This is a genomic window from Sphingobium baderi (assembly GCF_001456115.1).
Taxonomy (GTDB): domain Bacteria; phylum Pseudomonadota; class Alphaproteobacteria; order Sphingomonadales; family Sphingomonadaceae; genus Sphingobium; species Sphingobium baderi_A.
On sequence record NZ_CP013264.1, the window covers coordinates 385117 to 500459 of the forward strand.

101 protein-coding genes, 1 tRNA gene, 2 pseudogenes, 1 riboswitch and 1 other annotated feature (2 of these 106 only partly in view) are annotated in these 115343 nt (G+C 61.4%); of the genes and pseudogenes, 45 read left to right on the forward strand and 59 right to left on the reverse strand.

Translation table 11 applies throughout. The features are described 5' to 3' along the window. Nucleotides 1-143, reverse strand: partial view of a DUF2958 domain-containing protein gene (locus ATN00_RS02095; RefSeq protein WP_062061464.1) — the 5' end (the start) only. Its footprint begins 265 nt before the window's first position; 143 of the gene's 408 nt are visible here — the first part of the coding sequence; the start codon lies at nucleotides 141-143; the stop codon falls past the left edge of the window. Continuing rightward, nucleotides 140-424 (reverse strand): annotated as a pseudogene (locus ATN00_RS22720) (zincin-like metallopeptidase domain-containing protein); the annotation flags it as partial. The pseudogene ATN00_RS22720 and the gene ATN00_RS02095, both read right to left, overlap by 4 nt. A 144-nt stretch (nucleotides 425-568) precedes the next feature. Between ATN00_RS22720 and ATN00_RS02105 the strand changes: the two are divergent. The 3 genes and pseudogenes from ATN00_RS02105 to ATN00_RS02115 all read left to right on the forward strand — a co-directional run. Then, the gene (locus ATN00_RS02105) at nucleotides 569-1780 is read left to right on the forward strand and encodes a tyrosine-type recombinase/integrase (RefSeq protein WP_062061472.1); all 1212 of its coding nucleotides are present in this window, start codon (nucleotides 569-571) and stop codon (nucleotides 1778-1780) included. After that, nucleotides 1777-2718: a tyrosine-type recombinase/integrase gene (locus ATN00_RS02110; RefSeq protein ID WP_062061477.1), complete on the forward strand. Its 942-nt coding sequence runs from the start codon at nucleotides 1777-1779 to the stop codon at nucleotides 2716-2718. The genes ATN00_RS02105 and ATN00_RS02110 overlap by 4 nt, the downstream gene beginning before the upstream one ends. After that, nucleotides 2715-3593: pseudogene (locus ATN00_RS02115) on the forward strand (tyrosine-type recombinase/integrase); the annotation flags it as partial. The gene ATN00_RS02110 and the pseudogene ATN00_RS02115, both read left to right, overlap by 4 nt. Here ATN00_RS02115 and ATN00_RS22730 read toward each other — a convergent pair. The 12 genes from ATN00_RS22730 to ATN00_RS02175 all read right to left on the reverse strand — a co-directional run bounded on the left by ATN00_RS22730 (nucleotide 3475) and on the right by ATN00_RS02175 (nucleotide 16234). Then, a complete protein-coding gene (locus ATN00_RS22730) occupies nucleotides 3475-4473 on the reverse strand; it encodes an ArdC-like ssDNA-binding domain-containing protein (RefSeq protein WP_475630840.1) in 999 nt (332 codons plus the stop codon). The pseudogene ATN00_RS02115 and the gene ATN00_RS22730 overlap by 119 nt on opposite strands. Nucleotides 4474-4889: 416 nt before the next feature. Then, nucleotides 4890-5402 (reverse strand): DNA -binding domain-containing protein, encoded by a 513-nt coding sequence (locus tag ATN00_RS02125; RefSeq protein WP_062061486.1) that lies wholly within the window; start codon nucleotides 5400-5402, stop codon nucleotides 4890-4892. 449 nt (nucleotides 5403-5851) lie between these two features. Continuing rightward, nucleotides 5852-6511: a hypothetical protein gene (locus ATN00_RS02130; RefSeq protein WP_156415201.1), complete on the reverse strand. Its 660-nt coding sequence runs from the start codon at nucleotides 6509-6511 to the stop codon at nucleotides 5852-5854. Continuing rightward, nucleotides 6508-7365, reverse strand: coding sequence for a TonB family protein (locus tag ATN00_RS02135; protein WP_231746362.1), 858 nt, complete (start codon nucleotides 7363-7365; stop codon nucleotides 6508-6510). Before ATN00_RS02135 ends, ATN00_RS02130 begins: the two co-directional genes overlap by 4 nt. Continuing rightward, nucleotides 7355-7819, reverse strand: a complete 465-nt coding sequence (locus ATN00_RS02140) for a YbaN family protein (RefSeq protein ID WP_082635063.1) — start codon at nucleotides 7817-7819, stop codon at nucleotides 7355-7357. Before ATN00_RS02140 ends, ATN00_RS02135 begins: the two co-directional genes overlap by 11 nt. Continuing rightward, nucleotides 7803-8396 (reverse strand): biliverdin-producing heme oxygenase, encoded by a 594-nt coding sequence (locus tag ATN00_RS02145; RefSeq protein ID WP_062061492.1) that lies wholly within the window; start codon nucleotides 8394-8396, stop codon nucleotides 7803-7805. Before ATN00_RS02145 ends, ATN00_RS02140 begins: the two co-directional genes overlap by 17 nt. A gap of 80 nt (nucleotides 8397-8476) precedes the next feature. Continuing rightward, on the reverse strand, nucleotides 8477-9928 hold the full coding sequence (locus ATN00_RS02150; RefSeq protein WP_062061495.1) for a surface lipoprotein assembly modifier: 1452 nt from the start codon (nucleotides 9926-9928) through the stop codon (nucleotides 8477-8479). A 146-nt stretch (nucleotides 9929-10074) separates the two neighbouring features. Further along, nucleotides 10075-10851 carry a Slam-dependent surface lipoprotein gene (locus ATN00_RS02155; protein ID WP_062061498.1) on the reverse strand — a complete coding sequence of 259 codons (777 nt, stop codon included), beginning with the start codon at nucleotides 10849-10851 and terminating at the stop codon, nucleotides 10075-10077. A gap of 115 nt (nucleotides 10852-10966) precedes the next feature. Next, a complete protein-coding gene (locus ATN00_RS02160) occupies nucleotides 10967-14077 on the reverse strand; it encodes a TonB-dependent receptor (RefSeq protein ID WP_231746363.1) in 3111 nt (1036 codons plus the stop codon). A 133-nt stretch (nucleotides 14078-14210) separates the two neighbouring features. Continuing rightward, a complete protein-coding gene (locus tag ATN00_RS02165; protein WP_062068293.1) occupies nucleotides 14211-15194 on the reverse strand; it encodes a FecR family protein in 984 nt (327 codons plus the stop codon). Between the two features lie 107 nt (nucleotides 15195-15301). Then, on the reverse strand, nucleotides 15302-15817 hold the full coding sequence (locus ATN00_RS02170) for a sigma-70 family RNA polymerase sigma factor (RefSeq protein WP_231746364.1): 516 nt from the start codon (nucleotides 15815-15817) through the stop codon (nucleotides 15302-15304). Between the two features lie 162 nt (nucleotides 15818-15979). After that, nucleotides 15980-16234 (reverse strand): helix-turn-helix domain-containing protein, encoded by a 255-nt coding sequence (locus tag ATN00_RS02175; RefSeq protein ID WP_062061504.1) that lies wholly within the window; start codon nucleotides 16232-16234, stop codon nucleotides 15980-15982. A gap of 103 nt (nucleotides 16235-16337) precedes the next feature. Between ATN00_RS02175 and ATN00_RS22735 the strand changes: the two genes are divergently transcribed. From ATN00_RS22735 to ATN00_RS02195, 4 genes are all read left to right on the forward strand, one after another. Then, the gene (locus ATN00_RS22735) at nucleotides 16338-16622 is read left to right on the forward strand and encodes a DNA -binding domain-containing protein (RefSeq protein ID WP_335338081.1); all 285 of its coding nucleotides are present in this window, start codon (nucleotides 16338-16340) and stop codon (nucleotides 16620-16622) included. Nucleotides 16623-16975: 353 nt separating this feature from the next. Then, a complete protein-coding gene (locus ATN00_RS02185) occupies nucleotides 16976-19084 on the forward strand; it encodes a TonB-dependent siderophore receptor (RefSeq protein ID WP_231746365.1) in 2109 nt (702 codons plus the stop codon). 20 nt (nucleotides 19085-19104) lie between these two features. After that, nucleotides 19105-21243, forward strand: a complete 2139-nt coding sequence (locus ATN00_RS02190) for a TonB-dependent siderophore receptor (protein WP_062061513.1) — start codon at nucleotides 19105-19107, stop codon at nucleotides 21241-21243. 17 nt (nucleotides 21244-21260) lie between these two features. Beyond that, nucleotides 21261-22409 (forward strand): PepSY-associated TM helix domain-containing protein, encoded by a 1149-nt coding sequence (locus ATN00_RS02195; RefSeq protein WP_062061516.1) that lies wholly within the window; start codon nucleotides 21261-21263, stop codon nucleotides 22407-22409. Between the two features lie 405 nt (nucleotides 22410-22814). Here ATN00_RS02195 and ATN00_RS02205 read toward each other — a convergent pair whose 3' ends face one another. Then, nucleotides 22815-23777 (reverse strand): tyrosine-type recombinase/integrase, encoded by a 963-nt coding sequence (locus ATN00_RS02205; RefSeq protein ID WP_197413648.1) that lies wholly within the window; start codon nucleotides 23775-23777, stop codon nucleotides 22815-22817. Between the two features lie 582 nt (nucleotides 23778-24359). Here ATN00_RS02205 and ATN00_RS02210 point away from each other — a divergent pair. The 4 genes from ATN00_RS02210 to ATN00_RS02225 all read left to right on the forward strand — a co-directional run bounded on the left by ATN00_RS02210 (nucleotide 24360) and on the right by ATN00_RS02225 (nucleotide 31629). Further along, nucleotides 24360-26537, forward strand: a complete 2178-nt coding sequence (locus tag ATN00_RS02210) for a molybdopterin-containing oxidoreductase family protein (protein ID WP_062061525.1) — start codon at nucleotides 24360-24362, stop codon at nucleotides 26535-26537. A gap of 107 nt (nucleotides 26538-26644) precedes the next feature. Then, the gene (locus ATN00_RS02215) at nucleotides 26645-28795 is read left to right on the forward strand and encodes a TonB-dependent siderophore receptor (protein WP_197413649.1); all 2151 of its coding nucleotides are present in this window, start codon (nucleotides 26645-26647) and stop codon (nucleotides 28793-28795) included. Nucleotides 28796-29163: 368 nt separating this feature from the next. Further along, nucleotides 29164-30171: a fatty acid desaturase family protein gene (locus tag ATN00_RS02220; protein WP_062061531.1), complete on the forward strand. Its 1008-nt coding sequence runs from the start codon at nucleotides 29164-29166 to the stop codon at nucleotides 30169-30171. Nucleotides 30172-30744: 573 nt separating this feature from the next. Continuing rightward, entirely contained in the window at nucleotides 30745-31629 is an 885-nt protein-coding gene (locus ATN00_RS02225) for an OmpA family protein (protein ID WP_062061534.1), read from the forward strand. A 160-nt stretch (nucleotides 31630-31789) separates the two neighbouring features. Here ATN00_RS02225 and ATN00_RS02230 read toward each other — a convergent pair whose 3' ends face one another. The 3 genes from ATN00_RS02230 to ATN00_RS02240 all read right to left on the reverse strand — a co-directional run bounded on the left by ATN00_RS02230 (nucleotide 31790) and on the right by ATN00_RS02240 (nucleotide 35743). Continuing rightward, on the reverse strand, nucleotides 31790-32521 hold the full coding sequence (locus tag ATN00_RS02230) for a tetratricopeptide repeat protein (RefSeq protein WP_062061537.1): 732 nt from the start codon (nucleotides 32519-32521) through the stop codon (nucleotides 31790-31792). 73 nt (nucleotides 32522-32594) lie between these two features. Continuing rightward, nucleotides 32595-35078 carry a TonB-dependent receptor gene (locus ATN00_RS02235; protein WP_062061540.1) on the reverse strand — a complete coding sequence of 828 codons (2484 nt, stop codon included), beginning with the start codon at nucleotides 35076-35078 and terminating at the stop codon, nucleotides 32595-32597. Nucleotides 35079-35137: 59 nt separating this feature from the next. Then, nucleotides 35138-35743 (reverse strand): type IV toxin-antitoxin system AbiEi family antitoxin domain-containing protein, encoded by a 606-nt coding sequence (locus tag ATN00_RS02240; protein WP_062061542.1) that lies wholly within the window; start codon nucleotides 35741-35743, stop codon nucleotides 35138-35140. Between the two features lie 250 nt (nucleotides 35744-35993). On the opposite strand from ATN00_RS02240, the gene ATN00_RS02245 reads away from it, so the two are divergent. Together ATN00_RS02245 and ATN00_RS02250 are read left to right on the forward strand one after the other, a co-directional pair. Beyond that, on the forward strand, nucleotides 35994-36683 hold the full coding sequence (locus tag ATN00_RS02245; protein ID WP_062068297.1) for a response regulator transcription factor: 690 nt from the start codon (nucleotides 35994-35996) through the stop codon (nucleotides 36681-36683). A gap of 4 nt (nucleotides 36684-36687) precedes the next feature. Then, a complete protein-coding gene (locus ATN00_RS02250) occupies nucleotides 36688-38070 on the forward strand; it encodes a sensor histidine kinase (RefSeq protein WP_062061546.1) in 1383 nt (460 codons plus the stop codon). Nucleotides 38071-38093: 23 nt separating this feature from the next. Here the strand turns inward: ATN00_RS02250 and ATN00_RS02255 are convergent, their stop codons facing one another. From ATN00_RS02255 to ATN00_RS02265, 3 genes are read right to left on the reverse strand one after another with little or no spacing between them, the layout of a single operon-like run. After that, a complete protein-coding gene (locus ATN00_RS02255; RefSeq protein WP_062061548.1) occupies nucleotides 38094-38684 on the reverse strand; it encodes a hypothetical protein in 591 nt (196 codons plus the stop codon). A 9-nt stretch (nucleotides 38685-38693) separates the two neighbouring features. After that, nucleotides 38694-39845, reverse strand: coding sequence for a M48 family metalloprotease (locus ATN00_RS02260; protein ID WP_231746367.1), 1152 nt, complete (start codon nucleotides 39843-39845; stop codon nucleotides 38694-38696). Next, complete coding sequence (locus ATN00_RS02265) at nucleotides 39842-40612, reverse strand: hypothetical protein (RefSeq protein ID WP_420496689.1); 771 nt, start codon at nucleotides 40610-40612, stop codon at nucleotides 39842-39844. Before ATN00_RS02265 ends, ATN00_RS02260 begins: the two co-directional genes overlap by 4 nt. A gap of 256 nt (nucleotides 40613-40868) precedes the next feature. Here ATN00_RS02265 and ATN00_RS02270 point away from each other — a divergent pair, with 256 nt between their 5' ends. Beyond that, nucleotides 40869-41342: a MaoC family dehydratase gene (locus tag ATN00_RS02270; protein WP_062061550.1), complete on the forward strand. Its 474-nt coding sequence runs from the start codon at nucleotides 40869-40871 to the stop codon at nucleotides 41340-41342. Nucleotides 41343-41447: 105 nt separating this feature from the next. Here the strand turns inward: ATN00_RS02270 and rpoZ are convergent, their stop codons facing one another. Then, nucleotides 41448-41792, reverse strand: a complete 345-nt coding sequence (gene rpoZ, locus ATN00_RS02275; RefSeq protein WP_062061553.1) for a DNA-directed RNA polymerase subunit omega — start codon at nucleotides 41790-41792, stop codon at nucleotides 41448-41450. A 298-nt stretch (nucleotides 41793-42090) separates the two neighbouring features. Between rpoZ and ATN00_RS02280 the strand changes: the two genes are divergently transcribed. Next, nucleotides 42091-43293, forward strand: a complete 1203-nt coding sequence (locus ATN00_RS02280) for a phospholipase D-like domain-containing protein (protein ID WP_062061555.1) — start codon at nucleotides 42091-42093, stop codon at nucleotides 43291-43293. A gap of 6 nt (nucleotides 43294-43299) precedes the next feature. Here the strand turns inward: ATN00_RS02280 and ald are convergent, their stop codons facing one another. Further along, entirely contained in the window at nucleotides 43300-44415 is a 1116-nt protein-coding gene (gene ald / locus ATN00_RS02285) for an alanine dehydrogenase (protein WP_062068303.1), read from the reverse strand. 497 nt (nucleotides 44416-44912) lie between these two features. Between ald and ATN00_RS02290 the strand changes: the two genes are divergently transcribed. Then, nucleotides 44913-46007 (forward strand): glycosyltransferase family 4 protein, encoded by a 1095-nt coding sequence (locus ATN00_RS02290; RefSeq protein ID WP_062061557.1) that lies wholly within the window; start codon nucleotides 44913-44915, stop codon nucleotides 46005-46007. Between the two features lie 10 nt (nucleotides 46008-46017). Continuing rightward, complete coding sequence (locus ATN00_RS02295; RefSeq protein ID WP_062061560.1) at nucleotides 46018-48234, forward strand: amylo-alpha-1,6-glucosidase; 2217 nt, start codon at nucleotides 46018-46020, stop codon at nucleotides 48232-48234. Nucleotides 48235-48349: 115 nt separating this feature from the next. Here ATN00_RS02295 and ATN00_RS02300 read toward each other — a convergent pair whose 3' ends face one another. From ATN00_RS02300 to ATN00_RS02305, 4 genes are all read right to left on the reverse strand, one after another. Continuing rightward, nucleotides 48350-49762, reverse strand: a complete 1413-nt coding sequence (locus ATN00_RS02300; RefSeq protein ID WP_062061563.1) for a phosphotransferase — start codon at nucleotides 49760-49762, stop codon at nucleotides 48350-48352. Nucleotides 49763-49768: 6 nt separating this feature from the next. After that, on the reverse strand, nucleotides 49769-49921 hold the full coding sequence (locus ATN00_RS23305) for a hypothetical protein (protein WP_156415202.1): 153 nt from the start codon (nucleotides 49919-49921) through the stop codon (nucleotides 49769-49771). 8 nt (nucleotides 49922-49929) lie between these two features. Continuing rightward, nucleotides 49930-50085, reverse strand: coding sequence for a hypothetical protein (locus ATN00_RS23310; protein ID WP_156415203.1), 156 nt, complete (start codon nucleotides 50083-50085; stop codon nucleotides 49930-49932). Nucleotides 50086-50217: 132 nt separating this feature from the next. After that, complete coding sequence (locus tag ATN00_RS02305; RefSeq protein ID WP_197413650.1) at nucleotides 50218-51150, reverse strand: LysR family transcriptional regulator; 933 nt, start codon at nucleotides 51148-51150, stop codon at nucleotides 50218-50220. 383 nt (nucleotides 51151-51533) lie between these two features. On the opposite strand from ATN00_RS02305, the gene ATN00_RS02310 reads away from it, so the two are divergent. From ATN00_RS02310 to ATN00_RS02325, 5 genes are all read left to right on the forward strand, one after another. Beyond that, nucleotides 51534-52472 carry a LysR family transcriptional regulator gene (locus tag ATN00_RS02310; RefSeq protein WP_062061569.1) on the forward strand — a complete coding sequence of 313 codons (939 nt, stop codon included), beginning with the start codon at nucleotides 51534-51536 and terminating at the stop codon, nucleotides 52470-52472. 86 nt (nucleotides 52473-52558) lie between these two features. After that, nucleotides 52559-52720: a hypothetical protein gene (locus ATN00_RS23580; RefSeq protein WP_197413651.1), complete on the forward strand. Its 162-nt coding sequence runs from the start codon at nucleotides 52559-52561 to the stop codon at nucleotides 52718-52720. 147 nt (nucleotides 52721-52867) lie between these two features. Continuing rightward, complete coding sequence (locus ATN00_RS02315; RefSeq protein WP_082635068.1) at nucleotides 52868-53815, forward strand: sterol desaturase family protein; 948 nt, start codon at nucleotides 52868-52870, stop codon at nucleotides 53813-53815. Beyond that, nucleotides 53812-55419: a tetratricopeptide repeat-containing sulfotransferase family protein gene (locus tag ATN00_RS02320; RefSeq protein WP_062061572.1), complete on the forward strand. Its 1608-nt coding sequence runs from the start codon at nucleotides 53812-53814 to the stop codon at nucleotides 55417-55419. The genes ATN00_RS02315 and ATN00_RS02320 overlap by 4 nt, the downstream gene beginning before the upstream one ends. Before the next feature lie 7 nt (nucleotides 55420-55426). Next, nucleotides 55427-55816: a hypothetical protein gene (locus ATN00_RS02325; RefSeq protein ID WP_062061575.1), complete on the forward strand. Its 390-nt coding sequence runs from the start codon at nucleotides 55427-55429 to the stop codon at nucleotides 55814-55816. 127 nt (nucleotides 55817-55943) lie between these two features. Here ATN00_RS02325 and ATN00_RS02330 read toward each other — a convergent pair whose 3' ends face one another. Genes ATN00_RS02330 through ATN00_RS02370 form a run of 9 tightly spaced genes read right to left on the reverse strand, consistent with a single transcriptional unit; the run spans nucleotide 55944 to nucleotide 66914 of the window. Then, the gene (locus ATN00_RS02330; RefSeq protein WP_062061578.1) at nucleotides 55944-56873 is read right to left on the reverse strand and encodes a Vgb family protein; all 930 of its coding nucleotides are present in this window, start codon (nucleotides 56871-56873) and stop codon (nucleotides 55944-55946) included. Nucleotides 56874-56900: 27 nt separating this feature from the next. After that, nucleotides 56901-58670 (reverse strand): allophanate hydrolase, encoded by a 1770-nt coding sequence (atzF, locus tag ATN00_RS02335; protein ID WP_062061581.1) that lies wholly within the window; start codon nucleotides 58668-58670, stop codon nucleotides 56901-56903. Beyond that, a complete protein-coding gene (gene uca, locus ATN00_RS02340) occupies nucleotides 58667-62263 on the reverse strand; it encodes an urea carboxylase (protein ID WP_062061584.1) in 3597 nt (1198 codons plus the stop codon). The genes atzF and uca overlap by 4 nt, the downstream gene beginning before the upstream one ends. Then, on the reverse strand, nucleotides 62260-62895 hold the full coding sequence (locus ATN00_RS02345) for an urea amidolyase associated protein UAAP2 (protein WP_062061588.1): 636 nt from the start codon (nucleotides 62893-62895) through the stop codon (nucleotides 62260-62262). The genes uca and ATN00_RS02345 overlap by 4 nt, the downstream gene beginning before the upstream one ends. Nucleotides 62896-62912: 17 nt before the next feature. After that, complete coding sequence (locus tag ATN00_RS02350; protein ID WP_062061591.1) at nucleotides 62913-63737, reverse strand: urea amidolyase associated protein UAAP1; 825 nt, start codon at nucleotides 63735-63737, stop codon at nucleotides 62913-62915. After that, a complete protein-coding gene (locus ATN00_RS02355) occupies nucleotides 63734-64186 on the reverse strand; it encodes a CopG family ribbon-helix-helix protein (RefSeq protein WP_062061594.1) in 453 nt (150 codons plus the stop codon). Before ATN00_RS02355 ends, ATN00_RS02350 begins: the two co-directional genes overlap by 4 nt. Then, nucleotides 64183-64980, reverse strand: a complete 798-nt coding sequence (locus ATN00_RS02360) for an ABC transporter ATP-binding protein (protein WP_062061597.1) — start codon at nucleotides 64978-64980, stop codon at nucleotides 64183-64185. The genes ATN00_RS02355 and ATN00_RS02360 overlap by 4 nt, the downstream gene beginning before the upstream one ends. Then, nucleotides 64977-65792: an ABC transporter permease gene (locus ATN00_RS02365; RefSeq protein ID WP_062061600.1), complete on the reverse strand. Its 816-nt coding sequence runs from the start codon at nucleotides 65790-65792 to the stop codon at nucleotides 64977-64979. Before ATN00_RS02365 ends, ATN00_RS02360 begins: the two co-directional genes overlap by 4 nt. A gap of 39 nt (nucleotides 65793-65831) precedes the next feature. After that, the gene (locus ATN00_RS02370; RefSeq protein WP_062061603.1) at nucleotides 65832-66914 is read right to left on the reverse strand and encodes a putative urea ABC transporter substrate-binding protein; all 1083 of its coding nucleotides are present in this window, start codon (nucleotides 66912-66914) and stop codon (nucleotides 65832-65834) included. A gap of 556 nt (nucleotides 66915-67470) precedes the next feature. On the opposite strand from ATN00_RS02370, the gene ATN00_RS02380 reads away from it, so the two are divergent. Continuing rightward, nucleotides 67471-68301, forward strand: coding sequence for an ABC transporter substrate-binding protein (locus ATN00_RS02380; RefSeq protein WP_062061609.1), 831 nt, complete (start codon nucleotides 67471-67473; stop codon nucleotides 68299-68301). A 40-nt stretch (nucleotides 68302-68341) separates the two neighbouring features. Here the strand turns inward: ATN00_RS02380 and cobO are convergent, their stop codons facing one another. The 5 genes from cobO to ATN00_RS22740 form a co-directional block, all read right to left on the reverse strand. After that, nucleotides 68342-68947, reverse strand: a complete 606-nt coding sequence (gene cobO, locus ATN00_RS02385) for a cob(I)yrinic acid a,c-diamide adenosyltransferase (protein ID WP_062061612.1) — start codon at nucleotides 68945-68947, stop codon at nucleotides 68342-68344. 2 nt (nucleotides 68948-68949) lie between these two features. After that, complete coding sequence (gene cobN / locus ATN00_RS02390; RefSeq protein WP_062061615.1) at nucleotides 68950-72669, reverse strand: cobaltochelatase subunit CobN; 3720 nt, start codon at nucleotides 72667-72669, stop codon at nucleotides 68950-68952. Then, nucleotides 72669-73703: a cobalamin biosynthesis protein CobW gene (gene cobW, locus ATN00_RS02395; RefSeq protein ID WP_062061618.1), complete on the reverse strand. Its 1035-nt coding sequence runs from the start codon at nucleotides 73701-73703 to the stop codon at nucleotides 72669-72671. Before cobW ends, cobN begins: the two co-directional genes overlap by 1 nt. A 210-nt stretch (nucleotides 73704-73913) precedes the next feature. Continuing rightward, on the reverse strand, nucleotides 73914-75899 hold the full coding sequence (locus tag ATN00_RS02400) for a TonB-dependent receptor plug domain-containing protein (protein ID WP_062061621.1): 1986 nt from the start codon (nucleotides 75897-75899) through the stop codon (nucleotides 73914-73916). A gap of 179 nt (nucleotides 75900-76078) precedes the next feature. Beyond that, nucleotides 76079-76326: riboswitch (cobalamin riboswitch) on the reverse strand. A gap of 84 nt (nucleotides 76327-76410) precedes the next feature. Continuing rightward, nucleotides 76411-76920, reverse strand: coding sequence for a histidine phosphatase family protein (locus tag ATN00_RS22740; RefSeq protein ID WP_082635283.1), 510 nt, complete (start codon nucleotides 76918-76920; stop codon nucleotides 76411-76413). A gap of 255 nt (nucleotides 76921-77175) precedes the next feature. Between ATN00_RS22740 and ATN00_RS02405 the strand changes: the two genes are divergently transcribed. The 6 genes from ATN00_RS02405 (at nucleotide 77176) to ATN00_RS02430 (ending at nucleotide 82420) form a co-directional block, all read left to right on the forward strand. After that, a complete protein-coding gene (locus tag ATN00_RS02405; RefSeq protein ID WP_062061625.1) occupies nucleotides 77176-77403 on the forward strand; it encodes a CbtB domain-containing protein in 228 nt (75 codons plus the stop codon). A 116-nt stretch (nucleotides 77404-77519) separates the two neighbouring features. After that, on the forward strand, nucleotides 77520-78254 hold the full coding sequence (locus ATN00_RS02410; RefSeq protein ID WP_062061628.1) for a CbtA family protein: 735 nt from the start codon (nucleotides 77520-77522) through the stop codon (nucleotides 78252-78254). A 404-nt stretch (nucleotides 78255-78658) separates the two neighbouring features. Then, nucleotides 78659-79483 carry an SDR family NAD(P)-dependent oxidoreductase gene (locus tag ATN00_RS02415; RefSeq protein WP_062061630.1) on the forward strand — a complete coding sequence of 275 codons (825 nt, stop codon included), beginning with the start codon at nucleotides 78659-78661 and terminating at the stop codon, nucleotides 79481-79483. An 11-nt stretch (nucleotides 79484-79494) separates the two neighbouring features. Further along, nucleotides 79495-80220: an EthD domain-containing protein gene (locus ATN00_RS02420; protein WP_062061633.1), complete on the forward strand. Its 726-nt coding sequence runs from the start codon at nucleotides 79495-79497 to the stop codon at nucleotides 80218-80220. Nucleotides 80221-80354: 134 nt separating this feature from the next. Continuing rightward, on the forward strand, nucleotides 80355-81167 hold the full coding sequence (locus ATN00_RS02425; RefSeq protein ID WP_062061636.1) for a hypothetical protein: 813 nt from the start codon (nucleotides 80355-80357) through the stop codon (nucleotides 81165-81167). Nucleotides 81168-81322: 155 nt separating this feature from the next. Then, a complete protein-coding gene (locus ATN00_RS02430; RefSeq protein ID WP_019052766.1) occupies nucleotides 81323-82420 on the forward strand; it encodes an IS630 family transposase in 1098 nt (365 codons plus the stop codon). Here the strand turns inward: ATN00_RS02430 and ATN00_RS02435 are convergent. Then, nucleotides 82417-82866, reverse strand: a complete 450-nt coding sequence (locus ATN00_RS02435) for a nuclear transport factor 2 family protein (RefSeq protein WP_062061639.1) — start codon at nucleotides 82864-82866, stop codon at nucleotides 82417-82419. The two genes, ATN00_RS02430 and ATN00_RS02435, sit on opposite strands and share 4 nt — an antisense overlap. A 37-nt stretch (nucleotides 82867-82903) precedes the next feature. Beyond that, entirely contained in the window at nucleotides 82904-83338 is a 435-nt protein-coding gene (locus ATN00_RS02440; RefSeq protein ID WP_197413652.1) for a nuclear transport factor 2 family protein, read from the reverse strand. A 313-nt stretch (nucleotides 83339-83651) separates the two neighbouring features. On the opposite strand from ATN00_RS02440, the gene ATN00_RS02445 reads away from it, so the two are divergent. The 5 genes from ATN00_RS02445 (at nucleotide 83652) to ATN00_RS02465 (ending at nucleotide 88676) form a co-directional block, all read left to right on the forward strand. Next, nucleotides 83652-84464 (forward strand): SDR family NAD(P)-dependent oxidoreductase, encoded by an 813-nt coding sequence (locus ATN00_RS02445; protein ID WP_062061646.1) that lies wholly within the window; start codon nucleotides 83652-83654, stop codon nucleotides 84462-84464. A gap of 112 nt (nucleotides 84465-84576) precedes the next feature. Then, the gene (locus ATN00_RS02450; RefSeq protein ID WP_062061649.1) at nucleotides 84577-85341 is read left to right on the forward strand and encodes a GntR family transcriptional regulator; all 765 of its coding nucleotides are present in this window, start codon (nucleotides 84577-84579) and stop codon (nucleotides 85339-85341) included. Between the two features lie 145 nt (nucleotides 85342-85486). Beyond that, complete coding sequence (locus tag ATN00_RS02455; RefSeq protein WP_062061652.1) at nucleotides 85487-86404, forward strand: NADP-dependent oxidoreductase; 918 nt, start codon at nucleotides 85487-85489, stop codon at nucleotides 86402-86404. 26 nt (nucleotides 86405-86430) lie between these two features. Next, complete coding sequence (locus ATN00_RS02460; protein ID WP_062061655.1) at nucleotides 86431-87513, forward strand: phosphotransferase family protein; 1083 nt, start codon at nucleotides 86431-86433, stop codon at nucleotides 87511-87513. An 89-nt stretch (nucleotides 87514-87602) separates the two neighbouring features. After that, complete coding sequence (locus ATN00_RS02465) at nucleotides 87603-88676, forward strand: LLM class flavin-dependent oxidoreductase (RefSeq protein WP_062061658.1); 1074 nt, start codon at nucleotides 87603-87605, stop codon at nucleotides 88674-88676. Nucleotides 88677-88745: 69 nt separating this feature from the next. Here the strand turns inward: ATN00_RS02465 and ATN00_RS02470 are convergent, their stop codons facing one another. Further along, entirely contained in the window at nucleotides 88746-89762 is a 1017-nt protein-coding gene (locus tag ATN00_RS02470; protein ID WP_062061661.1) for an alcohol dehydrogenase catalytic domain-containing protein, read from the reverse strand. Nucleotides 89763-89882: 120 nt separating this feature from the next. Continuing rightward, a complete protein-coding gene (locus ATN00_RS02475; RefSeq protein WP_062061663.1) occupies nucleotides 89883-90074 on the reverse strand; it encodes a hypothetical protein in 192 nt (63 codons plus the stop codon). A 307-nt stretch (nucleotides 90075-90381) separates the two neighbouring features. Further along, nucleotides 90382-90437 (forward strand) — a sequence feature (sul1 is cis-regulatory element that is thought to sense ions involved in sulfur or methionine metabolism; They are found in Alphaproteobacteria). A gap of 73 nt (nucleotides 90438-90510) precedes the next feature. Between ATN00_RS02475 and ATN00_RS02480 the strand changes: the two genes are divergently transcribed. Continuing rightward, nucleotides 90511-91992 (forward strand): SulP family inorganic anion transporter, encoded by a 1482-nt coding sequence (locus ATN00_RS02480; protein WP_062061667.1) that lies wholly within the window; start codon nucleotides 90511-90513, stop codon nucleotides 91990-91992. 55 nt (nucleotides 91993-92047) lie between these two features. Here the strand turns inward: ATN00_RS02480 and ATN00_RS02485 are convergent, their stop codons facing one another. The 3 genes from ATN00_RS02485 to ATN00_RS02495 form a co-directional block, all read right to left on the reverse strand. Further along, nucleotides 92048-92740 carry an EthD domain-containing protein gene (locus tag ATN00_RS02485; protein ID WP_197413653.1) on the reverse strand — a complete coding sequence of 231 codons (693 nt, stop codon included), beginning with the start codon at nucleotides 92738-92740 and terminating at the stop codon, nucleotides 92048-92050. Between the two features lie 62 nt (nucleotides 92741-92802). Further along, entirely contained in the window at nucleotides 92803-93156 is a 354-nt protein-coding gene (locus ATN00_RS02490; RefSeq protein ID WP_062061673.1) for a hypothetical protein, read from the reverse strand. Nucleotides 93157-93167: 11 nt separating this feature from the next. Next, nucleotides 93168-94448, reverse strand: coding sequence for an aromatic ring-hydroxylating oxygenase subunit alpha (locus ATN00_RS02495; RefSeq protein ID WP_062061676.1), 1281 nt, complete (start codon nucleotides 94446-94448; stop codon nucleotides 93168-93170). A gap of 520 nt (nucleotides 94449-94968) precedes the next feature. Between ATN00_RS02495 and ATN00_RS02505 the strand changes: the two genes are divergently transcribed. From ATN00_RS02505 to ATN00_RS02515, 3 genes are all read left to right on the forward strand, one after another. Next, nucleotides 94969-95397 carry a nuclear transport factor 2 family protein gene (locus tag ATN00_RS02505; RefSeq protein WP_062061683.1) on the forward strand — a complete coding sequence of 143 codons (429 nt, stop codon included), beginning with the start codon at nucleotides 94969-94971 and terminating at the stop codon, nucleotides 95395-95397. Between the two features lie 13 nt (nucleotides 95398-95410). Beyond that, on the forward strand, nucleotides 95411-95971 hold the full coding sequence (locus tag ATN00_RS02510; RefSeq protein ID WP_062061686.1) for a VOC family protein: 561 nt from the start codon (nucleotides 95411-95413) through the stop codon (nucleotides 95969-95971). A 112-nt stretch (nucleotides 95972-96083) separates the two neighbouring features. Further along, on the forward strand, nucleotides 96084-98549 hold the full coding sequence (locus ATN00_RS02515) for a TonB-dependent receptor (protein ID WP_062061690.1): 2466 nt from the start codon (nucleotides 96084-96086) through the stop codon (nucleotides 98547-98549). Between the two features lie 75 nt (nucleotides 98550-98624). On the opposite strand, the gene ATN00_RS02520 is transcribed toward ATN00_RS02515, so the two are convergent. After that, nucleotides 98625-99296, reverse strand: a complete 672-nt coding sequence (locus tag ATN00_RS02520) for a TetR/AcrR family transcriptional regulator (RefSeq protein ID WP_156415204.1) — start codon at nucleotides 99294-99296, stop codon at nucleotides 98625-98627. 111 nt (nucleotides 99297-99407) lie between these two features. Continuing rightward, nucleotides 99408-100202: an SDR family NAD(P)-dependent oxidoreductase gene (locus ATN00_RS02525; protein ID WP_373886126.1), complete on the reverse strand. Its 795-nt coding sequence runs from the start codon at nucleotides 100200-100202 to the stop codon at nucleotides 99408-99410. 417 nt (nucleotides 100203-100619) lie between these two features. Here ATN00_RS02525 and ATN00_RS02530 point away from each other — a divergent pair, with 417 nt between their 5' ends. The 3 genes from ATN00_RS02530 (at nucleotide 100620) to ATN00_RS02540 (ending at nucleotide 103578) form a co-directional block, all read left to right on the forward strand. Further along, nucleotides 100620-101759, forward strand: coding sequence for an aromatic ring-hydroxylating oxygenase subunit alpha (locus ATN00_RS02530; protein ID WP_062061703.1), 1140 nt, complete (start codon nucleotides 100620-100622; stop codon nucleotides 101757-101759). 88 nt (nucleotides 101760-101847) lie between these two features. Next, complete coding sequence (locus tag ATN00_RS02535; protein ID WP_062061707.1) at nucleotides 101848-102219, forward strand: carboxymuconolactone decarboxylase family protein; 372 nt, start codon at nucleotides 101848-101850, stop codon at nucleotides 102217-102219. Between the two features lie 147 nt (nucleotides 102220-102366). Beyond that, nucleotides 102367-103578 carry a cytochrome P450 gene (locus ATN00_RS02540; RefSeq protein ID WP_062061710.1) on the forward strand — a complete coding sequence of 404 codons (1212 nt, stop codon included), beginning with the start codon at nucleotides 102367-102369 and terminating at the stop codon, nucleotides 103576-103578. Nucleotides 103579-103623: 45 nt separating this feature from the next. Here ATN00_RS02540 and ATN00_RS02545 read toward each other — a convergent pair whose 3' ends face one another. Then, nucleotides 103624-104259: a TetR/AcrR family transcriptional regulator gene (locus ATN00_RS02545; RefSeq protein WP_197413654.1), complete on the reverse strand. Its 636-nt coding sequence runs from the start codon at nucleotides 104257-104259 to the stop codon at nucleotides 103624-103626. A gap of 118 nt (nucleotides 104260-104377) precedes the next feature. On the opposite strand from ATN00_RS02545, the gene ATN00_RS02550 reads away from it, so the two are divergent. From ATN00_RS02550 to ATN00_RS02565, 4 genes are all read left to right on the forward strand, one after another. Next, entirely contained in the window at nucleotides 104378-105658 is a 1281-nt protein-coding gene (locus ATN00_RS02550) for a sulfotransferase family protein (RefSeq protein ID WP_062061715.1), read from the forward strand. A gap of 59 nt (nucleotides 105659-105717) precedes the next feature. Then, nucleotides 105718-106830 carry a DUF1214 domain-containing protein gene (locus ATN00_RS02555; protein WP_156415205.1) on the forward strand — a complete coding sequence of 371 codons (1113 nt, stop codon included), beginning with the start codon at nucleotides 105718-105720 and terminating at the stop codon, nucleotides 106828-106830. A gap of 62 nt (nucleotides 106831-106892) precedes the next feature. Further along, complete coding sequence (locus ATN00_RS02560) at nucleotides 106893-109265, forward strand: TonB-dependent receptor (RefSeq protein ID WP_062061721.1); 2373 nt, start codon at nucleotides 106893-106895, stop codon at nucleotides 109263-109265. A gap of 83 nt (nucleotides 109266-109348) precedes the next feature. Next, nucleotides 109349-110167 carry an SDR family NAD(P)-dependent oxidoreductase gene (locus ATN00_RS02565; RefSeq protein WP_062061725.1) on the forward strand — a complete coding sequence of 273 codons (819 nt, stop codon included), beginning with the start codon at nucleotides 109349-109351 and terminating at the stop codon, nucleotides 110165-110167. Nucleotides 110168-110496: 329 nt separating this feature from the next. Here the strand turns inward: ATN00_RS02565 and ATN00_RS02570 are convergent. The 8 genes from ATN00_RS02570 to ATN00_RS02600 all read right to left on the reverse strand — a co-directional run. Continuing rightward, nucleotides 110497-110572, reverse strand: a tRNA-Phe gene (locus ATN00_RS02570). 53 nt (nucleotides 110573-110625) lie between these two features. Beyond that, the gene (locus tag ATN00_RS22745) at nucleotides 110626-110820 is read right to left on the reverse strand and encodes a DNA gyrase inhibitor YacG (protein WP_082635074.1); all 195 of its coding nucleotides are present in this window, start codon (nucleotides 110818-110820) and stop codon (nucleotides 110626-110628) included. Then, nucleotides 110810-111799, reverse strand: a complete 990-nt coding sequence (locus tag ATN00_RS02575; protein WP_062061728.1) for a hypothetical protein — start codon at nucleotides 111797-111799, stop codon at nucleotides 110810-110812. The genes ATN00_RS22745 and ATN00_RS02575 overlap by 11 nt, the downstream gene beginning before the upstream one ends. 8 nt (nucleotides 111800-111807) lie before the next feature. Then, nucleotides 111808-112380, reverse strand: a complete 573-nt coding sequence (locus tag ATN00_RS02580; protein WP_062061731.1) for a Maf family protein — start codon at nucleotides 112378-112380, stop codon at nucleotides 111808-111810. A gap of 6 nt (nucleotides 112381-112386) precedes the next feature. Then, entirely contained in the window at nucleotides 112387-112605 is a 219-nt protein-coding gene (gene infA / locus ATN00_RS02585) for a translation initiation factor IF-1 (RefSeq protein ID WP_003049127.1), read from the reverse strand. A 57-nt stretch (nucleotides 112606-112662) separates the two neighbouring features. After that, entirely contained in the window at nucleotides 112663-113958 is a 1296-nt protein-coding gene (locus ATN00_RS02590) for an adenosylmethionine--8-amino-7-oxononanoate transaminase (RefSeq protein WP_062061734.1), read from the reverse strand. 32 nt (nucleotides 113959-113990) lie between these two features. Further along, on the reverse strand, nucleotides 113991-114614 hold the full coding sequence (locus ATN00_RS02595; protein WP_231746369.1) for an OmpA family protein: 624 nt from the start codon (nucleotides 114612-114614) through the stop codon (nucleotides 113991-113993). Further along, nucleotides 114611-115343, reverse strand: partial view of a cation:proton antiporter gene (locus ATN00_RS02600; RefSeq protein ID WP_062061737.1) — the 3' end only. It continues 1088 nt past the right edge of the window; the window shows 733 of its 1821 coding nt (coding positions 1089-1821); the start codon falls outside the window, past its right edge — the gene reads right to left on this strand; it ends in the stop codon at nucleotides 114611-114613. The genes ATN00_RS02595 and ATN00_RS02600 overlap by 4 nt, the downstream gene beginning before the upstream one ends.

Consider the following 115343-nt stretch of genomic DNA (forward strand, 5'->3'; position numbering starts at 1 on the left):
TCGCCGTCCTCATAGAGTTCCGATGCAAGCCATGTCGCCGCGCCGATGGGATTGAACAGCTTCAAGAGCGGCGCATGGTCGGGACCACATTCGGCCCCGTTCGCCAGCAGCTTCGCGCGGATGTCGGGAGGAAGCAGGATCATGCCGCCTGCCTCCCGTTTTGGTCTTCGCCATAAGCGAGGATATAATCTGCGGCCTTGCTGGCCTGGCCCGCTGCACGGAAGATCGCGCGGTTATCCTCGCGCATGACTTCGAGCCATGAGCCGACATAATCGGAATGGCGAACGGTCGGCGCGATGCCCAAGGCCGCGCAGATGAACGCGGCTGAAATCTCGGCGCATAATTCTTCGCGGGCATAGGGTTTGGACCCGAAGCGGCCGGTCTGGTCGCGGTCCAGCCGGGCGCGGTGGCCAGTCCAGTGGGTCTTATGCCGATATCGGCATAAATGTCATAATGCCGTGATCCGGATTATGCCGCATCTGGTCGGCAGCGCGCGGTTGGCAGTATGATCGCGCCAATCCCATTCGGCATAATCTTCGTCGCTCCAACAACATGGAGCACGACGATCATGCCTGAATATTTGCAGACCAGCATCGAGCCTTATCTGGACTCGTTCGCCGAGAGTTTTGCGGCGGAGAACTACACGCCCGCCACGATCAATGCCTATCGATTGATCCTGCGGAAAGTGGGCCGCGTGATGGATGCTGAGGGTATCAGTCCTTCGGCGTTGACGCTCGATATGGCCGAGCAGGTGGGCCGCCAGGTGCCGCGCAAGCATGCGGGCACGGCATGGCCGTATAAGTTGGCCCGTCGCTTCGCGCAGCATCTGCTCGATATCGGCGTGACGCAGCCGGTGCCGTTGACCGAGGTGCAGCAGGCGCGCGCGACACTGCTGGCGGACTTCGAGACCTATCTCGTCAAACAGCGCGGCCTCAGTCCGCGGAGCATCCCCCATACGATAGGCTTCGCGCGCCGCTTCCTCGACTATCGCTTCGGCGAGACGATCATCGATCCGGGCAGCCTGCGTCCCGCTGACGTGATCGGCTTCATGGAGCATGTGCTGACCAGCGCCCGTCGCGACAAGACGGTCGCCACCCATGTCCGTATCTTCCTTCAATATCTGTTCGGCTGCGGGGCCACGGCGACCAATCTGGCGCTGAGCGTGCCGAAGACGGCGAAGGTCTGGGGAGCGCGACTGCCGCGCCACCTGTCGCCGGAAGGCGTCGAGGCGGTGCTGGCTTGCGTGCGCGACAATCCCCGACATGGCGCGCGGGACTATGCGATGCTGCTGCTCATGGCCCGGCTTGGCCTGCGCGCGGCCGAGGTCATCGCGATCCAGCTCGATGATATCGACTGGCGCTCGGGCGAGCTTACGGTGCGTGGCAAGGGCCAACTGCACGACCGCGTGCCGATCACCGTGGAGGTCGGCGACGCGCTGAGCCGCTATCTTCGCGAGGAGCGAGGACCGGCGGCTTGCCGCACGATGTTCGTCACCCATCGCGCGCCTCATCGCCCGTTCAAGGATGGGCAGATCGTCAACGCCATCCTCAAGGATGCCCTCAAGGCGACCGGCCAGAAGCCGGCGACGCCCTATGTGGGATCGCACCTTCTGCGTCATAGCCTTGCCACCCAGCTCGTGAATACGGGCGCGTCGCTCGACGAGGTGGGCGACGTGCTGCGGCACCGCTCCCGATCATCGACAATGATATATGCCCGGCTCGACATCGACGGACTGCGATCGGTCGCGCTGCCCTGGCCGGTGGCGGGAGGCGCGCAATGAGCCTCGCCTCCCAGCTCGACCGCTATCTGAGCGTTCGCCGCAGCCTCGGCTACGACCTTGGCACCAGCGAGCGCATCTTGCGTCGCTTCACCCGGTTCGCCGACCACGAGGGCGCCGCCCATATCGATACGGCGCTGTTCCTGCGCTGGCACGCCACGCTGGCCGAAGCCTGCCCATCGACGCGAGCGGCGAGGCTCAGCATCGTGCGGCTGTTCGCGCAGTGGCTGAGCAGCTTCGATCCGGGGCACGAACCGCCGCCGCGCGGCCTCTTGCCGGGAGGCTTCCAGCGGTCGCGCCCGCATATCTACACCGATGCCGAGATCGGGTCGATCATCGCAGCGGCCGAGACGCTGCCATCGATCTACGGCCTGCGCGGGCTGACCTGCTCGACGTTGTTCGGGCTGATCGCGGTCACGGGCCTGAGGATCAACGAGGCGCTCGGGCTTGATCGTGATGACCTCGATACCGATCATGGCGTGCTGCGCGTCCGGCAAGGCAAGCTCGGCAAAGAGCGGTTGTTGCCGCTCGATCCGAGCGTCGTCGCGACGTTGATCGACTATCTTGCCGAACGCGACCGGCTGCTCGGCCATCCGGCCAAGCCGCTGTTCGTCACAGACAAGGGGACGAGGCTCACTGACTGCGCGGCCCGCTACAACTTCGCGCGGGCTTGCCAGCAGATCGGGCTTCGGACTCCACAGCCATACTGCAAGCATGGCCGGGGGCCGCGCATCCACGACCTTCGCCACACCTTCGCGGTGAAGACGATGATCGGTTGGTATCGCACAGGCAAAGACCCGGCGCGCGAGATGATCCGGCTGACGACCTATCTGGGCCATAGCGATCCCTCCAACACATACTGGTATCTGGAAGCGGTCCCGGAACTGCTCGATCTGGCGATGGCGCGAGCAACGGCCGATGGCCGGGAGGCAGTCCAATGAGCGCGGTTGCCTTGCCTGCGCTGATCCAGCGCTTCTTCACCGACCGGCTGTGCGTCCAGATGGAGGCGAGCCGTCATACGGTCGCAGGCTATCGCGACACGTTCCGGCTGTTGCTCCGGTATGCGAGCGCCCACCACGGCAAGCCGCCGGTCAGGCTCACGGTCGAGGATATCGACGCCGATCTGGTCGCCGACTTCCTCGTCCATACCGAGACGGCGCGTGGCAACAGCGCGCGCAGCCGCAACACCCGGCTCGCCGCGATCCGCTCGTTCTTCCGCTACGTGGCGATGAGCGATCCGACCTGGCTGCTGCACTGCCAGCGCATCCTCGCGATGCCCAACAAACGCTATGTGAAGCGCACGGTGACGTTCCTCGACGCCGACGAGATCGCGGCGTTGCTGGCAGCGCCGGACCGCACGACATGGGCAGGGCGGCGCGATCATGCGCTGCTGCTGCTCGCGGTCCAGACGGGCCTTCGGGCATCCGAACTGGTTGGCCTCACGCGCGGGGATGTCGTGCTCGGAAGTGGCGCACACATCCGTTGCATGGGCAAGGGCCGGAAGGAGCGCGCCACACCGCTTCGTCGCGAGACTGCCAAGCTGCTGGCGGCGTGGATCGGCAACGACAAGGACGAGAGCAGACCGCTGTTCCCGTCGATCCGGGGCGAACGGCTGAGCCGCGACGCACTCGAACATCTGGTCCGCAAGCACTGCCTCACGGCATCGCGCGCGTGTCCGAGCATCGGCGCCAAGCGGGTCACGCCGCATACGCTGCGCCACAGCACGGCGATGGACTTGCTTCACCACGGCGTCGATCCTGCGGTGATCGCGCTCTGGCTTGGTCACGAGAACGTCGAGACAACCCAGATCTACATCCACGCCGACATGCGGATGAAGGAGAAGGCGCTCGCTCGCGTCGCGGCTCCGCCCACCCCGTCAGGCCGGTTCCGGCCCGACGATCAACTCCTCGCGTTCTTGGAAGGGCTCTGATTATGCCGAACAGACGCATGGCCGATGCCCGGAAATCCAGCTTCCAGCGGAACCCATGCGGCATAATCCGGATCACGGCATTATGCGATAGCTCATGGAAGGCCGTCCGGTAGAAATTGATCTGGTCGCGGAAGGCCGGTTGCGGCGGCACGGCCACGAAATCGCCGCCGGGCGCATAATATGCCTTGTCGCCGCCGATGCGGAAATCCGCGCCCGTCGCCCGGATCAGTGCCTCAGCGTGTGGCACGATCTCGCGTTCCGGCAAGGGCGCAGCTTGCGTGGCCAGCGCGTTCAGGGCTTCTGGGCGCAGCCCTTCGCATTGGGCCACGTTGAAGACGGTGAACCTTTTCAGGAATGGGACGGCACGGGCGTCTTTGCCGGTTTCTCGTACCTTGGCCTTTTCGGCCTCGGGAATGAAGCGGTCGGCATAGACAACACAAGTTCCGCGCTCGCCCTTGCGGACGCTGCCGCCTGCTTCCAACGCCTGTTTGAAAGTGAGCCAGCATTGTGAGGGATAGTCCCCTTCGATGGCCGCACCCCAAAGCAAGAGAACATTGATCCCGGAATAGCGCCGGGCGGTGAGCGCGTTCATGGGCAGGCCAGGACCGCCTGCGACATGAGAATCCCACGGCTGAACCCACGGGAAGCGTTCTGCCTCCAGTTCGGAAATGATCTTGCGCGTCACCTCGTCACAGAGGCTCGCGCGGGGCTGCATCTTGTCCTCGCTGCCCTCTCCACGCGCGCGCCGTCTGCGGGAAAAGCCCATGCCTAGCCTCCTTCACTGGCCCAAAACCGACCGCAAACCCGCCGGGCGTGGGGGGTGGGCGGCAGGAGCGACCAGAAAGGCCCGCGCCCAAGCGGCGGGCGGCACCCGAGGCGGGGCGAAACGAAGAGAAGCAGCCAAGCGGAGCGCAGGCTTGCCGCCCGCCGCTGCGGGCCTATCAGGGCGCGCCGACCACCCTCCGCGCCCAAGGGGTTGCAAACCCGAAAACGCCGGCGCGCAGCGGCGCGCCGGGCAACCGACCGGGGGCGGGCACGCCCCCGGCACGCGTCAGCGATCGTGACCGAATGGCCGGGACGCGTGACACGCGGCCCGGTGGAGCATGGCGACGTCAGGAGCCTGGCGGAATAGAGCGCGACCGTCCGCGAGCGGACGGGACGCCACGGAAATCAGACTTCCCGCTACCAATCTCCATCCAACAGGAATCTTCGATATCCAATCTCGACACGCTGTTCGGCCAGTTTCAGCAGCCGTCCGATTTTCTTGCGCGAAGAATCAAAGCTCACCGCATCGGCCATTTTCGGTCCCAGAACGGCGATGACGGTTTCCCGCTGCCCCGCCCCGGCTCGGCGCGCATCGAGCACCTGCAAAGCCTGGACCCTTCGGGCCACGACCGGGTCGGCAGGGAACAGCGGACGCGGCAAGCGCCGAAGGCGCCAGAGAGCGGATAATCGCCGGAGCCCGAGAATCTGGGGAATAACATGCCGCAGCGACGGAACCGTGAAGGAGAGCCGCACCGGCCCGTTCAGGATCGTCGCACCGTGCAGTTGCAGCCGCACATGACGAAGTCCATCAGCGATCAGCACATGCTCTGTCCCGCCATCCCGCAGGACAGCAATGCTGAGCGGCAAGTCGCGAAAATCGAGCGCGTTGGCGTCACCGGCGACAGCCTTGCGTGCCCTGGCCTCCAGCACTGTCGGGTCCCTATCCGCGCGCCAGAAGGCAAGGCCGGTATCGGCGTCCTCGGCGAAATCGAAGCCCCCGTGACGCGGGCTCGCCGCCGGTCAGAGTCAAAACACGGATCGGCGGATCCGGGCGCAGAATATGTTCATGAACAGGCGATGCCGGCATATCGGCCATTTCGGCATGGCGGCGGGCAAACGCGAAATCGACGGCTGCGCGGCCTAGCTGGAAGAGCGGACGATAGGTCGACCCGTCTCTCCAGTCGCGTGCTGGCGCATCCGGCGTTTCTGCCCGCATGTGCGCGGTCCTCCCCTTGCGTCCCTGACGGACGGATCGGATTGAGGGCAGCCATCGTGGTGAACCGCGACTACCTCAAGACACGGCGAGACACCGTGAAGAACAAAGGTGCTCCTCCCCGTAAATCCGGTGATTGTTCAGATAGATTGGCAGTGGAGTGCGGCTATCGGCGGAGAGCTTTTTCATGCCGCCAGCCTTCGTTGGTCAAAATCAGTGAAGCCTTGTCTTCACCCTGCCGGACATCCACTGCCTTCGCCATTCTGGGGAAGGCCGCGCGCAGGCCGGGGTCGGCGCTCCAGGGCGCAATATCGTCGAGCCGGTAGTTGTAGCGGACCTGCGAAACACGCAGGCCCATCAACTCACCGGGCTGCGTCCAGGACATGACTTCGGTAATATGGCGCCGGGCGAAGCAGAGTTCATTGCGACCAAGAGAGGCGTCGGCCGCCTTGCTGATGACTTTGGCGCCTTCGCGGGTCGGCCGGTAGACGAGATAGTCGTCGACTCGATGCTTGCCGGAATAGGACGGCTGTTCCTCCTGCTTCTTCTCGATCGTCAGCAAGCCCGCCGCGACCATGGCCTCATAGCCTGTCCTGCTGCGGGAATGTGTGCCGACACGGATTTTCGCGGGCATGTCGCCGACGTTCACGCATTCGCCATGTTCGTCGAACCAGCTTTGCAGGGCCGCACGGAAATTGTCCTCGGTCGCATCCTGGACGCTACCGCAACTCGCCAGCAGGGCGGTCATCGCGGCCAATCCCCACCGCCGGCGGCCGGTCGATTGATGGGAATTATCCCGCTCCTCGAACCCTTCGCGTAAGTTCATCGGCGTGAACCGAGATAGAATTCGACCGGGATGGTGAGTTCGACTTCGTCGGGCATGTCCTTGGGAATGGCAGGCAAGGGCTGCGCGCGCTTCAATGTGTCGAGAGCCGCCTGATCCAATGTCGTGAAGCCGGAGCTTCGCAGCACCGATACGCTGAGGACGAAACCGGCCCGGTTCATCCGAAACCGGATCTGCACCGTGCCTTGCTGACGCGCCGCGCGAGCGCGCGACGGAAAACGGCGATAGTGTTCCAGATGCGCCAGCAACCGTGCTTCCCAGTTCTGCTTTGCATCGCTGGAAAGTTTGGCCGCGGCAGGCGCTGCGAGACTTTTGGGCGCTGTGGTTTCGGGAACGGGCGGACCCGGGTCGATCACCGCTTCCACTGGCTCGCGCACTTCACGCACTAACGACGTGGTCTGGGGAAGCTGCACCATGGGCGGCGGTGCCACTATTGCGGGCTCTGGCTTGGGTCGATCTTCCTGCCGTTCAACCTGCTTTGGACCAGTGGCAACCTCACGAGGCGGCTCCGGAGGGGCTGCGAGAGGCCGCAATTCCACGACCAGCGGAGCGGATGGAGAAACGACCATCGGACGCACGACCCGCCATGTAAAGAACACGCATCCCAAGACCAGCGCGGTGATCATGGAGGTGCCGGCGATTCCGAACAGCCGCGTCCGCCAGTCCATCGGCTGATCGCAATAGCGGCTATGGCTCGGAGCGACAAAAATGGCCTGGGTCGGATCGTCCCTGTCGCCTTCGGCGGTACGTTGATCAAATCGATAGGAAACTATGACGGTGTTGCTGGCGAGCAGTCCATCTTCATCGTCCGGCACCCGTTGCAGATTATCCCTCATTGCTGATCCCCGGCGTCGGACGGCGGATGATCCATATGGCGGCAGCCAGCATCCCCGCCGCCACGGCGAGGGCCAGACCCATATTCGGCCTTACGTGGAGCCAGAACAGCCCGTAACCGGCCGTCATGCCGATGCAGGCCGCAACCTTGGCATGACGAGGAACGGCGCCTGTTTCCCGCCAGGCGCGAAGGCCGGGGCCGAAGCGGGGGTGACCCAGAAGCCAGGCTTCCAACCGAGGTGAAGATCTCGCAAAACAGGGCAGCGCCAGCAGCATGAAGTCCGTGGTGGGGAGGAGTGGCACGAAGATGCCGACAAATCCCACTGCCACCAACGACAGCCCAAGCACCAGCCAGCTGGATCGGGCTACAGGCCCGCGCCGGAGCAGGGCTTCGGTCGCGGGCTTGGTGCCGGGTTCAGCCCCAGGCTCAGCCCCAAGTTCAGCCAACGCGGGCATCGACCAATGCCTGTACACGCGCGAATGCAGCATTCGCACCTGCCACCGCGCGGGCGTCTTCCTCGGCAGACAGTTGCGCCGTATCGAGAGCGGCGGTGAACGCGCGCCAATGTGCGGCCGGCCCATCGGAGGCAGGCGCGAGATGCCGCGCGCCATGGTCGTCGGAAAGCCCGATCCTGGCCGCTTCCTTGCGGAGTAGGGCCGCGCCCATGTTCGACCCTTCGGCCACATAGAGCCAACCCAGCGCCGCAGAAATATCTATGACATCGGTCGCCGAAAACGCCGGAGGCGTGTCGTCATGAGGATGGGGTAGGCCGAGGTCAGCAAGGTCGGCGGCGATCAGCGGCAGGCGTCGCCGTTCCATCAAGCCGGGCAGAAGCGCCTGCAAGGCTGCATTGTCATACAGCGCGTCGATGTCCCGATGGAAAAGATACTGGACCGTGACGAAACGGCCATAGCCTTCAACGGTAGCGAAGGAGGCGGCCGCCATGATCGACTTGTCGAGCCGGTCATGGGTTTCGTGGGTAAGCGCCTTCAAACGCTTGGCGCGGGAAGGTTCGAGAATATCAGTCTTCATAGATGCTCCTCTTGCGATGAAAAAAGGGGGTTTGGGGCAAGCAGTCCGAAGGCAGGACGCGCGGCCAGGTTGGCGGAACGCTAGAAGGCATAATCCATCCTCACGGCCAGGCTGGTTTTCCGGTAGGAGTAAAGCCAGTCGACGGTGCTGCTGACGCGGCTATGTTGGACAAGAAGACTGGGCGTCAGGCCGGCAAAACGCAGCGCAGGAAACCGGACATTGGCGACGTAGTTCTGTTCGCGATCGCGGCGCTTGGCCTCCAGCAGTTCGCTGTAGGCGCGATAATCGCGCTGCCGCAGCGAAGCGAAGGCGAGCAGGCTGACGGCCTGCCCGAACTGCTTGTTCACGCCGAGCCGCAAGCCATATTGGCGGTAGGCATTGACCGGATCATCGGCATCCTTGGCGGAGAAGTCTGGCCCTGCGAACACCGTCCAGCCGTGCGGGAGCACTTTCCAACCAGTCAGCAGCACCTCGATCAATGCACCGTCATGATCTTGGTAGGACGGTAGACGGTAGGTGAACCAGCGACGGCTGGCCTCGATCTGGATCGCGGTCGTCGCGGAAGGATTGACCATCGTTTCCGCCCGGATGCCAACGGCATCGTAAAGGATATCCGGCCCAAGCGATCCTATGTCGAACGTTGGCGACAGCGTGAAACTGGTCCGGGCGGTGCGGTAATCATAGCCCAGTTGCGTCGTCAGCGTGGTCTGGCTGTACCTGCCATGGTCGGGATAGATATCGCCGTAGAACAGCACGCGCCCGGTAATGCCGCTGTGTCCGCGAAGCGGAATGCGGCGGCTGATGCTGCTCTCGAAATTGATGCCCGTCGCCTCAATCGGATCCGGCACCTTGCGGTCGATGAGGCAAGTACCGTCCTCTCCTGTGAGCAGGCAGGTATAGCTGGCCGAAGACTGGTTGAGATTGCTGCTGTAACCCGGACCCAAGGCGATCGAGCCCTGCCAGCCGCGCCGATTGGCGAGAGCTTGCGTAAAGCTGTCGATGGTCCGAAGGACGCCTGCCGCCTTGTCGCCGTCGTCCGAAAGGGCGGCGCGGGCGGCTTCGAACAGACGGCGCGCCTCGCGATCCTTGTGGTTCTCGAACAGCACGCGCGCCAGCTCAAGTTGGCCAGGCACGAAATCGGGCTGCAGGCCAAGAAGTGTCCGGTACTGGCGTTCGGCCTCACGCAGTTTGCCGGCAATCCGCGCAAGCGCCCCCCGCGCATAAGCGACAAGCATCGGGTCACGATCTTCGAATGCCAGATAGGCTTGGAGAAAGCGCCGGACGTCTGGCCATTGCCTGCGTGCAACGGCGACATAGAGCGCCTCACCAACCTCGCTGACCGTATTGGCGACCGCGTACGTCTTGCCGTCGATCTCGATGGTCGATGGAACGCCGTCCAGATCGTCGGCATCCTTCAGCAATTGCCGTTCGACCTCGGCGTTCTGATTATCGAGGCTCTGGTCGAGGCGCAGCCGGGTATCGGCATTGCCCGAAGTCTGCGCCGCCGCGGTGCCAGCAAAGGTGCTAGCCATGGCAAGGCTCCAAGCAAGCCGGTACAGAAATTGGGCGCGATAAATCGTCACGAAATGCGGGAGCCCTGATGGAAGAAAGGGGAATGGCCGGGAAACAGAGGCGCCATGCGGCACCCCTGTCCCATTGCCGTGTCGGCTGCGAAGGTTCAGTTCTTTGTGCCACCGAACGCGGTGTTGTATTGGCGCGCGGAAGAGAAGTTCACGATGCCGGCCAGAGCGGCCGCGTTTGCGCCGAAGAAGCGGCCCGAAACGATGCCACTCGACGCCACGGTACTACCCGACTGCGTCGCTGTTGCGCCGGTGCCCGCAAAGTTGGTGCCAGCGATCGTCGCCGTGCCGATGTTGACGGCATAGCCCGAGCCGGAATTGGCGATGCTGCCGGTCAGCGTCCCCGACGTGCCCGACCCGAAGTTGGCTGTGAAGGTGCCGGTCAGCAGGCCCTTGTTGGCATAATCGCTGACGCCCTTGACGGAATAGGTCGCCGAACCACTGGTCGGAACGGTGGTCGTGCCGCCATCATCACCCGCATAATAAACGGTGTGCGTACCGTCCCCGACACTCGACGTCTGCGACCATTCGCCGAAGTAGAGGTTGGCGCTGCCAACCTTGGCGAAATGAAAGACGCCAAGATTGCTGTGATCGGTGGGGACGCTGGTCCCGGCGTTAATGGTGCTGACTCCATTGCCATCGGTCCCGACCGAGGATTGCAGGCCCTGGAAATCTACGAGGTTGCTGAGCCCCGTGGCCGGAACCGCGATGCCTGGTCGTCCGGATACGTGTGGCCCGCCGTTTACGGTACTGGTGCCGACCACGACTTCGCTGGTATCGCTGGAGGCCCCATAGATGCCGGCATGGGCAGTCCCGGCGAAGAATGCCGATGCGGCGAGCGCAATGGCAATCCGGTTGAGATTCGAGAGTTTCATGCTAGTTCTCCTACGTTCGAGTTGCCTGCGAGCAGGCGCTTGCACCCAGGGTTCGCCACCGCATCCATGTCTTTGTGAGGGATCGGGATGTGGCGGCGGCCCTGAATTTCCATGATCAGAACCGGCCAGTCAGGCTGAGGCGGACCGTGCGACCCGGAGCGGGATTGAGCGCGCGCGTCAGCGGATCGGCATAATATTTGTCGGTGAGGTTGGTGCCGACGAGTTCGGCGGAAAACCGCTCGTTCAACCGAAACTGCACATAGGCATCGAGGGTCAGCGTCTCGCCCCAGGCATATGGAACGTTGAGCGCATAGCCGTCGATCGGGTCGTCGCCGCCAACCAGTTCGGCCAAAAGCGGATTGTCATATTTGCTGTACCAGGTGAGCCTGCCACCGACTTCAAGCCGCCGTTGAAGGAAACGCCCACCGACGGTCCAATTGACAGTGTCTTCCGGAGTTGCCTGGGTGAGCAGATAGCCGCCGAAAAAGCCATATTTGACGCAATCCGGTACCCGGCCCGATCCGCTGTCCATCTGGACGGCGACGCTTTCGTCGCAGACCTTGTTGGTGGTCATGTGGCCCGCCTCGATCTCGGTGAAGAACGTGCCATTGTCGTAACGGGCTTGAAGCTCGAAACCGGCGATGACCTGCTTGTCGATGTTGTTGAACATCAGCCGGGTGGTGCGTTCGATCACGTTGTGCGTGGTGTTGCGATACCAGGTGAACTTGATGTCGGCAGCCTGATCGGCGCCATGTAAGCCGAAGAGGTCTCGAAGATCCTGGACGTAAGCTGCTTCCCAAGAGTAGAGATGTTCCGGCTTCAAATCTTCGAGCGGGTTGAAGGACGCCGAAAAGCCGAGCGTGCTCTCGAACATGCTGGGGAAGCGATAGGCTTCGGCATATCGCAGATAGGCTCGGCTGCTGCCGCTAAGATAGACGGTGGCCGACGCCATCGGCGCCCAGCCATGGCCTGACTTGCGCTTGGATTCGCTGGGAGTGAAGGCCTGCTGATTGGCGAGCGCCTGACAAAAGCCATTATAATTGGCAAGACTATCGACGAAGCCATTGGCGCAGAGATTATCGGCGCGATGGTAGTTGCCGTTGGCATCCGCTTCCCAGGGCGACGTGTGATCGACCGTGAAAGGATAGGGGTTGGCGGCATAGGCCTGGGCTTCGCTCGCCGCGAGCATGTCCGCGAGTTCAGATGGAAAGCCGAACCCTTCCCAGACCGCTTTCCGATAGGCCGTATAGGCGTCTACACTGGTTTCTTCCGTCTGGTAGGTAATCGCATAGCTGGTGGGAACATAGGCCGTGAACTGGTCGGCATTGCCCGCAGCGATCTGTTCGCGCAGAAAATCGTCTACCGCCCAATAGCCGGAATAAGTGAACCCCGCGTTGAACTTGAGGAAGCTCGCTGGGCGCCATTCGGCCTTGAGGTCAATCCGATATTCCTCACGCCGCCCTGCACGCGGGTATTGCCGCCAGCCGTCGAAGACGCCGTTCCATTCGTCCATCGACCGCAATTTTTCATGTTGCCAATTGCCCTCCAGCAGCAAGTCGAGATGCGAAGACAGTTTCATCTGGTTGCTGGCAGAAAATCCGATCCGGTTGTTCTGCGAATTGGCGATCGCCGTGTTGCGCAGGATGGGATCGTCATAGGTGGCGTAATTCGGAAAACCGCCGGCGCTGTAGGTGTGGCTGGCCGTGCGGGTCACCCAGAGATTCGCCTTCAGGTCGATCCACCGGCTTTCCGGCTGCCATTTATATTCCGCATTATAGGCCTGGGCATGGATGCGGCTCAGCGGCCACTGGATCGCTCCGAAATCGTCGGCGGAAAGGATGCGCGAAGGCATGATCTCGCCATAGTTGGACTTGCTGTCGCGGAAGCCGAACTGGAGATACTGGTCATCGGCAATGTGCCAAGTGCCCTTGAATAACCAGGATCTGGTTTCAGACGAGGTATTCGGTACCTCGTTGCCGGGCTCATAGCTGAGCGCCATGCGCTGCATGTAGGTCGCGGCGGATTGCTCAAGGTCGTCCTGCGAATAATAGCCCGCGCCATTTTTCCCCGAGAAATAGTTGCCGCGCTTGCGCCAGGCGTAGGCGCCAAACAAGTCTATGTCGCCGATACGGCCGGCGACTGCCAAGCGCGCCGCCTTGTCGCCCATGGAAAAGAAGTCGTTGTCGTCCGCCGTGCGCAGATTTACGCGCAGCGAAGGGTCATTATAGGGCGAGGTCGGATAGCCCGCTGTTCCGGGAGAGCCGGGAAAGCCCTCCACGTCGCGATAATCCTGCCCCGTCAACAACGTCGGCAGGCGCGGCGAGGTGGAATTATTGCCACCCTCCAGCTTCAGTTCGAAACCGAATGTCTGGTCCGGTTGCAATATGTCGTCGGCATCGAGCGTGTTGATGACGACCGCGCCGCCGGTCGATCCGTTGACATCGCGCGTCGAGACCGGTCCTTTTAGTACCTGAACGCCAGCGATCAGGCTGGGATCGATATAGCTGCGGTTACTCGCGCCATTATAGCCGCGCCAGACCGTCAGCGCCTGTTCGGTCCCGTCGATGATGACCGGCACGCGCCCCGGCCCCTGCGTGCCGCGAATGCTAGGATCGATCGCGCCACTATTGCGCGCGTCCCCGCTGAAGACATTGACCATGCCCTTCAGCACGTCGGCGGGATTGGTGCCCTTATAGCGCTCGACTTCCTCCTTGCCCATGTAGGTGGAGGAAAGGTCCTGATCGTAGACGGCGTCCTTTTGTCGTTGGTCACGCTCCGCGCCGGTTTCACCGGCCGGCATGGCGCTGCCCTCCACGCGCAGGGAACCCAGCGCGATCGTATCGGACGCTGTCGGGTCCGCTGACGCGATGGATGCGGAGCGCAGCGACACGATGTTGCCGTCGATCCGCGCCACAAGGCCGGTGGAGGCAAGCAGGCGGTCCAGTGCCTGCGACGCGCTCATCGTACCTTTGACGCCCCGAGAGGAAAGCCCCCGGACCTGATCGGCGTCCATGCTGACTTGGAGACCAGATTGCCGGCCAAAATCTGCCAGTGCGTCCGCGACCGATTGCGGCGCGATGTCGAACGAGCGCACTTCTTCAGCAACGGTTACCTGCGCCCGTACAGCCATTGAGATACTCAAGCCACCAATGGCGACCGAAGCGAGCAGCGCCCGCACCCAGAGTTGACGCCTCCCAAACTCCCGGAAAATACCCCCCGAATTCACTTGACCAATTCCTTCCGTCACAGTTCGATGACTGACCATATTCGCTAATGCGAGTCAGTCGCATAAACTTAACGTTGGAACGCCGATGAATTCCGGAAAAATCTGAAGAACAGAGCAAAAAGTGATGTCGCGCCTAGCGGACAGTCACGATCCGCAGCCACGGCGAGACATGGGAAACCGAAACCTTATGCGCTCGCGCCAGTGCCTTCAGCGCAAGATCGGGATCGCGCAGATCATAGATCCCGCTCACGTGCCGGTCACTCAGTCCCGGGCCTCTGGCGATGATATAGCCTTTGTACCAGGGACGGATACGATCGATCACGTCGCCAACTGGCAGATCATTGACGATAGCGATCCCATCGCGCCAACTCGCCACGCGGTCGGGACGGACAGTGCCCCGTGTAACCACGGTTCCATCCGTCGACACTGACTGGCCCGCCACCAGTTCCACGCGATCCGATCGCATCCCGTCCGACGCAGTCACGGCGACACGACCGCGCTGAACGGCAACATCCGTACCGCTGCCCGTTTTGCGCACCGAGAAGGCCGTGCCGAGAACGGTGACGGTGTTGTCTCCGGCTATGACCTTGAATGGATGTGCTTCGTCGTGCGTGACGTCAAACCAGGCTTCGCCGCGAAGCAGTTTCAACCTGCGGCCCGCGGCATCGTTGGAAAAGGCAATTGCCGTGGCCGGCGCCAGTTGCACCCTGCTCCCATCGTCAAGCGTCACCTGACGGAGTTCTCCGGCCCCGGTGGTCGCATCAGATTGAAGCTGAAGCGCGACATAGGGCACTGCAATCCAGACAAAGCAGGCGGCCACGGCAAGCGAGGCGAGCGCACGCACGGGACGGATGGTCCGGAACCAGGCAGGTTTGCTCGATCCCTCGGGCAGGTCGGTCATGTTCTGAGGCAGAGGGCCCGCAAGCACTATCATGTCGGAGACCCTCGCAGTTTCCTCCCAGGCGGCGAGGTGAGCCGGACTGGTCGCGAGCCAATCCATGAATTCCGCGCGCAGTGTATCGTCTTCCGGGGCATCCTCAAGTTGCACCAGCCACGCGGAGGCTTGGCGGCTGAGATCGCCGCGCTGGCTATGATTCTTGTCAGGCCTCGTTTTCATCCCCGCTTCCGCATACCGTTCTGCACTGTCCCACTGACGAATGTTCTGAATGGTTTCATGCATTGAACGAACGGGACGCCAAGCATTCCGGAAAATTCAGCAGAAGGTCAATCACGGCGCCGCAGAGCCTTCTTGCAATGTTCTACGCCATCCATCACCAGTTCCTGCGCCAAGCTTTTCGAGATGCCGAGTTCAGCGGCGATCTCCACCAGTTTCATCTCCTCGAAACGGTGCATTTCGAAAGCTCGCCGGGTCCGAACGGGCAGTTGCGCCATGGCCTTGTGAAGCAGCGCCAGTTCGTCCTTCGCTTCCAAATGCTTCTGCTGAGAGGGTTCATCGCTCGCTACCAATGCGGCGGCGATGGTCGCATCTGATGCGAAGACCTGATTTTCGCGCGCCCGGCGCCTGTGCCGATCCAAAACAAGGTTATGGACGATGCGGAAAAGATAGCCTTTGGGTTCGTCAAGCACGCGCGCACTGGCCGCTGCACGGAAACGCAGCCAGGCTTCCTGCACCACATCCTCAGCCTCGGTCGAATCCCCCGTAAGTCTTGCCGCGTAACGGAGAAGCTCCGCCTGAGCGGCGACGAAGACCTGGAGGGAATCCATCTTGGACACCCGCACCGGCTCCCCTTGTTTATCAATGACAACCAGCGAGATGCGTAGCACTTCACTTATTGCGAACCAATCGCAAAAATTCTCGCAAGCTCATGATCCGACGATGTCCAGTGCCATGCACGCCACAACGGAAGGAAGGGCGCTTGGTCATTTTCGCATGGAATGCGTTCAGATTTCCTCGGTCTGACGCGCGCTCAGATAAGTGCCCAGCAAGTCGCCCGGATCGAGATCAAGTGCTCTTGCCACCGCTACGAACTCGACCACATCCACTCGGCGCTCCCCCAACTCATATTTGGCAACAAAGGATTGGTGGCGTCCCAGCCGTGTCGCCAATTCGGTTTGCGTCAGCCTGGCGTTCTTGCGGGCATCGATCAGGATTTCCCGAAGTTTCTGTTGTTGTGGTGTGCGAAGTGAACTGGGCATCGGGTCCGGCAAGTTGAAGGGGCCGGAATTTCCTTTGATCCCAAATTCGGATTATCCCATAACGGGATTAGAAGGGCCTGTGTCCAATATCGGAATGCCAGAAATGGTCGAAATCGAACCTGCGGTCGCTGATCTCGCTCCTACGGCAGATCAACTCACACCGTATGATGAGGCAAGGCTGCGCTTGTATCTGCGGCTCCTCGACGCCGAAGCCGAAGGTGCGGACTGGCGGGAAGTTGCTCGAATTGTGCTGAAGCGCGATCCCGCCCGAGAACCGGGGCGGAGCCGCCTGTGTTGGTCCACCCATTTGAGCCGTGCCCGGTGGATCGCTGGGAGGTGCTTCGGCGAAGCAATCAGCCCTGGAACAAGAAAATCGAGAAGAAAATAGTTGTCATCGCTGATCGCGATAATGGGCCTTGCTTCATTCTGATCCGAAGAAATGTAAGCAGTGAAAAAGCCATTGGCCTAATAGGCGATGACAACATTGCGTCATGCGCCGACTTCAAGGCAATAGCACGCTTTTAGTCCGCTTCGGTACATCTCCGTAGTCTGCGGAAGCGATGCAATTTGGGACGCCGGTATCGGCTCTCACAACCCACTCCCTCTTGCAAATGAGAATGATTCTTATTAGCGAGTCGTTTGCGAGGTGCGCGACGGTCGAACGTGACACGGCGTCGGTCGGATTTTTATGAAAGCTGAAGGGGTCAGATGAGGGATTGTCTATTTTGGAGTGCGGCCATCATGGCGATGGCCACGGCGCAAACGGCCTGGGCCGATGATGCGGATGGTGCCGCCGCCGAACGCCGCAGCGACATCATCGTGACCGGGATTGCCCAACGGGTGGACGCTGCCGCCACCGGCCTGCCACTCACGCTGCGCGAAACACCGCAATCGGTCACGATCATCGACCGCGAGCGGATCGACGATTTCGCGCTCACCAACGTCAATGACCTGCTTGACCAGGTGGTCGGCATCAACGTCGAGCGGACCGAGACCGATCGCACCGAATATGACAGCCGTGGCTTCGACATCACCAATTTCCAGGTGGACGGCATCGGCCTGCCGCTGCGCTGGGGCATCCAGTTTGGCGATCTCGATACCGCGCTGTTCGAGACGGTGGAGGCGGTGCGCGGCGCCAATGCCATCATGACCGGGGTGGGCAATCCCTCGGCGACGATCAACTATGCCCGCAAGCGGCCGACGAAGGATCTCCAAATCTCGGCATCGACGATGCTCGGAAGCTGGGATCACAAACGCTTCGAGGCGGACGTCTCGGGGCCGCTCAATGCCACAGGTACGGTGTCAGCGCGGCTGATCTACGCGCATGACGATCATGACAGCTATCTCGACAACTATCACGTCAATCGCAACGTCTATGGCGCGATCGTCGTGTGGGACATCACGCCGCAGCTGACCGCTACGACGGGCTACACCCGGCAGGAGAATGACGCCGACGGTGTGCTTTGGGGCGCCTTGCCTCTCCTCTATTCCAATGGCGAACGGGTCGCATATCCTTCGTCCGCGTCGACGGCGGCACCCTGGACCTATTGGAACGTCCACGACCAAAGCGCCTATGGCGAACTCGCTTATGCCGCCGAAGGCGGATGGAATGCCAAGGCGCGCTTCACCTATAACCGGCGCGATTCGGTCGCCAACTTGCTCTACGCCTATGGCTACCCCGATGAGGCAACGGGGCTGGGCGTAAGCGGCGTGACCGGCATCTACACCTCGCCGTCCAATCAATATCTCTACGACGCCTATGCCTCCGGCCCGGTGACGCTGTTCGGTCGGCGTCACCAACTGGCGTTCGGCCTGTCGACCGCGAAAATGGACAGCCGGGAATATGAAGACTTCTCGAGTACGGTTCTCGATTATCCCGCTGTCAGCGACTGGGCGTTCAATGGCGTCGATCTCGCCCGGCCGTCATATCCCGGCGCTTATCGTGCAGAGAATGTGACCGACCGGCTGACGCGGGCCTATGGCGCCATGCACCTCAACCTGGCCGACCGTCTCAAGGCCGTGGTCGGTGCGAGCGCAATGTGGCTGAAGACGACCGGGGATTCCTATTTCGTCGATCAGTACCGCAAGGACAGCAAGGTCAGCCCTTATGCCGGGCTGGTGTTCGATGTAACGGGCAATGTCTCGCTCTACGCAAGCTACACCGACATCTTCAATCCGCAGAAGGAAGCGGACGCCACCGGTCGTCGCCTCGCGCCCGCCAAGGGTACCAGCATCGAAAGCGGCATCAAGAGCGAATGGTTCGACAAGAAGCTCTACGTCAGTGCGGCGCTGTTCAAGGCAAAACAGGACGGGCTTGCCGATGCCATCGGCGTGTTCGGCGATGCCACCTGCGGCAGTACCGGGCCGATCGGCGATGCCTGCTATGCCGGCGTCGATACGACCTCGGAAGGCTTCGAGATTGAGGTGACGGGCCGCGTGACCGAAAATTGGTCGATCAGCGGCGGCTATACCGGGCTCAGGGTCAAGGATCAGGACGGCAATCCCACCCGTACTTTCGTGCCGCGCCGGTCACTGAAACTCGCAACCACTTATGAAATTCCTGAATTGCGCGATCTCAAGCTTGGCGCGCAGTTTCGCTGGCAGAGCAAGACCAGCATCGTCGATGCGGGTGTCGTCGATTACGGCATCGTCACCGACCCGGTCACCATCACCCAGAGCAGCTATGCCGTGCTCGATCTGATGGCCGGTATCCGTCTGGTCGATCACCTGCGCGCCAGCGTCAATGTGCGCAACGTCACCGGCTCCAAATATCTCGGTAGCCTCAAATGGGGGCAGGCCTTCTACGCCGCCCCGCGCAGCGTGCTGGCGACGCTCAGCTTCAGCTATTGATCAGATCCGGGGGGAAACGAATGCACTACCGGCTGCTGTCCAGCGCCATCTGCCTGGCTTCGCTTCTTCCAGCATCCGCCGCCTTTGCCGACACGGATGCGGGTGCGGATGCGGACAATCCCGGCACCATTGTCGTGACCGGGCAGCCTTTCGTCGAAGGCGAGATCAGCAAGTCTGACGTGCCGCTGATCGAGACTCCGCAGGCCATCTCGGTGGTCTCGGCCGACACGATCCGTGATCAGGGGATCGTCGATCTCAACGATGCCCTGCGTTCGGTCGCGGGCGTCTCGCGCAGCTCGACTTACGGCTATTATGACGCCTACACGATCCGTGGTTACGACACCGCCTATGACAGCCTTTATCTCGACGGACTGATCACTCACAGTGCGGCGGGCACCAATTACGAGCTTTCGGGGCTGGAACGGGTCGAGGTACTCAAGGGCCCCGCGTCCTCGCTCTACGGTGCGGCCCCGATTGGAGGCGTGGTCAACCTTGTCAGCAAGCGGCCGCAGGAGGACAGCTTCCTACGCGCCCAGTTGGCAACGGGCTCCTATAACCTGATCGAGGGCAGTATCGACGCCAATGCGCCGCTCGATAGCAGCGGCACCTTGCTGTTCCGGCTTAATGCGCTGTTTCGCGATTCTGACGATTTCGTCAAATATTCGGGCAAGAACCGGATCTTCGTCGCGCCTGCGCTGACCTGGGTTATGGGATCGGATACGCACCTGACGCTGCTCGGGCGCTGGCAACGCGACCACGACAATCCATGGAGTCCACTTCCCGCCGAAGGCACCGTGCTGCCCAACGCCAACGGTCCGATCCCCTATGCCTTCGCCATTGGATTTCCTGGCGACCAGAAGGCCATTGCCAATCAGGATCGCTGGTCTGTCGGCTATCTGTTCGACCACAAGTTCACCGACTGGCTGAGCTTCAACCAGACGCTGCGCTATACCCACGCCAAGACCTACTGGAACAACTGGATGTTCGCCGATGGCTATGTCGACAGCGACTATGCGGGCGGCGTGCAGCAGGGCCATGTCTTCGGCTACGACACCTATGGCCCCTTCTACGAGACAGACAAGCATTTCGGGGTGGACAACCGGCTGACGGCGAAGGTCTCTACAGGCTCCTTCAGCCACAATGTACTGGCGGGTATCGATTACCGCAGCGCGGATACCAGCTATCATGAGGATGGCGGCGAATATACCTTCGTCAACACGCTGGACTATCTCGATCCCGACTACACGGTTCGCCTGATCCATGATCCGGCTCAGGCCTATACCGGCGGCGGCAAGTCGCATCAGACCGGTGTCTACGTGCAGGACCATATCGGCTATGCCGACAAGATATTCCTGACGCTCGGCGGCCGGTGGGACTGGCTGCACAACGAAGGCGGCACGGTGACCGCGTTCAGCCCACGTGTCGGCCTGAACTACATGCTCTCGCCAAGGGCGTCGCTCTATGCGAGTTGGTCGCGCTCCTTCGCACCGCAGTTCGATTATATCACCAGCTATGACGGCACGCCCCTGCCCAATGGCGAGGGCCGCAATCTCGAAGCGGGCGTCAAGCTCGGCAGCCCCGGCGGCAAGCTGAGCGCGTCGGCGGCGGTGTTCCAGCTTACCCGCACCAATGTGGCGACGGGCGACGCGCTCCATCCCAGTTTCTACGTCGTTACCGGTGAGCAGCGCAGTCGGGGCTTCGAGATCGAAGGGGCATGGCGCCCGGCGGCGGGATGGGACATCTCCCTCGCCTACACCTATATCGATGCCAAGGTGACGAAGGACAATGACATCCCGGTCGGCACTCGCTTGGGTAATGTGCCGCGCAACAATCTTTATGTTCGCGGCGGCTATGAAGTGCAGGAAGGGCCGCTGGCGGGACTCGGCGCCAGCCTTGCCGTGCTGTGGAACAGCCGCAAGGTCGCCGACACATCCTATGTCTATGACGCGAACGGGGATGGCATCAATGACGCCGGCTTCACGCTGCCAAGCTATGTGCTCGTCGATGGAGGGCTGAGTTACCGGACCGGCGACTGGCGCTTCGCGCTCAATGTCAACAATCTGCTGAACAAGCATTATTTCCCCGACGCGAGCTACTACACCCGTGTCAACATCGGCGAGCCACGCAACTGGCGGTTCTCCGTGTCGCGCGACTTCTGAGTGCGGAGACGAAGCATATGGCGCTTTCGCAAACCGGCATCAGGCGGTGGTATCTGGTCCATAAGTGGACGAGCCTCGTCTCCACCCTGTTCCTGCTGATGTTCTGCATCACCGGATTGCCGCTGATCTTCTATCACGAGATCGACGAACTGACGCGCGCGCCAGTCCTTGCGGAGACTGTGGCGGCAGGGCAGGCGAATCTGGATACCATCGCGGCGCGTGCGGTCGCGGGCGAACCGGGCTGGAAGACGCTCTACCTGTCGTGGGACGATGAAAAGCCGCTGATCTATGCGACGATCGCGCCCACATATGACGCGACCGATAAGGCGATGAAGTTCCTGCTGTTCGACGCGCGGACGGGCGACAAGGTGGATGCGCCGCCGCTCGACGAAGGCGTCATGCACTTCCTGCTGGAACTGCACGCCGAACTGTTACTGGGGCTTCCCGGGCAGCTCTTCCTTGGCCTGGTCGGAATCGTGTTTGTCGTCGCGCTGGTGTCGGGCGTCGTCGTCTATGCGCCGTTCATGCGCAAGCTCGCCTTCGGAACCGTGCGCAAACACCGCACCAAACGGATCAAGTGGCTCGACACGCACAACATGATCGGCATCGTGACGCTGGGCTGGGTGAGCGTGGTAGGGCTGACCGGGGTCATCATTACCATGAGCACGCCGATCACGATGATCTGGCAGCGCGATCAGCTCGCCGAGATGTCCGCGCCCTACAAGGACGCGAAGCCGCCCGAAAAGCTGGCCTCGGTCGACAAGGCGGTGGCGACTGTGCGCGCCGCCGTTCCCGATGCCAAGGTGAGCTTCATCGCCTGGCCGGGCACGGAGTTCAGCACGAAGCATCACTATATGGTGGCGCTGGCTGGCGACACGCCGCTGACCGAGCGCCTGATCAATCCCGCCATGGTCGATGCGGAGACCGGAAAGCTCGTCGCCGTCGAGCAGATGCCCTGGTATGTGAAGACGCTCTTTCTCTCGTCGCCGCTTCATTTCGGGGACTATGGCGGGCTGCCGCTCAAGATCATCTGGGCGCTGCTCGACATCGCCACGATCGTCGTGCTCGTGACCGGCCTCTATCTCTGGCTCGGCAAACGACGCGTCCCGATAGAGAAGCGCATCGCGGAACTACGCTCCGGCGGTACGCTGGAGCCGGCGGAATGAAAGTGCAAGCGAATCGACCACGCGGCGCGTGGCGGATATTCCGCTGGCCGCTGGTCCTGGCGCTCGTCAGCATCATCGGGCTTACCGCTGCCCTTATTGGCGACGGGTGGCTTGATTTGGTGTCATGGCTAGCCTTGGGGGTGACGCTAGTGGTGATGGTGGCTGCGTGGTGGGGACGACCGCGCCGACTTTAGCAGGCCGCAAGATTGCTCACCAAGCCACTGGCAGTCATCCAACTGCAAGCGATAACCGATTTATGGATCGTTGAGCAGCAATGAGCGCGGGTCCGGGTTTGCTTCCAGTTTGCCGCGATGCGCGTGGTGATTCGCAGATACACCGCACCGCCTTCCTGTCGACAGCCATCGTGGAGCGGTCGCCATGGCATCTTCGGCTTGCGCACGATACCTATGCATCAAGCCGGGCGGCGAGATCGGCCGGGGTCGGCTTGTAGTAGATTTGAAGCATCGAGAGAGACTTGTGCCCCGTGATCGCCGCCAACTCGAGCACGTTGGACAGCTTCGGGGCCATTGTCGTGGCGGCCTCTCGCCGGCTGTCGTGAAAGTGGATGTGGGACAGGCCAGCCTCGCGCTTTGCATCGCGAAACAGCTTGTCGAAGTGCCCCGTCTGCACAGGGACGATCGGTGCCGCCGGCTCCGGCTCCTTCACGATTCGCAGCAGCGTCATCGCGGCCTTGGACAACGGCACGTCGCGTTCGTCACCGTTCTTTGTCATGTCGAGGTGCGCATGTCGGGCGTCGAAGTCGATGTCCGACCATCGCAGCGAGAGGATTTCGCCCTTCCGCATCGCGGTTTCGAGCGCGAGGTAGAACGCAAAGGCTACCCATTGCGCCGATGTGGTAGGCTCCGACGTTTCATTCCAACCAAGCTGCGTGATGATGGCCTTGCGATCTGCTATCGTGACCCGCTGTGTGCGCGGCCGTGGCTTGCGCGGTTTGGTGATCAGGGCGCAAGGATTGCAGGTCAGGCCCACGCGCCATTCCTTCATGGCATGAGTGAACATGCTTGAGATCAAGCAGAGTTCGCGGTTCACGGTCGAGGCGGACACCTTGCACAGCCGCTTGTCGCGCCACTCGGCCATGTCAGGACCGGTGATTGCGGTGATCGGCCGGTCGAACAGGCGGCTTCGGCGGATGAGCATCTTGATGCGAATCTCTTCCCAGCGCCCACCTCTTTTTCCGGGCGACACTTCCTTGGCATAGCGCGTAAACACATCCTTGGCCGCTTTTCCGGCGATGGGTGCGATCGGTTCCTGAACGATGTTCTCGACACCGTTGCCCGCGAGGATCTTCGCTTCGGTCGCGATTGCCCAGGCTTCGGCTTCGGCCTTTGTGTCGAAGGTGGCAGACATAGTCCCGCCCTTGCGGCGAACCTGAACGCGCCACGATTTCTTTCGCTTCTGAATGGTCGCCATTGTGCCAAATCCTGCTATTTTTGTGCCACGCTACCGAATGGGTGCGGTTCGCCTGACTCGGCATAGGCCGCTTGGCACAAATGGCACAAGGGGCGGTCAAAACAGGTCATTCTGAGTAAAAATTTCTCAGAACAAATATATTGAAAACAATAGGTTATAGGGAAATCTGGGCGCGGAACGGCATCTCGACCGCACCATTCAATCTTCATGGGAACGGGAGCTTCGCCTTCGGGCGATGTGAGGGCGCGCATGGAGCGTTGAGCCGGTCGGCCGGATCGGCAACCCAATCCAGCGCCAGATGGCGCCGCATGATATGGCGGAGGGGATCGGCTTAGGCCTGGTTCACAACCGGCCTGCGGTTCTCGACATCATAGCCCCATGGCTGGATCAGCGCCCGAATTCCCGCCCCTCCTGAACAGCCTGCCTTGGGGTAGGCAGCGCACGGGGCATTTCAGCCGAGAAATATGCTATAGCTCAATGCAAGGACGCGACGAGAGCGGCCGCCGAGGAGAGAGCGTTATGCGAGAGGTCAAGTCCTTCTGCCGGTTCTGCATGCCGTTTTGCGGCACGCGCGTGACGCTCGACGACGAGGATCATGTCGTCCAGGTGCGTGGCGACCGGGATGACCTGATGACCACGGGCTATGCCTGCATCAAGGGTCTGGAGGCTTCCGCCGCCTATTACGCGCCCGATCGCGTGCTGCGACCGCTCAAGCGGCAACCGGATGGCTCGTTCGCGCCGATCGCCTGGGAAACCGCGCTGGACGAGATTGCCGCGACGATCCGGGCAACCGTAGCGCAATATGGCGGGGAATCCATCGGTGGCTTCCGGGGCACGGGCGCCTTTCTCAACGCATCCGCGACCAGCATGTTGCCCGCATTTCTGACGGCGATCGGATCGCACAAGCATTTCACCACCTATACGATCGATCAATCCGCCAAATCGGTAACGGCGGGGCGGATGGGCTTTTGGAACGCGCCGCGCCATCCGCTGCGCGACAGCGACGTACGCATGATGTTCGGCGCCAACCCGCTCGTGTCGCTGACCAACAGCTATTTCGACATGACCAATCCGACCAAGCGGATGAAAGAGGCGCGCGCGCGCGGCATGAAACTGATCGTGATCGATCCGCGCCGGACCGAGACGGCGGCGTTCGCCGATATATTCCTCCAGCCCTATCCCGGCGAAGATCCGACGATCGCGGCAGGATTGATCCGCATCATCCTGCACGAAGGCTGGGAAGACGCGGCCTTCTGCCGGGATCATGTCGCGGATCTCGAAATCCTGCGGACGGCCGTGGACCCGTTCACCCCCGATTATGTGGCCACGCGCGCAGGAATCGATCCTGCCGATCTGCGCGCGGCGGCGCGGCTGTTCGCGGTCGAATGCCAGCGTGGCGGAGCCTATGCCGGCACAGGGCCGAGCATGGCGCCGCATTCCAACCTGTCCGATCATCTGATCGAGGCGCTGAATGTGATCTGCGGGCGGTATCAGCGGGAGGGCGAGCGCGTCGTGAACCCCGGCGTGCTCCGCGCGCGCGGCGATCCGCGCGCCCAGGTAATCCCTGCCGGGCGCAGCTGGGAGCAGGGCTTCAAGAGCCGGGTGGGTGGCTATGGAATGCTCGGAGACGAGATGATGGGCGGCATCATGGCCGACGAGATCCTGGCGCCTGGCGCCGATCAGGTCCGGTGCTTCATCAGCCACGGCTCCAATCTGGTGAATGTCATTCCTGATCAGCAAAAAATGCTCCGCGCGATCGAGACGCTCGATCTGCTCGTCAACATCGAGCCTTTCATGAATGAGACTTCAAGACTGGCCCATTACATCCTGCCGCCAAAAATGGGGTATGAGCGCGAGGATCTGACGATGTTCCTCTATGAGAGCCTGTATGCCGAACCCTATGCTCGTTACACGCCCGCGATCGCGGCGCCACCGGCGGGTTCGGACCTGATCGACGAGTGGGAGATTTATTGGGGGCTGGCCAAGCGGCTGGGGCTCGATCTCGTCTATGACGGCGTGCCACTCGACATGGCCACCAAGCCTACAACCGACAGGCTGCTCGCTATCGTCGCGCGCCATGCGCCCGTCCCCTTCGCGCAGCTCAAGGCGGATGAAATGGGCGGCATTTACGAAGGCACGCCGCAATATGTCGGGCCAGCATCGGACGGGCATAGCGGCCGCTTTACGGTGGCGCCGGATGACATCGTCGCCGAACTTCGCCAGATTCTCGACGAACGGGACAGTCATGGCGCCTATCACAGCCATGGCGCCATCTTCAGCCACAGATTGACATCGCGCCGCATCCGCGACGTGCAGAATTCCGCGCACCGCAACATCCCGGCGATACGCAAGCGGATGCCATACAACTTCGCTTATCTGAACCCCGCCGATCTCGCCGCGATGGACCTCGTCAATGGCGACCGGATCGAAATCAGTTCGGACGCGGGCATGATCCCTGCCGCGGTCGAGGCGGACGCCGGGGTAAAGCCGGGCGTCATACAGATGACGCACGGTTGGGGCGGGCTTCCCGGCGACACCAGCTATGATCGCGACGGCGCCAATACCGGATTGTTGATCAGCACGGATCGCAATCTCGAACCGATCAATGCAATGCCGCGCATGTCCGCCGTTCCCGTCAACATCCGGCCGGTTCGGGCGCGGGTGGCGGAAGAGACCGATCATGCAGGGGGCAGCTGAAGCGTCTCGCTCCTCTGGAATAGCGAATAATAGTATATTGCGAATCATTTGCATATTGAGGTAGGTGCCCGCCGATTGTCACATTGGAGACATTCGAAGGGGGCATCGTGGTTCGTTCTGTTATTCCGGCTTTTCGGTTCGCTTTGCTGACGGCAAGTTTTCTTTCAGCGCCGGCTTTCGCGCAGGAGAGCGCGGAGAATCGCAACGAAAGCGGGTCTGGAGACGGCACCATCATCGTTTATGGCAGCGGAACGGACAGGAATGCCGCTGCTACCGGGCTTGACCTGACCCCGCGTGAAACGCCGCAGTCGCTCACGATCATCACGCGCGAGCAGATTGACGACCAGGCGGCATCGACCGTTGCCGATGTGCTGGAATATACCACCGGCCTATCCGTCAAGCGCGTCGACCGGGGCCGCAACCTGCTGTCGGCCCGTGGCTTCGACATTACCAATTTTCAGCTCGACGGTTTGCCCTTCGCCACAGGGAATATCGGGCTGGAGGAAAGCAGCACGGTGATCTACGATCGCATCGAAGTCATTCGCGGGTCGGTCGGCCTGCTGCAGGGCGCGGGTGAGCCATCGGCCTCCATCAACATGGTGCGCCGACAGGCTGACGCACGCGAATTGACAGGTACCGTGACGCTTGAAGCGGCATCGTGGGACCATTTCTCGGCAACGGCGGATGTCAGCACACCGCTGACCGGCGACGGATCGGTGCGCGTCCGTTTCGCGGCTGAAGTGTACCAGCAGGATGCCTTCGTAGACCTGGAAAGCAGCAAGGGTTTCACTCTGTACGGCGTGATCGGCGCGGATCTGGGGCCGAACACGCGGCTGCGCGCGGGGGCGAGTTACCAGAAGGATGAGCGCAACGGCGTGATGTGGGCGCAACTGCCCTATTGGTATGCCGATGGCACGGTCGCAAAATGGTCCCGCTCGAAGACCACGGGCGCGGATTGGAACGCCTGGGACACGGCCGAAACCTCTGCCTTCCTGACGATCGAACAGGATCTGGCGACCGGCTGGTCGTTGAAGGGCGATGTCTCCTATTTCCAGCAGACCGAAGATTCCAAACTTATCTGGCTATGGGGCAGCCCGGATCAGGCCACAGGCATCGGCATGAATGTCTGGCCCTACTGGTATCTCACCAAGCCCAAGCAGTGGAACCTCAACCTCCAGCTGAAAGGCCATTACAGCCTGTTCGGTCGCCAGCATGAACTGGTTGTGGGCGCGATGTATAATCACCTGAAGACGGGCTGGACCAACCGTGATCCAGATCCCGCCACAGTCGCGCCGGTCGGCGATTTCAACGCATGGGACGGCAGCTATCCTGAGCCGACATGGGGACCGCGCTTCCGGATGAGTGGCATCGGCACGACAAAGCAGACTGCCCTCTACGGCGTGACGCGGTTCCAGCTGTTGGACCCGGTAAAGCTGATTATCGGCGGCCGACTCAGCACCTGGGTGCGAGACGAGGAAGAAGCGCTCTACACGGCCGAGCCATACCGCCTGAAGAAAAAGAATGTGTTCACGCCCTATGCCGGGGTGATTGTGGACCTGAACGATTTCCTGTCCGCTTATGCGAGCTACACCAGCATCTTCAATCCGCAGACCGCACGCGACCGCAACGGACGCTATCTCGATCCGCTGGAAGGCGCCAACTACGAGGCGGGACTGAAGGCGGACCTGATAAACGGTCGGCTGCGCCTGTCGGGAGCTGTGTTCCGCATCGAGCAGGATAATTTCGCCGTTCCCGACATCGGCTATTTCGTGCCGGGCACCACGGATGTGGCGTCCAAGCCCGCGATGGGCACGGTGTCGAAGGGCTATGAATTCGAAATGCAAGGTGAGGTGCTGCCGGGCTGGGACATCAGCGCGGGCTGGAGCCACTTCAAGGCAACGGACGCGGATGGCAATGACGTACAGGCACATCAGCCGCGCAAGGTGTTCCGCATGGCAACGAAATATGAGCTTGGCGGCGCGTTGCGCGGTTTCAGCCTCGGCGGCTCGGTTCGCTGGGAAAGCCGCCCGCCCCAGACGGCGGAAAATCCTGGCACTGGGGAGACGGAAAAGGTGGGGCAGAAGGCATATTGGCTTGTCAATCTGATGGGCGCCTACGACATCACCGAACAGCTATCGCTCCAGATCAATGTGAACAACGTCTTCGACAAGCGTTACTACAACACGAACAGCTGGTTCGGGGGCTATATTTATGGCGAGCCGCGCAATGTCCGCGCGACTTTGAAGTACGGCTTCTAACCTGCAAGACCGATCCGGGCGGGAGCCTACCTGCCCGGATCGGCTGTTTGGCCATGCATGGTCTTAATGGACTCTGAAGTGGCTATTCCGGCCATCAGCGATGCCGCCGTTCAACGATGCGCCCGCCCTTTCGAGCGCGAGCAGACCTGAGACGCCGCTGTCGAGCGATCCGATGGCGATCGATCCTGATCCGGCTGGCGAATATTGCCGCCACCGATGCCGGTGATGCCTGTAAGCGGTATCCGCCCGTTCCCCACCTTATCCGGGCGCTGGGCCGGACCGCGAAGATGGGCCTGCGCGCTTGACGTCGGAACGCGCCAACCATAGCGTCCGTCCCAAGTTTGTGTGGCAGCCGGAGACCTATCCTCATGGAAGAGATCGCCAATGAGCGTCCTCCCGGATATCGATATTCGCGGCGTGGCACGTTGGCGCTGATCCGGGAGCTTTCCGTGATCGACAACCGCCGTAACGCACTGCTGCTCGTCCTGCAGTGGGTGATAATGATCGCAGCCGGCGCGATCGCGATCCATGTCGATCGGATTCCGGTTTACCTGCTGGCCGGTTTCGTCATCGGATCGCGCATTCAATGCCTGGCGGTGATGATGCACGACGCATGTCACGGAATGCTGTTCAGCAATCGCCGCCTCAACGATCTGATTGGCGACATTTTCGTCGCTTATCCGCTCGGCTTCAGCATCGATCTGTACCGCGCCAACCACATGCACCACCATCGCTACACCAACACCCTGCGTGATCGCGACTATCGCGTCCAGCGGAGGGACCCCGACCAGCATTTTCCGAAAACTGGCGCCGCCATGACCTGGTTGCTGGTCCGCAGTGTGATCGGTCTCAATTTTTATCGCATGGCGCGCGACAGCCGGGTCTGGGCACCCTTCGCCAATTTTCACAATCCGAAACGCTTCGGTTTCGATTTTCGCCTGGCTCTGCGTATCCGCTATGTGGTCTGGGCCGTGCTGTTTTACGGGTTGATCCTGTGGTCGCCCTTTCGCTGGCAAATACTGGGCCTTTTGATGATCCCGCTTTTCATCTGGGCCAATGTCTTCAATCGGATTCGGGCAATGGCCGAACATAATGGCGTCGCCGACGAACGGGAACTCAACGGCACGCGCACCGTCATCCCCACATTCCTCGACCGGTTTCTGATCGCGCCCTTCAACGTGAGCTATCATCTGGAACATCATCTGTTCCCGTCAGTGCCCTGGACCAATCTGCGCCGACTGCACGCCCATTTGATGACCGACCCGGCCTATGCGGCGGACGCGCATGTTACGCGGGGCTATTGGGGCGTGATCAGGGAGTTGATGCCACCATCCGCATCGAACGGGTTGGTCACGCGCTCTGAGGTAAAGCCGTAACATCAGGCGTTCAATGCATGGCCCGGGCTGCCGAATGCGGCAGGATTGTCCGTGGTCGCGAATGGCGATGCGCGACCCTTGCGCGCGAACACCCAGATCGAGCGGCTGAAAACCCCTCAACACGATGCGCGCGCCAGATGAGATCGGCGCGCAGCGAGCGGATCGCCGCGGCAGATCGGCCACGAAGCGCCGTTCCGGTCATTCAGGACCGGTCCGGGGTTCGCCGAAGCAGATCCGAAGATGCACCGGCGAATGTTTGGGACCGGGAAGCATAGTTTCCATTTTCCTTGTGCGCTGAGGCCATTCGTGTGGCGCAATCTACATCAGTTCGCCGCAAGAGGTGCTCCAATTACCCCCGCGGCGCCCGGCGTTACTGGCGGCGTTCATGCGCTAGAAAGGTTGGTCCGAACACGCAGGAAATCCAGGTCGTTCAAGTGCGGCATCGATGCGGCGCATCGTACGCAGCAAGGGTCAAAGGGAGTCTGAGAGTTGGACACGCCATCGCGGGAACGACGGTCGGACGAGAACGGCGATCATGCAGGCACGGCCGGTCGAGTTTGAAGGAGTATCGCAATGATTGTCGTTTCCAAGACCCCAAGGGCTCTCTTGTCGCTGGCCATGCTTACCGCCACGGCGTCCGCCAGCCTGGCCGCGCAGGAATCGCAGGACCAGTCCCAGGCCGACCTTTCGGCGACGGTCCATATGCCGCCTTCGCCTGAAACGGCTGAGTTGGCCGAAGGGCCGGAGATCGAAGGCATTATCTCCGCGCGCAGCGGCGACAGCATACAAGTCACCGCCTCTGACGGCACCAACACGGCTATCGCCGTTAATGATGCCACCCGGATCAAGGCCAGCGGGGGATTCCTGGGCCTCCATCGCAGCAAGCTTGCCGCGGAATCGCTGCTCAACGGCCTGCCGGTCACCATCAAGACGGTGCAATCGGGCAGTGGCCTGCTGGCAAGCCAGATCGATCTTAAGAACAAGGATCTCAAGACCGCATCCATGATCCATAACGGCACCGCACAGGGTTTTGCGGAACAGACCGCGGCGACAGAGGCGCTGCGCGGTCGCGTGGGCGACATCGATCAATATAATATCAAAAGCACGACCAATGTGAACTTCGATACTGGCAAGGCCGTGCTGTCTGCTCAGGCGAAAAATGATCTCTGCGCCACGGCAACCGCTGCTGAGGGGATGGACAACGCCCTGCTGCTTGTCGTGGGTTACACTGATTCTACCGGAAGCTCCGACTTCAACCAGGAACTGAGCGAAAAGCGAGCCGGTCGCGTCGTCAATTATCTTCAGCAGGTGTGCGGCTGGAAGCCCTATCGCATGCTTACCCCGTCCGGGATGTCCGAAGCGGACCCGTTGGCGAGCAATGATACCGTCGAAGGCAAGTCGCAAAACCGCCGTGTTGCGGTGAATGTCCTGGTCAGCAAGGGCCTTGACGGTCTGTAAAATCGCCAGACGGGTGGGTCAGGCTGGAAGCGGCCTGTTCCACCCGGGCCGATCCCGCGCCTTCGCCCCCCATGTAGATTCGTGCATGCCTCCTTTCGCGAAAAGGGGCATGCACGAGGCGAATAATCTCACGGCAGCTAATGCAAATGATCCGGGAAGGCTATCGCGCCTGCATGCTGCTTAACGCCTGCTGCCAGACGGGATCGGATTGAGCAGCCATCCATATTTTCGTCTTGGCCAGGAAAGCGGGCGTGGCCGTCTCCGACATTTTCGCAAGCCAGAGCCGCGCGCCCGCGATGTCGCCACCATCGATCAACATGCGGGCATGATTGAACTGGCCGCGAAAATCGCCGCCCTTGGCCGCCATTTCATAATAGCGGGCGGCCTGCCGGATATCGCGCTCGACGACCCAGCCATCCTCATGAAAGCTGCCGATCATGTTCATGGATTTGGCATGGCCGAGCGCGGCCGCCTGCTCGAAGAGACGCAGGGCTTCCGGCCTGTCTTCGCTGACGCCTTCGCCCAGCGAATACAGCGTCGCGAGATTGTACATGGCCCAGTCCAGACCGCGTTCCGCTGCGGACCCATACCATTGAGCGGCCAGGCTCTTGTCTATGGCGGCGCCCCAGCCATGCTCGCAACAGCGCCCCACCATGTTCATGGCCATGACGTTGCCGTCCTTGGCCGCGATGCCGAACCATCGAAGCGCCTCGACCGGATTGCGGTCCACGCCTTTGCCATCGAGATAAAGCTGCCCGATGAGCAACTGCGCCTCCGCATGGCCCGCCTCGGCCGCCTCCAGCAGCAGGGCGGCCACCTCTTCCGGCGGCCCGGCGAGCGCGGCGGCGCGATCCGCTTCGTTCATGGCGATCAGTTTCGAATGGGGCGACATGCATTGACTCCCGTGAATATGGCCCACCCCTTGCGGGGTGGGCCATCTTGCCTTCCGAGGAGAGCAGGCAAGCTCAATATTTGATGTTGAGCGTCGCGATGGCGGTGCGGCCCGCTGCCTGATTGGCATAGTGCGCCGCATAAGCCTTGTCATAATAACGCTTGTTGAAGACGTTGTTGACGTTGACCTGAAGGCTGACCGCATCATTGAAGCTGTAGGATGCGTTCGCGTCGAACCGCCAGTAGCTGGGCACCATGCGCGCCAGCGACTTGGTGATGACCACCGCGTTGTTCTGAATGGTGCGGGTGTCGGAATAGCCGCCATAGACCTTGCTCATATAGATCGCGCCGCCGCCGACAGTGAAGGCAGGCGTGATCTTGTAGTTGGTGAAGGCCGTCAGGCTGTGCTTGGGCGTGTTCGGGAACTGCCGGCCCGTGCTGGCGGCGGGCGCGTAGAGCGTGACGCCGCCGACCGTCGTGGCGGTATAGCCCGCGTCCACGATCCTGGAGTCCATATAGGTGTAGCCGCCGAACACGTTCCATTCCGGCGTGATGTTGCCGTTGAAGCCGAATTCGATGCCCTTGATCCGCCGTTCGCCGATGAACGTGACCAAGCCGTTTTCGGCGGTCGCGCGGGCATTTTTCGTCGTGGTGCGGAAGGCGGCGAGCGTCAGTGCCAGACTGTCGCCGAACAGATCCCACTTGGTGCCGATTTCATAGGAGCGGGTCTTTTCAACCTTCAGGTCGTCAAGGCTCGCCAGCACTTCCGAGCGACCCGCTGTCAGGCCGTTCGATTCGCTGCCCTGACCCAGAAAGGAGCCGGGCGGCGTGGCGGCAGTCGACGTCGAAACATAGATGCTGCCATTCGAAGCGGGCTTGAACACAAGGCCCGCCTGATAGGTCCACAGATCGTCCTTGCGCGAGATCCAGCTACGGTTGTCGGTCGAATCCACGGCAAGGCCGGGGCTTAGCTTCGTTTCATAATGGTCATAGCGGCCGCCCAGATTGATGAGCAGCGCGTCGGTGATCGTGATCGTATCGAACAACGACACCGCCTTGGTGGTCGTTTCGCCGATGGTGCGCGTCTTGGGCAGGCTCTTCTCGATCGTGGCGAGCACGCCCGACGTGTCGCTGGCATAGCTGACCCACGGGTCCGACGCGTTCGGCGCGTCGACCGTCGTGCAATTATAGCGCGCGATCATCTCCACCGAGCAGCGCGGCGTCAGAGTGGAGCCGGTGGCGATCGGCGCGCCGGTGGCGGCGTTCGAGACATAGCTGCCATAGGCGGTCTTTTCGGTGCTGAATTCGACACTCGCCGCGAAGCTGTGCTTGATACCGCCGGTGTTGAAGGTGCCGAACAGGTCTGTCTGGTTGATCAGACCTTCCGCATAACCATTGCGCGTGTTCGTGCGCCGCCACACATAGCCGCCCGCCGTCGCCGGATTGGCGGCGTCAGTGCCGTAGACATTGCCCTGCTGATCGTCAGGCTGGGTCCAGACATAGCCCTGCGTGCTGCGGCCATAGCGCGACGTGTTGCGAAGCGTCACGCCGCCGAAGTCATGTTCCGCGCGGATGGTGAAATTATCGACATCCGTCTTGCGGAAATCGCGGGACTTGAGGCCGTAATAAGCGCCGCGCGGCACGCTGATCTCCCGGCCGCCGATCGTCGTGAAATCGCGCGCCGGTCCGGTTTCGGTGACGCCAGCGGGCGCGTTTCCGTTGGTATAGAGATAGGGGATGCCCGAATCCGGCAATTCGCTGGTGTGCAGATGATAATAGCTGAAGGTCAGGCGGGTCGGACCGTTCAGGCCAAGGGTTAGCGAGGGCGCGACGCCCCAGCGCTTCGACCAGATGTCGTCGCGGCCCGCAACATCCTGATCGTGCCACATGGCGTTCAGCCGGACGCCCACGAAATCGCTGAGCGGCTGGTTGATGTCGATGGTGGCGCGCTTGTAATCGGCATTGCCGACGCTGCCACTCGCCGCGATAAAGCGGTCGGCCTTGGGCGTCTTCGATACCAGGTTCAGCGAACCGCCCGCGCCGCCACGACCGCCGGTCGTGCTGTCGGAACCCTTCACCACCTCGATCTGCTCGATCGCGAATATTTCGCGGCTCTGCGCGCCAAGGTCGCGTACGCCGTCAAGATAGGTGCTCGCCTGACTATCGAAGCCGCGGATGAAGGGGCGGTCGCCCAGCGGGTTGCCGCCCTCGCCCGCGCCCAGCGTGATGCCCGGCACCGTCCGCAGCGCTTCGGTCAGCGACGCCGAGGCCGTGTCCTTGATGACGGAAGCCGGGATGACGGTGATGGACCGGGGCGTGTCGACCAGCGGCGCGGTGTATTTGGGCGAGTCCGGCTTGTCGACCTTATAGCCCTGCTCATCGATCGCCGTGTCGGTGACGACCATCCCGCCCAGCTTGCGGCTCTGGCCGTCATCGGACGAAGCCTGATCGACGGACTGAGCAATAGCCGGCGCAGCGGAAACGAATAGTCCCACGCAGCTCAAGGCCAGAAAGCTGCTGGCAGTAGACGCGCGATGGCGCGGTTCATTCAGATTCACGATGTTTGCCCCTTTTCGGCATGATGAGGAGGCCGGTTGCTTCCGGCCCCGTTGAATATTTATGCGCGTGCGTAGCGATCGGCCGCGAAGCCGCGATCCGAAACGGGCGCCGCGCGATACCAGCCATATCGAACACGTTCGAGATAGCCGTTCTTGCACAACTGACTGACATATTGACGGGAAACGCCAACCGCCGCGAATTCTTCCGTGCTGGCGACCTGACGCGATCGGGCAAGCGACAAGGCCCGCGCCCGCACCGCCTCACCCTTTGCGAACCGATGGCGCGCCAACGCCCCACGCTCGGGCTGCCGACGCGAACCGCCCGCCGATGCCGCCAACGGCAGCCAGATGCCGGCCTCGCGCAGCACCGTCGCGCAGCGCAGCAGCGCATCGCATTCCATGCCACCCCCATGCGAGGGAGCCCGCCTTCCCAAGCGCTGGGCAGCGGCGATCCGTGTCAGAATTTCGATCTCCGCATCGCCGACAAAGGGCGATTCACGGGCAAAGATGACCGCGCCGCGGCGCTGCGCCATGTCGGCCAGATTGGAAAAGGCGTCCTTCGCATCGGGAATGTCGCGCAATTCGAAGGTGAGGCCACCGCGCAGGCACGCAATCACCTGCCGCTCATGCACATTGCGCCGCGCGAGGATATGTCCGGACTTCATGACAGGCCAGCCTCCATGAAGGCAGCCGGACCAGCCGCATGGCGCATATAGCGATCAGGCCCATCCATGATTTCCGCCATTTTTGCCCCTTAATGAGAAAGCTAATAATAATGACTCGCAGCTTCGGCGTGTTTACTGATACGCGGCACAAGGTCCATCAAATCGAACAACATTGGGAAATGGTATAGAAATGCCAATGTTACACGGGGGTCGTTGCAGCATGGAGGACGGAAATGTACGGTCGGATGCGATGCGGATATTGCTGCTGGAAGATGACAAGGAGACGCGCGACTATCTGGTGCGCGGGCTGACGGAATTGGGGCATCAGGTGGTGGCCGAGAGCGAGGGGAAAGCCGCGCTCGCGCGGACCTTGGCCGAAGCCTTCGACATTCTCGTCCTCGACAGAATGGTGCCGGGCCTTGATGGCCTCACCATGCTCAGGCTGGCGCGCGAAGCGGGATGCCAGTCCCCCGCCATCATCCTGTCCGCCATGGCGGGAATCGAGGATCGTGTCGCCGGGCTGGAAGAAGGTGCGGATGACTATCTGATCAAACCCTTCGCCTTTGCGGAGCTGGCGGCGCGCCTTGGCGCATTGGCGCGGCGGCCGCCACCCGGCGAACGAGGCGATGCACAGACCCTGCTGCGCGTCGGGGGTATCGAAATGGATCTCGTGCGGCGCACCGTGAAGCGCGATGGTCGCACGGTCGACCTGCAACCGCGCGAATTCAGCCTGCTGGAATATCTGCTTCGCAATGCCGATCGGCTCGTCACGCGGACCATGTTGCTCGACCGGGTCTGGAATTTCGGCTTCGATCCCAAAACCAACATCGTCGAAACGCATATGAGCCGGCTACGCACCAAGCTGAACGAGGGCGGGGCCGACAATGTCATCCGGACCATTCGCGGATCGGGCTACATGATCGTCAGCGGCGGACAATGACTGCATGATCGTCCCCCGCACCATAAAGGGCCTGTCCATCCTGACCGCCAGCATATCAGGATTGGTCATATCGGCGCTGGGTGCTGCCGCGATCTTCATTTCCCACCGCGAAATCGAGGCGCAGATCGATCATCGGATCGAACTGGAGATGGATGCGCTGCTTGAATATCATGCATCGCACGGCACGGCGGCGCTGGCGCAATTCGTGGACATGCGCGATGGCGGGACAACCGGCGGAACGGGCTATCTCGCCGGGGCGGGCGGCGAAGGGCGCATGATGCTCTATGCCTTGTCCGATGCGAAGGGGAACAGGATCGCCGGATCGCTGATCCCCAGGCTTCCGCCGGACGGGTGGACCGAGTTTCTGCCCATCCGCCGTCCCGATGGCTCGACCGGAAAAGCGCAAGCGCTGGGCCGGAGCCTGCCGGATGGCGGACAGATCGTCGTTGCCGGCGATCGCGATGCGCTTAGCCGCGCCGACGACCGCATCCTGCTGGTGGCGCTGGCAGGGCTGGGCGTGATCCTGCTCACCGGGACCGTCAGCACCATCGCCTTGGGACGGCTGATCCGCCGGCGGCTTGTGCTGATCAGCGGAGCCGCGCAGGGCATCATCGAAGGCGACTATACGCGCCGTGTTCCCATCGACGGTTCGGGCAGCGAGTTCGATCGCATCTCCATGATCCTCAACGCCATGCTGGGCCGCATCGAAACATTGATGCTGTCGCTGCGTCAGGTTTCCAGCGACATCGCGCATGACATGCGTACGCCTCTGGGCCGTATCCGGCAGGACATGGAAGCCCTGATGCGGGCAGCGCCCGATGAGGCGACGGCCGACAGGATTGAACGAACGATCGCCGACATGGACGCGCTGCTGGACCTTTTCGCAGGCTTGCTCGGCATTTCGGAAGTGCAGGGCCTGGCCGTCCGCAAGCGCTTCATCCTCCTGCCGTTCGCGGAGATCGTCGCGGACATCGTCGAAGCCTATCGCCCGGCGTTCGACGACGAAGGCCGCACCATCACCGCTATGCTGGACGACGTCACCATCCGCGGCGATGCACAATTGCTCAAGCGCGCCATCGCCAATATGCTGGAAAATATTCTCGTCCATGCAGGCGATGGAGCCAACGCCATCATCACGCTCGCCGTTGAACAGGGCGCGGCGGTTCTGACGGTAGCGGACGACGGCCCCGGTATTCCCGCAAATGGCGGGGAAAAGATTTTCGAGCGCCTTGTCCGGCTGGACCCGACCCGCTCGAAACCAGGTCACGGACTGGGCCTCAGCATGGTGCGGGCGATTGTCCATGCTCATCAGGGCATGATCAAAATTGTCCCGTCAAGCTCGGGACTGCATCTGGCGATCCGATTGCCCGGCGTGAGAGCGGGATAGGGAAGTCCGCGCCTCAAGGGCGTTCAGAATTTCACCGTGTCCGCGAGTTTGTGGAAATCTTCCACATTCCGGTCGTAGAAATGGAGCGCAGGCGCTTCATAGAGCATCATGTACAGCTTGCCCCCGACCAGTGCCGCCCTGCCCTCGCCCTTCCGCCGAAGCTCGTCATTCTGACGGGTGTAGCTATAGGAGAAACGCAGCCCGTCATGGCCGCCGACGGACGCGGGCGCCATGGCGTCGACCTGGAACAGGGCGGTGTCCATGACGATGCGATAGCTGCTTTCCAGCAGCACCGGGATGTCCGTGGCCAGCATGGCGGCGGAAACGGTGGGCAGCGGCCGGTTCTTCCGGTCAATCTCGCGGAACAGGGGCGATCCGGCGGGCACGCCCGAGAAGAAAACGACCTTGTTGAGCCTGTCGCCGTCCAGCGTCCATGTCTCCGCGAACTTGCCGGGCCGCAGGCCGAGCCGGTTCCAGTCGATCGGCGGGGTGACGGACAGCGGCGTGCCCGCGATCTGTGCGGGCGTGCCCGCAGGCATGAGGCGATTGCCGGCATGAGCGGGCGCGCTCGTCACGACAAGGACAGCGGCGGCGAAGCGATATGGGATTTTCATGATTTTACCCTAATTCCCGATCAGCGAGGAGATGAGACTGGCATCGCTGGCGTCGGGCGATTGCTGAAGATATTGGCGCAAGGACGCCTTGCCCTGTTCGGTCTGCTGGGTCCGCAATTGCGCCAGACCCAGCCCGCGCAGAGCCTTTGGCGCGGCATAGCCCTTTTCAATAGCCTGCGCGTAAAATTGCGCGGCGGTTACATAGTCGCGGGGATTGCCGCGCTGGCTGTAGAGTTCCGCGCGCGCGAACAGCAGCGAGCCGGTCCAGCCGTCCGAAGCGAGTTGATCGAGGATGAAATCGGACCCGCCGAAATCATTCCGCTTAATCTGGTCGCCCAGAAATTCGGGCAGCCATTCCCTGAGCGCCTGAGCATAGGCAGCGCGGCCTTCGTCGCCCTCATCCCCATAGCGGACGGCGGCAGCCTCCAAAGTAGTGGCGCGGGAGAGTTCGCTGGGGTGGCTGGCGAAATAGCCCGCCGCATAACCATGCTTCGCCTTGCGGCCCCGCGCGGAGGCCGAGGCGTCCTGTTCGGCCATCAGCCGCCGCCAGACCCGCGCCGCCGCCGAGGAAGGATAATCGGAGGCGGCGAGATATTGCACGCCGATCATGTCCGCTTCCCTCTCCTGCTCCCGGTTGAAGGCATAGACCTGCCCCAGAAGCGAATATTGAAAGCCCGCCGATTGCGGCGCGGCCACCCCGATCCACGCCATAACGTCGGACATGGTGCGCTTGTTTTTGAAGCCGAAAACGCCATGGCGCTTTTCGAAATGGCCGAATTCATGGCCCAGCACCGCGCCAAGCTCCGCTTCGCTCTGGACGCGCAACAGCAGGCCGGACCAGACGGTCATCATGCCGTTGGGATACATGGTCGCGTTGAATTCCGGCATCCGCATCACATAGATGCGGACATTGGCGCACCGATCCTGCCCGACAGTCCGGCAGAACACGCCCCGGACATAATGGTTCAGCCCATCGTCCCTGATGACGAATTTCGAGGATCGCAGCAGCCTTTCCTGCTCATCCGCCATCATCCACGCGCCGCGCTCATCCACGCCTTGCGGTTCATAGGCCTGCGTGAAAGGCGGAAGCGTGAAGGTTTCGGCGTGGCCCGTGCCCGGCAGGCCTAGCGCCATGGCCAGCGCCAGCAGCGCCCTTTTCACGGTTGCGCGAGTCCGGGCAGGGCGTTTTGGGCCAGAGGCATGGTTCGGCCGGGAAAGCCCTCGAACAACTGGCCTACCCGTTTCTGCGCGCCGTCGGCGGTGCGGACATCCCCGCCCATCTGAAGATCGGCATTAAGCCAGACCAGTTCGCCCGTCTTGACGTCGACAAGGCCCGCATAGCCCTTGTGCAGGCCGGTGGGGACGGACACGCCGCCCATGGCCGCGAAGATCTGAAGCATCTTGCGGCCGGTGGAGCCATAATGATCCTCGGTGGAAATGAAGAGGACATAGTCGGCGTTGCTGAGGCCCGGCAGGTCGGCCACATCGGTGCCAATGCTCCAGTCGAAGCCCTTGTCCCGCTTTTTCGTGGGCAGGCGGTTGCCGGGAAAGAACTGATATTCGCGCACGGAATCCGCGACGGAGGTGAACAGCGAGCGATATTCGCCGCTGAGCGCGCCCGCTTCCTCCGCTTCGCTGTCATAGGCGGCCACGCTGTTGCCAAGCTGGCCCTGAATATCCTGAATGGCGCGGTCGATATTGCGGCGCGCCTCATCCGTCCAATCGGCATTGGGTTCGAACATGCCGCCCGTCGATTGCGCGCCGACGATGACGGAAGGCCGCATCAGCACGATCCGGGCGCTGCCCGGCGGGAGGATGAAGCCTGATTTCACCCCGGTCTTTTCCTGCGCGAGGCCCGGTGACGCCATCATCAGCGCGCAGGCAGCCCATGCCGAAAGTCTTTTCCAGCCCCCCATCATTCCCCCCATTGCAGGACGCCGTCCCCCGACGGCCTCCGGTCAGACCTTCAAGGTCATGTCGATGGATCATCCTGTTTAAAGGAGCTTGTCAATATGTTCAGTTGGACCATGGAAAATCCGATCCTGTCGAACCGGCCGCCCCCCGTTTCGGGAGCACGCGGCCTTTTTCTGTTTTCGGGGCCGTTCAGAAGGCGCACTACATGCAGGAGGAAGGGCGGGCGACCACACCGCCACGATCGATATGGACGATCCAAGGAGCAGATGAGTGAGCGCATTCGATTCCATTCCGCAACTGGGCCGGGGCGCCTATTGGCAGGAACTGGTGGTGGGGCAAAAGGGCAAGACATGGCGCCGCACCGTCACCGAAGCCGATCTGGTGAACTTCATTTCGGCCACCGGCATGGTGGAAGTGCTGTTCACTGATGCGACCTATCAGGGGGCGGTGAAAGGGCGGCTGGTGCCCGGGGCGCTCACCTACAGCTTCATCGAAGGGCTGATCTTCCAGTCGGCGATCCAGGGCGTCGGCCTCGCGCTGCTGGATGTCCATATGAAGGTGGTGGCGCCCGTGCTGGTCAACGACACCATCTGGGCCGTGCTGGAGACCACCGACATCCGCCCCACGAGCAAGGGTAACCGCGCCATCGTGAAATGGGACGTCACCATTTATAATCAGGATGAAAAAGTCGTGATGACCTATGAGGTTACGCGCATGGTCGCGGGCGATCCGGCGCGGGCGTGACGTGCAGGCACTGGCGGTAAGCACGCCTGCATAGCGCGCAAAAATAGTGAGGCCCGGTCCTGCCAGTGCAGTCCGGGCCTCATTCCCTCTCCGAACCGTTGAGGATCAGCCGTCGTAATCGCCGCCGATATTCTGGTTGCGCGGCGGCGCGGCGGCGGTCAGGCGCAGCGCCTCCGCCGACTGGGCGATCGAACCGATTTCATCGGGCGTGTCGTCGTCATCGATCTGCACCTTTTGCAGCGAGCCGACGAGCGAATCCTGAAGATCCACGGGCAGGACGGTTTCTTCCGCGATCTCGCGCAGGGCGACGACCGGATTCTTGTCGCGGTCGCGATCAAGGGTCAGTTCCGCACCGCCGGAAATCTCGCGCGCGCGCTGCGCCGCAAGAAGGACGAGATCAAAACGGTTGGTAACCTTGTCGACGCAATCTTCGACGGTAACTCGGGCCAACAGGGCCTCCTGAACAAGGAATGAGAGTCGTGAGACGCGCGCCTAACAGGCCGTGGCGGCAGAGTCAATGAAAGGGAATCGCCGTGTTGACGCGGCAACGTCCATGCGATGGCCGTTTGCGGACGCTTGCCGAAACATAAACGTCTGTTCGCCCTGAGTCGGGGCTGAGCTTATCGAAGTGGCTACTCAGGACGAACGGGGAGGGAGGCGCGCAATCGCTCTTCACCCATGATCGTCACTCAGCACCGGACTTCCCGCCCCTATGGCCAAGCGCGGCGAATGAGCGCATGAACGGGGCATGGCGACCAACCAGCCCGCCCCATCGCCCGAGGAGACGGACGGCATCCGCTTCACGCTGGACGGCAATGATCTGCGCGTGATCGATCATGGCCCGGCGTTGCGCGGCGCTCTCATCCAATTGATCGACGGCGCACGCGAGAGCCTGAAGCTTTATTATTATATCTTTGCCGATGACCATAGCGGGCGGCTGGTGCTGGACCGGCTGGTCGCCGCGCGGGCGCGGGGCGTGACCGTGACGCTGATGATCGACGCCTTCGGATCGGGCAAGACGCCGGCCGGCTTCTTCGACCCGCTGATCGAGGCAGGCGGGCATTTCGGTTGGTTCGGGGCGCGGCGCTCCACCCGCTATCTGATCCGCAATCATCAGAAGATGGCGATCGCCGACGATCGGCGGCTGCTGATCGGCGGCTTCAATGTGGAGGACAGCTATTTCGGCCTGCCGGAAGATGACTGCTGGCACGATCTGGGCCTGATGATCGACGGCCCGCAGGCCGAGGCGATGACGCTGTGGTATGGTCAGCTCTGGCGATGGGTGTCGACGCGCAAGCAGAGCTTCCGCCTGCTGCGCGGGCTGGTGCGGCATTGGGGCAAACGGTCGCGGCGCCAGGAAGGATCGCCGTTCCGCTGGCTGATCGGCGGGCCGACGCGCCGGCTCAGCCCCTGGGCGACGGTGGTGAAACGCGATCTGGAGACGGCGCGGCGGGTGGACATGGTGGAAGCCTATTTCTCGCCGGGCCGGGGGATGCTGAAACGGATCGCCCGCGCGGCGCGGCGCAAGGGCGCGCGCATCATCCTGCCCGCCCGGTCAGACAATGGCGCGACCGTCGCGGCGGCGCGGCTGCTCTATGGCCCCTTGCTGAAGCGGGGCGTGGAGATTTTCGAATATCAGCCGTGCAAGCTGCACATGAAGCTGATCGTGATCGACGATGCGGTCTATATCGGATCGGCCAATTTCGACATGCGTAGCCTGTTCCTCAATCTGGAAGTCATGCTGAAAGTGGAGGATGCGCCCTTTGCCGAAGCCATGCGCGCTTTCATCACGCGGCAGGCGCAGGAAAGCCGCCGGATCACGCTGGAGACTTACAAGGCGCAGCGCGGCCCGCTGACGCTGGCGAAACAGTGGATCAGCTATCTGCTGGTGGGCGTGCTCGACTATACCGTGACGCGGCGGCTCAATTTCCGTAACCCGGACGCGGATTGAGTAACGTCAGGCGATGGCCTGTTCCGCCGGAGTATAGGGAAGGTCCAGATCTTCGGCCACCGCCTGATAGGTAATCCTGCCGTCCCAGACATTGAGACCCGCGAGCAGGTGCGGGTCGCGGCGCATCGCTTCCTTCCAGCCCAGATCCGCGATCCGCAGCGCATGGGGCAACGTCACATTGTTGAGCGCATAGGTGCTGGTGCGGGCCACCGCGCCGGGCATGTTGGCGACGCAATAGTGGACGATGCCGTCCACGATATAGGTCGGTTCGGCATGGGTGGTCGCATGGCTGGTTTCAAAGCAGCCACCCTGATCGATCGCGACGTCGACCAAAACCGCCCCCTTCTTCATGGTCCTCAGCATTTCGGCCGTCACCAGCTTGGGCGCGGCGGCGCCGGGGATCAGCACCGCGCCGATCACAAGGTCCGCCTCCGCCACGCATTCGGCGAGGTTCGCGCGATTGGAAAAGCGTGTCTTTGCCCGCGCCTCGAAATACATGCCGAGCCGTTCGAGCGCCTGCGGATCACGGTCGAGGATGGTGACGTCCGCGCCCAGGCCCGCCGCCATCTGCGCGGCATTGAAGCCGACCACGCCGCCGCCGATCACAGCGACCTTGGCAGGCAGCACGCCCGGCACGCCGCCCAGCAGCACGCCGCGCCCGCCATTCGCCTTTTCGAGCGCGGTCGCGCCCGCCTGGATCGACATGCGGCCCGCGACCTGGCTCATCGGCTTGAGCAACGGAAGGCCGCCGCTGTTGTCGGTCACCGTTTCATAGGCGATGCAGGTCGCGCCCGACGCGATGAGGTCGCGAGTCTGTTCGGGGTCGGGCGCGAGGTGGAGATAGGTGTAGAGGATCTGGCCGGGCCGCAGCATGGCGCGCTCCCCGGCTTGCGGCTCCTTCACCTTCACGATCATCTCCGCCGTGGCGAAGATTTCGGCGGCGGCCGGGACGATGCGCGCGCCGGCCCGCTCATAAAGTGCGTCATGCGCGCCGATCCCTTCGCCCGCGCCGCTTTCCACCAGCACGTCATGGCCATGCGCCGCCAGTTCATGCGCGCTTTCCGGCGTAAGGCCGACGCGATATTCGTGATTCTTGATTTCCCTGACGGTACCGACAATCATGACCTTGCTCTCCCGGTTTCCCCGGCGCGCCATGGGCACGCCCGGCCTGCCATGGTGATATTGCGGAAATCATGACGCTTGTTCCCGCAATTGGCCAGCGGGCAATATTCTTCCAATGCCGATGAAGCTGGAATGACCGATCCGCGGGCGGCGCGTTCCTTGCCGGATGCCTGTCCTGCACGTTGATCCAGATCAGCACGATTTATGGGAACGTCTCGTCCCCCCTATCGTTATAAGAGCGTATATTTCAGCATCGTGACGAAGACGGGTGAGGGGACAATCTCCGAGCCGTGCTTTTCCCGTGCGCGAAATGGCCAGAATGAACGTTTTTCCCAGGAAACTGGTCGGAGTTGGATATCGGAAACACAATCAGCCTGTAGACATCCATCCCCCTTCCTCCCCAGAATCGGAAACTGCTCCGATAGGGAGGGTCGTTCCGGATGATGTCGGGCCAATGACCGCTATCGACGATGGGCCAGCCATGTGAGGATTCATGGATGAAGATTGCCCAGATTGCGCCCTTGGCGGAAAGTGTTCCTCCTAAACTTTACGGCGGCACGGAACGGATCGTATCCTATCTTACCGAGGAACTGGTCCGCCAGGGTCATGACGTCACCCTGTTCGCCAGTGGGGATTCCCGAACGAGCGCGGAACTCGTCCCCGTCACGGACATGGCGTTGCGGCTCAATGGAAAGGTCATCGACCCGATCCCCTATCATATGATGCTGCTGGAAGCGGTCATGCGCCGCGCCGACGCATTCGATGCGCTTCATTTCCATATCGACATATTGCACATGCCCATGGTGCGGGACTGCCTGGACAGGACCGTGACGACGCTGCACGGGCGGCTCGATCTGCCCGATCTCCCCGCTTTCTATCGCGTGTTTCCGCATCATCCGCTGGTGTCTATCTCCGACCATCAGAGATTGCCGATGCCGCCCGTCACCTGGGCGGGGACCATCCATCATGGCCTGCCTGCGGACCTGCTGCCGCCGCAATTGGGGCCAGGTCAGGGCTATCTGGCGTTTCTGGGGCGCATTTCCCCCGAAAAGCGGCCGGACCGGGCCATCCGCATCGCCGCCCGGTCGGGTATGCCGCTGCGTATCGCGGCAAAGATCGATGCGGTCGACCGGCACTATTGGGAAACGGAAATCGCGCCGCTGATCGAACGCCATCCCAATGTCAGCTTCATCGGCGAGATCGACGAACGGCAGAAGGCGGAATTTCTGGGGCAGGCAAGCGCCCTGATCTTCCCGATAGACTGGCCCGAGCCGTTCGGGCTGGTGATGATCGAGGCCATGGCCTGCGCCACGCCGGTCATCGCCTTTCGCTGCGGATCGGTCCCGGAGATCATCGACGAGGGCGTGTCCGGCTTCATCGTCGAGAGCGAGGATGAAGCGGTGGCGGCCGTGGCAAGATTGAAGGATCTCGACCGCAGGCGGGTCCGTGCCGCATTTGATGCACGTTTCACTGCGGAACGCATGGCGCGCGACTATATCTCGCTCTATCGTGGCCTGCCCGGCGCGCGCATGGAAGCAGCGCGCCTGCGTCGTCAGCTGGGGGAAGAAGCCGACCTGCAAATCGTTGCGTAAAGGACAGCCCATGGCATCATCCATCCAGTCGCAAACCGACCTGGCGAATGCGGACCTGGAACAGAGGCTGTCGCAGATGAACACGCAGTTCTTCATCCCGGCAACCGCTTCGCTGCACGAACGCCGCCCGCGCACATTGAAACATGGCGACAGCTTCGCCGTGTTCGACCACAGCGGAGACGCCATTTCCGGGCCAGGCAGTCCGGAGGGGCTTTATTATCGCGACACGCGGCACCTCTCCCACCTGTTCCTGACGGTGAACGGGCAGCGCCCCATCCTGCTGAGTTCGGGCCTGCGGGACGACAACACGATGCTGACCTGCGATCTGGCCAATCCCGATTTCATAGGGGCGGACGGCCGGGTGGAGGTCGAACATGACCTCATCCACCTTCGCCGGACCCGGTTCCTGTGGAAAAGCGCCGTTTACGAACGCATCACCATCCGCAATTTCGACAAGCAGACACGGCAGATGACGGTCGGCATCAGCTTCGATGCCGATTTCCGGGATCTGTTCGAGATCCGGGGCACCGTTCGCCTGCGGCGCGGCGCGATGATGGAACCGGAAATACAGTCCGATACAGTATGCCTTCGCTACAAAGGCCGGGACGATCAGGATCGCGTTACCCAGATCGAATTCGATCCGGTCCCCCGGCAACTGACGGCCACGGATGCCCTTTTCGACATCACTTTGTCCCCGGCGGAGCGGTGCACGATCTTCATGCGGATCGGCTGCGTGGCCGAACAGTCCGACGATGACCTGCCCAAGCGTTTCCTGAAATCCCTTCGCGAAGCCATGCAGGGATCACGGCAGGCATTGGCGCGCGGCGCCACGATCCATTCTTCCAATCAGCTTTTCAACGAAGTGACCCGCCGCGCCGTCGCGGACATCGCCATGCTTTCGACCGAGACCGAATATGGTCCCTATCCCTATGCCGGCATTCCATGGTTCAGCACGATTTTCGGGCGGGACGCGCTCATCACAGCGATGCAGACGCTCTGGCTGGATCCGGCGATCAGCCGCGGGGTGCTGGGCTATCTGGCCGCGCATCAGGCGACGGATTTCGATCCGGCGGCCGATGCCGAGCCGGGCAAGATCCTGCACGAAGTGCGCCATGGCGAAATGGCCGAACTGGGCGAGGTTCCTTTCCGCCATTATTATGGAAGCATCGATTCAACGCCGCTTTTCGTGATGCTGGCGGGCGTCTATCTGGAACGGACGGACGACATCTCCTTTATCGCGGGGATAAGGGATAACCTCGACGCGGCCCTGAACTGGATCGACGTCTATGGCGACAGGGACGGCGACGGGTTCGTCGAATATGGCCGTTTGACGGACGCGGGTCTGGTCAATCAGGGCTGGAAGGACAGCCACGATTCCATCTTCCATGCCGACGGGACGATTGCACAGGGGCCGATCGCGCTCGCCGAAGTGCAGGCCTATGTGTTCGGCGCATGGAACGCCGCCGCCGCGATCTTCGCCAGGCTGGGGGAAGTCGACCGGGCCAGCCATTATGTGGAGCGGGCGAACCATTTGCGCGATACATTCGACGCGGCCTTCTTCGATGAGGAGCTTGGCACCTATGTGCTGGCTCTGGACGGACGGAAACGCCCCTGCCGCGTTCGGTCGTCCAATGCCGGCCATGTCCTCTTTGCCGGGCTGGCGCGGAAGGATCGCGCTCACGCGGTCGTGCGATCGCTCATGGCCCCGGCGTCCTTTTCCGGATGGGGCATCCGCACGGTCGCATCGACGGAAGCCCGTTATAATCCCATGAGCTATCATAACGGGTCGATCTGGCCGCACGACAATGCGCTGATCGCGGCGGGTTTCTCCCGCTATGGCTACAGGAAGGAAGCGGCGACGGTTTTCGAGGGTCTCTTTGCCGCAGCCACCTATGTCGACCAGATGCGGTTGCCCGAACTCTTCTGCGGCTTTCCCCGCAGACGGGCGCAGGGTCCGACCTTCTATCCCGTCGCATGCAGCCCGCAGGCATGGTCGGCCGCCGCTCCGCTGTTGCTCATCCAGGCAAGCCTGGGTCTGAATTTCGACACGGACGCGCAGCGGGTCCGGCTGATCGAACCGACCCTGCCCGACTTTCTGGACACGCTGACGCTCAGCAACCTTCCCATCGGCGAAGCCAAAATCGATATCGAGTTCGTGAACCTGGCGGGCAATGTCGTCGTCAAATCATCCCATGGTCAGGATGCGCGCGTGCTCATCCTGACCTGATCGACGTCCAACCGCTCCGCGTGCGCGACCAACTGGCGGGTTCATGGCAGGAAATGGCGATATGGTCGCCATCCATCGACCAAAGGTCGCGCCTCTCCTCCGCCAAAAACGCCCGTCAGCCTTGCCGTGTAGCCTCCCCTCGCACCAGCGGTTCCATCCGTGCCAGAAGGACATGGTCGGCGGATGCATCGGCGCCGGCGATCACCAGACATTGCCGCAACATCCGCCGGTGGAAAAAGCGCGTCAGGGCGATGTCATGCTCCGGCGTGCTGGCCGCGATGAAATGCATCAGGGCATCATCGCCGCTGGAAACGTCGTCGAAACGCTTGCCGAGCAGGTTTTCCAGATCGCGCAGATCTTCCTCCCGCAGCCAGTCGCGATAGCGGGTCTTCTGCTCAAGATAGTGCGGGATGGACGCAAGGATATTGCGCTGCCACCCTTGCAGCGCCTCACTTTCAGGGAGACGGTCGATCTCTGCCGCCAGCTTGCGGAGCGCCAGTTCGTCCCGATCCGCAGGCGCTGGAGGCGGAAGCTGGATTTCATCCAGTTCGATCTCCAATATCTCGGCCAGCGCCTCCATGCAGCGCCGTCCGATCATGGGCACCTGCACTGCCGCCTCGACCCAGTCGCCGCCGCGTCCGGTTTCGTACAGGCCGAACAGCGGGCCATAAATGGCCTCGGCCAGAAATGCGACTGTGTGGAACGCGATCGCATCATGATCGAGCGGTACGCCCATCGCCTTTTCATAATGACGGAACAGCGCGGGGACATCGCCCATATTCTCGATGGGATGGCGGCCCCGGAAACAGGCAAGGTCGCGCATCGGATCGCCCAGATGGCCGATCTCCACATCCAATATGCCGGTCACGCGCGGGCCGTCGGACAGGAACTGCCCACAATCGCCGGTGACGAAGGAAATGGATTGCCGGTTGCGCGGATAGTTACGCCGCAACCAGCGGACACAGAACTCCAGAATGGGATCGGTCACACCCTGCGCCTGCGTCATGGCATGGAACCGCTCATAATTATGCATGGCGATGTTCTGCGCGCCCTGCGGCACGTCGGCGCCCGCTTCGGCAAATTTCTGGTAGGGGATGCGGTGGACGTCAGCCAGGATTTCCATGTAGCGCAAGGACGCCGCCCAGCGGTCGTCGGTCATCACCGACGCGCTTTCGATCGCCTGCTGCACAAGGCCCGGATCGCGTCCGCCGTCGATCCATTCCATGACGATGGTGTTCGGGCGGTCGCACATGCCCAGAATGGCCGGGATGGGAATGCCATTTTCATGCAGCGTGCGCTGCATCCGCATTTCATAGTCCAACGGATAGGGATGGGTGGGCCAGGTCCGGTCGCCTTTCAACAGGAACTCGCGCGTCACGCCATTTTGCCGGGCGCGAGCGTGCCAGACCGGACGCCAGCGGCGTTGCTTGTCGAGAGCGATGTCGGAACATCCCAATTCGTCCCGGAGCCAAACACTCAGCAATTCGACATTATCGGCATAGCTGTTCGCCGCTTCGGTCAGTGCCATGTCCCATTATCCTTTATCGAGGGGTTCTTCATCCGTTGCCCAGCGTGTTGGCTGCGTGACGGTCGAGGTGGAAAAATGAAGGTGCTCCATCGCAAAATCCGGCGGCACCTCCAGCGTTTCGATGACCCTGCCATCGCCATAGTCCCTTATTGCGAGCATCGCATGTTTCAGCGCGGCGATGACGAGATACCAACCGAAATCGCGGACCGGGTCAGGGTGGTGATCGTGCCGGTGCCTTCGGGGAGCGAATTCTTCGCGAACAGGCCGGCATCAGGCCCCGAAGCGGCGACACCTTCCCAATCGGACCTTGCGTTCTTCATCATCGCTCTCCCTTCACGGATCGCCTGCCGCTCCCCCCGCGAGGTGCGGCGTGACGGCCCGGCTATGTCCGGGTCTCATGCAAGACATTCATGGGGCAGGCGTCCGGCCGTAAACAAGAATGGCAGCAGTTATAATTAGGGTAGTTCGATAACCTGCGACATATATTTCGGCGCGGTCGGCTGACGGCTCGCGGTGCGTTCGCGTTCGCGTTCGACTTTCCGTGACAGGCTCAACAGTTTGCGAACCAGCGCAGTCGGTTTCGACACATGGACGAAACCGACCGGATGGAAACGCGGCGGATCGAAGGGGCGGATTTCTATATCGGTCGACTGAACGGCATTGACGTCCCACATGATGGATGAAGCGATGCCGGCCTGGATACTGCTGAGAAAAGTCGTCGTGTCGCCGCTTTCCAGCACGATGTCGGGCAAGGCGCCGGCACGGGAGCAGGGATCGTCGAACAGCCGTCGGCGCTCCTCCGTCAAAGGCGGCATGACCATGGGGAGCCTGTCAAGATCGGCGAAACGGACCGCATCGGGCAAATCCGTACCGATCGGAGAAGCCAGCACGATCCCGAGCGGCCGGGTCGGCGTAATCGAAAGGCCGCGCGGCCTCTTCACAAGACCGCAATAGCCGACGTCCACATCGCCACGCCGCAACTGGTCGAACATCTCGTGATCCTGCGCCATATGCTGGATCTGGATGCGGATCAGCGGTTCTTTACGCATGAAGCGTTCCAGAACGGGCGCCATGCCCGCCGCCATCGCGCCCAGCGTCGCTATACGCAACACATGGGCCGACTGCTCCCCGGCGACACGCTGCATGTCGTCGATGGCCGCGAGCGCGCGCCGCGCGCTCGCCAGCACCCGCTGGCCTGCCGTGGTGAGTTCCAGACTGCGGCCGACGCGCCGCAGCAACTGGCAACCCAGTTCGGCCTGCAATTCCTTCAATGCGCGGGAAATGGCGGGCTGGGACACGTTCAGATTGGCGGAGGCTTCGGTCAGCGTGCGATGCTCTGCAAAGGCGACCAGATATCGCAGATGCTGAAGACTGATTTTGCCCGGCATGCGATATCCACCAAAATCGGCCTGTCTCATCTCATCGGACATCGTCCACCCTCTCGCTCGCGCCAATGTCGATTTCCGGCCCGCATGTTCCCGCCAGAATATTGCAAACACCGCTGAAGACCAGCTTTACCAGCAAAAGCCCGCTTATAGCCGCCGCGCGAGATTGTGGAAGCCAACCAGGCCGAGCAGTCATTTGCGGTCATTTCGCCTTCCCCTGGGCGGCCAAGTCGGGCTGATCGTAAGCGATCCCGGCGGCCCATAGCGACATTCACGCCTATTTCAGGCTTTGCATCGATTTGATCTATGGCCCTGAGCGCACGCGGCGTTATTCTGCAAGCCGACATCCATCCCCGAAGGTCTGGGATCGACAGGAAAGACAGGTTATGAGCGACCGGACACCGTTGACCGACAAGAAATTCGCGAGCCGTGTCGACTGGAACCTGATGCGGACCTTCGTCGATATCGTCCGGGCCGGCGGCATCGGCGCGGCCGCGCGGCAACTCAACAAGCAACAGCCGAGCATCAGCGCCGCACTCAAGCGGCTGGAAGATCAGGTCGGGGCAACGCTCCTGCACCGCTCCGCCACAGGCGTGGAGATGACGGCGGCGGGCAAGGCCATGATGGCGCTGTGCGAGGACATGCTGGAATCAGCCAGGATGATGCCGCATCAGATCGCGCAGGCCACCAAGCGCGTCGAAGGCATCGTTCGTATCCAGATCGTGTCAGCGCTCGTTTCTCCCGAGTTCGACGAGGCCATTGCGAGCTTCCACAGACGCAATCCTGACATTCATATAGAGATCCGCGTCTCTCCCTGGCGTCAGGTGCTCGACGCGCTGGAGCGAGGTGAAGTGGAGATAGGCGTAGGCTATGACAGCAATGTTCGCGGCAGCCTGGTCTACGAACCTTTGTTCACCGAGCGTCAGCAGCTCTATTGCGCCCGCAGCCATCCCCTCTTTGGCTATCATGTCAGCCGTCTCAACGAACTCAGGGACGAAGGGTTCGTGCTGACCGGCGAGGATGAGATCGAGACGATTACCCATCTGCGCCGGCGCTATAGGCTCGGCGCCAAGGTGAGTGGGCTGGCAGAGGACATAAACGAGGCGCGGCGCCTTATTGTTCACGGGGTCGGCATCGGCTTTCTCCCCGTCCTCGCGGTTAAGGAGGATGTCGCCAAGGGCAGGCTCTGGCCGATGCTCCATGCCGATTTCGAGCCGTCCTACGACATTTTTCTCCTGGCCCGGCTCGACCCGGCGCGAGACACGGCCACGCAGCTTTTCCTGGACGAGGTCGTGAGGCGCATCCGCGCGCAGCGCAGGTCATAATGTAAATCTATGCCTTTCATCGCAAATTTGCGCCTGCCGCCCTGACGCGCCCTGGCTCAGTTTCAACACACCGAAGGGAGTGTGGCATGCGATTGAGCCGGAAAGCGATTCTTCATCCTGAGAGCAGGCATGGCCTTGGCGGACGCGCCGCGATGATCGGTGCGGCGGCCCTTCGGCTGCTTCTGGAGGGCATTTCCGCCAGGGCCCAGGCCATCGGCGGCACGCGGCATGACAGGTGGGAACACTGAGCTGCGTCTATGCCGGAACCTACCTCTTCGACGCCGCAGCGCCGCGAAGCCTTGCCCAGCATGCAATGCGCTCACCGAAATTCCAATCCACCGCACAATCCTCCTGACGCCCGCAACAGGCGGCGCGGCCATCCAGACGGGAATGTCATGAAAAAAGCCATGCTCAACCTGGTGCCCCCCGCGATGATCGCGATGGTCCTATTGTTCTGGGCCTTCGGTCCCGATGCCCTGCTCGAAAATCCATGGACGCTCGCCGTGATGTCCCCGCTCATCACGGCGAGCGTGCTGCTGCTGGAATGGGTCGCCGAACGGCATGCCGGCTGGCGCATGAACAGGCAGGAATTCTTCACGGATCTTTTCTATGTGGTCATGAGCGCCACCGCGATTTCATGGGCTTCGCAAAAGCTGGCCGAAGATCCGTTGAAAGCAGCCAAGCAATCGCTGGGCATCAGCACCGAATGGATCACGCACCTGCCTTTCCTGGTGCAGGTCGCCATGGTCATTTTCATCATCGAGTTCGGCCAATATTGGATGCACAGGCTGATGCATAACTGGCATCCCTTCTGGCTGACCCACGCGCCGCATCATCACATCACGCAACTGAACGCGGCGAAGGGCGCGGTGGGCAATCCCATCGAACTGTTCCTCATCAGCCTCAGCCTGGTCGCGCTTTTCGACATCCAGCAAACCGCCATGTTCTGCGCGTTCAATGTTCTGGGCGTGGTGTCGACCTTCGCGCACGCCAATGTGCGATCCGACCCGCCCATCTGGTATTCCTTCTTTTTCACGACCATCCGGCACCACAGCCTGCACCATTCGACGGACTATGAAAGCACCCGCTGCAACTATGGCAATTCGCTGATCCTTCTCGACCGGCTGTTCGGCACCTATCGCGAGGGCGAAGCCGCCATTGTCGGGCAGGACGACCGCAAGCGGCTGTCGATCTGGGAACAGACGATGTTTCCGGTGCAACCTCTGATCGACCGGATGAAAGCCAGGCGAGAGCAGTCCCTTGCTGCGGCGGGTAGGCAGCAAAATGACAACGCCGCGTCCAGCCACAATCTGGATACGGCGGGAGGTGCAACGGCGGCATGATGGCAACACGCGCCGGGCAGGTCAGCGCAGCACGAGACTCCCTCTTCCGGGGCGACCTCAACGCGACGCACCGGCTTGCCGCCGCGTTGGTGGCTGCGGACCCCGGCGATGCCGAAGGCCATTTCCTGCTCGGCGTGGCGGAATCGGGCGCGGGTCGCGTCCAGGCCGGCATCCAGCATGTCGGCCGGGCGATCATGCTCGACCCGAAGGGCGAATATCGCGCGCAGCTTGCAAAACTCTTCGTGCTGATCCGGCGGGATGGCGACGCCGCCGCGATGCTCCGGGATGCGGAGCAGACGCTCCCCACCGATGCGCTCAGCCGCGATACCATGGGCTGCGTCTATGCCCGCCTCGGCGACCACGCCGCCGCGCTGTCTCATTTCACGGAGGCGGTGCGGCTGGAACCGCGCAACAGGGAATTCCGCTATAATCAGGCAACGACCCTGAATTTTCTGGGGCGAGTGGCCGAGGCCGAGACAGCGCTGGAGACACTGATCGCGCTGGCGCCGGACGAGGCGCGCGCCCATCATCTCCTGACCAGCATCCGCAAGCAGACGCGGGAGCATAATCATGTCGAGCGGCTGACGCGGACCTATGCCAATGCACGCGATGGCCGTAGCAGGCTGTTGCTCGGCTACGCGCTGGCAAAGGAGATGGAAGATATCGGCCAGCCGGTCGAGGCGCTGAACAGGCTTATGGCGGTAAATGCGGAGCATCGCAGGGCCCTGCCCTATGCCTTCGCGCGCGACGCCGCCGTCTTCGACGCCGTGGAGGCGAGCTGGTCGACGCTGGCACAGGCTCCTGCGACGGAGCCGTCCCGCGATGCGCCCATCTTCATCATCGGCATGCCGCGCACCGGAACCACGCTCGTCGATCGCATCCTGTCATCGCATCCCGATGTCGAAAGCGCCGGGGAATTGCAGGCCATGCCACTTGCGGTGAAACAGGCGGCCGGGACGCGCGGTCCCATGGTCATGGCCCCCGAGACGATCATGGCGGCCGCGAGCAGCGACATGCGCGATATCGGGCGCGATTATCTGCAAAGAGCACGTCATCACCGGCGCGATCCCGCCCGCAGGTTCACGGACAAGTTTCCGGGCAATTTCCACTATGCGGGCTTTATCGCGCGGTCCCTGCCCTCGGCCAGGATCGTGTGCCTCCGCCGTCATCCGATGGACACGGTGCTCAGCAATTTCCGCAACCTGTTCGCGATCGGCTCGCGTTATTATGACTATAGCTACGACCTGCTCGACATCGCCGCCTATTACGCCCGTTTCGATCGGCTGATCGCATTTTGGCGCACGGTCTTGCCCGGGCGCGTGCTTGAAATCCGCTATGAGGATCTGATCGCGGATCAGGAAGGGCAAACGCGGCGGCTGCTCGCGCATTGCGGGTTGGAGTGGTCGAATACCTGCCTGTCGTTCCACACAAATCGCGCGCCTGTTTCAACGCCCAGCGCCGCGCAGGTCCGCCGTCCGATCTATGCGGACTCGGTCGCGCGCTGGAAACGGCACGTGGATGTCCTGGAACCAGTGAAACGCTTCTTCGAGGAAGCCGGCATCGGCTTTAACCCGGTATCCTTTCCAGCCTTGCAAGGAGCCTGAACCGGCCATGGTATATCGAACAGGAAAACAGGCATTGGCGCTGGGCGCGGCGGTCATCGCCTGCATCGCATCCCCCGCAACGGCCGCGGCCGAGCCGAGCACGCGGCTGGTGTCATGCCGTTCCGGAAGCTGCCTCCTTATTTCCGGTCAGCGCGACGATGCGGCGTCCATGGTCCGCATCAATGGCCATACGGTGGTGGTGGAAGGCAAGCGCCATTGGCGGGTTCGCCTGCCGATCGAAACGGTGCGCGCATGGTCGGCACCCCTGGCCCGGACGATCAGGGTCACTCTTCTCGATCCTGAAACCCACGCAGAAACCACGGCCAAGGCCGACCTTCCGATCGGGCTATTGGGCCATGTCACGGAACTCGCCTCACTGGTTGTCAGTATCCGGTAAATCCGCCGCGCGCTGGGGGCGTCCGATCCCTGATTATCAATCGACGCCTCGACCAACTCGCAAGTTCGGATGGCCTCCCGTTACACGACGTAGTCTCGCGATTGCGGAACGGATCTGCACGGGTCGGTCAGTGACCGATCTTCACAGGATTGGGCCACCAGGACAGCGTGTGCAGATCATGCGCCGTCGTCCACAGGCCCGCCCGCGTATATCGCAGCGCGCCGCTGCCGCTTGCCTTCCCCACCCGCGCCCGGATCGTCATGGTCTTCGGTTCGATCACGACGAATGTCTGATCGTCCGTGGTGCGTAGCCACAGCTTGCCGCCGCCTGTGTCGATATCCCCATATTTCAGAGTCTCCGCGACCTTCACGCGGCCCGATAGTTCGCCGGTCAGGGGATCGATGCGGGCGACCGTGCCATCGCCCTGCTCCTGCACCCAAACCGCGCCAGCCCCGGCGGCGAGAAAGCCGGGTTCCTTGCCCAAGGCCGTGCTCTTGACGACAGCATTGGTTCGGGGATCGATGCGCTGGAGCGTCTGGCGCTTGCTGCTGACCACCCAGACCGATCCGTATCCGAAGGCGAGATAATAGGTGCCCGGCTCCACGGAAATGGATGCGCTCACGCGGTTGGTCCCCGGATCGACGCGGGCAACCACGCCCTTTTCATCGCTCGCGACCCAGACCGATCCCGCGCCCGCCACCACATTAAGCTCCCCCATGGGGTTGGCGATTCCGGTGGGGATCGAAGCGGTTATCCGCGCGGTCCGCGTATCGATCCGGTTGAGCGTGCCATCCTTGCAATCGGCAACCCACAGGGCGCGATGGGCTATCGCCATGGCGCCGCATGGTTTGGACATGGCGACCTCGGCAAGCTTACCCTGGCGCGACCATTGCTCCACACGTCCATCGTTCGTGACCCAGACGGTCTTTCCGTCGACCGCCAGGAAGTCCGCAAAGCCCGGCACGGGAATAATCTGTTCATCCTGCGCCCGTGCGGCAAACGGCATCAAGGCACAGCCCGCAACCGCCGCCATGAGCATCATACCAAGCTTTCGCATGTCTTGCCCCCTCTTCGCCAACTTCCACTAACCGCGCTGCGCCATATAGGCACGCCATCCGCCCAGGCTCGTTATGTCCTGCGCGCCCGTCATGGCGCGTGGTTCGGCGACAAAGCCCTTGACGCTGCTCCCGTCGGCCAGCGTCACCGTGCCGATGGCAAGCGGCGCGGGCACCTCCGCGACGAAGCTGCCAAATTCGGCGACGCCCAGTTCATACACCTCAAGGGCGATCGGTCCGCCATCCTCGCTATGCACAAGTGCGGGCTTGGGCGGCACGCTGTCGGCCATGGCATAAAGTCTGTAATGGGGCGCGGTTTCAAATGCGCCGATGAACCTGGCATCCCGCGAGGTGAGTTGCCAATGCAGCGGCATGTCCTTCAGATGGGCGCCGACGACGGCGAGCTTCACAGTCTGCACTTTACCCTCCAGATCGAGAGGTGGTGGGGATGGAAGGTCCGACGCCGCGATATACGCATCCGCCGCTTCCAGCAGAGCGCGGTCGCTATCGGCCGGACCGATCAGGGTGATCCCGAACCCGGTGGCGTTCGCGCGTATTCCGGCGGGCACGGCCACCGCAGCCATGTCCAGCAGGTTCACGAAATTGGTGTAGACGCCCAGATTGCTGTTGAGCATGACCGGCGCGGCGAGAAGCTCGGCAACGCGATAGGTCGTACCGGTCGTCGGGAAAGCCAGCAGATCGATGCCCGTCCAGAGCATGTCCGCATGACGCTTGAGCTGGGCGAGACGATAGATGCCGTTGAACAGGTCTACCGCGCTCATGCCCACGCCCTGTTCGACCACCTGGCGAACGGTGTTGTCGACCGCATCGGGATTATCGGCCAATATGCCAACCATGGCGGCGGTCCGCTCGGCAACCCACGGGCCGCCGTAGAGAAGCTGCGCCGCTTCCTGGAGCGGCGCGATGTCGATCGCGACGATGTCTGCAAGCCCCGCGAGCGTCTCCAGCGTACAGTCGTAGAGATATTCGGACTCGCTATCGCCAAACCAGATACGCTGGTCGCGGCGCGGCACGCCGATGGTCTTGCGCCCAAGCGGCCGGTTCGCGAGCGTTTTGGAATAAGGATCGGCCGGATCGAAGCCTGCCAGCACATCGTCGACGATGCGGGCGTCGCTCGTGTCATTGGTGAATACGGTGATGCAATCGAGCGTGCGGCACGCGGGCACGAGGCCGCTGGTGCTCCATCGTCCCTTGCTGGGCTTGAACCCGATCAGATGATTGAAAGCAGCAGGAACGCGGCCCGATCCCGCCGTATCGGTGCCAAGCGCAAGGGGAACCAGTCCCGCCGCCACGGCGACGGACGAACCCGAACTCGATCCACCGCTGACATAAGCGAGATTATAGGCGTTGCGGGGACTCCCATAGGGACTGCGCGTGCCGTTCAACCCCGTGGCGAACTGGTCGAGATTGGTCTTGCCGACACAAAGCGCGCCGGCCGCCAGCAATCGTTCGACGACCGTGGCGGAGGCTTCCGGGCGATAGGCGAAGGCGGGGCAAGCCGCCGTGGTGTCGAATCCGGCGACGTCGATATTGTCCTTCACGGCGAAGGGGACGCCCGCCAGCGGCAGGACTTCGCCCGCTGCGACGCGGGCGTCGATGGCTCGCGCCGCGGAAACAAGATCGTCCCGCGCTGCGCGGCTGATCCAGATTTGCGGCTGGACGGCGTCATAGGCTTCGATCCGGGCCATCGACTCCTCGGCCACGGCGACGGCGCTGGTCCGCCCCGCATGGACGGCAGCGGCGATGGCGGCGGCGCTCTGCCGGGCCGACGCGCTCATGAATGCCGCCTCAGCGCCAGCATCGGCGCGCCGGGCAGGAGAGACTGCCGTTCCTGCATGTAGAGCGCCGCTATCGTTCCCGTGCCGGGACTTTCCACCGGACATTCCATCTTCATCATCTCTATGACCGCGATGGTATCGCCTGCCTTCACCTCGTCCCCGGCCGCGACCAGCAGCTTCCAGACGCTGCCGCCAAAGGGCGCTTCGATCAGGTCGGCTCCCTCGGGCACTTCGATGGCGGGGGCGGACGGCGCGACCGCTTCGTCCAGCGCCTCCGCGCGGTCGAACTCGCCGCGCTGCTGCCATTCGGCGCGTTCCCCATCGAATGCCGCCTGACGCCGCGCCTCGAACGCCGCAATGGCGGCGGCATTGTCGTTCAGGAACGCGCGATAATCGGCGAGGCGAAATTCGGACTGCTCCACCCGGATCGAACGGCGGCCGCTCGGAAAATCGCGACGCCACTCCGCCAGTTCCTCCGCACTGACGGGGAAGAAGCGAATCTGGTCGAAGAAGCGCAGCAGCCAGGGTTTGCCATCCGCGAAGGCGTCGGTCTGGTGATAACTGTTCCATACCTGAATGGTCCGGCCGAAAAGCTGATAACCGCCCGGCCCCTCCATCCCGTAGATGCACATATAGGCGCCGCCGATCCCCACGACATTGGGCGGAGTCCAGGTGCGAGCGGGATTATATTTGGTGGTGACGAGCCGGTGCCGGGGATCGATCGGCGTCGCGACCGGCGCGCCCAGATAGACGTCGCCCAGACCCATGACCAGATAGCTGGCGTCGAAGATCACGCTTTCCACCGCATCGGCATCGGGCAAGCCGTTGATGCGGCGGATGAACTCGATATTGTCCGGGCACCAGGGCGCGTCGTCGCGCACCGCGCCCATATATTTCTCGATCGTCTCGATGATCGCGGGGTCGCGCCAGCTGAGCGGCAGGTGGACGATGCGGGACGGGATGGAGAAATCGGCGAGATCGCCCAATTGCTCTTCCGCCGCCATCAAGGCCGAAAGCGCGGATTGCTGGTCCATGTCCCGGCCATCGAAATGCAATTGCAGCGAGCGTATGCCCGGCACGATATCGACGATGCCCGGCAGCGCCTGCCGCTCCAGTTCCTGCATCAGGGCGTGGACGCGGATACGCAGTTCGATGTCGAGGACGATGGGGCCGTATTCGACCAATATGTTGCGATCGCCCTGCTGGCGATAGATGGTGCGCGGCCGCCCCTCCGTCTCATCGATCTGCGCCAGAATAGGGGACAGGACGGCGATGCTGCGCGGGGCGGTTGAGGCCGGGGTCAGGCCGCTCCCGACGAATGCGCGCTGCGCCGCATCGGCCGCCGCCGCATCCTCTATCGTCACGGGCATGAAGCGGAGGCGGTCGCCGGGTCTGAGTTGTCCGATCTTCCAGCGGTCGGCCGCAATCACCACAAACGGGCAGACGAAGCCGCCCAGCGATGGTCCATCCGGTCCCAGGATGATCGGCATGTCCCCGGTGAAGTCCACCGCGCCGATCGCATAAGGGTTGTCATGGATGTTGGACGGGTGCAGCCCCGCCTCGCCGCCGTCCGTACGCGCCCATCGGGGCTTCGGCCCGACGAGGCGGACGCCGGTGCGATTGCTGTTATAGTGGACCTGCCAATCGGCGGAGAGGAAAGCGCCGACGTCGTCGTCCGTGAAGAAATCGGGCGCGCCATGAGGACCATAGAGCACGCGCAGCGTCCATTCCCCGCCCGGTTCGGGCAGGCTTACCGCTGGCAGGGCGTCGCCCGTCGCTTCCGTGCCCAGATGCACCGTGTCGCCCGCAAGCAGGCGGCGACCGGCATGACCGCCGAACTGACCCAGTTCGAAGGTGCTGCGGCTACTCAGATAGGGCGGGATGTCGAGGCCACCGGCGAACAGCACGTAGCCCCTCATGCCGCCGCTGGAAGCGCGGTCGAGGGTCAATGTCTGCCCTGCCCCGACATTGAGGGCCGTGCCGCGCGCGACCGGCATGCCGTCCAGCGTCGCGCCGAAGTCCGCACCGGTCAGGCAGATGCGCGCCGGCGTGTTGAACAGGAGGGTCGGGCCCGTCATGGCCACCTCCAGCCCCGCCATCCCCTCCGCATTGCCGAGCAGCCGGTTGCCGATACGGAAAGATTCGTCATCCATCGGGCCGGATGGGGGCACGCCTATCGCCCAAAGACCCTGTCGACCCGGCCAGTCCTGCACGGTCGTCGCGGTGCCGCCGCTGATGACCCGAATGCTGCGGGGGTTATAACCGATGCCGTCAAGGACACGGGTCGAAACCTCTCCGCTGACGAAGGGCGCGCTGCGGACCACCTCGCGCAGCCAGCGCAGGTTCGTCTCGATCCCGTCCACCCGGCTCGCATCGAGCGCGGCCTGCATCGCCGCCGCCGCCTGCGCGCGCGTGGGAGCGTGGACGATCAGCTTGGCCAGCATCGGATCATACCATGCGCTTACCGTGCTGCCCGCCATGACCCATGTTTCGGCGCGGATGTCGGCAGGGAAATCGACGGCAGTCAGCGTGCCGGAAGTGGGGCGATAATCGAGCGCCGGGTCTTCGGCATAAAGGCGGACCTGTATGGCATGGCCCCGCGCCATGGGCGGCTTCGCGTCGAGGAAGGCGAAGTCTCCCGCGGCGCCGCGCACCATCCATTCGACGAGGTCGATGCCCGTCACTTCCTCGGTCACGCCATGTTCGACCTGAAGGCGGGTGTTCATTTCCAGAAAGAAGAACTGCCGCCGGTCGGCATCGTAGAGGAACTCGACCGTTCCGGCCGAGCGATAGCGAGCCGCCTCGCCAAGCCGGACGGCCGCCGCGATCAGGTCGGCGCGCACGTCGTCGGGCAACAGCGGCGCGGGGGCTTCCTCCACAACCTTCTGGTTACGGCGCTGGAGCGAGCAGTCCCGCTCGCCCAACGCCATGACGCGGCCCGCGCCGTCGCCGAAAATCTGCACCTCGACATGGCGCGCGCGGCCGACATAGCGTTCCAGAAAGACGCCCGCGTCACCGAAATTGCCCTCGCCCAGCCGCGCCACGGCGGCGAAGCCCTGCCGCACGGCTGCTTCGTCCTCGCAGACGCGCATACCGATGCCGCCGCCGCCCGCCGTCGCCTTCAGGATGACCGGGAACCCGATCTCATGCGCCGAATGGACAGCCTCCTCCTCGTCGGTCAGGAGGCCGGTGCCGGGCGCAAGGGGCACCCCATGGCTTGCCGCGAGCGCGCGGGCGCTGTGCTTGAGGCCGAAGGTGCGGATATTTTCGGGCGTGGGACCGATGAAAACGATCCCGGTGGCGGCGCAGGCTTCGGCGAACTCCACATTCTCGGCCAGGAAGCCATAGCCTGGATGGATCGCCCCCGCGCCCGTCATGCGCGCTGCCTCCAGTATCGCGGTGCTGTTGAGATAGCTTTCCGACGCCGGGGCCGCGCCGATGCACACCGCCTCATCCGCCTGGGCGACATGGAGGGAACCGGCATCCGCTTCCGAATAGACGGCGACCGAGCGCAATCCCATGCGTCGCAGCGTGCGGATGATGCGGGTGGCGATCGCGCCCCGGTTCGCGATCAGGACCGTGTCGAAGCTCATGCGGCGACGATCATGCGGACGGGGGTGGGATTGAAGGCGTTGCAGGGGTTATTGACCTGCGGGCAGTTGGACACGACCACGACAACGTCCATTTCCGCGCGCAGGTCGACCGTCAGGCCGGGCGCCGAAATGCCGTCCACGATGCCGAGCGCGCCATCCTCCTCGACCGGCACATTCATGAAGAAGTTGATGTTGGAGACGATATCGCGCTTACCGCGCCCTTCGGAGAGGTTCGCCTCCAGGAAATTCTCCACGCAGGCGTGCTGGGACTTGGTGTGATGGCCATAGCGCAGCGTGTTCGATTCACAGGAGCAGGCCCCGCCGATGGTGTCGTGATAGTCGACGGCGCTCGCGGCGATCGTCATCATCGGCCGCCCCTCGTTCGACCGCAGCACCGTTCCGGCGCGCAGGAACAGACTGCCTTGCGCCGCGACGGTATCCTGCGCGCTGTAACGTTCCGTGTCGTCCGCGGCGGAATAGAGCAGGAAATCGACGGCCTGATTGCCCTCCAGGTCCACGATACGCAGCGTCTGGCCCGCGCCGATATGGCGGAGCCACGGAGCGCGCGCGGGCACGACCTCGTCATGGATCACGGTGCCGGGAAGTCCAGAGATATGGGGATCAGCGCTCATGCTGGTATGTTCCTCGCTTAGAGGCGGAAATAGTCTTCGACATTCTGGAAGGCGCGCAGGCCCTCCGGCGTGGCGTTGCGAATGGGGTCGTCGGCAGCCGCTACCGGACCGCGCCAGGCGGAAACACGCAGCGGCGTCACGGACCAGTTCTCGCGCGGATCGAGCACATGTGGGCAGTTCACGATCACGACGATCACATCCATCTCCGCCCGTAGGAGCACGGCGCGGCCCGGCTCGAAGGGACCGACCAACGGTGTGATCGTCCCGTCCGCCGCGATCCGCGAACCTTTGAACAGATTAATGCACGGGTGGATGTCGCGCCGCTGAAGCCCATGTTTGGCCGCGCCGAGCAGGAAACGGTCGCGCCCGTTGGGAAAGGCCCCGCTGTTCCGGCCCTCGCCATATTTCGCCGCGTTGGTCGCCGCGTTGGATGTGCCGCAAAAGGCGTCGTGCGTACCCGCCCCATCCTCCAGCAGGCTCATCAGCACGCGTCCCATATCGGACAGCAGCAGCTTGCCCGCGCCCAGATAGGCGTTCCACTGCACCTTCACCGTGTCCGCCACGTTGAGACGTTCGCTCGGCATAGCCGCGTTGAAGATCAGCAGGGAAGCGCAGGCGTCGCCCTTGAGGTCGATGAGGCGCAGCCGCGATCCCCGCGCCAGCCGCCGCGATGCATAGCCGCCCGCCGCGACCGTTTCCTCCCACAGCAGATCATCGGCGGCTACGTCCTGGGGAAGGTCGGCGGCAACCGGCGGAAGGACCGGCATCGCCTCGACCACCGTGCCGGCCATGGCGCGGGCATGATCGCGCGCCGCCAGGGGATTGGCCAGTGGCTCGCTCATTCGGCCTCCTGCTCGTAAAGCGGTGGCAGGAGCGCGGTCGTGGTGACAAGCTGGAGTTGCTGCACGCCGCGAACGCGTCGAAGGGCGTCGCACAAAGTCTTCAAACGCACGGCAGGGCCCTGCACCAGAAGAACCTCCAGCGACTGGTCGTCTTCAAGGAACACATGCTGCGCGGAGATGACTTCCTTGAGATAATCGGCCTGCATCTGGGCGAGTTGATGCCGCACGCGGCCGCGATCGCCCCGATATACCAGCGTGATCGTGCCCGCGAGCATCTCGTCCGGGCGGATGAGCGCTTCGTGCTCGGCAAGGGCATGGCGGATCAGTTCGGCGATCAACTGCGAGCGGGAAGGCAGTTCGCGCTCTTCCACCATCATATCGAGTTGCCGGAAAAGCTCTGCGGGAAGGCTCATGCTGAGCCGGGCGAGACTAGGGGGTTCGGAGCTCATGCCGCATCCTCTTCATTATTACCAATACTGTCAATAGTAATACTTTTATCCTCGTCCGCGGCGCGATCGTTCCGGTCCTTCAGGTGAAGATCGTAGACCGCCGTGGCGCCAAACCGATGCGGGGCGTGGGGATCGTGACGGCGCTTGTCGAGCGCCAGGACGCGCGTGCCGAGCGTAAAGGCTTCCCGGATGTCGTGCGTCACCATGATGATGGTCAGGGAATAATCGCGCCAAAGCTGCGTGATGAGCGCGTGCATGTCCGATCGGATGCCGGGGTCCAGCGCGCCGAACGGCTCGTCTAGAAGAAGGATGCGGGGTCGCTTGATGAGCGCCTGGGCAATCGCCAGTCTCTGCTGCATACCGCCGGATAGCTGCGCGGGATAAAGGTGGAGGCTGTCGCCCAGGCCCACGGCCGCCAACATCGCGGCCGCTTCGTCCAGGGCCGCACGGCGCGCCTTGCCGAACAGACGTGCCGAAAAGCGAGCCTGCGCGCACTCCAGTCCGAAAACCGTGTTTCGGAGCGCCGACAAATGAGGAAACACCGAATAGCGTTGGAACACGACGCCGCGATCCGGCCCGCATTCCGGCGCAAGAGGCGTCCCGTCGAGAAGGATGGTTCCACGGGTCGGCGCTTCCTGGCCGAGGATGACGCGCAACAGGCTGCTCTTGCCCGCCCCCGAAGGCCCGACGATCGAGACGAACGAACCGGCGGCGATATCCAGGTCCACCTTTTCGAGGACGATCTTGTCGCCATATTCGACCCAGATGTCGCGAAGGCTGAGGAGCGCGCTCAATGGCTTTCTCCATGTGCCCAGGGGAAGGAGCGGCGGCTCAGGAAAGTAAGCGCCACGTCCATCAGGATCGCCAGCAGAGTGATCCAGGCGACATAAGGGATGATGATGTCCATGGAGAGGTAGCGACGAACGAGGAAAATCCGGTAGCCCAGCCCCACGTCGGATGCGATCGCCTCCGCCGATATGAGGAACACCCAGGCCGGACCGAGGGCCAGGCGCATTGCATGGAAGAGACGCGGCATCGCTTGCGGCAGAGCCACCCGGATCATGATCTGCCAACTGCCCGCGCCCAATGTCTGGGCCTTTATGATCTGTTCTCTCGGCAGGGCGGCGACATGGGCCGCTATGTCACGGACCATGACGGGTGCGATTCCCAACACGATCAGGGCGATTTTCGCCGTTTCCCCCAATCCCAGGGCGATAAACAGGATTGGGAGCAGGGCAATGGGCGGAATGACGGCTATGCCCGTCACCAACGGGCCGAAGGTCGCGCGCACCGGCGGCAGCGTGCCGAGCACCAGCCCGACTATAAGGGTAAGCAGCGTCGCGATGCCAAGGCCGATGCCCAGCCTCTGGAGGCTCGCCAGCGTATCGGCCCAGAACAGGAACTGGCCAGACAAGGGATCGGCTTCGAAGAGGAGCGCGGACATGCCTTCCGCCATGCCGCTGGGCAAAGGCAATATCTTGTCCGCCGGATTGGCGGCATGGCGCTGCGCGGCCATGACCACATAGAAGAGCAGCAGCAGCAGGATCGGCACCAGTCCGAGAAGCAGGCGGTCGCTTCGCCGCATTTGACGGTTTACCCAACGCATGGTCGTCACATCGCCTCAATCAAGCAAAGTCGGACAGGATCAAAGTTTCCCATCGGCGGCGAGCTTCATATAGCTGTCGTCGAAGCGCAGCGTCACACGTCCGGGATCGCCCAGGGTCTTGCCGCCGGGGAAAGCCATGCCCACCGCATCGGCGGACGATGCGCCCTTGAACAGCCCCTTGGAAAAGCTGAAATCGCGCACACGCGTCATGGTCGTGACGAGCGCCGGGGAAGAGGTCGCCGCCACGGCGGCTTTCGGATCGGAATAGAGATAGGTGGTCGATAGCTGATTTTCGAACATCTCCGGCTTCGCCCCCGCCAGCTTCGCCATCGCCGCTCGCGCCTCCTTGCCCTTAGCGTCCTGACGCTTCATGAGAGCCACCGTCTCATACCAGATACCGGCAAGCGCTTTGCCCAGATTGGGATTGGCCTTGAGCGTGGCAGTGTCGACAACCAGAAGATCGAGGATTTCGCCCGGTATGTCGGCGGAACTGAAGACCTGTTTTGCCCCGGCCTGCCCCCTCATGACGGAAAGCTGCGGGTTCCAGGCGACGGCCGCGGTGACGTCGGGGCTTGCGAATGCGCCGACAATGTCAGCGTCGGACGTGTTCACGGTCTTGACGTCCTTGAGCGCCAGACCACTCGAAGCGAGCGCGCGCGCAAGCAGATAATGGGATACGGAAAGCTCGACGAGGTAGACCTGCCGCCCCTTGATGGCGCTGATCTTGTCCGCGCCTTTCAACAGGACGCCATCGTTGCCGTTCGAATAGTCGCCAACGATAATGGCGCTCGTATCCTTGCCGCCAGCGGCAGGAATAGTGAGCGCATCCATGTTCGCGGCGGTCACGCCGTCGAATTTACCGGCCGTATATTGATTAACGGACTCAATATAATCATTCACCTGAACGATATTGATCTTTATGCCATATTTGTCGGCCCATTTCTTCACGATCCCAGCCTGCTGGGCATAAGGCCAGGGCATCCAGCCCGCGTAGATCGACCATCCGATATTGAATTCGTGCCGTTGCTCCGCTGGGCCATTTTGCTGCTGGGAGCAGGACGCGGCCAGGAACGCTCCGGCTATCAATGCGATCTTGCTTGCCCTGCTTATCGATCCGACCATGATTCGTCCCCTTTTCGCATCGCAGCATCGTTCGATTTCCTGGCCTTGTCCAGTGAGATATTACGATTAATAAATTTTGTAATACTTTATGCCGTCATCGCGGGCCACGGCCGGATCAGGCCGACACAAAAGCGAGGTGGCGGGCAGTCTGTCATGAAACCCCATGCGCTCAGCGTTCCCGGGGATGAAGGCGAGATCGGCTTTCCCTGCGGCTTGGTGAATCAGAGGAAACATAGCTGAGCCGGGCATGCAGTCGCCAAAGCGCACCTATGACCCCACCTCCTCTTATGCGCTTCGCCAAGTAGCAATCGCATAGGGGTGGCTTTCCGCATCGCAGCAGATATTTTTCCCCACCCATGCGTCCTTGATCATTACGCTCGGCCATATTTATACGCTGGCCATAACCGTGGCCGACATTGGCGTGAGAGCGATAAAGCGGTTTCAGCTTGCTCAACGCCAATATGATCCGGTAGCGCAACGCCAACGATCCAACTGGCCGACCGATAGTCTTCGAGCCTTGGCTCCTGATGGAAATTTTGAGGTTTGAATCGTTAGCATGTCAAGATGCTCGGGCTATATTGCGATTCTCATCTCATGCTTTCTGACAAGCACGGTAGCATCGCAGGGCACCAACGAGCATCACTACAAACCTCAGCGCATTGTCTCCCTCAATCTTTGCGCTGACCAATATCTGATGGCCATTGCCGACCCGGCGCAAATCGCCGCACTGACACATCTGTCACGCGACCGGGCCATGTCCGCCGGGGCCGCCGCCGCGGATCGCTTGCCTGTCATGCGCGGATCGGCGGAGGAGGTTCTTACGCTGAACCCCGATCTGCTGGTCGCATCGCCAAGTCGCCGGATGGAAACCCGCGCGGCATTGAAGGGGCGATATCCCCTGTTGGAATTGCCGTCCGCCAAAAGCTATGCAGACATTGTGCGTCAGGTCAGGGAAATCGCCACCGCCGTTGGCCATGGGGACCGCGGAGAGGCATTGATCCGCAATATGGACGCTTCGCTCGCCCGGCTTCCTCCCAAGCGCCCTCGCGGTGTTGCCGCTTATTATCAGCGCCGGGGTTATCTGACAGGCGCCGGCACACTCGTAGACGATTTGATGGCGCGCATGGGGCTCGTCAATCTTGCGACCCGCCTGGGCAAGCCCGCCTTGTCCCGGATGTCGTTGGAGGAAATGATCGCAGCAAGACCGGACTATATTATCATCGAGGATGCCAGCGACAGGGTGACGGATCTCGGCACCGAAATGCTCCATCACCCCGCGCTGAACGGGATCAAGCGATTGCACCTGCCCCAGGCATGGACGGTATGTGGGGGACCGGCCTATGTCATGGCCGCCCAAAGCCTGGCCCGGCAGCTTGACCGCCATTAAAACCGGCCGTCCGCTTCTTCGCCCCCCACGCAAGCGTTGATTAAAATTCGATTCCGGCCTGCGCCTTCACGCCGCTGCGAAAGGGGTGCTTGATCAGGGTCATCTCCGTCACGAGATCGGCAGCCTCCATCAGGGCTTCGGGCGCATTGCGGCCGGTCACGATGACGTGGGTCATCTCCGGCTTCCCGCCAAGCACCTCCAGAACCTCGTCAAGCGGCAGATAATCGTAGCGCAGGACGATGTTGAGTTCATCGGCCAGCACCATATCATAGGCCGGGTCGCGGATCATGCGCTTGACCTCTTCCCACGCCTCACGCGCAACGGCGATGTCGCGGGCGCGGTCCTGCGTGTCCCAGGTGAACCCCTCGCCCATCGGCTTGAATTCCACATGCCCCGGGAAGGCGTCGAATACAGCCTTCTCCCCGGTCGCCATCGCGCCCTTGACGAACTGGACCACGCCAACCTTCTTGCCGTGACCAATGGCGCGCACGACCATGCCGAGCGCCGCCGTCGTCTTGCCCTTGCCTTTGCCGGTGTGGACGACCAGCAGGCCTTTCTCGATCGTCTTGGCGGCGACGATCTTGTCATGCGCGGCCTGCTTCTTCTTCATCTTCTCGGCGTGCCGCTCTTCGGTGCGTTCAACCATCGTCATGCTCCTGCAAGGTTGGCGAGCAACAGGCCCGCGCTGTTGGATCTGGGTTTCCACATGCCGCGCTCCAGCGCCTCGGCGAGCCGGGCCGCGGTTTCGCGAAGGGCCGCGGGATTGGCCTCCGCCATGAAGGCGCGCACCGCCTCATCTTCGATAAAGGCGGCGTGGACGGCGTCGAAATGATGGTCGCGGACCGCATGGGTCGTCGCGGCGAAAGCGAAGAGGTAATCCACCGACGCGGCGATCTCGAACGCGCCCTTGTAGCCGTGGCGCATGACGCCGGCGATCCATTTGGGATTTGTGACGCGGGCGCGAACGACACGGCCGATTTCGTCCTCCAGCGTCCGGATTACCGGGCGTTCCGGACGGCTGTGATCGTTGTGATAGGCGCGCGGACGCTTGCCCGAGAGATGCTCCACCGCCGAGGCGATGCCACCTTCGAACTGGTAATAATCATCGCTGTCGAGCAGGTCGTGTTCACGATTGTCCTGATTCTGCACAACGGCATCGGCCTCAGTCAGACGCGCGGTGAACAGTTCGCGCTCCGCATCGCCCTCGACGCCCGCACCATAGGCATAGCTGCCCCAGTCGAGATAGACATTGGCGAGGTCCGCCCGATCATGCCAGATTTTCTCGTCGATCATCGCCTGGAGGCCCGCGCCATAGGCACCGGGCTTCGACCCGAATATGCGGAAACCGGCGCGCAGAGCGGCCGCCTTCGCGTCATTCCCTTCATCGATCAGGCGCGCGGTCTCGGCGCGATGACGGGCGGCGGCAGGATTATCCTCCTGCGGTTCGTCCAGCGCCATGACCGCGCGCGCCGCCGAATCGAGCAGGTCGATCTGCTCGGGAAAGGCATCGCGAAAGAAACCCGAAACGCGGAAGGTGACGTCGACGCGGGGGCGATCGATCTCGGCCAGCTTCATGACCTCAAAACCGATCACGCGGCCCGACGTCCAGTCCCAGCGCGGGCGCACGCCCATGAGAGCCAGCGCCTGGGCGATGTCGTCGCCGCCGGTTCGCATGTTCGCCGTACCCCAGGCGGACAGCGCCATGGCCTTGGGATATTCTCCCTCGCGCTGGAGATAATCGTCGATCAACAATTGCGCGGAGCGGCGGCCCAGTTCCCAGGCGGTGGCGGTGGGGACCGAACGAGTGTCCACCGAATAGAAATTGCGCCCCGTCGGCAGGACATCGGGCCGCCCGCGTGTCGGCGCGCCGGAGGGGCCGGGCATGATAAAGCGCCCGTCCAGGCCCGCCAGCAACGCCGATTTCTCGGCCGCGCCACAGGCATCGACGCGCAGCGCCAGATCGCCAAGCACCGACCGCATGACCGCCGCCGACGCCGGACCCGTTGGCAGCGCACCGTCCACCAACGTTACGGCGAGCAGTTCGAGGCGCTCGATCGTATCGCCCTTCGTGCGCCAGTGGGCGTCGGACATGCGCGCCAATCTATCCGGTTTGGGGCCGGTCCAAGCCTCGCCCATGGCGCAATCCAGCGGATCGAAACCAAGCGCCAGATCATCCGCCATCGCACGAAGCAACGATGCCTGTCCTGCATGATCATGACCGCGCGGCGTTCGCGACAGGGCGATGAGAAGGTCGGCGCGCAGCCGCCCCTCCGGCGACCGGGTAAAGATATGCAACCCGTCACGGATCTGCATTTCCTTCAGTTCGCACAGATAATTGTCGAGCGCCGCGAGCGCTGCGTCACCGTCGCCCACGGCGCCCGCGTCCGCATCGAGGCCTTGCGACCGGGCAAGATCGAGGATTTCCATCCTGAGATGGTTGATCCGCCGTGGGTCCATCCCGGCGGCGAGATAATATTCATCGACCAGCACCTCCAGCGCCTTGAGCGGGCCATAGCTTTCGGCGCGGGTCAGGGGCGGCGTCAGATGATCAATGATGGCGGCGCCGATCCGGCGTTTCGCCTGCGTGCCTTCACCCGGATCATTGACGATGAAGGGATAGAGCTGCGGCACCGGACCGGCGCAGATTTCAGGGAAACAGGTGCCCGACAGCGCCAGCGCCTTGCCGGGCAGCCATTCGAGATTGCCATGCTTGCCGACATGAACGACGGCTTGCGCGCCAAATGCGCGATGGAGCCAGAAGTGGAAGGCGAGATAAGCGTGCGGCGGCACCAGCGCCGGGTCATGATAAGTCGCCTTGGGATCGACATGGTAACCGCGCGCCGGTTGCACCGCGACGACGACATGATCGAAGCGATGAACGGGCAGATGAAAGGCGCCATCGCGGACGAAGGGGTCGTCCTGCGGGGCGCCCCACTGCTCTGTCACGGCATCGCGGACCTCACCGGGCAGAGCGTCGAACGCAACATGATAATCGGCGAGCGGCAGACTGACTTCGTGCTGACGATCCATTGATATGGGCGCATTGGTCACGCCACCCATCATGACCGCCATCAGCGCCGCGCCGTCTTCCGGAGCGTCACCGACGCTATATCCGGCTTCTCGAAGCGCCGTGAGGATGGCGGCCGCGCTGGCGGGCGTGTCGAGGCCGACGCCATTGCCGATCCGGCCGTCGCGATTGGGATAGTTGGCAAGGACCAGCGCGACGCGCCGCTCCGGCACGGGCGTGCGCCGCAGGGCGGCCCAGTTGGCTGCAAGATCGGCGACGAAAGCCACGCGGTCGGGCGCGACCCGCGGCACCACGATGCCGCATTGCGTCCTTTCATCGAACCGCTCGACCGCCTTGAAGGCGACAGCGCGGGTGAAGAGGCGGCCGTCCACCTCGGGCAGCGCGACATTCATGGCGAGATCGCGGGGCCCCAAACCCCGGGGACTGTCGGCCCAATTGCCTTGCTCCACACCGGCGAACACCGTTTGGAGGATAGGGCAGTCGGCATCTTCGAGGATGCCTGCGACACGACTTTCGCCGGGCGACGAGGCCGCGAAAGAGGTTGCGTTCACAATGATGTCGGGCTTTATCGCCGCGATAAGGCCCCGCAGCCAGTCGATCGCGAAGGGTTCGCGCAGTGCCCGGACATGGACCGCAAGGACGTTCAGCCCCCGGCTCGCCAGCGCGGCCACCAGGGCATCGACGGCATCGAGCGTGCCCGCCATCATCAGCGCACGATAGAAGCAGAGCAACGCCACCGGCCGTCCGTCGGTCCAGCCCGCCCGCACATCGTCCAGCGTCGGACGTTCGACACCCGCAAGATAAAGCCCTGCGTCGGCAACGGGCACGGGATCATCGGGCGGACCGATGTCGCGGCCGATCAGCCGCGCGGCATGGCGCAGGAAGCTGACGGCATTGGCGACGCCGCCCTGGCGCAGATAATCCCGCAGTCTTTCGCTGACCTCCCGGGGCACCGTGGAGGCGGCATCGAGTGACGGATCGGGTTCGCGCCCATCGGCGATGGCGGCAAAGGCGATCCCTTTCTCACGCGCGACCCGTGCGATCTCGTCGACGCCATAGGGCCAGTAAGCCTTGCCTCCCAACAGGACGACGCACAGGAAGCGGGCGTGGGCGATCACCTTTTCGACATAGAGATCGACCGAATAGGGATGCTTGAGCTGCAACAGGTTGGCGAGCCGGATCGACGGCGCCTCGTCACCGAGCATGGACGCCGCCTTGGCGAAGCAGGCCAGTTCGCTGTCCGCCACCGTCAGGACTATGATCTCGCCGGGCGATTGCCCAAGGTCGATCGCCTCATCGCCATTGGAGACGGTTCCCGGCGTGGCGGCCAGCAGGTGCATCAGAGGAGCACCGCCGCCAGAGCGTTTTCGATGGCGGCTTGGTCGAGGCCCTTCTGGCCGATCACGACCAACTGTGAAATGCGCGCCTCTTCCGGCTTCCACGCGCGGTCGAAATGGTGCTGAATACGCGGGCCTACCGCCTGGATCACCATCCGTGCCGGACGGCCTTCAATCGCGATAATGCCCTTGACGCGCAGGATGTCGTGAGCTGCGATCAGGGGCGTCATGGCCGCGAGAAGCGGATCGATGCTGGCGACCTCGCCGCCCCTGACGACGAAGCTATCGAAATCGTCATGATCGTGGTCCGGCTCGGCATCGTGATGCGATGGACGGGCCTCCAGATCATTCTCGGCGCCAGCGAACAGTCCGAGCAATATGCTGGCATCGACCGCGCCATGATCGGCCCGCACGATCTTCACGCCGTCGCGGGTGTCGCACGATATATCGCTCTCGATCCGGCTCAGCGTATCGTCATCGACCAGGTCGGACTTGTTGAGAATGACGAGATCGGCGCAGGCGAGTTGATCCTCGTACAGTTCCTCCAGCGGGCTGTCATGATCGAGTGACGGATCGGCAGCGCGGGCGAGGGCCAGTGCCGTTTCGTCGGTCGCGAACCGGCCGGCGGCGACGGCATCGGCGTCGATGAGCGCCACCACGCCGTCCACGGTCGCGCGAGTTCGGATGTCGGGCCATTGGAAAGCCTTCACCAGCGGCTTGGGCAATGCGAGACCCGATGTTTCGATGATGATATGTTCGGGCGGGCTGGGCCGGTCGAGCAGCTTTTGCATGGTCGGAAGAAAATCGTCGGCGACGGTGCAGCAGATGCAGCCATTGGCCAGCTCTACAATGTCATCCTCCGGGCAGGCTTCCTCATTGCAGCCGCGCAGCAATTCGCCATCGACCCCGACATCGCCAAACTCATTGACGATCAGCGCCAGCCTGCGGCCCTTCGCATTCTGGAGGAGATGGTGGATGAGCGTGGTCTTGCCCGCGCCCAGAAAACCGGTGATGACCGTGGTGGGTATCTTGCTCAAGCATTCGCTCCTTGTTGGATGGGGGCATGGGTGACGGTGGATTTGCCGCTCGCGTCTCCTCCTGCCGCGCTCGGCCCGGGAATTGCGCCCGGCCTTGCGAACGCCATCCCTGTGACAAAGGTTACCGCAGCGGGAAGTGGCGGGACGCCGCTGCCCCGCAATAAGCGGGACCAGCGATGGAGGAAGAGAAACGAGCGGAGCATTGCAGCGTTAGAAACTCAGGCCGTAACTGACCCGGAGCGTCCGGGGCACGCCGCGCAGGAAATAAAGAAAGCGCCCGCCCGCATCGGCGGGAGCCGATCCCAAACCGCGCGTCGCATATTCTTTGCCGGTGGCGTTTTCCACATTCACGCCGAAGCGATGCCGCCGCGCCGCGCCGTCGACATAAAGATGCGCGCCGATGTCGAGGGTCGCGTAATTGCCATAGTTCTGGCGCGGGAAGCCAAAGGGCGAGGAATAGGCGTCGCCGACCCAGTTCACCGCGACATTGGCGCCGAAGGGCAGGTCTTCCGGCGCATAGGCAATAGCGCCCTTGGCATATTGCCGGGGCGTTCTGTCGCGCTGGGTTGTCGAATCTCCGTCGCGAGCCCGGGTATAGGTATAGCTCGCATTGATATGCCAGGTCTGCGCCAGCGTCGCGTCGATCTGGAACTCGGCGCCGCGCACCTTCACGCGGGTATCGACATTGATGAACGTGCCATTGGGAAAGGCTGGATCACCATAATATGTGTCGATGAGGTTCGTGATCCTGCGCTGGAAATAGGTCGTCTTCCAGTAGAGCGCACCACCCGCCAGCGGAAAAACTCCACCTACGGTCAGATTGATGTTCAGGCTCTGCTCCGGCCTCAGGTTCGGATTGCCGATCTCACAGCACGGGTCGATGCCATAGAGCGACGATGCATCAGGCAGGATGAAGGATGTGCCGCCAATGCCCTCGACATAGAGGGTGTCGCTGATGTCGAAACGGCCGCTGACGTTCCAGATCGTCTTCTTCGCACCGCCGCTTTCATTATAGCGCGCTCCAGCCGCGATCCGGCCTCGGTCACTGATTTCATCGGTGGTACGGACCTGAAGGATGCCGGCATGCACCTGTTCGCTGGTCTTGCCGATCAGCAACACGTCGTCGCGGCCGTTGAAATTCTGGAAATCATAGCCGATCAGATATTCAAGGCCGCGATGCGGATGCAGTTTTACGACCGCGCTGCCGCCATAGTCCTGATAGCCCCAGAAGGTGCCAGCCGGATAAACCACGATCGGCGGCCCGGCTGGAATGGGATTGAGTATCTGGACATAGGCCGTTTTCCAGTCGTGAAAATAGCCCTTGAGGAAGAACTGGATCGTGTCGCTTCCGGTATAATCGAGGCGAGCGCTCGCAATCTCTTCATTGCGGTCGTTGCGGCTTGTGTTGACGCGCGAGGCGCTCAGATTGTCGAGTTTCGCTTCCGTGTGCTGATATTGCAGGTTGAGACGCAGGTCTGGCGTGAAATCGAACTGATATTTGCCGCCTACCGACCACAGGCGATAGCCGCGCTTCCGGTCGGTCGCGCTGGGCTGCATGACGCTGTAGGGGCGATACCCTTCCGCCTGGTTGCGGGAGGCATAGACCACGAACTTGTGATCGCCGATGCTGCCCCGCGCATAGCCGTCGAGATTGACGCCGGAGCGACTGTCGACGCTGCCATTCACCTGTCCGTTGAAGGCATCGGTGAAGCCGCGCGTCACGACATTGATGACGCCAGCCGCCGCCTGCGTGCCGTAGAAGAGGCTCTCGCCACCCTTCAGCACCTCGATGCGCTCGATCATGCTGGCGGGCAGCGTGTCGTTGGGCGAGGTGCTGCCATAAAGCCGGTTGTTCAGGCGGATGCCGTCGGCCGTCCACAGCACGTCCTGCGTGCGCGACCCCTGGAGTGAGATATCGACATAGCTGAACGGCCCGGAACCCGGCATGATATAGAGACCCGGCACCGTCTGCAGCGCGCGCGCAACATCGACATATCCGCCGTCGCGCACCTGCTTGTCCGTAACAGTCTCGATATCGCTGCCATAGCGGGACAGTTGCTGGGGCAGCAGCTCTTCCAGGCTCTTGCCAATAACGACGATGCCGCCCGCATCGTCGCTGGTTTCGGCCTGCGCCAGTGTCGCGGTGAAAGAAAGAACCGCGGCAAAAGCCAGCCGCGATAGGATGATATCATTCAAGACAGTCCCCCGTCGGCGTCCAATCGACGTTGGACAGGGGCGTGCCGTTCACGAACGGTCGGCACGCGCGGCGACCGGACGCCAATGGGCGGCCGACGCACGTCTCCGATGCGGCCCCTGCCGCGCGTTCGTCGCTCAGACGGAGTTCACCGTGCCACGGCCATCCCCTGGGCCAGGGCAAGAGCGACCAGACGCCGGCAGGTCTCCTGGCTCATGGGTCATCGCTTGATGCACGGCCTTCCCAGGCCTCGCATGACTTAGCGTCCGGCCCAGTGGCTGGCGGTTCGAGTCGTTAGCCCGTCCGCACATGTACATCGCACTCGCCACTTACAGTTGCAGGGACAGCCGCGGCATTGGATGGATGTATCCATCCGCACCGCATTCCCTTTTAAGGCCTCTCACAAGGCCACCAGCGCGATCATTGTCCCCGATTCCAGCCGGAGCCTTCCGCAAGGACGCGCAGCCAATATGCCAGATGCAGGCGGATCGCAAGCGCCACGGATACGGACAGTCAAAGGGGACGGAGCGCCTGAAGCCGCCAGCCACGGTTGAACGACAGGGTGACACTGGAAAGCGGCGCGATATCTATTCGCAATAATGCCTGCTGCGGCAGGTCGAGCGCAACGCCGATCGCGACCCTGATGACCATGGGATGGGTGATCGCGAGCACATCTCCGTCGATGCCATCCATCCATACCCCGACCCTCGACAAAAGCACTGCCATCGTTTCGCCGCCCGGCACGCCCGGTGCCGGATCGGCAAGCCAGCGAGCGAAGGCGCCTGGATCACGCGCGTGAATGTCCGCGAAGCTGCGTCCTGCCCAGTCGCCATGATCGATGTCCCGCAGTGCCGGCTCGACCTGCGCGGCCACTCCCAAAAGATCGGCCGTCTGTTGCGCCGCAGCCATCGGACTCGTGACGATAGTTCTGGGGGTTGGGCGGGGCAGGCGCAATCCAGCGGTCGCACGCGATCCTCCTTCATCGACGGCTTCGCCGGGCGCCGGAAAACCGCCTTCGCGCATAGATGGCGTCGCCGCGTGGCAGAGCAGGTTCAGGCGCTTGATCAGTCGATCCTCCCGGGGGACGTTGACGCTGCGCCCGGTTCCATCCTATGTCGTGCGGGCAAGGTCGAGGAAGAAGCCGGTGAGATTCCGGCACGGTCGCGCCACTGTTATCGTCCGTTGCCCATCTCTGTCGAGAGGGGGCGGGTGAAAGTCAGACCTTCCTCGGGCGAACGGACACCGGCGGGACGCGAAAATCCCGAAAGGAGCATCATCATGGCCACCACGACGCTATTTGCCGAAGACATCTTCATCCCCCTGCAGGGCGGCAGCACCATACCACTGCGCGAAATCCTGCCCTGGGCGATATTCGGTACGCTGCTGGCGCTGATCTTCCTCTATTTCGTCAGCACCGAACAAGGCGCCTTTTCGTTGTTCAAGGGCATGTATGTGCACGAATTCGTGCATGACGGTCGGCATCTTTTGGGCTTTCCCTGCCACTAGAGCGGTTTGCGATCCGACTGCATCAGATCGGCCGCATCTATTCCCTATTTTACCGCGATTTCCTGACCAGCGATCGATTCCGATCGCCTGGGCATCGCTTTGAGGCGGAATTCGTCATGAGCAGAAGCCTTCTCATCCGCGGCATGATCGCGGGAATCATCGCAGCCGTGCTTGTCGCCCTGTTCGCCCGCGCCTTCGCTGAGCCATCGATCGATCTGGCCATAGGGTTCGAAACTGCCCACGAACATATGGCGCATGCGGACATGGCGAGCATGAGCGTGCCGGAAGAAGCTGAGCTGGTCAGCCGCGCGACACAGAAAGGCCTGGGCCTCCTGACGGCGATAACGCTTTACGGCGCGGCAGTAGGGGGTATTTTCTCACTCGTCTTCGCTGCCGCCTACGGCCGTATCGGCATGATCGGGCCACGCACCCTGTCCCTGTTGCTCGCCATCGCGGCATTTTTTGCCGTCGCCCTGGTGCCCGCGCTCAAATATCCACCGACGCCGCCAGCGGTGGGCCTGCATGAAACGGTCGGCTTTCGTACCGCAGCTTTTTTTGCAGCAATCGGACTGTCGTTGGCAGCTCTCGCCATCGCCTTCAGCCTTGGGCGTGGCCTTGCCGAAAAATTCGGAGGCTTCAACGGCAGCATCGGCGCCGTCGTCATTTATATCGTGACGGTTTTCATAGCCCAGGCCGTTTTGCCGGAGATCAACGAGGTGCCCAATGATTTCCCGGCGACCGTGCTATGGGACTTCCGGGTCGCCTCCATAGCCATGCAAGGGGTTCTTTGGTCGATCATCGGGGTGGGCTTTGGCATGATGGCGGAATCTGTGCTGCGGAAAGAACAATGACCCGCGGCGGCCATCGAGGCCCATTCTTCCGCCTTTGATCCCGAAGGCCATATCCAGCATCCGCGCCCGGCAGTTCGACGAGCCGGGTCCGGCATGTCATGCCGCATCCAGCGCAAGGTCATGGGAGCATCTGCTGCCTGTTCTCAGCATCCGGTCAGCGACCGCACGGCATTTCATAAATGCGATACTCAGAAAGCAAAAATACCACCAATATGCACTATTGAGTATGTTGCAGATTATCTTCATACTTCCCCAAAGCCATGCCGCGACCTTTTACTGGCATGATCGGCAGGGGCATCGACCATATTGAATGACGATCCGAACACGGACGGCTGGTGGATGTCGGTAAAGCACAAGGAACACCGCGCAAAAGGCGATCTGCAAGTGGACTGGAGAGGAAAAGCATGAACCGTTTGGCAAACAAGGTGGCGGTCGTCACCGGATCGGGCGGCATCGGTGAGGCCAGCGCCCGGCGTCTTGCGGCCGAGGGCGCTCAGGTCGTCATAGGCGACGTCAACACCGCCAGCGCGAACAAGGTCGCCCAAAGCATTGTTGCAGATGGCGGCAAGGCAACCGCGCTCCACCTTGATCTTGCCGAGGAATCGAGCATCATCGCCTTCTTCGCCGCGATTGAGGCTGAGCATGGTCGGTTGGATGTCCTGCACAATAATGCGGCTGATACCCGCGGCGAGCAGATGGCGCTGGATATGGGCATAACCGCCATGCCGGCGGACATTTGGGATCGCGCATTTCTGGTGAATACGCGCGGCACCATGCTGATGATAAAGCACGGCATACCGCTGATGCTCAAAAATGGCGGCGGGTCGATCATCAACACCAGTTCGGGCGCCGCGCTGCGCGGGGATCTCTATGGCCCGGCCTATGCATCTTCGAAGGCGGCGATCAACTGCCTCACCCTGTATACGGCGACGCAATATGGCAAACAGGGCATCCGGTGCAACGTCGTCTCGCCGGGCCTGGTCGTGACTCCCAATGTCTACGAAAGCAATTCCCAGGAACAACTCGACAGAATCGAAAAGCACAAGCTGACACCCTATCTGGGCGCGCCGCGCGACATCGCCGCCGCGGTAGCATTTCTGGCCTCCGACGATGGTCGATTCATGACTGGACAGGTCATGGTCGTCGATGGTGGCATCACCGACCATATGCCCTATTTCTCCGAGGTTCTGGAAAATTTCGCCGCCGATCCCGCCAACCGGTCGATTTGAGGATAAGCCCCATGTGGAGAGTGACGACACTTGTGAACCGGCAGAGCGCGCTCGATGAGGCGCAGTTTTCCCGGCGCTGGCAGGATGAACTGGTCCCTGCGATCAGGGACGCTTTGCAGAACCTGGGGACATTGCGGAAACTGATCCTCGACGTGCCGCCAACGGCGCTGAGCGAGAAGGTAAGGGCGGTTTTTCCGCCTCAGTTCGATGGCATGGCGGAGTTTTGGTTCGATACGGCGGAAGATGCCGCGGCTGCGATGAAGGCGCTGTCGCAGGATACAGCGCTGCGTTCGCTCGCCGCGAGCATCGTTTCCGCCGCAGATGGGGTCGCCTGGCTGGCCAAGGTCGTGCCATCGAAACCGGATTCGGGATCGGTCGTCAAATTTCTGGCAGCGGGCGACATTGTCGACACGCTGACGCTGGAAGAAGCGCAGAGCTATTGGGCCAATGTGCATCCCGTCGTGGCCCAGACCGTGCCGGAAACGTGGAACATGCTGACGCGATATACGCAGTTTCACGGCAGACCCACTCCGACATTGGAGATGGGAGACTGGCTGGCGCAATATCGCTTCGTGCCGATGGCCGCCGACATGGGCTTTGCCGACGCGGAGGACTTCATCGCCATGTATACCCACGAGGATTATCTCGCCGTGATACGGCCGGATGAGGAAAAATTCTCGCGCCCGGGAGAAATGCTGAGCTTCGTGACAGGCGAGGAACGCCTGTTGGTGGGCTGAAAAGCCGGCTGTATATTGAGACTGAAACGGCCGGACAGTTGCCCATCCAGCCCTTCAGAGGCCGCGCCCGGTAAGATAAATATGGCGCGGCCACGATCAAAGCCGCGCGGTGACGCGCTGGGAGAGGGAAGCATATGACCTATGTTCCAAAATTCTGCCGGATTGCGGTGGTGGTCGACGATCTTGATGCCTTCACCCGTGACGCGGCGGCGCTGCTGGGCCTCCATTTCGTGAGCCCGAAGCTGGACGAGCAATTCACGGCGTTCAGCGTGGCCTTTGGCGAACATGGCCTGATGGGCATTCAACCGCACGAGGAATTACCCTTTGCAAGTCAAGGGCGGCTGATTGAAGTCGCCATGGACGTAACCAGCGCCGATGCGACTACGGACAGACTTGTTGCAGGGGGCTATCAGCCGGTGGTCACCAATTTCCTGCCCGCGCCGGCGGCGAACGAATATCTGTTCGGCAGGGATTTTCATAATATTCCGCTGATGGTCTGCACGGCAGGCGACAATGAGATGCAAATGCGCGAACAGGGCCCATTCGCCGAACTGGAATTGGCGCCCTTGCCTAAAGTGGGCGCGGTGACGTTGGTGGTGGAAAATATGGCGGACACCGCGCGGGATCTCGAACGCTTTTTCGATATGGCCTTCGTGCCTTGCGATCCTATGGGTCTGGGCACTGCCGGACTGAGCGGCGCCCATCGTGTCCGACTGGTGGAGGGCCATTCCCCCTTTCATGCAGAATTTCACCCACCTTTGGCATCGATCGACCTTATCTACGAAGATGTTGAACGGCAGCGGGCCATGCTTGAAAAGTCAGGATTCTCACTCAGCGAACGCGCATTGCGGTCGGGCGGGCATGCTTATTATCTGGGCTCGTCTTTCCACAATGTCCCGATCACTCTCTATCCGGCATCGGCCGATCAGGAGTTGAGGGGGATTTAGGAGGCATCGACATTCAGGCGTTTGTGGAGCGAGGCAAATGCCCACTCCAACGCCATTTCCAACCCCGCCGGAATAGAATGTCGATTATCCCCTAGTCACCTGGAACTGAAGTAAGCTACATTGTATATGCTTCTTGTTGAGCGCAGGAGGCATGGATGGTCGGGCGTCAGGCGGACAAGTTGGTTTTGAGTGCAGCTGATCGCATGTTCCTGGAATCGCAGGTTCGGCGTCATAAGGCCCCGCGTTCACTATCGGACCGCTGCCGGATGGTACTGCTGTGCGCGGACGGGCTGCAGAGCAAGGAGGTTGCCGAGCGACTTGGGGTTCACGAGCATACGGTCGGCAAATGGCGTCGCCGTTTTGCGCAAGCCGGGATTGAAGGCCTGACCGACGAGTATCGGGCGGGCCGTCCGCGCACGGTGAGCGACGCGCAGGTGGCGCAGGTGATCGAGCGCACGCTGAACACCACGCCCAAGGACGCGACGCATTGGTCAATCCGTTCGATGGCAGCCGAGGTCGGACTATCGCACACCACCATCCGGCGCATCTGGGGCGCATTCGGTCTGCAGCCACATCGGTCGGAGACGTTCAAGCTGTCGAGCGATCCGCTGTTCGTCGACAAGGTGCAAGACATTGTCGGTCTTTACCTGTCGCCTCCGAACCGCGCGGTGGTGCTATGCGTAGACGAGAAATCGCAGATCCAGGCCCTCGATCGCGAGCAGCCGGTCCTGCCCATGGCGCCTGGTGTGCCCGAGCGGCGCACCCATACCTACGTCCGCAACGGCACGACATCGCTGTTCGCCGCGCTCGATATTGCCACCGGCGCCGTGATCGGAAAATGCTACAGGCGACATCGCGCGACCGAGTTCCTCGACTTTCTCAAGCAGATCGATGCAGCCATGCCTGAAGGCCTTGAGGTCCACCTCGTGATGGACAACTATGCCACTCACAAGACGCCCAGGATCAAGGCCTGGCTGGCACGCCGCCCGCACTGGCACGTACACTTCACGCCGACGTCGGCATCGTGGATCAATCAGGTCGAGCGCTGGTTCGCCGAGTTGACGCGCAAGCAGTTGCAGCGAGGCGTCCACCGATCAACGGCCGAACTCGAAGCCGATATCGTCGCTTTCATCACCGCTCACAACGAAAGACCCAAGCCCTACAAGTGGGTCAAATCCGCCGACGATATCCTCGCCTCGGTTAGGCGCTTCTGTCAGAAAACAATGAGCCGAACTTCGGATTCAGGTGACTAGTCCGTGAGCGCTTTGCCAGCCCGGGCCGCCGCGGGATTATCGGGATTGAACTCACCGAAACATTCGACCACCAGGTGGCTGCAGCTATATTCGCGCACCTCCTCGATCTTCCCGTCGCGTAATTGGAAGATCAGGCTGTAGGCATTGTCATAATGCTTGCCGTTTTTGAGATAGGCATCGGTTTGCGCTTCCAATACGACAAGATCGCCGTCACCGATAAGATTTACCTGTTCCATCCTGATCGGCGATTCCAGCAAGGTCGACTGCGCCTCTGGCGCCGCAGCGAACTGCTCCTTGTTCCAACGATATTTGAGCCATTCCGGGCTGCGCGCCATGGTCTTGAATAGAAAATCCTCCGTCAACAGGTCGAGAATCTTCTCATTCTGACCGCTGTTTACGGCTTCGAGCCAACGGGTTACGATCTGCTTATTCTCTTGTGTACCCATGATCGTCTTCCATTTCCGTGCAGTATGTTTCTTGCGGTCAGGCAGCCGCCATGATCTGCTCGAACTGATCCATCGTGACACCCAGTTTCTTGATGAGATCGCCCGAGTCATAATATTCGCGCCAGCCGCAGATTTTGCCATTGGCGTCTATATCGAACACGGCATTCAGACGCGTTTCGATCCGCCTGTTATCATGATTCAGCGTGACCGTGTCGGTCCGCTCGGTGAAGACATGGGAATCGCTGGAACCCATTGCATGGATGATGCAGTCGCAGTCGCTGTAGAACTCATATTGCCGTTCCAGTTCGGCCCGGATTGCCTCACGACCACGCGAAGGCACGCGCATGGGCACCAAAGGCTGGTAGAAAGCATCATCGCTGAAATATGTATCGAGGAGCTTCTTGAAGTCCGGCCGGCCCTCGTGAAAGCCGTCCAGAAATGCCTTCACATGCACCTCATGCGCTATCGTCATCCTTGCCTCCTTGCGTCCGTTTTCAACATCGGTTGGCTTGCCGGACCGCCGCCATTCCCTGTTGCAGGTTTTTCTGCATTTATCGGTATATTGCATGATGAAATTTGTTATGCATGATGTCAACCGTTCCGCACGGCCCTTCCGGCTGCTTGGAACGTCATAATCGCCAGTGACCGCGCAATGGATATAGAGGGGCATCATCCCTTTCGTGCATGCAGCCGGCACGTTGGGCTTTATTGGATAGCTGCATTTCGGATCGGCAATCGACCCGATGGTTGCAACTCACGGTTCAGAAAGAAAAAGGAGCAGGAAGATGAACAGGCTTGAAGGCAAGGTTGCGATCATAACGGGCGGCGCCGGGGGGCTCGGCTCAGCGAGCGCAAAGCGGTTCATTGCAGAGGGCGCGCGCGTCGTCGTCGCGGATCTGTTCGAAGACCGGGCGCTGGCAGTCGCCGATGCCCTTGGCCCCAATGCCGTGGGCATGTTCTATGACGCAAGTGAAGACTCCTCGATCGAAGCCGCCATCGCCAAAACGGTCGAGAAATTCGGCAGGCTCGACATTCTGTTCAACAATGCGGCGCTGACCGATCACAAGATGCACGTACAGGACAGAACGTCGATCGATATCCCGCTGGAGGTGTGGGACAAGACGATGGCGATCAATGTGCGCGGCATATTGGTCGGGTGCCGTTATGCCATCCCCCACATGATAAAGGCCGGCACGGGTTCGATTATCAACACGGCATCCGATTCCGGCTTTGCCGGGGACAATGTGCGTATCGCCTATGGCACGTCGAAAGGCGCCGTGATCACGCTGACCAAATATATCGCCGTTCAGCACGGTCGCCAGGGCATTCGCTGCAACGCCATTGCCCCGGGCGTCATCCTGACCGAACAAATGAAGGGCTTCCCGGTCCTTGCGGAAACGATCCATCGGCACGTCGTCACGCCGCGCCTGGGCGAACCGGAAGATATTGCCGCGCTGGCAGCGTTCCTGGCGGCCGACGAGTCCAGCTACATCACCGCGCAGACCATTCAGTGCGATGGCGGCCATCTCGCGCATCAGCCCCAACTTGCCGACATGATCGCTCTGGAAGCCAGCGGGCGGGGCGACGTCATCGAATAGGCAGGAACCGCTTCACGCGGACGGCCGATGATCGCGCCGTCGGCCATCCGCGTGAAATCCGCATATTATGCATACCCTTGAACTCCTTTTGCCTTCGATCTAAGGCGATGGGATGGAAGACAGCAGCATCACCGGACGCGCATATTCAATTTTGCGATCCGATATCATTTCCTGTCGGCTCTCGCCCGGAGTGCGGCTGAACATCTCGCAGCTTCAAAAGAAGCTGACGCTCAGCCAGGCTGCAGTGCGAGAGGCGCTTTCGCGCCTGGCTGCCGAAGGGCTGGTAGAAATCGAGCGCAATCGCGGCTTTCGGGTTTCCCAGGTCTCGACGACCGGCTTCCGCAAATTGACAGAAGCGCTGATGGCGATCGAACTGCCATGCTTGCGGGCCGCCATCGTCAATGGCGATCTGGAATGGGAACTCAACCTGATCGCAGCCTACCACCGCGCCCTTCGGACGCTGGAACTGGTGGTGGAGGGCAAGGAAGAACTCAATTCCTACGCCAATGAACGCCTGGCCTTTTACGAAGCCCTGCTGGCGGCTGCCGACAATCCATGGCTGCTCTGGTCCTGGCGCCTTCTATATACGCAAAATGCAAGATACCGGCAGATCTATATGTCGCTCGCGAAATTCGAGCTCGACCTCAATCCGCATCATGAGCAGATATTGAAAGCCGTCCTCGCCCGCGACGTTGATCGCGTAGTCGCGCTCAGCGTTGAGAATTACGAGAAAGTGTCCCAGTTCATCGAGGAGCAGATTCACGAGGCTTCGCCACCAAAGCCTCAAGCCCCGGCGGCAACGGCGCGGCAGCCCAATGCCTCGATAAAACCGAAAAGAACGCCGCGTCGCCCTGCCAGAGCGATCCAGACCGACTGATGCCGGCATGCGGCAGTTCGCCCCCTTGGCGTGACCGACCGCCCATCGAAAATAATTAATGGGTTCATGCATGATTATGCGCTTGACCCTTCGGTGCGCGCCTCATAGCCTCGGGCCAAGAGCGGGGATTTGAGAGGATAAGATCATGCGGGCAGCGCAGATTTCTGCCTATGGCGGGCCAGATGTCCTGAAGATAGTCGACGTGCCCGTCCCGAGTCCGGGGCCGGGAGAGGTGCTGGTGAAGGTAGCGGCCGCTGGCGTCAATCCGGTCGATTGGAAGATCAGGGAAGGTTATCTCGCAGAAGCGGCCCCGCTGACCTTTCCCGCGACGCTGGGAAATGATGCCGCTGGGACGATCGAAGCGTTGGGCGCGGACGTTCAAGGCCTTTCAATAGGCGACGCGGTCTTTGGATCACCCGGCATAACCGGCGGCTTTGCGGAGTTCGCATTGCTCAAGGTCGATCAGCTTGCCCGCGTGCCAAATGGGATGTCCCTGGTCGTGGCAGCCGCGCTGCCAGTGGCCGCCGCCACTGCGACGGTTGCGCTGGATACGGCAGAAGTAAAGGCTGGCACGCGACTTCTGGTGCATGCGGCGGCCGGCAGCGTCGGCAGCCTGGCGATCCAGTTGGCGAAAGCGCGCGGAGCCCATGTTACGGCGGTGACGTCCCGGGCCACGCAGGACCATGTTCGTGGCCTTGGCGCCGACATCGCGCTGGTTCGTGAAGAGGATTGGGCGACCCAGACGGGGCAGGTGGATGTCGTGCTGGACGGCGTGGGAGGCGCCACCCAGGAAGCGTCCTGGCCGGTGCTGGCAAAAGGCGGCATATTGGTCAGCCTGGTTCAGCCCCCGTCCGAGGAACATGCCCAAGCGCTCGGCGTGCGGGGGATGATGGTCTTCGGACACCCGACCGCAGAAGCGCTGGGGAGCGTGGCCGCCCTTGTCGCGAGTGGCCAGGTCCAGATTCCGATCGCGGGAGAGTATTCGCTCGACGCCGTCAGTGAGGCACTGGCCGTCAGCCAGTCGGGCGAGGTGGTCGGCAAACTCGTCGTCAAAATCGGCTGAACGCAGCCGGAACGCAAGAGGTAGGCATGGCTCAAACGCGGCGCGACTTGTCGCGGCTGGACGCGTGGCTTTCGTCGCACACGCAACTTGGTGCGAGCTGTCATATCGTCAGCATCGGGCAGCCGAAAACCGGCTTTTCCGCAGATACCCTGCTCCTGTCCGTTCAGAGTGAAAAAGGCGCGGCGGATATCGTCTTGCGGATCGAGCATCCGGGACGGAACATCTTTCTCGACGCTTCGATCGAGCGACAGGCCCGGATGATGGAGGCATTGGCCCAGCGAGGCGTCCCGGTGCCCGAGATCCTGGGATGGGATGTAGAAGGCACGGTTCTCGACGCGCCCTTCCTGGTGATGTGCAAGACGGACGGCGCATCCTTGCCGCAATATCCCAGCTATCATGTGGCCGGTCTGCTGATCGAGCTGGACCCGGTGGAGCGCGCCCGCGCATGGCGCCAATCGCTCGAGACGATGGCGCAGATCAATCGCCTGGACTGGCGCGACGGCTTCGATTTCCTTCTGTCACCGCCCTACGGCGCGCCGGGACTGGAGCATTATCTGGGCTGGATCGCTGCATGGCGGAATCTGGCGTGCAAAAAATCGCATCCGGTCATCGATCAGGCGATGGCCTTCCTTCGAGACAATCGGCCGCCCGTGGCGGACATCGGCCTGCTCTGGGGCGATTCCAATCCCGGCAATCTGCTGTTTGGGCCGGACGGGTCGGTCACGGCAGCGCTGGATTTCGAAGCAGCATCCGTCGGCCCCGCTGAAATCGACCTGGGCTGGTGGTTCGTGGTGGACCGGATGCTGGCCGCCGGAAATCCGCTCCCGGCGGGCATGCCGAACCGGGATGAGCAGGTTGCGATATTTGAACGGGCCCTTGGCCGTCCGGTCGCCGATCTGGCCTATTTTGAAGTGCTGGCGGCTCTGCGGATGGCGCTCGTCATAGCGCGGACGGCGGACATCCTCATCGAGGCGGGCGCTCTTCCTGCAGACAATCAGGTGGCGGTCTACAATCCGGCGGCGTCGATGCTCGCTGGCCTGCTGGGCATTGCCCATGACGGGCGCATGGATCACTATATGGGCATGGTTCAAGCCATGAATCAACGATGAGGGACTGCCTCAAGGATAATGCATAATTATGTTCGACATTGACGATCTGAGGTGATAGGTCGATTGTGTGGCAGTAGGGAGAAGCGGCGATGAAGGTTTCATTTCTGGGGATGACGTCCTATGACGGCCCGGCTCCAGGAATAGAGATTTGGCCCGCTTCTCCGAGCTATTGCGATCCATCGGTGGCACAGGCATCGGTTGAACGATGGCTGGATTTGTGCTGCCTGGCAGAGGATTTGGGCTTCGACTGGATCAGCTTTTCCGAGCATCATTACGCACCCTATCAGATGACGCCTAACCCCGTTGTGCTCGCGGCGGCCGCCAGCCAACGCATCAAGCGCGCGAAAATCGCACTTCTTGGCCCGCTCGTGCCGCTCAACAATCCAGTGCGGCTGGCGGAAGAGCTGGCGATGCTCGACATCCTCACCGGCGGGCGGTTGGTGACCCTGTTCCTGCGCGGCACCCCCAATGAACATGGCACTTACGATACACCGTCCGACCAGACCCGTGGGATGACCCAGGAGGGCATCGACCTTATCCTGAAAGCCTGGCGCGAGAAGGAGCCGTTCGCCTGGAAAGGCGAGCACTATAATTTCAGCACCATATCGACCTGGCCTCGTGTGATACAGCAACCGCATCCGGTGGTCTACGGATCGGGGAACAGTGAAGAGTCGATCGCCTTCGCCGCCGAGCGCGGCTTAGGGATCGCCTTCTCCTTTGCTCCGCCCGAGGTGGTGAAGAACTGGGTGGAACTCTATCACGCACGGGCGGCCGTTGCCGGATGGACGCCGACGCCCGACCATGTGATCTATCGCGGCCTTGCCTATGTCGCGCCGACAGACGAGCAGGCTGCTGAGCACATGAAAGCACATTTCGGTGCAATGGCAGAGCAGCAGTCGAGAATTCAGTCGAAGACCATGGGCGGCCCTCCGGTCGTTCCCCTGATCCTCCAGCCCTATTTCCTGGGGTCTCCGGAAACGGTGATTGATCGCTTCGCGACGCTGCGCGACTGCGGCGTCGGCGTCACCGATCTGGTGTTCACGATCGGATCGCACGCACAGCAGGAAGCGGCTATTCGCCTGTTCGCCTCGTCAGTCCTCCCCACGTTGCATGCCTGGGATGTGGACAGTTCGCAGGAACAGAAGGCCGCCGCCGCACGCTAGGGCCGATCGAACTTCCTTGCTGGTCACGAAGATGACGTCGGTCCGGCCGTCCAACCACTGCCGATATTATCAGCGCATTTTCAGCACCACGCGAAATCGGGCTTTGCCGCTCATCATGCGATCATAGGCCGCCTGGGCTTCCTCGAACGGGAAGATTTCATTCATTGAACTCACGTTGTTGAGTTTACTGAAAGCGAGCGTGTCCTCGGAATCCGCGGCCACGCCCGAATACCAGCCCTTCACCGCCGCGCGCTTGCCGAGCAGATCCAGTGTATCGACCGGGAAGGTTCCGACTGCCCCGATCACCATCATCACGCCGTTAGGGCCCAGCCCTCCCACGATGGCCCGCATGGCGTCCGCACTGGTAACGGTTGCAATGATCGCGCGTGCGCCGCCCATCTGCTGCAATATCTGCGCGACATCGCCATCCTCGCTGTCGATATAGTCATGGGCGCCCAGCTTCCGCGCGAGTTCTTCCTTGCCGCGGCCGCGATTAACCGCAACGGTGCAAAAGCCAAGCCGCCGGGCGAATTGAATGCCCAGATGACCCAGCCCACCGACGCCATGAATGACAACGAGATCGCCAGGCCCCGCCCCGCAATTGCGTAACGCATTGAAGGTAGTGATCCCGGCACAGAGGAGCGGTGCGGATTCGATCTGGTCGAGATCGGTGGGGACATGGGCAACGGCGGTGGCATCGGCAACGAGGTGGGTCGCGTAGCCACCATCACGGGTGACGCCGGTAACGGCCTGTATGACCTCACATGCGAAGGCTTCGCCCCGGCGACAGCGAACGCAATGGCCGCAAGAGCCACCGAACCAGCCCACCCCGGCACGGTCGCCGACCTGCCAGCCGCCAACATTGCTTCCAACGGCAGCCACAATTCCAATCACTTCATGTCCCGGAACGCGCGGATATGCGATGCCGGGAACATGACCTTCGACCGTCAGTGCATCGCTGTGGCATACGCCGCAGGCATGAACCTCGATCAATAGTTCGCCGGGAGCCGGGTTGGGAATGTCACGCTCAATACGTTCGAATTTGCCGCCCGCATGCGGCACCGCCATCGCGATCATATTGGGCATTGGGGCTTCCTTCCGGCCAGAATCCATCATCGTTATAGGACTTACCGGTGTCTCATGCCACGTAGATCGCCAAATCCGCAGAACCGGCCATCCTCCAGTTATCGGTCAAGAGAAGGCCGATCAGCGGGACCAGCTTCTATCATTTCTATCATGGCGACCATGGCGGTCGTGCCGATCATGCCTGTGGTCCCGGTCATGGCCATGGTGCCGATCGCTGTTATAGCCCGGTCGTCCGTCACGGCAGGCCGATACCGAAGCGCCCGTCAGCACCAGCGTCGCGATAACCGCGACATTCATTCCACGCATCTTCATCTCTGTTCTCCTTGTGCAAGCTGAACCATTCGGGGCAACGTGCGGTTCCGGCGATGGAGTGACGAGGCGCCGCTGAGCACGCTCGCCGCCGGTGGGCTTTTGAATCAGTGAAATTGCCATCGAAAGCCTCCCAACCTCCCGCCTTTCGGCCAGCCGAGTCGCATCGGCCAAATTTACGGGGTGCCGCATATGTCCTTGTTTGATGTGCGGAACGAATATGCACTGGCTCCATCCCCAAACCGGCCATCCCTTCACCTTATGACAAGGTTGTGCGCTGGTGCCGCCTGTATTAGGTGAAGCGGATTCGTATGGACCCGGTGAAATTCCGGGTGGCTATTCCGGCCGCCGATCCGCCGGACAACGTGCGTCGCATGGCCGGATGACATACCGCCACATCTCTTCGCGACATGCCTGAATTTTCGGCTGGTCCCTCCTGATGAATGCACAATCTCTTTCACGTTACCGCGCCCAATGGTTTAGCGGCGCGGGCAATGCACGCCGCGACATATTGGCCGGAATGGTCGCCACCTTCGCGCTGATTCCAGAAGTTATAGCCTTCTCCTTCGTGGCAGGCATCGACCCGGAAGTGGGACTGTTCGCCTCCTTCATGATCGGTATCGTGATCGCCTTCACGGGAGGGCGCCCGGCGATGATCTCCGGCGCGGCCGGATCAGTCGCGCTGGTCGCAGCCGCGCTGGTCCACAGTCATGGCCTGCAATATCTGCTGGCCGCCACCCTGCTTGCCGGACTGTTGCAGATCGCCTTCGGCCTCATGAAGCTGGACGTGCTGATGCGTTTCGTCTCGCGATCCGTACGCACCGGCTTCGTCAATGCGCTTGCGATCCTCATCTTCTCGGCACAGGTGCCCCAGATGCTGAATGTCAGCTGGCACAGCTATGCCATGATCGCGGGCGGTCTCGCGATCATCTATCTGGTGCCAAGGGTGACAACCGTCATTCCCTCGCCTCTCATCTGCATCGTCATACTGACCGCGATCAGCCTGGTCTTTCCTATGCCGATCCACACCGTTGCGGACCTTGGTCGCCTGCCCGCTTCATTGCCTTCCTTCACGCTCCCGGCGATTCCGTTCGAATGGGAAACGCTCAAGGTCGTGGCCCCCTATGCCCTTGCCATGGCAGCAGTCGGCCTTCTTGAATCGATGATGACCGCCAGCGTCGTCGATGATCTTACTGAAACCACCAGTTCAAAGGCGCAGGAATGCACCGGCCTGGGCCTTGCCAATGTGGCCGCGGGGCTGTTCGGCGGCATCGCTGGCTGCGGCATGATCGGCCAGACGGTGGGCAATGTCCGCTATGGTGGGCGCGGGCGGCTCTCCACGCTGGTCGCGGGCCTGTTCCTACTTGTCATCATGGTGCCGCTCCGCCCATGGGTGGCGCAGATTCCCGTGGCCGCGCTGGTAGCGATCATGATCATGGTGTCGATCAGCACCTTCTCCTGGGGGTCGTTCCGCGACCTCGCGCTCCATCCCAAGGTTTCAGGCGTCGTTATGCTGGCAACGGTGGTTGTAACAGTCGCAACCCACGACCTCTCGGCCGGCGTCGCGGTCGGCGTGTTGCTCAGCGGCGTGTTCTTCGCCTTCAAGGTGACGCGTTTGATGCGGGTTACATCGCACCATGATGAGGAAGCCGACACGCGAACCTATACGGTGTCAGGCCAGATATTCTTCGCCAGCGCCGATATTTTCGCGGATCAATTCGATCTGCGCGATACCGTGCGCCGCGTGCGAATTGACCTGACCGCCAGCCATTTTTGGGACGTCACCGCCGTTGGCGCGCTCGAGGACGTTGTGACCAAGATGAGACACCATGGCATTGCTGTCGAGGTGGTCGGCCTGAACGAGGCCAGCGCCATATTGGTCGATCGTCTCGCTCCCAATGTCGGCGGAGCCGTCCCGTAACGGACGGCCCGAGAGGCATTGGGGAAAGCGGCTATTGCGGGTCTTTTTACGCCGCCTAATTATCGCGTGAGAAGACCTGCTGCTCATCAGTCATGAAGAATATATTATAGGGCCTGTCGCAGAAGCGTTCTTCGTCTGCGCTCAGGATGGCCATCCCTTCGGCATCCGCGAAAAGATCGTCGGCTATCTCCATCGATTTGAACCAGATTTCCGGACCGGCATCGAAATCATATTCAGCGTCGGGATTGCGGTAGGTCTGAAGTACGTGATTCTGGATATAACGTACAGTCCGGTTCTTGTTGATCGACGCCCCAACATCGGCGTGCAGCGTCAGATAATATTCATGGGCGAACGCGCGCGTAAAGCGCGGCAGTCGCTTAAAGAAGGAAAACATCTTAAGCGGCAGATGGGACTTGTCGCGATTATACATCCATATTTCATCGACGAGCAGATGGGTGGCTTTGGCAATATGTGATGTATCCGCGAACAAATCCTGAAAAGCGGGCGTCGACAGCAATGTCTGTGGATCATCATGATTGTCGAAATAGTAACAGCCGACGCCCGCCCAATCCTGCGGCGTGAAGCCCTCCCCGCTACGGACGTCTTTCGGCACGACATGATGATGAACAGCCCGGGATAAGGAATCGGCACAAAGCGGTAGTGCACGAAGCTGGGGAAGGAAGATGTCTCGCCAATAACTGCGGAACTGCTCTGCGGAAACGTCCGGCGACCGTTTTATCAACGTCATCAGTTTGGCCATGATCTCTACCCAATTCTCATTATTATCCGAGGTTCCAAGTGGACCTCGCCTCAGATGACGCCATCGTTCCAGTCGATCTTCACATGGTGTGGAGCATCGACAAAAGGCACGCAAGGCGCGCCATAGACCTCGATGGCGGCTGCCGCCTCCGTCAGCCCAAGCGCCAGTTGAAACAGCGCATGTTCGGGCGCCGGAAGATCATGATCGGCAGGAAAGCCATCCAGGTAGGAAAGGATATCCCTGATCCTGGGTTCCATCGCGTCATAGAAGGCGCGCAGCTCTTCCTGACGGGAGGCCTGCCGTTGGAGATAGCGCGCTTCCGCCGTTTCGAGCGGACCCCAGATCGGGACGAAAGACTGCAAATCGGCAAAGGCTGCGGGCAGCGCCTGGTTGAAATTGGCCATGAGTTGCGCTCCTATTCCGCTGCCAGGACCATGGGGGTCGCATGGCTGCCATTGACGATGCTTTCCAGCACCGCGGCCTGGTGGCGGCAGATCATCTCGTAAATCCCGAACTGGATGAATGGCTTCGCGCCTGACTCCATCGCCGTATGTTGCTTTTCCGTGCAGGCGATATCTTCGCTGGAGATGTCACGGTTGAACGCGACGCTCGCTTCCATGCCGAAACGCTCGGTCCATGTCTGCGGAGCCTTGGCGAAATGGTAATGCGCCTCCCAGCGAAAGCTGTCGGGCGAAATCGGCCAGTAATGCATCGTCCAGAACCCGTGCATCGCAAGGCTGAGGATACAGTTGGGAAAGATGGATATCTGTTCGTTGCTCCAATCCTCATCCTGCGTCGGGTTGAGGCCGGCGACGTCGAAAGCCCCCCGTTCCGCCGCATCGGCGACTGTCACCTGCGGCACGGCCTCGAATATCAGCTTCTGGATGGGCTTGCTCTCCGGCACGACGAAATCCGGGTTTCGCGTGTTGGACGTTCGCCTGTGGGGGCCATAAACGTCGAGCGAGACGAAATGAACGTGCGGATTTTTCTGCGAACACACCATATCCTTGGCGCTGTCGGCATGCAGCGCCCGGACATGATAGCCCTCGCTGGCGGCGTCGAACCCCGCTTTCCAGTTGGACTGGACCACGCCCGAAAGCCGGGCGGTATAGCGGAACCGGTCGAGAGGCGTATCCTCGAGCAGGTCCATGACTCCACCGAGGAAATCGCGCAGGGTTTGCGCGGGTTCGGGATCGAGATTGATGAAGATGAGGCCCTTCCAGACTTCGATCGCAATCGGGGTCAGGCCGGAGGTTGCAAAATCCAGGTCAGGGAAGGAAGCGGCCCGGTCAGGCACGCCGCGAAGACGACCATCCGACGCATAGCTCCAGGCATGATAGGGACAGACGAACTGGGAGTCGCATCCCTGCTCGCCCCAAACCAGCTTCAGCGCGCGGTGGGAGCAGACATTATGGAAAGCACGGATGATCCCGTCCTGGCCCCTGGCTATGAGTATCGACGCCTTTCCGGCTTCGACATCCCGGACGATCCAGCTGCCAGGTTTCGGCACGTCGGATTCCAGGCCAACATTGAGCCAGACGCGACGGAAAACTTCCATTTCCTGATCGAAGCGATTCTTCGACAAATAGGTGTCCGAAGCAACCTTGCCCGTGCGGATTATATCTTCATCGGGGTGCATCCTGCCCAAGCCGACATCGAATTCGGCCAGGGCCTTCTCCACATCCAGCTCCATCATCCTCACTCCTGTGCGTGTCACTTATACGAGCCACTTCCGTCAGGATGCACGGCAGCGCAGGATTCTCCAAGCGCCATCCCTTCAGGGCCTCGATTCCTAATCTATGCATAATATTCCACTATAAAAAGGAAACAAGGTATTATTTTTAATTTGCATTCCGGCCGACGAAGGAGAAGTTTGAGGTCCAACGAATGCGAGTCGCGCCACAGAAGCGTGAACAGCCGACGGAGTGGGTTTCATGCAAGTCAGTCGTCAGTCAGCGCGGGAAGCAAGCGGTCCGCCTCCTGGGCCTGGATGGCGCGGCGCTGGTTATCATCGGATTGTTTGCTTCCCCGCCTGGCCTCTGTGGCGCAGGTTCATAGCGGTCTTGGGCGCTCTCACAATCGCGCTCACACTGTTCGCAAGCGGTATCAGCCTCCTCACCGCCAATATCGGCTTCGTTGTATTGAGCCATCATATCCTGCAGCGCTGAAGTATAACAGCACGACAATCTACACCCCAGGTCAACAAGGAGCGGATTATGGACGACAGGCTTGAATTTCTCCGTAAGCGCGCATGTGACGCTATGATCGCGCTGGCCGAAAACCGGTGGGCCGATGCAGACGAAGCTTTCCATCCACACGCCACATGGTGGATCATCGGACAAGGTGAACTGTCACATGCCCGAGTCCGCGCTCTGGCGACCGAGACGGAAGGTCAATTAACCAAGCATGACCTGCGCGTAATGGGAACGGTCGCTGAAGGGAACAAGGTTGCCGTCGAACTCCGGGGCGACATGGCCTTCCCCGACGGCCGAACCTATTGCAATACTTATCACCATGTCGTCGAATTCGAAGGCGACCGTATCATCAGGCTGCACGAATATTTCGATACCTTCTACGTCCGGCAGGTCTTCGGCGGAGACCTTTACGAGCGCAAGATCGAAACCGCTGCCAAGCAACCGATTTAATCAGGACAAGTCCATGCCAGTGCCGATCGGGAGCGTGACGGAGATCTGCTTCGTCACGGAAAATATCGAGGCCGCTGTCGACCGGTGGGCAAAGACTACCGGCGCGGGTCCGTTCATCGTCATGGCGTTCGAGCCAAGTCCAGGGAACCGCTACCGGGGCGAACCGGCCGAGGATGCGTTTCGGGCCGCGATCGGTTTCCTGGGGACGACTTTAATTGAATTGCTGCAACCAGCGAACGCTGCACCGTCCATCATTCGCGAAGTGCTGGACGTGAAGGGCGAAGGCGCGCTGCATCACATCTACCCAAGCATCAAGCCGCTGGATGCCGCGGCCTATGACGCCCAGTGCGAGGCGTATCGAGCGAGCGGATTTGTAGAAGCGCTCTCCCTGCACTTACCCGGAATGGGGCGAAACGCATTCTTCGACGCGCGCGATACGATCGGCTGTTTTCTGGAAGTGCTCGAGTTCGATCGCATCGCATATGACGCTATTACCGAACGGCTTCACGCGCTGCATCTGAACTGGAATGGCGAGGAGCCACTTCGCTCCATCGAAGCGCTCTTGGCGGGCTGATCGAGCCGGCAAAGCCAAGCTGCCATCGCTTCTATGACGACTTCAACGAGAACAGAGCTCCCGTGAAAACGGCTGGGCCTCTGTCAAAATGAGTGAGAGAGAGAATTTGAACATGCAGCATAACAGACTGTTTAAGCGCCTCCTATCCGGCTCCGCCATGGTAGCGATCACCGCACTGGCGATGGCGGAATCGGCCTCCGCCCAAGCGGCGGGAGAAACTTCGACCGCAACGCCCCAGGCGACATCTACTGCATCTGAAGACCAACTCCAGGATATCGTGGTCACGGCGCGGCGCACAAGCGAAGCGCTGCAAACCACGCCTGTGGCAGTGACAGCCCTTAGCGGCGAAAGCCTTGTGCAGCGCCAGATCGCCTCGGTCTCGGATCTTGGCCGCACGGCGCCCAGCCTGAGCGTGGGCGGCGGCGGCACCGGTCCCGGCTCGCTGGTCTTCCTGGCGATCCGTGGTCAGGCTCAGAACAGCCCAACATCCTTTTCCGACGCATCGGTTGGAATCTATATCGACGGCGTATACGTGGCGCGCCCGGTAGTGGGCAATTTGGGTTTTCTGGACATGGCGAGCGCCGAAGTCCTGCGCGGCCCGCAGGGGACGCTGTTCGGTCGCAATACCACGGGCGGCGCCCTCAACCTCACATCGCAAAAACCGACCGACCGTTTCGAAGGTTATGCAAAGCTGGGCACGGGCAATTATGGCCAGCGGCTTGTCGAAGGCGTTGTCAACATTCCCTTGACGGATGAACTCGCTACCCGCTTCGCGGGTCGATACGACCGTCATGCCGGCTATTTCAAAAATCCCTTCCTTGGACGCCGGCAGGGCGATGTCGATGGCGAATATTATCTCCGCGGATCGCTGAAGTGGGAACCGACGTCGCTGCCGGTGACGCTGAACATCATCGGAGATTATACCCATTATCGGGATCATGGCGCTGGCGTTTCCACCGTCGCCATCAACCCCGACGGCGCGCTCGCGTCCTTTTATGCCCTTTCCCAGGCGGGAACACCGGGTTATGAGAATTTCAACTTCGGCAATGCCGGGCCGATTACCCAATATCTGAATCCGCAATTCGTGCCTGCCGATCAGCGTCAATTCCTCCTGTCGAACAGCTGGCGCACGGTCTATGGCGCGCCCCAAACGGGCAACCCAAAGATCGACAACCCCTTCAGCCTGACCAAGGCGGGTTCGATTACCGCGAATCTCGACATCGATCTGGGTGACGTTTCGATCAAGTCGATCACGGGCTATCGCAAGTCGCACAGCGCCAACAGCCAGGATCTGTCGGGAACGCCAACCGGCGTGGGTGGCTTTGTGAGCATCTACCACAATCATCAGTTCAGCGAGGAACTGCAGCTTTCCGGGAGTCTGGGTCGTCTCGATTATATTGGCGGCATCTACTACTTCCGTGAATCAGGTACGGAGGAAACCCAATCGGCGATCCTGTACAATACTCCCGCAGAGAATTTCCGTGGTAGCCTCGCCAACTATTATGCCGAGTCCAAGGGTGTGTTTGCACAGGTGAACTACAATGCCACGGATTCACTGCGTATCACGGGAGGCATACGGTACACCTGGGATACGCGCTTCATAAATCGTCATGGCGTTGACGATTATCGCGCCGCAGATCCAATCTGTTCCGGCGGGATCAATGCCGGGCTGCCGGCGAGCGTTGCTCCCTGCGACCCCCCCAACAAGGTGAAATTCAAGTATCCCGCATGGACGGCAGGCATTGATTATAAGCTGTCACCGGACATTTTTGTCTATGCCAAGACCAGCGGAGCGTCGATGTCAGGCGGTTATAATGGCCGACCCGTGCCACCGGAATATTCAAGCGCCTTCGACCCCGAGCATGTCAAGGACGTTGAGGTTGGCATCAAGGGCGAATTTCTTAACCGCCGGCTGCGGACCAACTTTGCGTTTTTCCATGCCTGGCAGTCGAAGGTCCAGCGCATCGTCACCACAACATTTGTCGACGGCGACGGGCAGACCCAGCTGACCCAGTTTGTCAGCAATTCCGGCAAGGTTCGCACCTATGGCGTCGAGTTTGAAGGCACGCTGATCCCGTGGCGGGGCATGGAGTTGACCGGCAGCGCCGCCTATCTGCACGCGGCGTATGTCAGGGGCAGTCGCACGGAGAACCAGCTTGTCAACGGTCTGGTTGTTCCGGTCGATCGTTCGGGGGAGCCTGTAACCCAGGCGCCCAAATATACCGCGAACGCTGGCGCAACGCAGACCTTCGACATCGATAGCGGCAAGCTGGCGTTCCATATCGATTATGCCTATACTGCGGCACGCTATTTCGATTACTTTACCACTGGCGATCCGGCACAGGCGGCAGCGGTTGCGATCGGTAATGAATCTGCGCGAAATAAGGCTTATTCTCTAGTGAACGGCCAGATTTCCTTACAGATGGATTCGGGCATCGAATTTGCAATCTGGGGCAAGAATCTGGCCAACGAGAAATGGTTCAGCAACGCCTTCAACAGCTATACGGGCTTGGGGTCCAGCGAGCAGTTCCCCAGTGCTCCGCGCACCTATGGCGGCACCGTGACGGTGCGATTCTGATTGAAGAATGCCGCCACCCGGTGGGTGGCGGCAGCGATGTTCCTACCGGAAAGCGATGATGTGCCGGCCTGCGGCTTATCCATCGGTTCCGGCGCAGTCGCTTGCCATGCGTTCAACGTCTTTCAGGAACATTTCGACATTTTCTTCAAAACACTGATCTAACGATTCCTGGGATTCCGACGGGTCGGCGCTGCGTGCATTGCTCTCCTCGTAAAGCACGCTGCCCATCACGATGACGGCAAATCGAACAAAGACGTGATAGACTTTTTTCTGCGGTATGCCGGCATTTGTCAGCGCAGCATGGGCCGTGGCGTGGAACCACTTCGTATAAGGTTGCTGCAATACGTCGCAGCCTTGCGCCAGAACTACATCCAGCACACCTGGAAACGGCTTATATGCCTGGTGCAACGCGCCGGCCATCGCACGCAAGGTCTCGTCCCATGGCTTGTCCCGGACGTCGGGCATGCAGGCGTCCAGAATCGTTTCGACCAGAATTTCGAGCATGCCCTGCTTGTCAGTCACATGACCGTAAAGAACCTTCGGGGACACGCCCAAAGCCGATGCCACGGGTCGCATCTGAAGACCCGTCACGCCTTCGTGGCGCGCGATGTCCAGCAAGGTCGCGGCCAGTCTTTCGCGATCAAGCACCGGCCCGTCCTCAATCCGCGGTCGCCCCCGCCGGTTCGGCTTTCTTTTTTCCAGGGATATGCCGCCGCTTTCCAAATCCCTCGATTTCGCTAAGTTCACTTTACCCGTCCCTTTCGATCACGGGATTGTAACAGGTCTTCGTAGATAAGAGCTATAGCCGCAGTGCAAGCGGAGGGCCGCAAATCTCCAACACGCAAGCAAGGTTTCCCGCTAGAGAGACGGATTTTCGATGATATCCGCATAAGTGGGTTGATGCGCTAACATGCCTCCGTCGCAGCATATGACCTGACCCGTGATGAACGATCCGTCATCCGAAGCAAGAAATGCGACAAGCGCCGCCATATCCTCGCCTCGCCCATAGCGCGGCAATGGGGTGTGACGCGCACTGACCGCATGCAAATCTGGAAAGCGCGCCTCCAGTTCGGGGTCGGTGATGAGGCCAGGCGACACCGCATTGCAGCGGATATTCTCGCGGCCATGCTGGGTTGCAATGTGCCGCGTTAGCGCGTTGATCGCAGCCTTCGACGCGCCATAGGCGATCCGCGCGCTGTCACCGGCCAGGGCCGCGTTTGACGAAGTATTTATGATGACGCCGCCACCCACTGCCCGCATGTGGGGGATCGCATGTTTGCATGCGACGACATAGCCGCGGACATTGACTTCCATGGTTTTGTCCCAAGCCGGCAATGATATGTTCACCACATCAGTGTCGCTGTTCAGGAAATCTACGTCGAGCAAGGCGGCGTTATTGTGGAGAATGTCGATCCGGCCGAAGCGCTGGACTGTCGTTTCGACCATGGCCCGGATCGATTCCGGTTCTCCGGCATCGAATATGAAGGGCAGAGCGCAATCGCCAATGTCTCTGGCCACGCTTTCGGCCGCTTCTCGCGACCGATCGGCGACGATCACTTTCGCGCCCTCGCTTGCCAGCCTTCGCGCAGTCGCGGCTCCGATGCGACCGCCGCCGCCCGTCACGATCGCTACCCGTCCGTCCAAACGCTCCACAGGCATTTCCTTCTCAATTGTTCTTTTGCATTTTGCAGAACGAAGAATGGTGCGGAGCGTTTGCCAGCCATATGCGGACAACATTGAGGCGCATCATCATTCATGCAATTTCAGGCTATCGTGCATGATATACCACATCAAGCCTAAAGCTGCATTGCAGCGATGACTGTGATGAAGCGGTCCTGACAGGATTGCCCCTGATCGATCTGAATGAAAAATAATCCTGATATATGAATATACTACGCCTAGCTTTGGCATCAACCGATCATGCTATGCATAATCATAGATGACATATATGATATTGAAAACGATGCGAGAGTCGATCCACTATCTGTTGATCAAGGGAGAGAAGCGATGAACGGCACTCATGCAAGCCAGGACACCCCCGCGACTTCCAATGGAACACGATCTGGGTCGATGGACCAGATTGCCGCGATGCGGCCTGTGCCCGCCGGTCGATATACTGATCCACGCTTCCATGATCTGGAAATGGAACATCTGTGGCGAAGGACGTGGCTGCATGCCGGCCATGTCAGCGAGTTGCCTGATAACGGCTCCTACAAGCTTTTTGAAAAGGTCGGCCTGTCGATCATCATCAGTCGTGGCGGGGATGGCGAGGTGCGTGCGTTCCATAATATCTGCCGGCACCGCGGGTCGGCATTGTTGCTGGAGCCCAAAGGAAACGCTCGCCGGTTCGTCTGTCCCTATCACGCCTGGGGCTATGATTTTGAAGGCAGGCTGAAGTCCGTGCCCGAGCAGCAGGACTTCCCCTGCCTTGACAAGGCGGAGCATGGGCTGATCCCTGTACGGTGTGAGGTCTGGCGCGGCATGATCTACCTGAATCCGGACCAGCGCGCCGAACCTCTGGCGGATTTTCTAGCGCCGATGGCAGCGCAGATGGAAGATTTCCCGCTTGAGGAAATGGAGGTCAAGCAGTGGATCACTGTCGAGATGCCATGCAACTGGAAGGTCGCCTACGACAATTTCCTGGAAATTTATCACGTCAACACGGTGCACGCCGTATCGCTGGCACCCTATCTTGATTCCAAAAGCTTCGATGTGACCCTGCTACGCAATGGCCATGCCCGTTTCCTTACCCGCAAGAAGCAGGGTGAAACCGTTTTCCAGACCGACAGGACCGCCGACGGAGAAACCGCTCAGCAATTCAGGGAAGCAACCATGGGCCTGCCCTTCTTCCCAAATGGCTTCACGGCGCTGGATCCCGTCGGATTTGCCTGGCAGACTTTCTGGCCGGTGAGTCCGAACACGAGCGTTATGGAGGCGCCACTGTTCGGCTGGAAGAGCAACGGGAAGGCCGACGCAGACTTCTGGCAGGACATGCGCCGCAATACCGAAGCGATCCTAGCGGAGGATCTGCGACTCTTCGCCAGCCTGCAGCGCGCGGCGGCAAGCGGCCTGATGCCGGGAGTATTAATGGGACGTCAGGAGCGTGCGTTATATTGGTATCATCAGGAAATTGACCGCAGGATAGGCGCAGAACATATTCCTGAAGAGCTGAGGATAATTCCAGCACTGACCTCTACGTCCGAGGCCTGAGCGTTCCCCTCCCATGGTATGACAAGCCCCGCCAGCGCCAATCATTACGGCAATGGCTGGCGTCGGCATTGATCGAGAAGGATGAGCGATGACTGAAGATGAAATGATTGCGCGTGGGAAGGAGATTTTCGAAAAATGCTATGGCGACGTTATTGCACCGCCTCCCGTTATCGAGAGCAAGGCTCTGTCCGGCTTGGCCATGAAGATGTTCAACGACATCTGGGGCAATGAAACACTCAGCTTTCGTGACAAACGGTTGATCGTCCTGGGCATCATCGCCGGATTGGGCGCGGATTCCTCTCTTTTTGAAATCCACTCCAAATCAGCGTTGCGTAACGGGGAGTTGAACGCGGATGAACTGCAAGCCGTCCTGCTGACGGCTTTGCCTTATGTCGGCTTTCCTCGTATTTCGCCTTTGGTACGCATCATCGACAACGCTATTGCCGAGCATGGCAGCTAGTCGCTCTACCATTTATTCATTATATAAGAATAATCACTTATTCTTATAAGTATATTGAATATCCACGGCTTGAGATTAATGTCCGACGACAAATGCCCGCCGCCCCGCAGCAGCGGGGAGACAAGCAGCGTCAGGACGGAGGATCAAATGGCTACCACTGCTCAGGCAATACCCGCGCATATTCCGTCAGAGAGAGTGCGTGAATGCCGTCTCTTCGACCGTGAAATCACATACGATAATCCCTATGATGCGGTCATTCCGCAGATCCACGCAGGCCCCGACATATTCTATGCGCGCAACGTGCTGCAAGGGCCCGTGCCCGGCTGGGTCATTCGTCGCGCTGCCGATATTCGCGCGATCTACAACGACACGGAAAATTTCTACAAGCAGGGGAATACTCAACTCGCGAGCTTGATCGGTGAAGATTGGGACATCATCCCGACCGAACTGGATCCTCCCCGCCACTCGGGATTCCGCACGGCTCTCAATCCGGGCTTTTCGCCTGCGAAAATGGCCGCTCTGGATGGACGCGTTCGTGAACGCGCCCGCCATTACGTCGACAGGTTCAAGGACAAGGGCCGTTGCGAATTCGTGAAGGATTTCGCTATTCCCTTTCCGGTCACGATCTTTCTGGATTTGCTGGACTTTCCGCTGGCCGAAATCGACCAGTTCCTGGAATGGGAAAATATATTGTTGCGTAGCAACGACAATGGCAGCCGTGCGATCACCGTGCGGGCGGTCAAAACCTATTTGCTGAAAGCGATCGCCGATCGAAAGAAGAATCCGGGTGACGATCTGATCAGCAAGACGCTCCAACTGGAAGTGGATGGACGGCGTTGGACCGATGAGGAAGTGTTCGGCCATTGCATGAATCTCTATCTGGGCGGCCTGGATACCGTGACCGCCAATCTGGGTCTGCATTTTCATCATCTCGCCACCCATGCCGAAGATCAGGAGATGCTGCGCGCCCAGCCCTCGAAGGTAGTCGTCGCCATCGAGGAACTGCTTCGCGCCTATCCAGCCGTCACCACCCTGCGGATATGCCGCAATCCCTATACTCTGGATGGGGTGACGATCATGCCCGGCGATTATGTCGCCATGTCAACCCCGCTGGCTGGCCGCGACCCCGATCTATATGATCAGCCCAACGAAGTGAGGCTGGACCGCAAGCCTTCCCATTTGACCTTGGGCTTCGGCATTCATCGTTGCCTCGGCCAGCATCTCGCGCGCAGAGAGCTTCAGATCGCCATGCAGGAATTCCTGGCCGCGATCCCGTCCTTTTCCATAGAGCCCGGCTTCAGGGTTCCCTTTTTCCTGGGCAATGTCATTCATGTGGAGCAACTGCGGCTCGTCTGGTGACACTATTTGGCCATGGGCGGTGTGTGCCGCGTCGTTGCAGTCGGATCAGGCATCCACCGTGACCGGCATCTTGCGCATGGCCTTGAGGATGAAAAGTAGACCAAGCTCTTCCATATAATGTCCGGCCTGATCCTGCGTCATGTCCTTTGACATCATCTTTGCGATGAAACGCCCGAAGGAAATCGAACCGTTGGTCATGACATTGATCAGGATCAAGAGATCGTCGGTTTCGATATCGTCCGAAAAGTCGCCGGCTTCGCGCCCCCGTTCGATGATCTTTTCCAAGCATGCCACAATCTTGCCAACCAGTTGCGGCCACTGTTTGTAATAGATTGGGTGTTCGTCATTTTCCTGTTGCTGGGCAAGGTCCAGAATGACATGCCCGCCGTTGCGCTTCTGTATATCGAAGAGGCGGCTGACGAACAGAGACAGCGCGTCAATGGGCGGCAGGCTATCATAATCCTGCCTGATCAAATGGGCTTCATGACGTCGCGAAATATCGTCCAGCACCGCCTGATAAAGGCCATGCTTACTCTCAAAATAGCGGTAGACGAGCTGCTTGCTGCAGCCGGAAAGCCGGGCAATTTCATCCACCCGACCTGCAAGCAAGCCATGAGCCGAAAACTCCTGCTCCGCCGCGTCCAGGATGCGGGCGATCGTCACGGCGCTGTCGCGTTTCATTCCGTCCGTTTCATACATTCCAGCCTGCAGGTTGACTCGAGGTCAACAAATGCCGTTGGAGTTGACTCCTATAATTATGCATAACGTCCCCCATAATTAGAAACAAGCGGGATGAGGAATGCACGGGGAAACCTATGACCGGCGTGAGGCCTGGAAGCCGGCGCCGCGCCCTGAATGGATGGCGAAGCTGAACGCTCTTGGCGAAGGCCTGGATGTCAGGGCGATCATTCCGCTAAAGCCAGAATCCCTGATCGCCCAAGCGATTGAATCCACTGGTCTTGAAGATTTCGGCGAAGGCGATTGGCGGCAGCATCTTGAGGTTCTGGCGCATGCCCTGGATGACGAGGCCGATCTCCATTTCGCCGGCAGATTGCTGACTCGATGCGAGTTGCTGATGTATCTTCAGGCCCGGTTGCGGATGGTCGCGGCCGCCAAGACGTCGCCCGAGATCGTGCAGAGGCCGATCGACCGCCCGCTGTTCATCACCGGCTATGCGCGTTCGGGTACGACGATACTGTTCGAGGTGCTGGCGCAGGATCCGCAGTTTCAGGTCGTCACCAAATCGGAGGCGCTGTTTCCCTGTGCACCGTCAGAGGTGGGAAGCACTGACGTAGAGGACCGAAACGCGCGCGCTGCCTCTTACAACGACCTGCTTGAAGAAATGACCCCCGAATTCAAGTCAGCCCACAAGTCTGGCGCGGAACTCCCGGTGGAGAGTCTGGAAACTGAATATCCGGCCTTCCTGTCCGACGTCTTCACGATCGCTTTTCAGATTCCGTCATATGCTCGTTATCTGGAGACGCAGGATCTGACCCAGACACTGGAGTGGCAGAAGCTCACGCTGCAAGTTCTCCAATCGCAGCATCAGGGGCGCCACTGGCTGATGAAAAGCCCATCGCACCTCCCTCACCTTCGCAAGATACTGCAGGTCTTTCCCGACATGCGCGTGATCTTTACGCATCGGGACCCCCTGGTGACGGCAGACTCCGTCGTGAGCGTCATGGGCACATTATACTGGCTGAGAACCGACAATCCCTGGGGCAATGGCGGACGCGAAAGTTGGTCGCTATCTTCGGCGGTGGATCGCGCTGCGGCTTGGGACGAAGTGATCGCCCTGATCGAAAGCGGCGATCTGCCGCGCGGCCGCTTCGCCAATTTTCACTATGCGGAATTCATGACCGATCCCATGGCGTCGATCAGAAAGATCTACGATGATCTCGATATGCAGCTTTTGCCAGAAGTCGAGCAGAATATGCTCCAATTTTTGGAACAAAAGACGAAAGGTAAGTTCGGTAAACATGAATATGAGCTAACACCTCATCACGTCGTCCAAGATGAAAGAAATGTTTACGCAAGATATGAGGCATTTTTCGGCGTAATGCCTGAAATTTCTGAGTAATCATCAACATATTTTTGATTGGCCATGTGTTTCGGCCGATCCAAGCCTGGGGCGAAGCCATGACGGAACTTGCAATCGGCGATGCAATCAAGCGGTGGGATGCCTTCTGCACCGGGCTTATGCACGCTGGGCGGGACATATTGATGACCGCGGAACAGGCCGACGCCGTCTCGCAGGCAGAGGGGCTGCGTTATCTAACGCGGTTACTGCGGAGCGGGATCGAGAAGTTCGTCGAATATTCCGATCCGCAAGACCCCTTTCTCGCCAATGTATATAACGAACATCTCAAATGGGGCCTGGACAATCCCGACAGTCTCTACGCGCTCGCATATGTGGACGGGACGCGAGAATATGAGATTGTCGGCAATGTCGGCAGCGTAAACTATTTCAACTTCACCACGGCGAAGATGTCGTTGAACGCCAAGTATGAAATCACCGGCGTGCTGGACGGTCCCGATGTTCAGACCGACGCCGACGGAAATTTCAGAGTCGTTCTCAGCAGCAAAAATCTAGAAGCGAACGGCGTCCATATGGACCCCGAAACCAACAGCGTGATGGTGCGGCAAACCTTCGCCGACCGTTCCAGCGAAAGGGAGATGTCCTTCAAAATCGCGCCGATCGGCAAAATCATGCAGGCTCCTCCGCTGCTGACCGAAGCTTTGGCCCGGTCGGAGCAGGCGCAGTCCTTCTTCGAGAACACCGGGCGTACTTTTCTCAACCTGGCGGCCGCGATGCGGAGGAAGCCCAACACGCTTCCCCGCGTCGATCAGGATTTCATGCTGTCGTTGGGCGGAGATCCCAACTACGCCTATTTCTGGGGGTCATTCGACCTTGCGGAAGGTGAGGCGCTGGCCATCCAGTGGCCCGAGGTACCGGTGCATGAAGCATGGAACCTGTGTCTCTACAATTTCTGGCTCGAGTCCCTCGACTATACGAAGGGCCGTATCCTCCTCAACAATAATCAGGCCATCGCGAATGCAGACGGCAGCATGACGCTTGTTGTGTCCGACCAACGACCCGCTGCGGGCAACTGGCTCGAAACGCTGGGGCATGTCCAAGGCCACATGATGTCGCGCTGGATTCATCCCGCCAAACTAGTCCTGCCCCAAACCAAGGTCATACGCCTTGCGGACGCCGATTGGGATGCGCTGACGCGGCGGTGGCCGGAATGACGTAATTATTACAATGCTTTGAACAAACACGGGCAAAGACCGCGGGATAATGGGAGAGAGGGATGAAAACGATGAACCTGCTTTGCGGGGCGGCGGCGGCCGCGTTGGTTGTCACGCCGGCGTGGGCGCAGAACACCGCGCCAGCGACCCGGACTGGCGACGCGACGTCGGCTTCCACCTCCACCGGTGTCGAAGATATCATTGTAACGGCCCGGCGAACCGATGAAAGCCTGCAGACGACGCCAGTCGCGGTTACCGCCCTGGGCGGGGAATCGCTCGCCCGCCAGCAGGTCATGGGGGTAAGCGATCTTCAGGGCCGCGCACCGAACCTGTCCATCGGCGTGGGCGGAACCAGCGCGCCAACGCAAGCCCAACTCGCCATTCGCGGAGAAGCGCAGAATTCCCCCGGCACGAATTCAGACCCCGCCGTGGGTGTCTATGTCGACGGCGTTTACATCGCGCGTCCGATTGCTGCGAACGTCGATGTGCTCGACGTCAATCGCGTGGAAATCCTGCGTGGTCCACAGGGCACGCTCTTTGGCCGCAACACGATTGGCGGCGCTCTCAGCGTTACAACCAACAAACCATCGGACAAGTTCGAAGGATTACTGCGGCTCGGCGTCGGCAATTACAGCCAGCGGCTGGTCGAGGGCGTGTTGAACGTGCCGTTGAGCAACGAACTCGCTGTTCGGGGCGTATTCCGTTTCCAGAAGCATGATGGCTATGGCAGCTATCCACGCCTTGACGACCGGCCTGCGGGCGATGTGAAAGGCGACTATTATGGCCGCGCGGCCATACGCTGGTCCCCGGACGCGGTTCCGCTGACGCTGATCATCTCCGGCGATTATTCCCATTATCGCGACAGCGGCCAGCAACAGACATTGCTTGGCTTCAACTCCGGATTTGAGCTGGCGCCCGGCTTCACCATAGGCGACGCATTGGGCATGGTCGGCATCAACCCGGCCGACTATGTGACGACGAAGGAAAATTTCCGGCAATATTTCGGCTATGCGAACACCGGAAAACCGGAATTCGACGAGCCATACGATATCGGCAGCGCGAAGGGGTTATCGGCCAATCTCGATGTAGACTTCGGCGACATCCATATGAAGTCGATCACCGCTTATCGTCAGAGCTTGATCCGCGACGCCCAGGATATCAGCGGCATTCCAGCCAATCTGGTCGCGTTCGACGGTCGCTTCGCGCAGAAGCAGTTCAGCCAGGAAACCAATTTCTCCACGACATTAGGCAAGCTCGACCTGATCGGTGGCTTATATTATTTCATCGAACGCGGCAGAGAGATCAACCATTCCCAATCGTTCGGCTTCCTCAATCCCGCAGGACCGGCAGCGCAAGTCGTGACGACGGGAACCGACGGCAACGTACGCAACAGCTCGACCGCGCTTTATGCTCAGGCGAACTATCACCTGACCGATAAACTGCGGGTCACCGCCGGCTTCCGCTATACCTGGGATGGACGAAAAGTGGTCATCCACAGCCTGGCGGATCGGGACGACCCGGAGAGTTGCACAGTCATCCGTGATGTGCCCGGCGGCCCCTGCAATCAAACGCGCAATCGCAGTTTCCACTATCCGGCCTGGACTTTCGGGCTTGATTATCAGGCGTCCGAAAATCTGTTCATCTACGCCAAGACGAGCGGTGCCTCGATGGCTGGTGGCTGGAACATCCGCGACACAATCTCTCCCGCATTCGATCCCGAAAATGTGCGCGACGTCGAAGCCGGTTTTAAAATGGACCTGTTCGATCGCAAGCTGCGTACCAACACCGCGATCTTCTATTCATGGCAGCAAAAGGTCCAGCGCATCGTCAACGCTTTCGACCCGGTTTTCAACAGTATCACCCAATATGTGCAGAATGCAGGCAGCGCGCGCACCTACGGCCTGGAAGTCGAGGCGACGCTCGTCCCCTGGAAAGGCATGGAGCTGAGTGGAACCGGCGCCTATCTCCACGCAAATTATACGTCCTTCTTTGGCACTCAGCTGGTCAACGGCGTGCCGGTCATCGTCGACCGCACGGATGAGACAGTGCCCCAGTCACCCAAATATACATTCAGCGCGAGCGCCACGCAGACCCTGGATATTCCGATCGGCACGGTTACGCTGCACGCTGACTACGCCTATGTCGCCTCAAGAGCTTTCTATCAGGACACGGCATCCCCCTTGCAGCCCGCGGATGTCCAGCTCGTCTACCAACAGGCGAACAAATTCGGCACTGTCCCCGCCTATGGCCTGATAAACGGCAAGGTCGCGCTGCGGCTGAACCGGCCCGACGTCGAAATCGCGCTCTGGGGACGCAATCTGGGCAGCAAACGCTATCTGAACGTCGTCTCCACCTTCTATACCTCGTTCGGTCCGGCCATGGGTTTCCCCGGCGCGCCGCGGACATACGGCGCAACGGCGACATTCCACTGGTGATGGGGCACGGCAGGCATCTGACGGGTGGTGCTTTTTTGGCACTCCGCCCATATTCCTTTCCTGCACCATGCGAAGGATCATCTATGACCATGCCATTGTCAGGCCAGACTGCACTGATCACCGGTTCCGCGTCGGGCATCGGCTTTGCCATTGCGCGGCGCTTTGCCGAGGCCGGCGCCAACGTCATGCTCTCAGGCCGCAATCGCGATACGGGCAGAGCAGCGGAACAGGCGCTCCGGGACATCGGCATAGCGGCGAAATATATGGCCGTGGACGTTGCAAGGGAGGAGGATGTGCGCGCGCTGGTCAACGCCACCGTCGACGAATTTGGCAGCATCTCTATCCTGGTCAACAATGCCGGGCCCGCCGCTGAAGCATTTGGTTTCGGCCCCTTGCATAGTCTGCCCAGCGCCGTTTTCGAGCAGACCATGCGTATAGGACTTTTCGGCGCTTTCTGGTGTTCCAAATATGCTGTGCCTCACATGGTTGAGGGTGGTTATGGGATAATCCTCAACATTTCGGCGATGCCAGCCACCCGCGCGCTTCCCAACATGGGCGCCTATGCCATGGCGAAGGCGGGAATGGATGCGCTGGGACGCCAGTTGGCGAACGACTATGCGGCCCATGGCATAAGAGCCAACAATATCGTGGTGGGCACCGTGCGGCCGGACGAAGACGACGTATCGACATTGCCCGCCGATTTCGATCACGATGCGCTCGATCGCGCTGTCGGCCGCACGACGATGATCGGTTCCGTAGGACAATATGCCGATGTGGCCGCTACGGCGCTGTTTCTTGCGTCGCCCGAAGCCCGCTATATCACTGGCGCCAATATTCCGGTGGAAGGCGGCGCACTCTCCAAAGTGCAATATCCCGATTATACGGAGATCATGTCCGTGTGAGCACTGGTTGAGATCATGCTGCGTCACGGTTGGGGGAAGGAGTTCCACCCCCAGCGGATGACGGATGGTTGATCCTCTGGTAGGGGCGCTGCGATGCGCCTCGCTCTCGCTTCAAACCGCTGGTAAGCGCATCATTAAGCGTTAATCAAGCGCAGTCGCCATAAGCCACCTTCTCGCTGTTAACCGCATGCGGTTTGAAACGATAGCCGACAGGTCGCCTTCCTCGTCGACGCGAAGCATTCGGATGGCCGAATAAGTCCGACCGGCGGATATTTTAGCAGTTTTCTGGGGTTTTCTCAATCATTCGCGGGACTTGGCGAACATGGAAATGGTGCCCGGGGACGGAGTCGAACCGCCGACACTGCGATTTTCAGTCGCATGCTCTACCAACTGAGCTACCCGGGCATGGGAGGCCAATGTTATTCACACCAGCCGTCAGAGAGGCGTGCCTATAGGCATCAATCGGGGTCGCTGTCCACCCCATAATCGCCGCTTTTTTCTTGTGCCCCGGAAGCCGGAGCGCCGGGTACGCGATAGCCCTCTCCCAACCATTGCAAAAGATCGCGATCCCGGCACCGTTCTCCACAGAAGGGGCGAGTTTCGGGGGCGGGCCGCTGGCCACAGATCGGGCAGGAAGAGGCTTTAGGCGACATGGCCAGCCAATATGGAGACTGCTTGGTCGGCACGCAAGGTAATCGCTCCGCCCCGGCGCCGTGCCAGTTGCTCGACCCAGTGCGGCGCCTTGTGCAAGCGATCGATGATGGCCGGCGCCGCCGTCAGCGTGACGCTGCCGCCATTGCCATGCCGTTCCGCCCGCCGCAGCAGCGCTAGCACTGCCGTTTCGACCGGATCGGCGCGCAATATCTCCATCAGGCTCGCCCGTTCACGGCGACGGATGATCTGGATGAAGCCGAAACCATTGACGGCCGTGCGCTCGAAAGGCAGCGGCAGATATTTGTCGATCTGCGCGGCTGCAATGACGCGTTCATCCTTGTTGTTCATCGTCGGCAGGTCGATGCCGACCGAGCCGACAAGGCCCATGCGGCGAATCGCCTGCGCCGCCAGTTTCGCGCCCTTGGGGCCAAGCTGGGCGGGCGGCAGGCTGCCGTCGACATCGATCAGCACCATGGCGGGCGTGAGGAAAATACGCAGCGCCGCAGCTTCGGTGCCGACTTCGCCCGCCATCGCTTCTTCCATCAATTCGCTCCAGCCGTGAGCTTCGAGCCGATCTTCCTCATGCGCGGGACAGGGGACGATGGATATGCCCGTCTGGTGCAAACGCTCCAGCAAAGTGGGACCGGGCTGCGCCTTTGAGCCGGGTTGCGCGATGCGACCCTTGGCCAGCTTGGGGCGGCCCTCTTCGGGGATTGCCTCCCGCTGAATGTCGATGAGCACCGTCGCACCCTCCGCGATCTTGGGAGGGATGGGTTCGATCAGCACTTCTTCACCCGATACGAGACGGGCGATACCCCGCTTCTTGGGAATGACCGTGCGGATCAGGCGCCCCTGCGCCACAGCTCCGGCGCGCACGGCCTCGCCTTCGCGTTCGACCAGCGCCTCGACCAGGCGCCCCTTTTCGATCCGTGCGGCCCGCGCCTCACCAATGCCTTCTTCATACAGCCATTCAGCCATGGGGCACCTCAATCACAAGGATAACCGGCGGCGCGCAGCAACGCCCGCGTTTCATAAAGGGGCAGGCCCACGATGGCGCTATGGCTGCCCTGAATGTCGCAGATGAAGCCAGCGGCGCGGCCTTGAATCGCGTAACCACCCGCCTTGCCACGCCATTCTCCGCTGGCGAGATAGGCGTCGATCTCCACCCGATCGAGCCGCTTGAAAATGACGATATTGGTGGAAAGGCGATGGCGCGCCTTGCCGTCCGCATCGATCAGCGTAACCGCGCTCAACACGCGGTGGCGGCGGCCCGAAAGCAGTTGGAGGCATGCACGCGCTTCCTCCTCGCTTTCCGCCTTGGGCAGGATGCGGCGACCGGCTGCCACGACCGTATCACCGGAAAGGACCAAAGCATCGGCATGGCGCGCCGCCACCAGCACCCCCTTTTCCGCCGCGACCCGCGCCGCATAATGAGGGGGCAGTTCAGCCTTGCGCGGTTGTTCGTCAATGTCAGCCGGGTCCACCGCTGCGGGCACGACGCCAATCTGCCCCAACAGCGCAAGGCGGCGGGGAGAGGCGGAAGCGAGGATGAGCCGCATCGGGCTTTATTTGAAGCGGTAGGTGATCCGACCCTTGGTCAGGTCGTAAGGGGTCAGCTCGACGAGCACTTCGTCGCCGACCAGCACACGGATGCGATTCTTACGCATCTTTCCAGCGGTGTGGCCGAGAATTTCGTGATCATTCTCAAGCCGGACGCGAAACATGGCGTTGGGGAGAAGCTCCACAACCTGTCCGCGCATTTCAAGCAGTTCTTCTTTGGCCATAATATCCCAATGTCGAAAAATCGCGCCGCCATAGCGCCAAAATGTAGAAAATGAAAGTCAACTCCGCACGCCGAAGCGTTCGCCCGCATCGGCGAGCGCTGCAAAGACACGATCGAGCTGGTCCGCATCAAGACAATAAGGCGGCATCAGATAGATGGTGTTGCCCAATGGACGCAGCAAGAGGCCACGTTCCTGGAAAAAGGCGCGCAGGCGCGGGGCGAGATCGGACAGATAACCGGCATCCGGCGCGATCAGGTCGATGGCGGCGATGGCGCCCAACTGGCGGGCATTGGCAAAAGCCGGGCGGCGCGTCAGTTCAGCCAGCCGCGCCGCCATTCCTTCGGACAGTGTCGCGATTCGGCCTAACACATCCTCTTCCCGCCAGATGGCGAGATTGGCGACGGCCGCGGCGCAGGCGATGGCGTTAGCGGTATAGCTGGACGAATGATAGAAGAGGCGCGCGCGATCCTTCGATTTGTGCGCGTCGAAAATGCGCGGCGTGGCGAGCGTGGCCGCAAGCGGGATCGCGCCGCCGGTAATGCCCTTCGCCACGGCCATGATATCCGGCACAACGCCAGCCTGCTCACAGGCGAAGAGCGTTCCAGTGCGGCCCCATCCGGTCATCACCTCATCCGCGATGAACAGCACGTCATGGCGCGCACATATCGCCGCCATATCGCGCAGGACATGCGCCGGATAGACCAGCATCCCGCCCGCGCCCAATATCAGCGGCTCGACAATGAAAGCGGCAGGCAGTTCCGGCGCGGTGCATGCAGCTTCCAGCGCATCGAGCGTAGCCTGCTCCCGCCCCGGAGCGGGATAAGGAATGGTGCCGACATCGAACAGCAGCGGGCTCCATGCCTGATTATAGACCCCCCGCTCCCCCACCGACATCGCGCCGATCGTGTCGCCATGATAGCCATGTTCAAGAACAAGGATGCGATGCCGGGGCTGCGCCAGCCCATCGAGCGCCAGATTATGCCAGTAGCCCAGCGCCATTTTCAGCGCGACTTCAACCGCCGTGGAGCCGCTGTCGGAAAAAAAGACATGGGCCAGCGGATCACGATCCGCCGCGCGGGGCGCCAGATCGATCAGCCCACGCGCCACTTCCTCCGCCGGTCCGTGCGTATATCCCGCGAAGATGAGCTGATCCAACCGCCCGGCCTGTTCCGCGATGGCGGCGGCGATGCGGGGATGACAATGGCCGTGCGTCGTCACCCACCAACTTGAAATGCCGTCAATCAGCGTCCCGCCACTAGCGAGATGAAGGATGGCGCCATCCGCCCGCACGACATGCGGGATCGGCTCACCAAGGCCATGCTGGTGGAAGGGGTGCCAGACAGGAGAAGTCATGCGCGCGCTTTAGTGCAGCCGCGCGGCCATGGCTATTCCTTCTGTGCCTTTGCTTCGGCAGGAAGCGTCGGCACGACCGGCGGCGGGCTATCGTCCGGCGGCAACGCGATGTCGATTTCGACGCGCCGGTTCTTTGCGCGCCCTTCGGGATCGTCGGTGCCATCCTCATGCGCGTTGGGCGCTATCGGTCGGGTTTCGCCCAGCGCGACAAGGGTGATGCGATCCTTCGCCACGCCCTTTTTCACCAGATAATCCCGCACCGCTTCCGCACGAATGCGGGAAGCGACACGGTTGTCGCCGTCCGAGCCACGCGTATCGCTATGGCCACGCAGGGTGATCGAACCACCCGCCTTCATGGCAGGCGCATCCAACAGCGCATCCAATGCGCCGCGTCCCGCGTCGTCGAGCTTGAGGCCCGATGTACCGAAGCCGATTGCCGCATGCACCGGTTCGACCTTTTCCTCCTCCGGCTCAGTAACAACCTCGGGACGCAGTATTGACCGTGGCGCCTGGGCGGCATTGACGGCCTCATTGGCGGTCACAGCTGCATTTTCGGCAGCGGCCTGCGCCGAATTGGGGATTTCCGGCCCGTTTTGTTCACAAGCCGCCGCAGCCAGACACAGGGTCAGCGCAGGCAGCAAGGCGCGGATCGTCATGCTTCCTCTCCTTTTCCGTTTTCATGGACGCCATGCGCCGGTGGCACATAGGACAGGATCGTATCCCCCACCTGCGGCGTCGGCCGCGACGCATGGGTGAAAAAGCGCAGCGCGCCGGCCTTGCGGAGCAACAGCAGCATGTCCGCCCCGTCGGGCAGATCGGCCCTTGCGTCTTCAAAACCGAACTGCTCGCTGATCCGCGTCTTGCGGAAAGTCCAGCCCGCCGCCTCCCGATTCAATATATCCTCCACGCCCAGGCCCGAGCCGAAGAGCGCACGTCCCCGCAACGATTCAGGCAGGGCACGAGGGTCTTCATCGTCGCTGGCGTCGCCCAACTGATATACATTGTCGCGGCCCACCTCCGGCGCAAACTCATTGCAGACCAGGGCGTTATAGGCTTCATTGTCGGACGCTGCGGCCAATACCTGAAACTGGGTCAAGTCCAGCCGCTCCTCGGTCGCCTCGGCCAGGATTTCGCCGTGATAGGTAGCGATACCCGATTGCCGCGCGGGCGCGAGCCGCTGCCAGCTATTGTCGGCGATCATTACCGGCACGTCCAACTGACGCAGCTGATCGGCGAGGCTCAGGCTGAACGGCGTCGCACCGACGATCAGCAGCCCGCGATCGCTGGCTCCCGTCACCTTGAGCAGGCGCGCGACCGGCCGGATCGAAAAGCCATGCGCCAGGATCGTCGCAACCACCACCGCGAAGGACAAGGTGACGAGGATC

What these genes read in the sequence shown, in the direction of transcription:
- ATN00_RS02150 (WP_062061495.1), bottom strand. Translation starts at nt 9,928, where the DNA reads ATGGCTAGCACCTTTGCTGGCACCGCGGCGGCGCAGACTTCGGGCAAT.
- ATN00_RS02105 (WP_062061472.1), top strand. Translation starts at nt 569, where the DNA reads ATGCCTGAATATTTGCAGACCAGCATCGAGCCTTATCTGGACTCGTTC.
- infA (WP_003049127.1), bottom strand. Translation starts at nt 112,605, where the DNA reads ATGGCCAAAGAAGAACTGCTTGAAATGCGCGGACAGGTTGTGGAGCTT.
- ATN00_RS02445 (WP_062061646.1), top strand. Translation starts at nt 83,652, where the DNA reads ATGAACAGGCTTGAAGGCAAGGTTGCGATCATAACGGGCGGCGCCGGG.
- ATN00_RS02510 (WP_062061686.1), top strand. Translation starts at nt 95,411, where the DNA reads ATGCCAGTGCCGATCGGGAGCGTGACGGAGATCTGCTTCGTCACGGAA.
- ATN00_RS02485 (WP_197413653.1), bottom strand. Translation starts at nt 92,740, where the DNA reads ATGACGTTGATAAAACGGTCGCCGGACGTTTCCGCAGAGCAGTTCCGC.
- ATN00_RS02350 (WP_062061591.1), bottom strand. Translation starts at nt 63,737, where the DNA reads ATGAGCGAGCCACTGGCCAATCCCCTGGCGGCGCGCGATCATGCCCGC.
- ATN00_RS02505 (WP_062061683.1), top strand. Translation starts at nt 94,969, where the DNA reads ATGGACGACAGGCTTGAATTTCTCCGTAAGCGCGCATGTGACGCTATG.
- ATN00_RS02480 (WP_062061667.1), top strand. Translation starts at nt 90,511, where the DNA reads ATGAATGCACAATCTCTTTCACGTTACCGCGCCCAATGGTTTAGCGGC.
- ATN00_RS02370 (WP_062061603.1), bottom strand. Translation starts at nt 66,914, where the DNA reads ATGGTCGGATCGATAAGCAGGGCAAGCAAGATCGCATTGATAGCCGGA.
- ATN00_RS02205 (WP_197413648.1), bottom strand. Translation starts at nt 23,777, where the DNA reads ATGTCTGCCACCTTCGACACAAAGGCCGAAGCCGAAGCCTGGGCAATC.
- ATN00_RS02475 (WP_062061663.1), bottom strand. Translation starts at nt 90,074, where the DNA reads ATGAAGATGCGTGGAATGAATGTCGCGGTTATCGCGACGCTGGTGCTG.
- ATN00_RS02470 (WP_062061661.1), bottom strand. Translation starts at nt 89,762, where the DNA reads ATGCCCAATATGATCGCGATGGCGGTGCCGCATGCGGGCGGCAAATTC.
- ATN00_RS02220 (WP_062061531.1), top strand. Translation starts at nt 29,164, where the DNA reads ATGGAAGAGATCGCCAATGAGCGTCCTCCCGGATATCGATATTCGCGG.
- ATN00_RS02140 (WP_082635063.1), bottom strand. Translation starts at nt 7,819, where the DNA reads ATGCCCGCGTTGGCTGAACTTGGGGCTGAGCCTGGGGCTGAACCCGGC.
- ATN00_RS22740 (WP_082635283.1), bottom strand. Translation starts at nt 76,920, where the DNA reads ATGCGCGAAGGCGGTTTTCCGGCGCCCGGCGAAGCCGTCGATGAAGGA.
- ATN00_RS02185 (WP_231746365.1), top strand. Translation starts at nt 16,976, where the DNA reads ATGGCGATGGCCACGGCGCAAACGGCCTGGGCCGATGATGCGGATGGT.
- ATN00_RS02210 (WP_062061525.1), top strand. Translation starts at nt 24,360, where the DNA reads ATGCGAGAGGTCAAGTCCTTCTGCCGGTTCTGCATGCCGTTTTGCGGC.
- ATN00_RS22745 (WP_082635074.1), bottom strand. Translation starts at nt 110,820, where the DNA reads ATGTCGCCTAAAGCCTCTTCCTGCCCGATCTGTGGCCAGCGGCCCGCC.
- ATN00_RS02250 (WP_062061546.1), top strand. Translation starts at nt 36,688, where the DNA reads ATGATCGTCCCCCGCACCATAAAGGGCCTGTCCATCCTGACCGCCAGC.
- ATN00_RS02225 (WP_062061534.1), top strand. Translation starts at nt 30,745, where the DNA reads ATGATTGTCGTTTCCAAGACCCCAAGGGCTCTCTTGTCGCTGGCCATG.
- ATN00_RS02515 (WP_062061690.1), top strand. Translation starts at nt 96,084, where the DNA reads ATGCAGCATAACAGACTGTTTAAGCGCCTCCTATCCGGCTCCGCCATG.
- ATN00_RS02145 (WP_062061492.1), bottom strand. Translation starts at nt 8,396, where the DNA reads ATGAAGACTGATATTCTCGAACCTTCCCGCGCCAAGCGTTTGAAGGCG.
- ATN00_RS02330 (WP_062061578.1), bottom strand. Translation starts at nt 56,873, where the DNA reads ATGCGAAAGCTTGGTATGATGCTCATGGCGGCGGTTGCGGGCTGTGCC.
- ATN00_RS02110 (WP_062061477.1), top strand. Translation starts at nt 1,777, where the DNA reads ATGAGCCTCGCCTCCCAGCTCGACCGCTATCTGAGCGTTCGCCGCAGC.
- ATN00_RS02175 (WP_062061504.1), bottom strand. Translation starts at nt 16,234, where the DNA reads ATGCCCAGTTCACTTCGCACACCACAACAACAGAAACTTCGGGAAATC.
- ATN00_RS22730 (WP_475630840.1), bottom strand. Translation starts at nt 4,473, where the DNA reads ATGGGCTTTTCCCGCAGACGGCGCGCGCGTGGAGAGGGCAGCGAGGAC.
- ATN00_RS02560 (WP_062061721.1), top strand. Translation starts at nt 106,893, where the DNA reads ATGAAAACGATGAACCTGCTTTGCGGGGCGGCGGCGGCCGCGTTGGTT.
- ATN00_RS02165 (WP_062068293.1), bottom strand. Translation starts at nt 15,194, where the DNA reads ATGAAAACGAGGCCTGACAAGAATCATAGCCAGCGCGGCGATCTCAGC.
- ATN00_RS02365 (WP_062061600.1), bottom strand. Translation starts at nt 65,792, where the DNA reads ATGCGTTGGGTAAACCGTCAAATGCGGCGAAGCGACCGCCTGCTTCTC.
- ATN00_RS02190 (WP_062061513.1), top strand. Translation starts at nt 19,105, where the DNA reads ATGCACTACCGGCTGCTGTCCAGCGCCATCTGCCTGGCTTCGCTTCTT.
- ATN00_RS02450 (WP_062061649.1), top strand. Translation starts at nt 84,577, where the DNA reads ATGGAAGACAGCAGCATCACCGGACGCGCATATTCAATTTTGCGATCC.
- ATN00_RS02460 (WP_062061655.1), top strand. Translation starts at nt 86,431, where the DNA reads ATGGCTCAAACGCGGCGCGACTTGTCGCGGCTGGACGCGTGGCTTTCG.
- ATN00_RS02490 (WP_062061673.1), bottom strand. Translation starts at nt 93,156, where the DNA reads ATGGCCAATTTCAACCAGGCGCTGCCCGCAGCCTTTGCCGATTTGCAG.
- ATN00_RS02245 (WP_062068297.1), top strand. Translation starts at nt 35,994, where the DNA reads ATGCGGATATTGCTGCTGGAAGATGACAAGGAGACGCGCGACTATCTG.
- ATN00_RS02195 (WP_062061516.1), top strand. Translation starts at nt 21,261, where the DNA reads ATGGCGCTTTCGCAAACCGGCATCAGGCGGTGGTATCTGGTCCATAAG.
- ATN00_RS02415 (WP_062061630.1), top strand. Translation starts at nt 78,659, where the DNA reads ATGAACCGTTTGGCAAACAAGGTGGCGGTCGTCACCGGATCGGGCGGC.
- ATN00_RS02305 (WP_197413650.1), bottom strand. Translation starts at nt 51,150, where the DNA reads ATGCCGGGCAAAATCAGTCTTCAGCATCTGCGATATCTGGTCGCCTTT.
- ATN00_RS23310 (WP_156415203.1), bottom strand. Translation starts at nt 50,085, where the DNA reads ATGATGAAGAACGCAAGGTCCGATTGGGAAGGTGTCGCCGCTTCGGGG.
- ATN00_RS02555 (WP_156415205.1), top strand. Translation starts at nt 105,718, where the DNA reads ATGACGGAACTTGCAATCGGCGATGCAATCAAGCGGTGGGATGCCTTC.
- ATN00_RS02310 (WP_062061569.1), top strand. Translation starts at nt 51,534, where the DNA reads ATGAGCGACCGGACACCGTTGACCGACAAGAAATTCGCGAGCCGTGTC.
- ATN00_RS23305 (WP_156415202.1), bottom strand. Translation starts at nt 49,921, where the DNA reads ATGCTCGCAATAAGGGACTATGGCGATGGCAGGGTCATCGAAACGCTG.
- ATN00_RS02535 (WP_062061707.1), top strand. Translation starts at nt 101,848, where the DNA reads ATGACTGAAGATGAAATGATTGCGCGTGGGAAGGAGATTTTCGAAAAA.
- ATN00_RS02590 (WP_062061734.1), bottom strand. Translation starts at nt 113,958, where the DNA reads ATGACTTCTCCTGTCTGGCACCCCTTCCACCAGCATGGCCTTGGTGAG.
- ATN00_RS02495 (WP_062061676.1), bottom strand. Translation starts at nt 94,448, where the DNA reads ATGATGGAGCTGGATGTGGAGAAGGCCCTGGCCGAATTCGATGTCGGC.
- ATN00_RS02405 (WP_062061625.1), top strand. Translation starts at nt 77,176, where the DNA reads ATGGCCACCACGACGCTATTTGCCGAAGACATCTTCATCCCCCTGCAG.
- ATN00_RS02580 (WP_062061731.1), bottom strand. Translation starts at nt 112,380, where the DNA reads ATGCGGCTCATCCTCGCTTCCGCCTCTCCCCGCCGCCTTGCGCTGTTG.
- ATN00_RS02295 (WP_062061560.1), top strand. Translation starts at nt 46,018, where the DNA reads ATGGCATCATCCATCCAGTCGCAAACCGACCTGGCGAATGCGGACCTG.
- ATN00_RS02465 (WP_062061658.1), top strand. Translation starts at nt 87,603, where the DNA reads ATGAAGGTTTCATTTCTGGGGATGACGTCCTATGACGGCCCGGCTCCA.
- ATN00_RS02545 (WP_197413654.1), bottom strand. Translation starts at nt 104,259, where the DNA reads ATGAAACGCGACAGCGCCGTGACGATCGCCCGCATCCTGGACGCGGCG.
- ATN00_RS02355 (WP_062061594.1), bottom strand. Translation starts at nt 64,186, where the DNA reads ATGAGCTCCGAACCCCCTAGTCTCGCCCGGCTCAGCATGAGCCTTCCC.
- ATN00_RS02255 (WP_062061548.1), bottom strand. Translation starts at nt 38,684, where the DNA reads ATGAAAATCCCATATCGCTTCGCCGCCGCTGTCCTTGTCGTGACGAGC.
- ATN00_RS02325 (WP_062061575.1), top strand. Translation starts at nt 55,427, where the DNA reads ATGGTATATCGAACAGGAAAACAGGCATTGGCGCTGGGCGCGGCGGTC.
- ATN00_RS22735 (WP_335338081.1), top strand. Translation starts at nt 16,338, where the DNA reads ATGGTCGAAATCGAACCTGCGGTCGCTGATCTCGCTCCTACGGCAGAT.
- ATN00_RS02575 (WP_062061728.1), bottom strand. Translation starts at nt 111,799, where the DNA reads ATGGCTGAATGGCTGTATGAAGAAGGCATTGGTGAGGCGCGGGCCGCA.
- ATN00_RS02290 (WP_062061557.1), top strand. Translation starts at nt 44,913, where the DNA reads ATGAAGATTGCCCAGATTGCGCCCTTGGCGGAAAGTGTTCCTCCTAAA.
- ATN00_RS02410 (WP_062061628.1), top strand. Translation starts at nt 77,520, where the DNA reads ATGAGCAGAAGCCTTCTCATCCGCGGCATGATCGCGGGAATCATCGCA.
- ATN00_RS23580 (WP_197413651.1), top strand. Translation starts at nt 52,559, where the DNA reads ATGCGATTGAGCCGGAAAGCGATTCTTCATCCTGAGAGCAGGCATGGC.
- cobN (WP_062061615.1), bottom strand. Translation starts at nt 72,669, where the DNA reads ATGCACCTGCTGGCCGCCACGCCGGGAACCGTCTCCAATGGCGATGAG.
- ATN00_RS02230 (WP_062061537.1), bottom strand. Translation starts at nt 32,521, where the DNA reads ATGTCGCCCCATTCGAAACTGATCGCCATGAACGAAGCGGATCGCGCC.
- ATN00_RS02530 (WP_062061703.1), top strand. Translation starts at nt 100,620, where the DNA reads ATGGACCAGATTGCCGCGATGCGGCCTGTGCCCGCCGGTCGATATACT.
- ATN00_RS02155 (WP_062061498.1), bottom strand. Translation starts at nt 10,851, where the DNA reads ATGAAACTCTCGAATCTCAACCGGATTGCCATTGCGCTCGCCGCATCG.
- ATN00_RS02345 (WP_062061588.1), bottom strand. Translation starts at nt 62,895, where the DNA reads ATGAGCGCTGATCCCCATATCTCTGGACTTCCCGGCACCGTGATCCAT.
- ald (WP_062068303.1), bottom strand. Translation starts at nt 44,415, where the DNA reads ATGATTGTCGGTACCGTCAGGGAAATCAAGAATCACGAATATCGCGTC.
- ATN00_RS02425 (WP_062061636.1), top strand. Translation starts at nt 80,355, where the DNA reads ATGACCTATGTTCCAAAATTCTGCCGGATTGCGGTGGTGGTCGACGAT.
- ATN00_RS02565 (WP_062061725.1), top strand. Translation starts at nt 109,349, where the DNA reads ATGACCATGCCATTGTCAGGCCAGACTGCACTGATCACCGGTTCCGCG.
- uca (WP_062061584.1), bottom strand. Translation starts at nt 62,263, where the DNA reads ATGAGCTTCGACACGGTCCTGATCGCGAACCGGGGCGCGATCGCCACC.
- ATN00_RS02455 (WP_062061652.1), top strand. Translation starts at nt 85,487, where the DNA reads ATGCGGGCAGCGCAGATTTCTGCCTATGGCGGGCCAGATGTCCTGAAG.
- ATN00_RS02130 (WP_156415201.1), bottom strand. Translation starts at nt 6,511, where the DNA reads ATGAACTTACGCGAAGGGTTCGAGGAGCGGGATAATTCCCATCAATCG.
- ATN00_RS02420 (WP_062061633.1), top strand. Translation starts at nt 79,495, where the DNA reads ATGTGGAGAGTGACGACACTTGTGAACCGGCAGAGCGCGCTCGATGAG.
- ATN00_RS02265 (WP_420496689.1), bottom strand. Translation starts at nt 40,612, where the DNA reads ATGGGGGGAATGATGGGGGGCTGGAAAAGACTTTCGGCATGGGCTGCC.
- ATN00_RS02240 (WP_062061542.1), bottom strand. Translation starts at nt 35,743, where the DNA reads ATGAAGTCCGGACATATCCTCGCGCGGCGCAATGTGCATGAGCGGCAG.
- ATN00_RS02430 (WP_019052766.1), top strand. Translation starts at nt 81,323, where the DNA reads ATGGTCGGGCGTCAGGCGGACAAGTTGGTTTTGAGTGCAGCTGATCGC.
- cobO (WP_062061612.1), bottom strand. Translation starts at nt 68,947, where the DNA reads ATGGTTGAACGCACCGAAGAGCGGCACGCCGAGAAGATGAAGAAGAAG.
- ATN00_RS02280 (WP_062061555.1), top strand. Translation starts at nt 42,091, where the DNA reads ATGGCGACCAACCAGCCCGCCCCATCGCCCGAGGAGACGGACGGCATC.
- ATN00_RS02435 (WP_062061639.1), bottom strand. Translation starts at nt 82,866, where the DNA reads ATGGGTACACAAGAGAATAAGCAGATCGTAACCCGTTGGCTCGAAGCC.
- ATN00_RS02550 (WP_062061715.1), top strand. Translation starts at nt 104,378, where the DNA reads ATGCACGGGGAAACCTATGACCGGCGTGAGGCCTGGAAGCCGGCGCCG.
- ATN00_RS02300 (WP_062061563.1), bottom strand. Translation starts at nt 49,762, where the DNA reads ATGGCACTGACCGAAGCGGCGAACAGCTATGCCGATAATGTCGAATTG.
- ATN00_RS02595 (WP_231746369.1), bottom strand. Translation starts at nt 114,614, where the DNA reads ATGACGATCCGCGCCTTGCTGCCTGCGCTGACCCTGTGTCTGGCTGCG.
- ATN00_RS02320 (WP_062061572.1), top strand. Translation starts at nt 53,812, where the DNA reads ATGATGGCAACACGCGCCGGGCAGGTCAGCGCAGCACGAGACTCCCTC.
- ATN00_RS02135 (WP_231746362.1), bottom strand. Translation starts at nt 7,365, where the DNA reads ATGAGGGATAATCTGCAACGGGTGCCGGACGATGAAGATGGACTGCTC.
- atzF (WP_062061581.1), bottom strand. Translation starts at nt 58,670, where the DNA reads ATGAGCGCGTCGGCCCGGCAGAGCGCCGCCGCCATCGCCGCTGCCGTC.
- ATN00_RS02380 (WP_062061609.1), top strand. Translation starts at nt 67,471, where the DNA reads ATGTCAAGATGCTCGGGCTATATTGCGATTCTCATCTCATGCTTTCTG.
- ATN00_RS02315 (WP_082635068.1), top strand. Translation starts at nt 52,868, where the DNA reads ATGAAAAAAGCCATGCTCAACCTGGTGCCCCCCGCGATGATCGCGATG.
- ATN00_RS02540 (WP_062061710.1), top strand. Translation starts at nt 102,367, where the DNA reads ATGGCTACCACTGCTCAGGCAATACCCGCGCATATTCCGTCAGAGAGA.
- ATN00_RS02440 (WP_197413652.1), bottom strand. Translation starts at nt 83,338, where the DNA reads ATGACGATAGCGCATGAGGTGCATGTGAAGGCATTTCTGGACGGCTTT.